Annotated in this window: 105 protein-coding genes and 11 pseudogenes; 42 read left to right on the forward strand and 74 right to left on the reverse strand. The window is 65.5% G+C overall.

Translation table 11 applies throughout. From position 1 onward, the window contains the following. A pseudogene (locus QLH51_RS05265) lies at positions 1 to 114 on the forward strand (IS5/IS1182 family transposase); the annotation flags it as partial. A 605-nt stretch (positions 115 to 719) separates the two neighbouring features. On the opposite strand, the gene QLH51_RS05270 reads toward QLH51_RS05265, so the two are convergent. The 3 genes from QLH51_RS05270 to QLH51_RS05280 form a co-directional block, all read right to left on the reverse strand. After that, positions 720 to 2,735 carry a TonB-dependent receptor domain-containing protein gene (locus QLH51_RS05270; protein ID WP_283514403.1) on the reverse strand — a complete coding sequence of 672 codons (2,016 nt, stop codon included), beginning with the start codon at positions 2,733 to 2,735 and terminating at the stop codon, positions 720 to 722. A gap of 335 nt (positions 2,736 to 3,070) precedes the next feature. Further along, positions 3,071 to 4,057, reverse strand: a complete 987-nt coding sequence (locus tag QLH51_RS05275; protein ID WP_164516118.1) for a FecR family protein — start codon at positions 4,055 to 4,057, stop codon at positions 3,071 to 3,073. A 4-nt stretch (positions 4,058 to 4,061) separates the two neighbouring features. Further along, on the reverse strand, positions 4,062 to 4,598 hold the full coding sequence (locus QLH51_RS05280) for an RNA polymerase sigma factor (protein WP_125656803.1): 537 nt from the start codon (positions 4,596 to 4,598) through the stop codon (positions 4,062 to 4,064). A 282-nt stretch (positions 4,599 to 4,880) separates the two neighbouring features. On the opposite strand from QLH51_RS05280, the pseudogene QLH51_RS05285 reads away from it, so the two are divergent. Next, positions 4,881 to 6,027, forward strand: a pseudogene (locus QLH51_RS05285) (IS3 family transposase). Between the two features lie 47 nt (positions 6,028 to 6,074). Here the strand turns inward: QLH51_RS05285 and QLH51_RS05290 are convergent. The 3 genes from QLH51_RS05290 to QLH51_RS05300 all read right to left on the reverse strand — a co-directional run bounded on the left by QLH51_RS05290 (position 6,075) and on the right by QLH51_RS05300 (position 8,767). Then, a complete protein-coding gene (locus QLH51_RS05290) occupies positions 6,075 to 6,836 on the reverse strand; it encodes a YkgJ family cysteine cluster protein (RefSeq protein ID WP_164516117.1) in 762 nt (253 codons plus the stop codon). 63 nt (positions 6,837 to 6,899) lie between these two features. Further along, positions 6,900 to 7,742 (reverse strand): SDR family NAD(P)-dependent oxidoreductase, encoded by an 843-nt coding sequence (locus QLH51_RS05295; RefSeq protein ID WP_125656797.1) that lies wholly within the window; start codon positions 7,740 to 7,742, stop codon positions 6,900 to 6,902. Positions 7,743 to 7,984: 242 nt separating this feature from the next. Continuing rightward, positions 7,985 to 8,767, reverse strand: coding sequence for a glucose 1-dehydrogenase (locus QLH51_RS05300; protein ID WP_206428959.1), 783 nt, complete (start codon positions 8,765 to 8,767; stop codon positions 7,985 to 7,987). A gap of 179 nt (positions 8,768 to 8,946) precedes the next feature. Here QLH51_RS05300 and QLH51_RS05305 point away from each other — a divergent pair, with 179 nt between their 5' ends. The 9 genes from QLH51_RS05305 to QLH51_RS05345 all read left to right on the forward strand — a co-directional run bounded on the left by QLH51_RS05305 (position 8,947) and on the right by QLH51_RS05345 (position 19,798). Further along, entirely contained in the window at positions 8,947 to 9,651 is a 705-nt protein-coding gene (locus QLH51_RS05305) for a dihydrofolate reductase family protein (RefSeq protein ID WP_125656792.1), read from the forward strand. A gap of 202 nt (positions 9,652 to 9,853) precedes the next feature. After that, positions 9,854 to 11,086: an MFS transporter gene (locus QLH51_RS05310; protein ID WP_125656790.1), complete on the forward strand. Its 1,233-nt coding sequence runs from the start codon at positions 9,854 to 9,856 to the stop codon at positions 11,084 to 11,086. Between the two features lie 8 nt (positions 11,087 to 11,094). After that, positions 11,095 to 12,201 carry an XdhC family protein gene (locus QLH51_RS05315; RefSeq protein WP_164516116.1) on the forward strand — a complete coding sequence of 369 codons (1,107 nt, stop codon included), beginning with the start codon at positions 11,095 to 11,097 and terminating at the stop codon, positions 12,199 to 12,201. Beyond that, positions 12,185 to 12,823, forward strand: coding sequence for an aldehyde dehydrogenase iron-sulfur subunit PaoA (paoA, locus tag QLH51_RS05320; RefSeq protein ID WP_125656786.1), 639 nt, complete (start codon positions 12,185 to 12,187; stop codon positions 12,821 to 12,823). Before QLH51_RS05315 ends, paoA begins: the two co-directional genes overlap by 17 nt. After that, positions 12,820 to 13,770, forward strand: coding sequence for an FAD binding domain-containing protein (locus QLH51_RS05325; protein WP_125656784.1), 951 nt, complete (start codon positions 12,820 to 12,822; stop codon positions 13,768 to 13,770). The genes paoA and QLH51_RS05325 overlap by 4 nt, the downstream gene beginning before the upstream one ends. Before the next feature lie 4 nt (positions 13,771 to 13,774). Beyond that, positions 13,775 to 15,982, forward strand: coding sequence for an aldehyde oxidoreductase molybdenum-binding subunit PaoC (gene paoC, locus QLH51_RS05330; protein ID WP_125656782.1), 2,208 nt, complete (start codon positions 13,775 to 13,777; stop codon positions 15,980 to 15,982). Between the two features lie 50 nt (positions 15,983 to 16,032). Next, complete coding sequence (locus QLH51_RS05335) at positions 16,033 to 16,641, forward strand: cysteine hydrolase (RefSeq protein ID WP_125656841.1); 609 nt, start codon at positions 16,033 to 16,035, stop codon at positions 16,639 to 16,641. Then, entirely contained in the window at positions 16,638 to 18,848 is a 2,211-nt protein-coding gene (paoC, locus tag QLH51_RS05340; protein WP_125656780.1) for an aldehyde oxidoreductase molybdenum-binding subunit PaoC, read from the forward strand. Before QLH51_RS05335 ends, paoC (QLH51_RS05340) begins: the two co-directional genes overlap by 4 nt. Then, on the forward strand, positions 18,845 to 19,798 hold the full coding sequence (locus QLH51_RS05345; protein ID WP_125656779.1) for an SMP-30/gluconolactonase/LRE family protein: 954 nt from the start codon (positions 18,845 to 18,847) through the stop codon (positions 19,796 to 19,798). Before paoC (QLH51_RS05340) ends, QLH51_RS05345 begins: the two co-directional genes overlap by 4 nt. A 6-nt stretch (positions 19,799 to 19,804) precedes the next feature. Here the strand turns inward: QLH51_RS05345 and QLH51_RS05350 are convergent, their stop codons facing one another. Beyond that, positions 19,805 to 21,001: an MFS transporter gene (locus tag QLH51_RS05350; RefSeq protein WP_241217908.1), complete on the reverse strand. Its 1,197-nt coding sequence runs from the start codon at positions 20,999 to 21,001 to the stop codon at positions 19,805 to 19,807. Positions 21,002 to 21,265: 264 nt separating this feature from the next. On the opposite strand from QLH51_RS05350, the gene moaA reads away from it, so the two are divergent. The 6 genes from moaA (at position 21,266) to QLH51_RS05380 (ending at position 28,462) form a co-directional block, all read left to right on the forward strand. Continuing rightward, a complete protein-coding gene (gene moaA, locus QLH51_RS05355) occupies positions 21,266 to 22,279 on the forward strand; it encodes a GTP 3',8-cyclase MoaA (protein ID WP_125656838.1) in 1,014 nt (337 codons plus the stop codon). A 2-nt stretch (positions 22,280 to 22,281) separates the two neighbouring features. Further along, positions 22,282 to 22,800 carry a cyclophilin-like fold protein gene (locus QLH51_RS05360; protein ID WP_206428957.1) on the forward strand — a complete coding sequence of 173 codons (519 nt, stop codon included), beginning with the start codon at positions 22,282 to 22,284 and terminating at the stop codon, positions 22,798 to 22,800. Between the two features lie 102 nt (positions 22,801 to 22,902). Further along, positions 22,903 to 25,305, forward strand: coding sequence for a membrane-bound PQQ-dependent dehydrogenase, glucose/quinate/shikimate family (locus tag QLH51_RS05365; RefSeq protein ID WP_125656777.1), 2,403 nt, complete (start codon positions 22,903 to 22,905; stop codon positions 25,303 to 25,305). 48 nt (positions 25,306 to 25,353) lie between these two features. Continuing rightward, positions 25,354 to 26,262, forward strand: a complete 909-nt coding sequence (locus QLH51_RS05370; protein ID WP_125656776.1) for a LysR family transcriptional regulator — start codon at positions 25,354 to 25,356, stop codon at positions 26,260 to 26,262. Between the two features lie 151 nt (positions 26,263 to 26,413). Then, a complete protein-coding gene (locus QLH51_RS05375; protein WP_283514422.1) occupies positions 26,414 to 27,643 on the forward strand; it encodes a multidrug effflux MFS transporter in 1,230 nt (409 codons plus the stop codon). 51 nt (positions 27,644 to 27,694) lie between these two features. After that, the gene (locus QLH51_RS05380; RefSeq protein ID WP_125656775.1) at positions 27,695 to 28,462 is read left to right on the forward strand and encodes a glucose 1-dehydrogenase; all 768 of its coding nucleotides are present in this window, start codon (positions 27,695 to 27,697) and stop codon (positions 28,460 to 28,462) included. Between the two features lie 67 nt (positions 28,463 to 28,529). Here QLH51_RS05380 and QLH51_RS05385 read toward each other — a convergent pair. The 8 genes and pseudogenes from QLH51_RS05385 to QLH51_RS05420 all read right to left on the reverse strand — a co-directional run. Then, a pseudogene (locus tag QLH51_RS05385) lies at positions 28,530 to 28,751 on the reverse strand (carboxymuconolactone decarboxylase family protein); the annotation flags it as partial. Positions 28,752 to 28,766: 15 nt separating this feature from the next. Continuing rightward, the gene (locus QLH51_RS05390) at positions 28,767 to 29,294 is read right to left on the reverse strand and encodes a carboxymuconolactone decarboxylase family protein (protein WP_241217906.1); all 528 of its coding nucleotides are present in this window, start codon (positions 29,292 to 29,294) and stop codon (positions 28,767 to 28,769) included. Between the two features lie 12 nt (positions 29,295 to 29,306). Next, positions 29,307 to 29,549, reverse strand: a complete 243-nt coding sequence (locus QLH51_RS05395) for a tautomerase family protein (RefSeq protein ID WP_125656772.1) — start codon at positions 29,547 to 29,549, stop codon at positions 29,307 to 29,309. Between the two features lie 3 nt (positions 29,550 to 29,552). Next, on the reverse strand, positions 29,553 to 29,873 hold the full coding sequence (locus QLH51_RS05400; RefSeq protein ID WP_125656769.1) for a carboxymuconolactone decarboxylase family protein: 321 nt from the start codon (positions 29,871 to 29,873) through the stop codon (positions 29,553 to 29,555). Between the two features lie 31 nt (positions 29,874 to 29,904). After that, positions 29,905 to 30,672: an SDR family NAD(P)-dependent oxidoreductase gene (locus QLH51_RS05405; RefSeq protein ID WP_125656766.1), complete on the reverse strand. Its 768-nt coding sequence runs from the start codon at positions 30,670 to 30,672 to the stop codon at positions 29,905 to 29,907. 232 nt (positions 30,673 to 30,904) lie between these two features. Further along, positions 30,905 to 31,810: a LysR family transcriptional regulator gene (locus QLH51_RS05410; protein ID WP_125656764.1), complete on the reverse strand. Its 906-nt coding sequence runs from the start codon at positions 31,808 to 31,810 to the stop codon at positions 30,905 to 30,907. A gap of 32 nt (positions 31,811 to 31,842) precedes the next feature. Then, entirely contained in the window at positions 31,843 to 32,328 is a 486-nt protein-coding gene (locus QLH51_RS05415) for a (R)-mandelonitrile lyase (protein ID WP_125656761.1), read from the reverse strand. Next, on the reverse strand, positions 32,318 to 32,716 hold the full coding sequence (locus QLH51_RS05420; protein WP_125656758.1) for a (R)-mandelonitrile lyase: 399 nt from the start codon (positions 32,714 to 32,716) through the stop codon (positions 32,318 to 32,320). The genes QLH51_RS05415 and QLH51_RS05420 overlap by 11 nt, the downstream gene beginning before the upstream one ends. A gap of 358 nt (positions 32,717 to 33,074) precedes the next feature. Here QLH51_RS05420 and QLH51_RS05425 point away from each other — a divergent pair, with 358 nt between their 5' ends. The 3 genes and pseudogenes from QLH51_RS05425 (at position 33,075) to QLH51_RS05435 (ending at position 36,762) form a co-directional block, all read left to right on the forward strand. Next, positions 33,075 to 34,571, forward strand: a complete 1,497-nt coding sequence (locus tag QLH51_RS05425; protein WP_125656755.1) for an FAD/NAD(P)-binding protein — start codon at positions 33,075 to 33,077, stop codon at positions 34,569 to 34,571. After that, positions 34,568 to 35,500, forward strand: coding sequence for an AEC family transporter (locus QLH51_RS05430; RefSeq protein WP_125656752.1), 933 nt, complete (start codon positions 34,568 to 34,570; stop codon positions 35,498 to 35,500). The genes QLH51_RS05425 and QLH51_RS05430 overlap by 4 nt, the downstream gene beginning before the upstream one ends. 141 nt (positions 35,501 to 35,641) lie before the next feature. Next, positions 35,642 to 36,762, forward strand: a pseudogene (locus QLH51_RS05435) (IS3 family transposase). Here QLH51_RS05435 and QLH51_RS05440 read toward each other — a convergent pair. From QLH51_RS05440 to QLH51_RS05490, 11 genes are all read right to left on the reverse strand, one after another. After that, the gene (locus QLH51_RS05440; protein WP_164516115.1) at positions 36,743 to 36,907 is read right to left on the reverse strand and encodes a hypothetical protein; all 165 of its coding nucleotides are present in this window, start codon (positions 36,905 to 36,907) and stop codon (positions 36,743 to 36,745) included. The pseudogene QLH51_RS05435 and the gene QLH51_RS05440 overlap by 20 nt on opposite strands. Before the next feature lie 471 nt (positions 36,908 to 37,378). Beyond that, a complete protein-coding gene (locus tag QLH51_RS05445; RefSeq protein ID WP_125656749.1) occupies positions 37,379 to 38,602 on the reverse strand; it encodes an MFS transporter in 1,224 nt (407 codons plus the stop codon). Further along, positions 38,592 to 39,419: a Rossmann-like domain-containing protein gene (locus tag QLH51_RS05450; protein ID WP_125656746.1), complete on the reverse strand. Its 828-nt coding sequence runs from the start codon at positions 39,417 to 39,419 to the stop codon at positions 38,592 to 38,594. The genes QLH51_RS05445 and QLH51_RS05450 overlap by 11 nt, the downstream gene beginning before the upstream one ends. Next, complete coding sequence (locus QLH51_RS05455) at positions 39,416 to 40,702, reverse strand: ATP-grasp domain-containing protein (protein ID WP_125656829.1); 1,287 nt, start codon at positions 40,700 to 40,702, stop codon at positions 39,416 to 39,418. Before QLH51_RS05455 ends, QLH51_RS05450 begins: the two co-directional genes overlap by 4 nt. Next, positions 40,687 to 41,748: a pyridoxal-phosphate dependent enzyme gene (locus tag QLH51_RS05460; RefSeq protein ID WP_125656743.1), complete on the reverse strand. Its 1,062-nt coding sequence runs from the start codon at positions 41,746 to 41,748 to the stop codon at positions 40,687 to 40,689. Before QLH51_RS05460 ends, QLH51_RS05455 begins: the two co-directional genes overlap by 16 nt. Positions 41,749 to 41,750: 2 nt before the next feature. Then, on the reverse strand, positions 41,751 to 42,533 hold the full coding sequence (locus QLH51_RS05465) for a GHMP family kinase ATP-binding protein (protein ID WP_206428954.1): 783 nt from the start codon (positions 42,531 to 42,533) through the stop codon (positions 41,751 to 41,753). 121 nt (positions 42,534 to 42,654) lie between these two features. After that, complete coding sequence (locus tag QLH51_RS05470; RefSeq protein WP_164516114.1) at positions 42,655 to 44,571, reverse strand: TonB-dependent receptor domain-containing protein; 1,917 nt, start codon at positions 44,569 to 44,571, stop codon at positions 42,655 to 42,657. After that, complete coding sequence (locus tag QLH51_RS05475) at positions 44,568 to 46,052, reverse strand: DUF3526 domain-containing protein (RefSeq protein WP_125656734.1); 1,485 nt, start codon at positions 46,050 to 46,052, stop codon at positions 44,568 to 44,570. The genes QLH51_RS05470 and QLH51_RS05475 overlap by 4 nt, the downstream gene beginning before the upstream one ends. Next, a complete protein-coding gene (locus QLH51_RS05480) occupies positions 46,049 to 47,449 on the reverse strand; it encodes a DUF3526 domain-containing protein (protein WP_125656731.1) in 1,401 nt (466 codons plus the stop codon). Before QLH51_RS05480 ends, QLH51_RS05475 begins: the two co-directional genes overlap by 4 nt. After that, positions 47,446 to 48,162, reverse strand: coding sequence for an ABC transporter ATP-binding protein (locus QLH51_RS05485; RefSeq protein ID WP_125656728.1), 717 nt, complete (start codon positions 48,160 to 48,162; stop codon positions 47,446 to 47,448). The genes QLH51_RS05480 and QLH51_RS05485 overlap by 4 nt, the downstream gene beginning before the upstream one ends. Before the next feature lies 1 nt (position 48,163). After that, positions 48,164 to 50,392, reverse strand: a complete 2,229-nt coding sequence (locus QLH51_RS05490) for a TonB-dependent receptor (protein WP_164516113.1) — start codon at positions 50,390 to 50,392, stop codon at positions 48,164 to 48,166. A 135-nt stretch (positions 50,393 to 50,527) separates the two neighbouring features. Here QLH51_RS05490 and QLH51_RS05495 point away from each other — a divergent pair. Further along, positions 50,528 to 51,499: pseudogene (locus QLH51_RS05495) on the forward strand (transposase); the annotation flags it as partial. A gap of 108 nt (positions 51,500 to 51,607) precedes the next feature. Further along, positions 51,608 to 52,530: pseudogene (locus QLH51_RS05500) on the forward strand (IS256 family transposase); the annotation flags it as partial. Between the two features lie 37 nt (positions 52,531 to 52,567). On the opposite strand, the pseudogene QLH51_RS05505 reads toward QLH51_RS05500, so the two are convergent. After that, positions 52,568 to 52,828: pseudogene (locus QLH51_RS05505) on the reverse strand (helix-turn-helix domain-containing protein); the annotation flags it as partial. A 105-nt stretch (positions 52,829 to 52,933) separates the two neighbouring features. Continuing rightward, positions 52,934 to 53,137: pseudogene (locus QLH51_RS05510) on the reverse strand (transposase); the annotation flags it as partial. A 133-nt stretch (positions 53,138 to 53,270) separates the two neighbouring features. Between QLH51_RS05510 and QLH51_RS05515 the strand changes: the two are divergent. The 12 genes from QLH51_RS05515 to QLH51_RS05570 all read left to right on the forward strand — a co-directional run bounded on the left by QLH51_RS05515 (position 53,271) and on the right by QLH51_RS05570 (position 66,352). Beyond that, positions 53,271 to 53,477 (forward strand): hypothetical protein, encoded by a 207-nt coding sequence (locus tag QLH51_RS05515; RefSeq protein WP_125656722.1) that lies wholly within the window; start codon positions 53,271 to 53,273, stop codon positions 53,475 to 53,477. Between the two features lie 314 nt (positions 53,478 to 53,791). Then, positions 53,792 to 54,100 (forward strand): STAS domain-containing protein, encoded by a 309-nt coding sequence (locus QLH51_RS05520; protein ID WP_283514424.1) that lies wholly within the window; start codon positions 53,792 to 53,794, stop codon positions 54,098 to 54,100. Then, complete coding sequence (locus QLH51_RS05525; RefSeq protein WP_125656716.1) at positions 54,097 to 54,465, forward strand: response regulator; 369 nt, start codon at positions 54,097 to 54,099, stop codon at positions 54,463 to 54,465. Before QLH51_RS05520 ends, QLH51_RS05525 begins: the two co-directional genes overlap by 4 nt. Continuing rightward, the gene (locus QLH51_RS05530; RefSeq protein ID WP_125656713.1) at positions 54,462 to 56,441 is read left to right on the forward strand and encodes a chemotaxis protein CheA; all 1,980 of its coding nucleotides are present in this window, start codon (positions 54,462 to 54,464) and stop codon (positions 56,439 to 56,441) included. Before QLH51_RS05525 ends, QLH51_RS05530 begins: the two co-directional genes overlap by 4 nt. Then, positions 56,428 to 56,949 carry a chemotaxis protein CheW gene (locus tag QLH51_RS05535; protein ID WP_125656710.1) on the forward strand — a complete coding sequence of 174 codons (522 nt, stop codon included), beginning with the start codon at positions 56,428 to 56,430 and terminating at the stop codon, positions 56,947 to 56,949. The genes QLH51_RS05530 and QLH51_RS05535 overlap by 14 nt, the downstream gene beginning before the upstream one ends. 23 nt (positions 56,950 to 56,972) lie before the next feature. Then, positions 56,973 to 58,787 carry a methyl-accepting chemotaxis protein gene (locus QLH51_RS05540; protein WP_125656707.1) on the forward strand — a complete coding sequence of 605 codons (1,815 nt, stop codon included), beginning with the start codon at positions 56,973 to 56,975 and terminating at the stop codon, positions 58,785 to 58,787. Beyond that, complete coding sequence (locus QLH51_RS05545) at positions 58,784 to 59,290, forward strand: chemotaxis protein CheW (protein ID WP_125656704.1); 507 nt, start codon at positions 58,784 to 58,786, stop codon at positions 59,288 to 59,290. Before QLH51_RS05540 ends, QLH51_RS05545 begins: the two co-directional genes overlap by 4 nt. Positions 59,291 to 59,317: 27 nt before the next feature. After that, positions 59,318 to 61,243, forward strand: coding sequence for a methyl-accepting chemotaxis protein (locus QLH51_RS05550; protein ID WP_443018818.1), 1,926 nt, complete (start codon positions 59,318 to 59,320; stop codon positions 61,241 to 61,243). 64 nt (positions 61,244 to 61,307) lie between these two features. Then, the gene (locus QLH51_RS05555; RefSeq protein WP_125656701.1) at positions 61,308 to 62,159 is read left to right on the forward strand and encodes a CheR family methyltransferase; all 852 of its coding nucleotides are present in this window, start codon (positions 61,308 to 61,310) and stop codon (positions 62,157 to 62,159) included. 1 nt (position 62,160) lies between these two features. Continuing rightward, positions 62,161 to 63,237 carry a protein-glutamate methylesterase/protein-glutamine glutaminase gene (locus tag QLH51_RS05560; RefSeq protein ID WP_125656698.1) on the forward strand — a complete coding sequence of 359 codons (1,077 nt, stop codon included), beginning with the start codon at positions 62,161 to 62,163 and terminating at the stop codon, positions 63,235 to 63,237. Between the two features lie 60 nt (positions 63,238 to 63,297). After that, positions 63,298 to 65,007: a hypothetical protein gene (locus tag QLH51_RS05565; RefSeq protein ID WP_125656694.1), complete on the forward strand. Its 1,710-nt coding sequence runs from the start codon at positions 63,298 to 63,300 to the stop codon at positions 65,005 to 65,007. A gap of 517 nt (positions 65,008 to 65,524) precedes the next feature. Continuing rightward, complete coding sequence (locus QLH51_RS05570; RefSeq protein WP_125656691.1) at positions 65,525 to 66,352, forward strand: IS5 family transposase; 828 nt, start codon at positions 65,525 to 65,527, stop codon at positions 66,350 to 66,352. Positions 66,353 to 66,507: 155 nt separating this feature from the next. Here QLH51_RS05570 and QLH51_RS19920 read toward each other — a convergent pair. From QLH51_RS19920 to QLH51_RS05590, 5 genes and pseudogenes are all read right to left on the reverse strand, one after another. Then, positions 66,508 to 66,630, reverse strand: a pseudogene (locus QLH51_RS19920) (IS701 family transposase); the annotation flags it as partial. 84 nt (positions 66,631 to 66,714) lie between these two features. Beyond that, positions 66,715 to 67,509, reverse strand: coding sequence for an IS21-like element helper ATPase IstB (gene istB, locus QLH51_RS05575; protein ID WP_125656688.1), 795 nt, complete (start codon positions 67,507 to 67,509; stop codon positions 66,715 to 66,717). Beyond that, the gene (gene istA / locus QLH51_RS05580) at positions 67,506 to 69,035 is read right to left on the reverse strand and encodes an IS21 family transposase (RefSeq protein ID WP_125656685.1); all 1,530 of its coding nucleotides are present in this window, start codon (positions 69,033 to 69,035) and stop codon (positions 67,506 to 67,508) included. Before istA ends, istB begins: the two co-directional genes overlap by 4 nt. A gap of 174 nt (positions 69,036 to 69,209) precedes the next feature. After that, positions 69,210 to 70,198, reverse strand: a pseudogene (locus QLH51_RS05585) (IS30 family transposase); the annotation flags it as partial. Between the two features lie 47 nt (positions 70,199 to 70,245). Then, positions 70,246 to 71,180: pseudogene (locus QLH51_RS05590) on the reverse strand (IS3 family transposase); the annotation flags it as partial. A 255-nt stretch (positions 71,181 to 71,435) separates the two neighbouring features. Between QLH51_RS05590 and QLH51_RS19925 the strand changes: the two are divergent. Continuing rightward, the gene (locus QLH51_RS19925; protein ID WP_125656682.1) at positions 71,436 to 71,717 is read left to right on the forward strand and encodes a transposase; all 282 of its coding nucleotides are present in this window, start codon (positions 71,436 to 71,438) and stop codon (positions 71,715 to 71,717) included. Between the two features lie 114 nt (positions 71,718 to 71,831). Here the strand turns inward: QLH51_RS19925 and QLH51_RS05600 are convergent, their stop codons facing one another. The 6 genes from QLH51_RS05600 to QLH51_RS05625 form a co-directional block, all read right to left on the reverse strand. Continuing rightward, positions 71,832 to 73,031, reverse strand: coding sequence for an IS256 family transposase (locus QLH51_RS05600; RefSeq protein ID WP_125656679.1), 1,200 nt, complete (start codon positions 73,029 to 73,031; stop codon positions 71,832 to 71,834). Between the two features lie 521 nt (positions 73,032 to 73,552). Beyond that, complete coding sequence (locus QLH51_RS05605) at positions 73,553 to 74,071, reverse strand: murein transglycosylase (RefSeq protein WP_125656676.1); 519 nt, start codon at positions 74,069 to 74,071, stop codon at positions 73,553 to 73,555. 83 nt (positions 74,072 to 74,154) lie between these two features. Beyond that, positions 74,155 to 74,544 (reverse strand): restriction endonuclease, encoded by a 390-nt coding sequence (locus tag QLH51_RS05610; protein WP_283514413.1) that lies wholly within the window; start codon positions 74,542 to 74,544, stop codon positions 74,155 to 74,157. A gap of 71 nt (positions 74,545 to 74,615) precedes the next feature. After that, positions 74,616 to 77,570, reverse strand: coding sequence for a MobF family relaxase (gene mobF, locus QLH51_RS05615; protein ID WP_125656671.1), 2,955 nt, complete (start codon positions 77,568 to 77,570; stop codon positions 74,616 to 74,618). After that, positions 77,567 to 79,672: a type IV secretion system DNA-binding domain-containing protein gene (locus QLH51_RS05620; RefSeq protein WP_125656669.1), complete on the reverse strand. Its 2,106-nt coding sequence runs from the start codon at positions 79,670 to 79,672 to the stop codon at positions 77,567 to 77,569. Before QLH51_RS05620 ends, mobF begins: the two co-directional genes overlap by 4 nt. Further along, positions 79,669 to 79,968: a CopG family transcriptional regulator gene (locus QLH51_RS05625; RefSeq protein ID WP_125656666.1), complete on the reverse strand. Its 300-nt coding sequence runs from the start codon at positions 79,966 to 79,968 to the stop codon at positions 79,669 to 79,671. The genes QLH51_RS05620 and QLH51_RS05625 overlap by 4 nt, the downstream gene beginning before the upstream one ends. A gap of 469 nt (positions 79,969 to 80,437) precedes the next feature. Between QLH51_RS05625 and QLH51_RS05630 the strand changes: the two genes are divergently transcribed. Continuing rightward, a complete protein-coding gene (locus QLH51_RS05630) occupies positions 80,438 to 80,722 on the forward strand; it encodes a hypothetical protein (protein WP_283514414.1) in 285 nt (94 codons plus the stop codon). A gap of 64 nt (positions 80,723 to 80,786) precedes the next feature. Here the strand turns inward: QLH51_RS05630 and QLH51_RS05635 are convergent, their stop codons facing one another. The 6 genes from QLH51_RS05635 to QLH51_RS05660 all read right to left on the reverse strand — a co-directional run bounded on the left by QLH51_RS05635 (position 80,787) and on the right by QLH51_RS05660 (position 85,655). Then, the gene (locus tag QLH51_RS05635; RefSeq protein WP_125656663.1) at positions 80,787 to 81,302 is read right to left on the reverse strand and encodes a hypothetical protein; all 516 of its coding nucleotides are present in this window, start codon (positions 81,300 to 81,302) and stop codon (positions 80,787 to 80,789) included. 281 nt (positions 81,303 to 81,583) lie between these two features. Continuing rightward, complete coding sequence (locus QLH51_RS05640; RefSeq protein ID WP_125656660.1) at positions 81,584 to 82,555, reverse strand: DUF2493 domain-containing protein; 972 nt, start codon at positions 82,553 to 82,555, stop codon at positions 81,584 to 81,586. A 374-nt stretch (positions 82,556 to 82,929) separates the two neighbouring features. Beyond that, a complete protein-coding gene (locus QLH51_RS05645; RefSeq protein WP_125656657.1) occupies positions 82,930 to 83,229 on the reverse strand; it encodes a DUF4326 domain-containing protein in 300 nt (99 codons plus the stop codon). A 537-nt stretch (positions 83,230 to 83,766) separates the two neighbouring features. Next, entirely contained in the window at positions 83,767 to 84,780 is a 1,014-nt protein-coding gene (locus tag QLH51_RS05650; RefSeq protein ID WP_125656654.1) for a DUF2493 domain-containing protein, read from the reverse strand. Positions 84,781 to 84,847: 67 nt separating this feature from the next. Then, a complete protein-coding gene (locus QLH51_RS05655) occupies positions 84,848 to 85,063 on the reverse strand; it encodes a hypothetical protein (RefSeq protein ID WP_125656651.1) in 216 nt (71 codons plus the stop codon). An 85-nt stretch (positions 85,064 to 85,148) separates the two neighbouring features. Then, complete coding sequence (locus QLH51_RS05660; RefSeq protein WP_125656648.1) at positions 85,149 to 85,655, reverse strand: DUF736 domain-containing protein; 507 nt, start codon at positions 85,653 to 85,655, stop codon at positions 85,149 to 85,151. A gap of 282 nt (positions 85,656 to 85,937) precedes the next feature. Here QLH51_RS05660 and QLH51_RS05665 point away from each other — a divergent pair, with 282 nt between their 5' ends. Together QLH51_RS05665 and QLH51_RS05670 are read left to right on the forward strand one after the other, a co-directional pair. Next, on the forward strand, positions 85,938 to 86,108 hold the full coding sequence (locus QLH51_RS05665; RefSeq protein WP_164516108.1) for a hypothetical protein: 171 nt from the start codon (positions 85,938 to 85,940) through the stop codon (positions 86,106 to 86,108). 26 nt (positions 86,109 to 86,134) lie between these two features. Beyond that, positions 86,135 to 86,383, forward strand: coding sequence for a hypothetical protein (locus QLH51_RS05670; RefSeq protein ID WP_206428949.1), 249 nt, complete (start codon positions 86,135 to 86,137; stop codon positions 86,381 to 86,383). Positions 86,384 to 86,458: 75 nt separating this feature from the next. Here QLH51_RS05670 and QLH51_RS05675 read toward each other — a convergent pair whose 3' ends face one another. After that, positions 86,459 to 86,905 (reverse strand): hypothetical protein, encoded by a 447-nt coding sequence (locus QLH51_RS05675; RefSeq protein ID WP_125656642.1) that lies wholly within the window; start codon positions 86,903 to 86,905, stop codon positions 86,459 to 86,461. A 240-nt stretch (positions 86,906 to 87,145) separates the two neighbouring features. Further along, positions 87,146 to 87,298 carry a hypothetical protein gene (locus QLH51_RS05680; RefSeq protein ID WP_206428948.1) on the reverse strand — a complete coding sequence of 51 codons (153 nt, stop codon included), beginning with the start codon at positions 87,296 to 87,298 and terminating at the stop codon, positions 87,146 to 87,148. Positions 87,299 to 87,791: 493 nt separating this feature from the next. On the opposite strand from QLH51_RS05680, the gene QLH51_RS05685 reads away from it, so the two are divergent. Both QLH51_RS05685 and QLH51_RS05690 read left to right on the forward strand, forming a co-directional pair. Further along, entirely contained in the window at positions 87,792 to 91,628 is a 3,837-nt protein-coding gene (locus QLH51_RS05685; protein ID WP_125656640.1) for a hypothetical protein, read from the forward strand. A gap of 104 nt (positions 91,629 to 91,732) precedes the next feature. Then, the gene (locus QLH51_RS05690) at positions 91,733 to 92,008 is read left to right on the forward strand and encodes a hypothetical protein (RefSeq protein ID WP_125656637.1); all 276 of its coding nucleotides are present in this window, start codon (positions 91,733 to 91,735) and stop codon (positions 92,006 to 92,008) included. A 356-nt stretch (positions 92,009 to 92,364) separates the two neighbouring features. Here QLH51_RS05690 and QLH51_RS05695 read toward each other — a convergent pair whose 3' ends face one another. From QLH51_RS05695 to QLH51_RS05735, 9 genes are all read right to left on the reverse strand, one after another. Beyond that, the gene (locus QLH51_RS05695; protein WP_125656634.1) at positions 92,365 to 93,402 is read right to left on the reverse strand and encodes a hypothetical protein; all 1,038 of its coding nucleotides are present in this window, start codon (positions 93,400 to 93,402) and stop codon (positions 92,365 to 92,367) included. A gap of 1 nt (position 93,403) precedes the next feature. Then, a complete protein-coding gene (locus QLH51_RS05700; RefSeq protein ID WP_164516111.1) occupies positions 93,404 to 93,622 on the reverse strand; it encodes a KTSC domain-containing protein in 219 nt (72 codons plus the stop codon). A 5-nt stretch (positions 93,623 to 93,627) separates the two neighbouring features. Continuing rightward, a complete protein-coding gene (locus QLH51_RS05705) occupies positions 93,628 to 95,532 on the reverse strand; it encodes an ATP-binding protein (protein ID WP_206428947.1) in 1,905 nt (634 codons plus the stop codon). Continuing rightward, positions 95,519 to 96,715, reverse strand: a complete 1,197-nt coding sequence (locus QLH51_RS05710; RefSeq protein ID WP_125656631.1) for an SIR2 family NAD-dependent protein deacylase — start codon at positions 96,713 to 96,715, stop codon at positions 95,519 to 95,521. The genes QLH51_RS05705 and QLH51_RS05710 overlap by 14 nt, the downstream gene beginning before the upstream one ends. 388 nt (positions 96,716 to 97,103) lie before the next feature. Next, positions 97,104 to 97,847, reverse strand: a complete 744-nt coding sequence (locus tag QLH51_RS05715) for a hypothetical protein (protein ID WP_206428946.1) — start codon at positions 97,845 to 97,847, stop codon at positions 97,104 to 97,106. A 56-nt stretch (positions 97,848 to 97,903) separates the two neighbouring features. After that, on the reverse strand, positions 97,904 to 98,110 hold the full coding sequence (locus QLH51_RS05720) for a hypothetical protein (protein ID WP_206428945.1): 207 nt from the start codon (positions 98,108 to 98,110) through the stop codon (positions 97,904 to 97,906). Positions 98,111 to 98,178: 68 nt separating this feature from the next. Continuing rightward, positions 98,179 to 98,466: a hypothetical protein gene (locus QLH51_RS05725; protein WP_125656627.1), complete on the reverse strand. Its 288-nt coding sequence runs from the start codon at positions 98,464 to 98,466 to the stop codon at positions 98,179 to 98,181. Positions 98,467 to 98,492: 26 nt separating this feature from the next. Further along, the gene (locus QLH51_RS05730; protein ID WP_164516110.1) at positions 98,493 to 99,104 is read right to left on the reverse strand and encodes a DUF5983 family protein; all 612 of its coding nucleotides are present in this window, start codon (positions 99,102 to 99,104) and stop codon (positions 98,493 to 98,495) included. Then, complete coding sequence (locus QLH51_RS05735; protein ID WP_283514415.1) at positions 99,061 to 100,542, reverse strand: ATP-binding protein; 1,482 nt, start codon at positions 100,540 to 100,542, stop codon at positions 99,061 to 99,063. Before QLH51_RS05735 ends, QLH51_RS05730 begins: the two co-directional genes overlap by 44 nt. A gap of 9 nt (positions 100,543 to 100,551) precedes the next feature. Here QLH51_RS05735 and QLH51_RS05740 point away from each other — a divergent pair, with 9 nt between their 5' ends. Then, entirely contained in the window at positions 100,552 to 100,797 is a 246-nt protein-coding gene (locus tag QLH51_RS05740; protein WP_283514416.1) for a hypothetical protein, read from the forward strand. Between the two features lie 41 nt (positions 100,798 to 100,838). Here QLH51_RS05740 and QLH51_RS05745 read toward each other — a convergent pair whose 3' ends face one another. The 4 genes from QLH51_RS05745 to QLH51_RS05760 are packed head-to-tail and all read right to left on the reverse strand — an operon-like array spanning position 100,839 to position 103,298. Continuing rightward, positions 100,839 to 101,285 carry a hypothetical protein gene (locus tag QLH51_RS05745; protein ID WP_125656618.1) on the reverse strand — a complete coding sequence of 149 codons (447 nt, stop codon included), beginning with the start codon at positions 101,283 to 101,285 and terminating at the stop codon, positions 100,839 to 100,841. Positions 101,286 to 101,345: 60 nt separating this feature from the next. Next, positions 101,346 to 101,633, reverse strand: a complete 288-nt coding sequence (locus QLH51_RS05750) for a hypothetical protein (RefSeq protein ID WP_125656615.1) — start codon at positions 101,631 to 101,633, stop codon at positions 101,346 to 101,348. 3 nt (positions 101,634 to 101,636) lie between these two features. Next, entirely contained in the window at positions 101,637 to 102,968 is a 1,332-nt protein-coding gene (locus QLH51_RS05755) for a hypothetical protein (protein ID WP_125656612.1), read from the reverse strand. A gap of 12 nt (positions 102,969 to 102,980) precedes the next feature. Beyond that, entirely contained in the window at positions 102,981 to 103,298 is a 318-nt protein-coding gene (locus QLH51_RS05760) for a hypothetical protein (RefSeq protein ID WP_125656609.1), read from the reverse strand. Positions 103,299 to 103,851: 553 nt separating this feature from the next. On the opposite strand from QLH51_RS05760, the gene QLH51_RS05765 reads away from it, so the two are divergent. Further along, complete coding sequence (locus tag QLH51_RS05765) at positions 103,852 to 104,040, forward strand: hypothetical protein (protein ID WP_125656603.1); 189 nt, start codon at positions 103,852 to 103,854, stop codon at positions 104,038 to 104,040. Positions 104,041 to 104,050: 10 nt separating this feature from the next. On the opposite strand, the gene QLH51_RS05770 is transcribed toward QLH51_RS05765, so the two are convergent. The 14 genes from QLH51_RS05770 to QLH51_RS05835 form a co-directional block, all read right to left on the reverse strand. Beyond that, a complete protein-coding gene (locus tag QLH51_RS05770) occupies positions 104,051 to 104,248 on the reverse strand; it encodes a hypothetical protein (protein WP_164516109.1) in 198 nt (65 codons plus the stop codon). A gap of 68 nt (positions 104,249 to 104,316) precedes the next feature. Further along, positions 104,317 to 104,598 carry a hypothetical protein gene (locus QLH51_RS05775; RefSeq protein ID WP_125656600.1) on the reverse strand — a complete coding sequence of 94 codons (282 nt, stop codon included), beginning with the start codon at positions 104,596 to 104,598 and terminating at the stop codon, positions 104,317 to 104,319. A gap of 71 nt (positions 104,599 to 104,669) precedes the next feature. Next, complete coding sequence (locus QLH51_RS05780) at positions 104,670 to 105,038, reverse strand: sigma factor-like helix-turn-helix DNA-binding protein (RefSeq protein ID WP_125656597.1); 369 nt, start codon at positions 105,036 to 105,038, stop codon at positions 104,670 to 104,672. Continuing rightward, on the reverse strand, positions 105,028 to 105,699 hold the full coding sequence (locus QLH51_RS05785; protein WP_206428944.1) for a DUF5983 family protein: 672 nt from the start codon (positions 105,697 to 105,699) through the stop codon (positions 105,028 to 105,030). The genes QLH51_RS05780 and QLH51_RS05785 overlap by 11 nt, the downstream gene beginning before the upstream one ends. Before the next feature lie 25 nt (positions 105,700 to 105,724). Beyond that, entirely contained in the window at positions 105,725 to 106,597 is an 873-nt protein-coding gene (locus tag QLH51_RS05790; protein WP_125656594.1) for a Mom family adenine methylcarbamoylation protein, read from the reverse strand. 22 nt (positions 106,598 to 106,619) lie between these two features. Next, positions 106,620 to 107,399, reverse strand: coding sequence for a PRTRC system ThiF family protein (locus QLH51_RS05795; protein WP_125656591.1), 780 nt, complete (start codon positions 107,397 to 107,399; stop codon positions 106,620 to 106,622). Beyond that, positions 107,389 to 108,048: a PRTRC system protein A gene (locus QLH51_RS05800; protein WP_125656588.1), complete on the reverse strand. Its 660-nt coding sequence runs from the start codon at positions 108,046 to 108,048 to the stop codon at positions 107,389 to 107,391. Before QLH51_RS05800 ends, QLH51_RS05795 begins: the two co-directional genes overlap by 11 nt. Then, entirely contained in the window at positions 108,045 to 108,848 is an 804-nt protein-coding gene (locus QLH51_RS05805; RefSeq protein WP_125656585.1) for a PRTRC system protein B, read from the reverse strand. Before QLH51_RS05805 ends, QLH51_RS05800 begins: the two co-directional genes overlap by 4 nt. An 8-nt stretch (positions 108,849 to 108,856) precedes the next feature. Next, positions 108,857 to 109,624, reverse strand: coding sequence for a hypothetical protein (locus tag QLH51_RS05810; RefSeq protein ID WP_206428943.1), 768 nt, complete (start codon positions 109,622 to 109,624; stop codon positions 108,857 to 108,859). 172 nt (positions 109,625 to 109,796) lie between these two features. Further along, on the reverse strand, positions 109,797 to 110,024 hold the full coding sequence (locus tag QLH51_RS05815; RefSeq protein ID WP_206428942.1) for a hypothetical protein: 228 nt from the start codon (positions 110,022 to 110,024) through the stop codon (positions 109,797 to 109,799). A 4-nt stretch (positions 110,025 to 110,028) separates the two neighbouring features. After that, positions 110,029 to 110,235 carry a PRTRC system protein C gene (locus tag QLH51_RS05820; RefSeq protein WP_125656579.1) on the reverse strand — a complete coding sequence of 69 codons (207 nt, stop codon included), beginning with the start codon at positions 110,233 to 110,235 and terminating at the stop codon, positions 110,029 to 110,031. Between the two features lie 43 nt (positions 110,236 to 110,278). Beyond that, on the reverse strand, positions 110,279 to 110,710 hold the full coding sequence (locus QLH51_RS05825) for a PRTRC system protein E (protein WP_125656576.1): 432 nt from the start codon (positions 110,708 to 110,710) through the stop codon (positions 110,279 to 110,281). Positions 110,711 to 110,739: 29 nt separating this feature from the next. After that, positions 110,740 to 112,407: a PRTRC system ParB family protein gene (locus QLH51_RS05830; RefSeq protein WP_125656812.1), complete on the reverse strand. Its 1,668-nt coding sequence runs from the start codon at positions 112,405 to 112,407 to the stop codon at positions 110,740 to 110,742. Between the two features lie 153 nt (positions 112,408 to 112,560). Further along, complete coding sequence (locus QLH51_RS05835; RefSeq protein WP_125656573.1) at positions 112,561 to 113,754, reverse strand: DUF932 domain-containing protein; 1,194 nt, start codon at positions 113,752 to 113,754, stop codon at positions 112,561 to 112,563. Between the last annotated feature and the right edge of the window lie 115 nt (positions 113,755 to 113,869).

Here is a 113,869-nt window from a genome sequence, read left to right on the forward strand (position 1 = left end):
CGATGCCGACGCCTCGCCAAGGACTGGGAGGCTTCCATCGCCTCGTCAGAAGCATGGCTCATCATCGCATCCATCAGGCGAATGACCCGCCGTATCGCAAAGCTCGAATTATGAGTCGGGCTCTTAGCGATGTCGCCCATGCGAGTGAGGTGCCATTGCCGATTCACCTCGACACTGAACCCAGGCGTGAAGAAATCGAACGCGGTGGAGACTTCCAGACCGGTGTTCATATCATACGCCTTGCCGCGTGGTGGCGTGGCCGTTGCGGCGCCGGGATCGGCAAGTAACGCATGAACCCCGTTCTTCGACGTATCGTTCAGACTGCCAAACATCATAATGACCTCCCTTGGTTAACATTTTTTTGAAAATACAGACCGAAGAAAAGTTTTCGTTATCGGATTTCACGCCGTGCACTCTTGGCGTATGCCAAGTATTATGGCCATCAGGTTACCCTGAGTAACGCGATGTTATGAGGGATTAAAAAAGCTAATATCCGGTGGCACTGAGCCGCTAACACCAGGCGCGCAGTGCAAACACGTGCTGGCGCTGCATCGCATCTTCATGGAATATTGCCTCACCCCATTTCCGGAGACGGTTCACAGTTCGACGATGGTCGTCTTGCCGCAGCCGTCCGATCCGGTGTCCGCGAACACACATAGCCGCCCGCGAACTTCCTTCACCGCAAAGACGAAGCCGCGACGACAAACCCTTAAAATTTTTTAATCCGCGCGGAACCGGCGCGTGAAGGCGATCCGGAAGGTGATCGGACGCAGTGGTGTCGGTTGTTCGCGGGCTGTCGTCAGCGACGGCTCGGCAACGAAACGCAGGGCTTGCGCATCCGTGAGATTGTCGATCGACAGCGATAGGGTCGAGGCCCGCTGCGTGACGTCCAGGTTCAACCCCGTGCGTACATATCCGGGCTGTGTCGCGAATTCCAGCGGCCCCAGCGCCGATGGCGACCAGGATTCGTAGCGTCCCCAAACCGTCAGGCCCGCCGTGATCGATCCTGTTGTCGGGGCCCGGATTGTCGCCGATACACGCGCGGTCGTCGCCGCGACGTTGGGCAGGCGGCTCAACAAGCGATACTGTACCCACCACGGAAACGGGCGCGGGGGGCCGCGCGGGCCGCTGGGTCGCGGCAACCCGCTGAAGGGCGGGGGAAGATCGAGCCGCACGTGATTGTACAGGACCGATCCGTTCAAGGTCAGCGCGCCGATCGGTCGCCATATCGCCGCCGCCGCCAGCGATATGATCTTGGCGTCGCCAAGCTCGTTGGCGAAGAACGTTGCCGACGGCGTGCGGTCGCTTTGGATGTCCGACCAGTCCGAACGGATCACCCCGATCGAACCGCTCAATCTGCGGCGCGCCATTCGCACGCCGAGTTCGGTCGACCGCAGCCGGTCTCCCTGCCCGGCGCCCGGCAGATGCAGCCGCGACGACGCGGAGAGCGGACGGAACCCCTCCTGATAGCGCGCGAACGCGGTCAGCCCGGGTGCCAGATCCTGCACCACGGAAAAGGACGGGATCAGCCGCACGTCCCGCCGCCGGACGCCCGGTTCCGGCGTGATAAACCCGGGCTCGACGTACGGATGCGACGCGGACGAGATGACGCTGAACCGCAATCCCCCACCCAGCAGGGTGCCGGGTGCGACACGCACCGCTCCTTCACCGTACAGCCCCATATCAAGTGTCGTCGTGCGGAGTTGTTCGCGTATCATCGCGACGGGCAGGTCGTCGCGTTGTGCGAAGCGGGCAACGACGCGCGCCGCAGCGACCCCGGCGACCCAGCCCGCACCGTCGTCCGCAGTCCGGCCGATCCGCGTTTCGTGCACGAACATGCGCTCCGTCCTGAGCCCGCTGAGCGGCGCTGCGCCGACCAGGCCTTCCTCTAGGCGCTCGGTGAGACACTGGTCGGTGACGCCGGTCGAGGATCGCACATCGGCATCCCCGATGCGCCCGGCGATTACGACATGCGCCGCGCCATAGCGGGACCGATACGGCTCTTGCGCGGTCGACCCGACACCCGTCGGGGTATTCTCCACCGCCACAGTATGACTGTCGTCGCCGTGGATCCGCTGGGCGATGGCGGTCAGGTCCGCTGACCATCCTTCGCCGATGCGCGTCATCGCCGACAGGCGGCCGCCGAGCGTCGTGGCGCCGTTCGCATTCGACCCGACCCCGGGCCGGTCGATGAAGCCGCCCTCCCGCTGCGCGTAGCCGACGGCGCGGATCGCCGAGCGTTGGCCGAGCGGCAGATTCAGGACGCCGTTGAGGTCCGCGCCGGCACCGCCCCCCGCGGTGACGATCGGGCCGCCTCCGACCGATCCCTCCCATCGTCCCGCGACGGCGCGGTTAGGCTCGATCCGGACGATCCCGCCCAGCGCGCCGGAGCCGTACAGGGTGCCCTGTGGCCCCTGCAGCACCTCCACTGTCGCGACGTCGAACAGCCGTAACCCCGGGTCGGGCGCGCTGTAGCCAACGCGAAGGTCCCCTAGATACAGTCCGGCGACGGCCTGGGTGGAACTGGAGAAGCCCGAATCGGCTATCCCGCGGATGAACATCCTGTCCCGCCCCGCGCCGCGATAGGTCGACGCTAGCGAGGTAGAGGCGACCACCAAAGCCTCGCTGCCGGGGAACAGGCTCGGCTGAATATCGGTGATACGATCGACCTGCACCGCGAAGGTCCGCATCGTGGCGTTGCGCTTGCTACCGACGACGACGATGTCGTCGGCCACGGGCGGCGCGGCGGGGGTCGGCCGTGGCCGACGAGGACGCGGCGGGGACAGCCGCCAGATCGTTCGGCCGATCCGCTCGTCGCGGACGCCGGCACTGCGCGCGATGCGGCTGATCGCTTCGTCGATCGTCATCCGCCCGCGTACCGGGCCGACCCGCCGATCCCACGCAGCTTCATCGTCCGAGATGACGTTCACCCCCGCGCGGCGGGATAGCGCGCGGGCGACCTCACCCAGCTTTCCGGAGGGGATATTCAGATCGTGCACCTGCGCTTGCGCGCGCTGCGCAGCGACTATGGCGAGCGACGTTGCGGCTAGCACGCCGGCCCACCAAGCGGTCACCGCCGGACCATCTGCCAATGGTCGCCGCTCCGCACTACCCGGACGCGCAGCAGGGCGGCGACGTCCTGCGGACGGCCGCGCAGACTCGCCGGCGCGATGACACCGGTGAAGCGGGCCGATGCAAGCGGCTGCTCCACGCGATAATCGACGCCCAGCGCGATCGAGAGGTCGCTGGCCACGCGCCCGAGCGGCGCAGCGCGATAATCGATCGAGGCGAGCGCCCAGTTGCCGATCTGCGCTGCCGGCGTCGGGGTCACCGGCGACACAAGCGTGCCGACCATCTCGACCTTGTTCCCCGGCAGCAGTCGGGGTCCGCCCTGCGCCGGGTTCACCAACACCACGCCCTCGGCGACGGAAACCTGTACACGATCACCCTGCAAGGCCACCTCGAAGCGCGTGCCGGCATCGACGAGCCGGTGTCCGTTGGCCCGGACAGAGAAGGGGTGCGGCGCATCGTGTACGATGGAGAACACCGCGCGCCCGCTCTCGACGACCGCGGATCGAGGCGTCTCCAGCCGGACGCGGGACGCACCGGCCAGCGTTATGCTGCTCCCGTCACTCAGACGGATTTCGCGGCGCTCGCCGGGTGCAGAGGCGATCACGATCGGGTCCGGGGCCGTGCGGGCGTCGATCTCCGACATCCCCCGCATCGACGATATCCAGGCGATGCCAGCCACCGTGGCGGCAAGCGCGGCCCCCCCCGCGACCATTCGGACCGGTCGCAGACCTTGGGTGAAACGGAATGGTCGGACCCGGCGGTTCGTGACGGCCCGGTTCCGCATCGACGCTTGCGGGGAGGGCGCCGTCGCCATGCCGACCGTGGCGAGCCGGGTCGCCTCGCCCACCGCGGCGTACGCTTCGCGATGACGCTCGTCCTGCGCGATCCAGGCAGCGAATCTATCCCAGTCTTCGAACTCTGCAGAAGACGTCTTTACGAACCAATCGGCCGCAGTATCCAGTATTTCGTCATCGATCGGATGCACGTCCCTACGATCCCGACCGTTCAAATTCGGCTCTCATTCGGACCAGCAACTTGATGGCCTTGCGCAAATCGTTTTCTACCGTTCCGAGACTGACTCCAAGTTCTTCTGCGACCTGTCGCTGGGTTTTACCGTCAATGCGATGCAGCCGGAAAACCTCTGCAACGCGCTTTCCTGCTCTTTGCAAACGGACCTCAGCGTGCCGGATATACTCCCTCATGATAAGAGCCTCCTCGGTGCCGATATCCGCGATCTGGTCGTTCACGAGGCTAGTTCGCGCAAATTCGCGATCAAGAACGGAAAATGCCCTGCGCCGCCGCTCATGATCTATGATCATCGTTTGCGCCATACGAAACAGGTAGCCCAGAGGTGACTGAACGCCTTCTGACAACTGCCTGTCCCGCAACAGCCGGATCCATATGTCTTGCAGAATGTCTTCCGCAATTACCTTATCGAGACGAGCTCCGATGAACGCCAACAGGGCCCCACGATTCTCGATCAGCGCAGCTTCCAGCGCGCCGCAAATCGGTTGGCTCACTGCCATTTCGCGTTCAATATCCGTCAGTTATGGTAGACACACTACATGTCAGACTTGAGCATAGGAACACGATCGCTTGCTTTAAGGCCGCTTAGCTCGACCTTTCGAAGCGTGAATTTTGTATCTGTTATTTCGCGGCAGTCAATCGCTTCGCAGTCCAGAGAATGGCCAATCTGGGTTCGGTTAGGATCGAAGGCGAAATGAGAGCCCGACCGAAAACTTGAGCTGCCCCCTTCTGGACTTGCCCCGAAAAAGTGGAGAGTTCCCCTGAGGTGAAAGGCGAACTCGATGACGAAGCAGCGACGGTTCACGAAGGAATTTGAGAACGAAGCGGTACGACTGGTGACGACCAGCGGTCGCACGCAACGGGAGATAGCGGAGGATCTGGACGTCGGGTTATCGACGCTGGTGCGCTGGATCAGCCGCAGCCGTGATCGTCTGGCGGAGATACCCGATAAAGCGCCGCAGGCAGATATGGCTGCCGAGTTGAAACGCCTTCGGCGGGAGAACGAAATCCTCCGGCAGGAGCGTGACATATTGAAGCGGGCGACCGCTTTTTTCGCCCGGGAGGGAAATCGATGAGCTTCCAGCTCATTGATCGGGCGAAACAGGATTTCCCGGTCCACCGTCTTTGCCGCGTGCTCGGCGTCAGCCAGAGCGGCTATTTCGCTTGGAAGGACCGACCCGCCAGCCGGCGCCAGCGTGATGACATGGTGATGCTGGCGCATGTCCGCTCGGCATTCGCGCTGTCGAACGGCACCTATGACCGTCCGCGCATGACGCGCGAATTGCAGGATGACGGCTTCGCCATCGGGCACCGACGCACGGCGCGGCTGATGCGCGAGAACGGCCTGCGCGGCCGGCAGAAGCGGCGGTTCAGGCGAACCACCGACAGCGAGCACGCCTGGCCGGTCGCGCCGAACATCATCGACCAGGATTTCACCGCGGCTGCACCCAACCAGAAGTGGGGCGTGGACATCTCGTACGTCTGGACACGAAGGATGGCTCTATCTGGCCGTGGTCATCGACTTCTTCTCTCGCCGCGTCGTTGGCTGGGCCGTGGGTGACCGCCTCCACCGCGACCTGGCGCTCGCGGCCCTGCGTAAGGCCCTCTTCATGCGGCGTCCGCCCGAAGGGCTCATCCATCATTCGGACCGCGGCCCAATATTGTTCCGTGGAGTACCAAGCAGAGCTGCGCCGTCACGGCATCCGCATCTCCATGTCGGGAAAGGGAAATTGCTAGGACAATGCCATGGTCGAGACGTTCTTCAAGACCATCAAATCCGAACTCGTCTGGCGAACGGTCTTCTACACACCTGCCGAGGCCGCAACGGCCATTGCCCGCTATATCGACGGCTTCTACAATCCCGTCCGGCGCCACTCCGCGCTTGATTACACCAGCCCAGCGCAGTTCGAACGAACCGTGTCACGCTGAGCAAATGCCTTTCCACTTAAGCGGGGCAAGTCCAATCGTCACTGGACTCAGTATAGTGGAAGATATGCGACCTGATCGTGGTTCGCAGAGGACACCGCATTCGCCCCCGCTGCGGTGATCAACGCCAGCGTTTCGGGACGCGGGGATACGAACAGCCAATCCGGTGATGGCGTGTCTTTGCTCGGATCATGCGCTTCCTGCACGGCGTCGCGAAGACTATGGAGCAACGAGTCGGACGGGATGCTCCAGACCGCGAACCCTTCGTTTTCCAACGCGGCGATCTTCATACCGAGTGCAGTCGCCAATGCCCGACGCATACCGACCTCGGCCAGTCCGGCTGCACGGGCAGCAACGATCGCCGTGTCGGTCACGACGTCCAGGAGGCGTCCGTCTGCCGAGAGATACCCAGGTTGGCGATCATCCCATGCTTCGGGCGGGCATAATTTGCGGTCGCTTTTCAATGCCAGGCCCGGGATGATCTCCGCAGGATAGATCCGGCAGGTGTTGGGCCGTGCGCCGTAGATACCGCACCGCATGTCCGGCAAGAGGTTAGGACACGCGCCGTCGAATTGCGCGGTCAGGATGACCTGTACGCGGATCGCCAATCCGCCGCTTCGTGCCGGAAAACTTCGTGCACTCCTGTACGCGACGACCGGGCTGAGGTCGTCCAGATCCGCCGCCGCATGGCAGAGGACCTGGACCTCACCGCCGCGATGCAACCACTGTATCGCCTCCGCGACGCTGAGCGTCAGGCGCAAATCGTGGCAGCAACGACCGCAGGACGTACAGGAGAAATTGATCCCGGTCATCGTTCGGCTGGCCTGCGGCCTGTTGGCCGACCTGAAAGGAAGCATGGGTCGGCCAACACGCAATCAGTGCGCAGCGTCGAAGTCGGTCGAGCTCGACAGCTGCGCGAACTTCGCGGCCTGCTGCCGGCGCTCGGCGGTCATCGTCTCGATGATGCCGAGCACGTCCTTGCCGACTGCGAGGATCCGCGGAGGTTCCGCCATGCCTGCGACCTGCACCATGACTTTCCCGAACTTGGCCGGATCACCCGCCTGCGTTCCATTGACGGGCGCCCAGGCGTCACGAGCGGGAATCAAATGCGAATAGTCGTCGATACTCGGCGCAGTATAGCGCACGGACGCCTCGCTCAGCAGGTCGGTCCGGAACATGCCCGGTTCGACGAGCACGGTCCTGATGCCGAATTGCTCGACCTCCTGTGCCAGCGCGAGGGTCAGCCCCTCGACGGCGAACTTGGTCGCGCCGTACGCGGTGCTCTGCGCGAAACCCTGGATACCGCCGCCCGAGCTGATGTTCAGGATCGTCCCGCACCGCTGGCGCCGCATGACCGGCAGAACCGCGCGCAGCACGTGCATCACGCCGAAAACGTTGACGCGGTACTGCCACTCGATGTCGGCCCAGTCGAGTTCCTCGAAATTCCCGAACACACCGCCGCCGGCATTGTTGAGCAGCACGTCGACCGCACCGAATTCGGCGATGCCCCGGTCGACGGAGGCTAGAACCTCAGCGGGGTTCGTCACGTCGAGCGCGGTGACGAGGAGGGTGTCGCCGGCGTACTCGCGAAGGGCATCGTTGATTTTCGCGACGTTTCGACCTGCTGCGATAACCCGGTCGCCATTCTGGAGGGCCGCGCGAGCGGTGCCGGCGCCCAAACCGCTACCGGCTCCCGTGATAAACCAGACCTTGCTCATGATGACCTCGCATTTTGATAGGCCGACGGTATCGGCGACTCTTCACCCAGCGGGACGAAGCGCGCCGATCGTCGTGACACCTGCTTTCCAGGAAAGGGCTAGCCTAGACAATCGGCGGGCCCTTCATCGACGGGATGAAATCCGCTCACATACCAATCAACGGCTAGCCCAAGCGAGGATGGCGACCGCATCCTCGCTTCTGACCGACGATCCGCCGCAGCGACATCTGGTCGGGGGTAAAGTCAGCCGCTGAGACCGACGGTCTGGCCCCCATCGACGACCAGCGCATGGCCGACCATGAAGGCCGCGGCGTCCGAGCACATGTAGAGGACGGCAGCGGCGATCTCCTCGGGCTTGCCTAAGCGGCCGATCGGCTCTTGCGCGGCCATCTTCTTCTGGCCTTCCTCGGTACCGCCCGACACCCGGTCCATGATCATCGGCGTTTCGATGATGCCGGGGCAGATGACGTTCACGCGGATATTGTCGCCGATATATTCGAGCGCGGCCGACTTGCTGAGGCCGATCACGCCATGCTTGACCGCGACGTACCCGGCCTGCCCCGCGATACCGACGACGCCGGCGCCCGACGAGGTGTTGACGATCACGCCGCCGCCGCGCTTCTGCATCAGCGGGATCTGATACTTCATGCACAGGAACACACCGCGCAGATCGATCGCGGTCATGCGGTCGAAAGCCTCCTCGCTGAGGTCCGCCAGCGGGATCTGTTGCTGCTCAATGCCCGCATTATTGAAGGCGATGTCGATCCCGCCAAAGGCCTCGACGGTCTTGTCAAGCGCGGCTCGGACGTCCTCCTTCTTCGAGACGTCGCAGGTGATGCCGATGGCGCTGCCCCCCGCCGCTTCGATCGCCGCGACGACCCCGGCAACGCCGTCACTGTTCAGATCGACGACGGCAACATGGGCACCGGCCCGGGCGAAGGCGATGGCGGTGGTGCATCCGATGCCGTTGGCGGCGCCGGTGATGAAGGCGATCTTGCCTGCGTAGCTCTGGCTCTGGTCGGTCATGATGTTTTCCTTGACGCTGAGGCGGCTTGGTCGCCGCGGACATGGTCAAGAACGCAGCCGATCGGTGCCGCTTCCATGAAATCCCTTCACCGATCCAATGTAGGAGCCTCATTGGGCCGGCAGGCCAGCGCTGTCGTTTTGTGCAAATAGATCAGAGGTCAGCGCCAGGATTCCCGCACATGAAGCCGCATATCATCTGTCACATGGCCAGCAGCATCGATGGCAGGATCCTGCCCGAACGCTGGACGCCACGCGGCGCGCATTCGCACGAGATGTACGAGGAACTGCATGACCGGCTTGGCGGCGGATCGTGGATCGTCGGGCGTGTCACCGGCCAGGAATTTGCCAAGCGAGAAGTATACCCCGAGCGTCCTGAAGCAAAGTTTCCCCGGAGGGCGTGGCTGCCCAGGACCGATGCGGAGGCGTATGGCATCGTTCTGGATGCCCAAGGCAAGATTGCCTGGGGACGCAGCGACGTCGGCGACGATCCGATCGTCGTCGTCCTGACCAAGGCCGTATCCGACGCGCATCTCGCGGGATTAAGGGAGGACGGCGTTGGCTACATCTTTGCTGGCGAGACCCATCTGGACCCGCACGAGGTTCTAGCAGTTCTAAGTACCGAACTCGGTATCGACCGCTTGCTGATAGAGGGCGGCGGTCACCTCAACGGCGGCTTCCTTCGTGCCGGCCTCATCGACGAGATCAGCCTGATGCTCGTTCCCGCGATCGACGGCGCATCGGGCGCTCCTGCCGTTTTCGATGGCTCCGGGGCGTCGGCGCCGGCCCGGTTGTCGATCGATACCCTGGCTTTGATCAGTCACGAAGTCATGGACGGCGGGATCGTCTGGCTTCGGTATCGGGTCACGCCAGCCCTGACGACTTAGGGTTTTGCGGGCGCGTGCATGAGCTGCGCTCACCGAGGCGTTAACGTCTGGCTGAATTGTCCGCTTGATCGACCTCCCCTAAATTACTGGTCTTCGCAGCCTACCGTTCGTCCCCGAACCGGCACGGCGCGAGCGCCCGGCTCCGTCGCGATCCCCCTCGATGACGGGTCCGGGCGCATATGACACACTCAGGAGAGCCATCATGGCAAGTCCCATCGCGGCGGTTGCGAAAACCGATGCCGCGCGCATCAACGAACGGCCCGCCCGCTGGGGCGCGGTGTACGCAATGGCGCTGTGCAGTTTCGTGCTCGTCGCGTCCGAGTTCATGCCCGTCAGCCTGCTCAGCCCGATCGCTCAGACGCTGAACCTCAGCGAGGGAAAGGCCGGACAGGCGATCGCCGTATCCGGATTGTTCGCGGTCATCACCAGCCTGTCGCTGTCTGCCGTTCTGGGCAGGACGGACCGCCGGATCGTGCTGCTCGTCCTGACCAGCATGCTGGTGCTGTCCGGCGCCATCGTCGCCTTCGCGCCGACCTACCTGGTGTTCATGGCCGGGCGTGCGCTGTTGGGTGTGGCAATTGGCGGGTTCTGGTCCATGTCCGCCGCCGTCGCGATGCGACTGGTGCCGAGCCAGTCGGTCCCGAAGGCGCTCGCGGTCATCAGTGGCGGCAACGCGCTCGCCACCGTGCTTGCGGCACCGCTGGGCAGCTTCGTCGGGAGCCTGATCGGGTGGCGCGGAGCATTTTTCTGTGTGGTCCCCGTCGCGGTCGCCGCGGTGATCTGGCAGGCTGTCACGCTGCCGAGCCTGCGTGTAGCCAAACCGCAGAGCGCCCGCGGCATGTTCGCGCTGCTCCGTCGTCCGCCCGTGGTGCTAGGCCTGCTGACCGTCGCCATGCTGTTCGTCGGTCAGTTTTCGCTGTTCACCTATCTTCGCCCGTTCCTCGAGCAGGTGACGCTCGTCTCGCCAAGGATGCTGTCGATCATGCTGCTGATCCTCGGCGTATCCGGGTTCATCGGTACAGTCCTCATCGGCCGCGTGCTGAACGCGGGGCTGTTCCTCACGCTCGCCGCGTTGCCCGCTTTCATGGCGGCCACGGCGGTGGCGCTGACGGTCGTTGGGACGTCGGTCGTCGCGGTCGGGATCCTTCTTGCGGCCTGGGGTTTTGCGGGCACGTCCGCTCCGGTGGCATGGTGGACCTGGCTGGCGCGGACCGTGCCCGACGAGGCCGAAGCCGGTGGCGGGCTTATGGTGGCGATCGTTCAGCTCGCCATTACAGTCGGCGCGACGATGGGAGGCATCGTCTTCGATTCGGCCGGACCGCGCGCCGAGTTTCTCGCCAGCGCCGGCCTCCTGGCAGTGGCCGCAGTGGCCGCCCTGGCGATGGGCCGCGCACACCGCGGCGCGGCTGGGCATGCCCAGGCCGTGGCTGCATGAGGCAGGCGTTGACGATCCTGCGCTTCCTGCGCGACTGTGCCGAGCGCGGGGAGCCGGCGGCGCTGGTGACGCTGACCGACGTCACCGGCAGCGCGGCGCGCGCGCCGGGCGAGCACATGGCGGTCGCCGAAAGCGGACGGTCGATCGGATCGTTTTCCGGCGGATGCGTCGAAGCCGCGGTGATCGCCGAGGCGCAGGAGGTCCTTACCGATGGACGTGCGCGCCACGTGCGCTACGGTGACGGCTCACGCTATATCGACATTCGGCTGCCCTGCGGCGGGGGCATCGACCTGTTGTTCACGCCAGTGCCGGATCGACGGCAAATTGATTGCGCCATTGCCGTTCTGGAAAGGCGCGACCCGCTCACGCTCCAACTCACCGTGGACGGCGGTCTGGTTGCTGCCCGTTCGGACAAAGACGATCGCACACACAGGCGCGATACTGCCGTCATCGTTCGGCACGATCCGGTCCTGCGACTGCTCGTGATGGGACATGGTGCGGAACCCGCGGCGATGCGCGACATTGCCCGTGCCTACGGCGCCGACGTCATGCTTTTGAGCCCACAAGTTTCCCTGGTCGAGGAAGCACGAGAGAAGGGTATGTCTGCAGAACGTCTCCGCTTCGTCGGCCGCGTGGACGGTTTGATGGTCGACTCATGGACGGCCGTCGTGACGCTGTTCCACGATCACGACTGGGAAACGCCGCTGCTGCTCCAGGTTCTGGAGCAGCGCCCGTTCTTCGTCGGGGCGATGGGCAGCATGCGCACGCATCTCGAACGCCAGCGGCGCCTCCTGGAAGCGGGCGCAAGTCCGAGTGATATTGCAAGGGTCATCGGCCCCGTAGGCCTGATTAAGGCGACACGCGATCCCCAGACTTTGGCACTCTCGATCATGGCGCAGGTAGTTCAGGCCTTCGAGGCTGCGACGGCATCGAACGAGCGTCGTGAAGCATCGTTCGCAATGAGTCATTCTCACGGTTCCATTGAATATCATGCACGCTCCGAACACGGTTCCGATGCGTTACAGTCCTCGACAATCTTTGATGTAGATCAGACCCTTACCGCGGACGCGCGGTTCGACAGGAAGGAAGACCAAGCCCATGCCCAGCGTATCTGAAGTGGAATTTTCGCGGCGCGGGCTGCTCGCGGGCAGCGCGGCGACCGCCGTGATCGTCGCATCTCCGGCCGGTGCCGCCGCCACGCCGCCGCCCAAGGCGGAGGCCGCGCCAACGATGCCGGTACGGTTCAAGGTCAATGGCGAGAAGCGCGAGCTCAGCCTCGATCCGCGCACGACCCTGCTCGACGCGCTGCGCGAACACCTGCATCTGACGGGGACCAAGAAGGGCTGCGATCATGGTCAGTGCGGCGCCTGCACCGTGATGGTCGACGGGGTCCGCATCAATTCCTGCCTGAGCCTCGCGGTGATGCACGAAGGCGACGAGATCACGACGATCGAGGGCCTCGGCACGCCGGACAAGCTGCACCCGATGCAGGCGGCCTTCATCAAGCATGACGGCTATCAGTGCGGCTATTGCACGCCGGGGCAGATCTGCTCGGCCGTCGCGGTCCTCGACGAGATCAAGCGCGGTGTTCCCAGTCATGCGCAGGACGACCTGATGACCAAGCCGACCGCGACGAACGTCGAGATGCGCGAGCGCATGAGCGGCAACATCTGCCGCTGCGGTGCCTATTCCAACATCGCAGAGGCCATGGCCGAAGTCGCGGGAGCAAAAGCATGAGAGCTTTCACCTATGAGCGCGCGAAGGATGCGAGTGCCGCCGCGCGCGCGGTCGCGGGCAACCCGGCCGCCAAGTTCATCGCCGGCGGGACCAACCTGCTCGACCTGATGAAGATCGAGGTCGAGACGCCGACGCATCTCGTCGACGTGCAGGATCTTGGTTTCGACAAGATCGAGCCAACGCGTGACGGCGGGCTTCGCATCGGCGCGCTGGTGACGAACACCAACCTCGCCGCCGACGAGCGGATCCGCCGAGACTATGGCGTGCTGACCCGTGCGATCGTCGCAGGCGCGTCCGGCCAGTTGCGTAACAAGGCGTCGACTGCGGGCAACCTGCTCCAGCGCACGCGGTGCCCGTATTTCTACGACACCAACATGGCGTGCAATAAGCGCAAGCCGGGTTCCGGCTGCGCCGCGATCGGCGGCTATTCGCGCCAGTTGGGCGTCATCGGCGTCAGCGACAGCTGCATCGCGACGTTCCCCGGCGACATGGCCGTGGCGATGCGCGTGCTCGACGCGGTGGTCGAAACGGTCGACGCGACCGGTCAGCGCCGGTCGATCCCGATCGCCGACTTTCACCGGCTATGGGGTGACATGCCCCAGCAGGACACCGTGCTGAAGCAGGGCGAGCTGATCACCGCGGTGACGTTGCCGAAGCCGCTCGGTGGCAAGCATTTCTACGAGAAGGTGCGCGATCGTGCGTCCTATGCCTATGCGCTGGTGTCGGTGGCCGCGGTGATCCAGCCGGACGGTACCGGGCGCGTCGCGTTCGGCGGCGTGGCCCCCCGTCCGTGGCGTGTCGAGGCGGCGGATGCGCTGCTGCCACGCGGTGCCGCCGCGGTGACCGCACGCGCGTTCCAGGGCGCGACGCCGACCAAGGACAACGCGTTCAAGCTCCCGCTTGCCACCCGCGCCCTGGCCTCGGTCATCGCCGAAGCGAAGGCATAAACCCATGAAGTTCGAAACACCCGCCGTCTCCAACCCGATCGACCGGATGAAGGTCGTCGGGCGCGCGCATACCCGGATCGACGGCCCGCTCAAGACGACCGGGCTGGCGCCCTATGCGTATGAGCATCACCGCGAGGTTGAGAACGCCGCTTATGGTTACGCCGTTGGCGCCGCCGTCGCCAAGGGCCGCATCAACGCGATCGACACGGTCGCGGCGAAGGCTGCACCCGGCGTAATCGCGATCGTCACCGCCGCGGACGTGGGCAAGCTCGGCAAGGGCAAGTTCAACACCGTCAAGCTGCTCGCCGGGCCGGACGTCGATCATTATCACCAGGCCGTCGCCATCGTCGTCGCCGAGACGTTCGAGCAGGCGCGCGCCGCGGCGGGCTTGGTCCGCGTCGATTATGCGCGCGGCAAGGGCCGGTTCGATCTGGATGCGGCGTTGAAGACGGCCCCGCTGACCGACGCTGACAAGCCCGGCAAGGGCGAAGACCGGGTCGGCACGTTCGAAACCGCCTTCGCATCGGCGCCGGTCAAGCTCGACGCCGAGTATACCACGCCGGATCACAGCCACGCGATGATGGAGCCGTTTGCTTCGATCGCCGCGTGGGATGGCGATGCGCTGACGGTGTGGACGTCGAACCAGATGATCGACTGGGGACGCACCGATCTCGCCACCACGCTGAACATGCCGAAGGAGAAGGTCACCTTTCTTTCGCCCTATGTCGGCGGCGGCTTTGGCGGGAAACTGTTCCTGCGCAGCGATGCGGTATTGGCGGCGCTCGGTGCAAAGGCAGCAGGGCGTCCGGTCAAGCTGGCGATGAGCCGGCCGTTCATGGCCAACAACACGACGCATCGGCCGGCGACGCGCCAGCGCATCCGCATCGGCGCGGCCAAGGACGGCACGATCACCGCGATCGCACACGAGAGCGGCTCGGGCGACCAGCCGAACGGCAGCCCGGAAGCCGCGGTGCTGCAGACGAACCTGCTCTATGCCGGCGCGAACCGCCTGACGTCGATGCGGCTCGCGGTGCTCGATCTTCCGGAGGGCAACGCGATGCGCGCACCGGGTGAAGCGCCGGGCCTGATGGCGCTCGAGATCGCAATGGACGAGATGGCGGAAAAGCTCCGCATGGATCCGATCGCCTTCCGCGTGAAGAACGACACGCAGGTCGATCCGAAGGACCCCAAGCGGCGTTTCTCGCAGCGTGAGCTGGTGCGTTGCCTGACCGAGGGCGCGCAGCAGTTCGGCTGGTCGCGTCGCAACGCGCAGCCCGGCCAGGTCCGCGACGGGCGCTGGCTGGTCGGGATGGGCGTGGCATCCGCGTTCCGCAACCACATGAACATGACGTCGGGTGCCCGCGTCCGGCTCGGCAAGGACGGCATCGTCACCGTCGAGACCGACATGACCGACATCGGCACCGGCAGCTACACGATCATCGCGCAGACCGCGGCGGAGATGATGGGCGTTCCGATCGAAGCCGTCATGGTGAAGCTCGGCAACTCGGCATTCCCGGTCTCGGCCGGGTCGGGCGGCCAGTTCGGCGCCGCCAACGTGACGGCGGGCGTCTATGCGGCGTGCGTCAAGCTGCGCGAGGCGGTCGCCCAGCGCCTCGGCTATACTTCGGCCGATGCGGTGTTCGACGGCGGCAAGGTCACTAGCGGCAATCGCTCGGCCGACCTTCGCCGAGCCGCCTCCGCAGGCGAGTTGGTTGCCGAGGACAAGATCGAATATGGCGATCTCGACAAGAGCTGGCAGCTGTCCACCTTTGGCGCGCACTTCGTCGAGGTCGGCGTCGATAGCTATACTGGCGCGACCCGCTTGCGCCGCATGCTGGCGGTCTGCGCATCCGGGCGGATCATCAATCCGACATCGGCGCGCAGCCAGGTGATCGGCGCGATGACGATGGGTGTCGGCAGCGCGTTGATGGAGGAACTGGCGGTCGACAAGCGCTTCGGCTTCTTCGTCAACCATGACCTGGCCAGTTACGAGGTGCCGGTCCACGCCGACATTCCGCATCAGGACGTGATCTTCCTCGAGGAGGCCGACGACAAGGCCAATCCGATGAAGGCCAAGGGCATCGGCGAGCTTGGCCTGTGCGGCGTCGGCGCGGCGGTCGCGAACGCGATGTACAACGCGACGGGCGTCCGCCTTCGCGATTATCCACTGACCCTCGACAAGCATTTCGATCGGTTGCCGGCGGTGGCGTGAGCCACGCCGCACCGGTCGCGTGTGATCCAGGGCGAATGGGAGACAAGATGATGATACCCGAAAAGACCGCCCTGTTGCTGATCGAGTACCAGAACGACTTCGTGAGCGAAGGCGGCGTACAGCATGATGCGGTGAAGGCGGTGATGGCCGACACCGACATGCTGGCGCATAGCCGGACGGTTGTGGAACAGGCGCGCGCGCAGGGCGTGACCGTGATGCACGCGCCGATCACCTTTGCGGAGGGCTATCCGGAAATGCCGTCCGACCCTTATGGTATCCTGGCCGGTATCAAGCAGGCGAACGCATTCCGGAAAGACAGCTGGGGCGCGGCGATCGCCGATGCGATGGCACCGGCCGAGGGCGACATCGTGGTCGAGGGTAAGCGCGGCCTCGACTGCTTCGCGAGCACCAATATCGATTTCGTCCTGCGTCAGCGCGGCATTACCGATCTGGCGATCGCCGGTTTCCTCACCAATTGCTGCGTCGAATCGACGATGCGCTCGGCCTATGAGCGCGGTTTCCGCGTGGTTACGCTGACCGATTGCACCGCGACGCTAAGCCCTGAGGAACAGGACGCCGCGGTCTCGAAGACCTTCCCCATGTTTTCGATCCCGATGACGCACGACCGCTTCCTGGCCGCTCTGGAGACCGCTGCATGAAGTTCGACACGCCCGCAGGCACGACGCCGATCGACCAGTTGAAGGTCGTCGGGCGCGCCCATCCTCGCGTCGAAGGTCCGCTGAAAACTACCGGCACCGCGCTCTATGCGGCCGAACATCACGACGTCGCGCCCGATGTGGCCCATGGTTACATCCTCGGCGCGGCGATCGGCAAGGGCCTGATCGAGCGCATCGACACGGCAGCTGCCCGCGCCGCACCCGGCGTCAGCGCGATCGTCACGCACGAGAATTCGGGCCCGATCGGCAAGGGCGAATTCTACGTCCAGCGCGTCCTAGCGGGGCCGATGGTCGATCATTATCACCAGGCGGTCGCGGTTGTCGTCGCCGATACCTTCGAGCAGGCGCGCGCTGCGGCGGGGTTGATCCGCGTGTCCTATGCTCGAGGGAACGGGCGCTTCGATCTGGCGGCGGAGAAACCATCGTCCCCGATCGCGTCGAAGGAAGCGTTTGGCGGTCCTACCGAGGTATCGGTCGGGGCGTTCGCGACCGCGTTCGCCCGCGCGCCGGTCAAGGTCGACGAAACCTACACCGTTCCCGATCAGGCGCATGCGATGATGGAGCCCCACGCATCCATCGCGCGGTGGGATGGCGACAAGCTGACCTGCTGGACGTCTATTCAAGCGATGAACTGGGGCTGTCGCGATTTGGGCCTGATCATCGGTACGCCAAAGGAAAACATACGTCTGCATTCCGCCTTTATCGGCGGCGGCTTTGGCGGCAAGGGCACGACGCAGAGCGATCTCGCGCTTGCTGCGCTCGCTGCCCGCGTATCGGGGCGTGCGGTCAAGGTGGTTTTGCAACGCCCGCTGATGTTCAATAACACGATCCATCGTCCGAAGACGATCCAGCGGGTCCGGCTGGGTGCTGGGAAGAACGGCAAGCTGGTCGCGATCGGTCACGACAGCTGGTCGGGTAACCTGGCGGGTGGCCGTACCGAGCCCACCACCCTGCCCACGCGGCTGATGTACGCTGGCGAGAGCCGACTACTGCGTCGCTATCTCGCCCCCCTCGATCTCGCGGAGGGCAACGCTATGCGTGCGCCCGGCGAGGCGCCGGGGATGATGGCACTCGAGGTCGCGATGGACGAATTGGCCGACAAGCTCGGCATGGATCCGGTCGCGCTGCGGATCGCCAACGATACGCAGGTCGATCCCGAAAAGCCCGAGCGGCGTTTTTCGACCCGGCCGTTCGTGCAGTGCCTGCAGGAGGGCGCCGAGCGGTTCGGTTGGAATGCGCGGGTCGCGAAACCCGGCAGCCGGCGCGAGGGGAAGTGGCTGATCGGCATGGGCATGGCCAGCGCGATCCGCGGCGCGCCGATCATGAAGGCGGGCGCGCGCGTGCGGCTGGGCAAGGACGGTCGCGTCACGGTCGAGACCGACATGACCGACATCGGCCAGGGCAGCTACACGATCGTCGCACAGACCGCTGCCGAAATGATGGGCGTTTCCCTAGACCGAGTGACCGCGAAGCTCGGGGACTCGACCTTCCCCGAGACACCCGGCTCGGGCGGTCAGGCGGGCGCGGCGTCGACCACGGCCGGCGTTTACGCAGCCTGCGCCACGCTGCGCGACCTGGTGGCGCAGCGGGTGGGCTTCAACACGACCGACGTGACGTTCGCGGACGGCCGCGTCAGTTCGGCAGGCCGTTCGGTCGCGCTCGCCGATGCAGCGAAGGACGGCGAGATCGTTGCCGAGGACGCGATGGAATATGGTGATCTGAGCAAGCAATATGCTCAGCAGACCGTCGGCGCTCACTTCGCCGAGGTCGCTGTCGACGCCTATACCGGCGCGGTCCGTGTCCGCCGCATGCTCGCGGTTTGCGCAGCCGGGCGAATCCTCAATCCTACTACCGCGCGCAGCCAGGTGATCGGCGGCATGACGATGGGTATCGGTGCCGCGCTGATGGAAGAGATGGCGGTCGACACCCGCTTCGGGTTCTTCGTCAATCACGATCTCGCGGGTTACGAAGTGCCGGTTCACGCCGATGTGCCGCATCTCGAAGCGCACTTCATCAACGAGGTCGACGCGACCATGTCGCCGCTGAAGGCAAAGGGCGTCGGCGAACTGGGCCTTACAGGCGTAGCGCCAGCGATCGCTAACGCGGTGTACAACGCGACCGGCGTGCGAGTGCGAGACTATCCGGTGACGCTCGAGAAGCATCTCGCCGGACTGCCAGAGATCGCATGACGCCTGTGCTCTGCCACGGCGTTTTGGCTGTGGCGGCTGCGGTGACGGGCGCGCCGCCCGGCAGCGTGGTGCCGATCCCGCCCAGCGAGCGCGTTCTTCTCGCGATCGTGGCGGATCGCCCGGTGCCGGTTCAAGGCGTAAGGAAAGACCTGGAAGGGCCGGTCTTCCTGCCCGGCGGCGACCTTCTGTTTTCCGATGTCCAAGGAAGGCGCGTTATGCGGCTGGACGTTCGCGGTCGTATCGCGGAGGCATTCCGGTTGGAGAGGCTCAAGCCCGGTGGGATGGCACTTGGCCCTGATAGCCGGCTCTACATCGCCGCCGCCAATACGACGGGTGGGGGCGCCGTGATCTCTGTGTTGCTCGATGGTACGCAACGACGCACGATCGTGCCGGAAAGAGCCGGGTTCGCGCCGAACGACGTTACCTTCGATGCGAAGGGCGGCTTCTATTTTAGCGACGCGCGCGGATCGATCGGCAAGGCCACCGGCGGCGTCTGGTATGTCGGCCCGGACGGTGCGCCACCCAAGCCGGTGATACGCAATCTGGCCATCGCAAACGGCATCGCGCTCAGCCCGGACGGCAAGCAGTTGTGGGTCGGCGAGTTTGCGCTGGGTCGCCTGTACCGGATCACCCTTAAGGACGCTACGACGCCGGCCCCCTTTGGCGCGACGACAGCCTATCATTTCACCGGCCCGGCGCCGGATTCGATGCGTATCGATGGCATGGGCCAGCTTTACGTGGCGATGTACGGTCAGGGTCGCATCCTGGTCTTCTCGCCCTCGGGGATTCCGATCGGGCAGATCCTGCTGCCGGATCGCGATGCCGGGCGGAACCTGAACCTGACGAGCATGGCGATCCGCCCCGGCACGCGCGACATGGCGATCGTAACGAGCGACGGCGAACAGGGCGGCAACGCAACCGTCTTCCGTGCCCGCACGATCGAGCGCTGAGCCTTCTCAGCGCGCGGTGCGAGCACCCGGCCGGAACCCGCTGGCCGACGAGGCGTAGGCGACTACGAAGCCGGCGCTCAGCAGGACCAGCATCGTCGGGAAGAACGCCTGAATGCCCACGCTGCGATAGATCAGCGCACCGATCGCGCCGCCGCACGCGATGCTCACGTTCCAGACCGTGGTCAGCATCGCCCCGACGATATCGACGCCCTCGCCCGCCGCATCGGAAGCAGCCGTCTGTACCGAGGTCGCAGCGCCACCGAATGTCAGCCCCCAGAAGATGACACCGACCAGGATCACGCCCTCGGTGTGCGGGAGGAAGCCGAGCACCGCCGTCGCGCCAGCGAACACCGCGAGGCTGGCCAAGACGTGTAGGCGCAAATGGCCGTCCACCGCGGCGCCGGCGATCCAGATCCCCGCCAGTGCCGCGCAGCCGAACACCAGCAGCAGCAGGCTGACCCGGTCACCGTCGCCCGCCCATTCCGCATAGGGCGCGACATAGGTGTAGAGGATGTAGTGCGCGGTCACCCATGCAAATGCGGTGGCAAGGATCATCGCGACGCCCGGCATCCGCAGCACGGTGAGGTTGGAAAGCTTGCGCTCACGCGGTTGCCCGGCGCTGTCAGGCATTTTCCACGCGACTGCGCCGGCGAGGCACAGCGCCTGCGCGGCCAGCACGAGGAAGGCGGTTCGCCAGCCGATCACACCGCCCGCGAACGTGCCCAGCGGCACGCCGACCGACAGCGCCAGCGGCGTGCCGATCATCGCCAGCGCGAGCGCCCGCCCCTTCAACCGATCGATGACGAGCCGGCGGGCATAGCCCCCAAGGATGCCCCAGCCGAGCCCGGCCGCAACGCCTGCCGCGAACCGCGCGACGAGAGTCATCGCATAGCTGTGCGACAAGGCCGTCACGACATCGAACACGAGCAGGCCGACGATCGCCGCGAGTAACAGCGGTTTGCGCGCATAGCTTTGCGTGAAACTGACGAGCGGGATGGCTGCCACCACCGACCCCACGGCGTATACCGTTACCATTTGTCCCGCGAGTGCACGCGAAATGGACAGATCATCGGCGACCTGGGGCAGAAGGCCAGCCGGTAGCGTCTCGGTCACGATCGCGGTGAACCCGGTCAGGGCCAGCAGAACGAGCGCGCCGACGGGGAGCGTATCGCTCTCGGCTTGCGCATGGGGTTCGCTCTGCAAGGAAATACCTTCGTTGCGACCGCCGAGTGATCGACGTGCCAAATCATGGGATCGGACCATATACGAGCCAGCCGGGCGATCGCGGCATGGCGGTTGCTCAACGCCCGGATGAGCCGGATACAAGCTGAACGCCGCTCATCACGTCATCAACGCGCAGCCGCGTTGTCCACGTTCGAAACGGTGATTATTTCGATTGTCGGCACAGATGCCGGGCGAGGACACGATCATGACGCATCATGCGACACAACCGGCGACCGACTGATTATGGCCACCACGAACACGCTGGCCAACGCGCCGCTGGTCGACGGTCATGGCCGAACGATACGGTATCTGCGCGTCTCGGTCACCGATCGCTGCGACCTGCGCTGCCGCTATTGCATGGCGGAACATATGACATTCTTGCCGCGATCGAAGCTCGCGACGCTGGACGAGCTCGCCATCATCACGGAGCGCTTCATTGCACGTGGCGTGCGGAAGGTCCGGCTTTCGGGCGGTGAGCCGCTCGTTCGCCGCGATGTGATCGATCTGGTTCACCGTCTCGGTCGTCATGTGGGCGGTGCGCTCGACGAACTGACGATGACAACCAACGCAACGCGGCTCGACACGCATGCAGCCGGCCTGGCAATAGCCGGCATACGTCGCATCAACATCAGCCTCGATACCCGCGATCCCGATCGCTTCCGCTTCATCACGCGCACCGGCGATCTCCGCCGCGTGATGGCGGGTATCGCCGCGGCTCGCGCTGCAGGTCTGGCGGTCAAGATCAACATGGTCGCGTTGAAGGACTTCAACGAAGACGAGATCGCGCCAATGCTCGCCTGGTGCATCGCGGAGGGCCATGACCTGACGCTGATCGAGACCATGCCGCTGGGCGACGTCGGCGAGGATCGTACCGACCGGTTCCTGCCGCTGACCGGCGTGCAAGCGCAGTTGAACGCGCACTTCCGGCTTGAACGCGATTTGGTCAGCACCGGCGGTCCCGCGCGCTACTGGCGGGTCGACGACAGCACGACACGGATCGGCTTCATCTCGCCGTTGACGGCAAATTTCTGCGACGGCTGCAACCGGGTGCGGCTGACGACCGAGGGCAAGCTGTACACGTGTCTAGGCCAGGACGATTCGCACGATCTCAAGGCGGCGCTGCGCGACGGGGACATCCCCGCGCTCGATGCGGCTATCGCCGATGCGCTGGCCACCAAGCCGCGCCGCCACGACTTCCGGATCGGCGCAGGCGCTGCTCCGGCCACAACGCGCCACATGAGCGTGACGGGAGGATGACGATGCCCACTATTGCGGCCGGACGGCCTCTTATTTGTCTGCTGGCGCTGCTGGCGGCATGTGGCCAACCCGCCGCGAACGCGACGGCGACCAACACGGTGAACTCCAGCAAAACCAGCGCGAGCGAGGTACGAAAAATGACGACGATCGAGATCGATGCCGGGCCCCATAAATGGACCGCGCAGATTTCGGACACCCCCTCGGCCCGCGATTTCCTCGCGCAACTTCCGCTCGACCTGACGCTGACCGATTACGCGGCAACGGAAAAGGTCGCTACCCTGCCCCGCCCGCTGACCCGTGACGGCGCCCCCGCCGCAGTGACCCCTCGTGCCGGGGAGATCGGGTTTTATGCGCCTTGGGGTAACATCGTGCTGTATTACAAGGACGGTCCGCACTCGCCGGGACTCGTGATCCTCGGTCGGATCGACGATCCTTATGCCGACCTTGCCAAGCCCGGTGCCGTGAAGGTCACGATTCGACGGTACAACGCCGCGCCCGCGGTACGCCGCCCATCCGAGTGATGAACGTTCCTCACGCTTTCGTTGCACACAGGTAATGCATATCAGTGTAAATCAAGACGTTGAGGCCTTGCGTCTGCGATAGACGGGGGGAGTTTCAGCACGATGGCGACGACGGAGCGCAACCAGGGCCTGATCGCCCGATATATACGATACGGGGTGACGGCGGCCTTTGGCATCGTCGGGCTGGCCCTGCTCATCGGCGGCATCATCCTCGCCGCCGATCATGGCTCGTTCTATTACCCGATCGCCGGACTGGCGTTGCTGGCAACCGGGTGGCTGGCATTCCGACGCGACCGTCACGCGCGGATCGTCTACGGCGTGCTCATCGCCGGGACGTTAGCCTGGAGCCTTTGGGAAGTCGGCATCGATGGCTGGCAGCTCGTGCCCCGATTGCTTGCGCCGCTGGCTCTTGGACTGCTTCTGTTCCTGCCGCCCGTTCGCGGATTGCCGGAAGGTCACCGCAGCGCGCGTCGCACCCTGTCTATCGCCGGGGCAGGTTTTGCGCTCGCGACCGTCGCGGGTCTCGCGCTGCATGCGATGGGACCGGATGATCCCCAGCCGGGATGGCTGCGCCGTGGCCTCCAGCCTTCCCCGCCCGGACTGCTCGCCAGCCCGCTCGCGAGCATCGGTCGCGGCGAATGGACCGCGTTCGGCAATGACCAGGGCGGTACCCGCTTCAGCCCGCTGGCCCAGATCAACGCGGCCAACGTGCGCGATCTGAAGGTCGCCTGGACCGTCGATGCGGGGCCGGTCGGTCCGGGCCCTAAGAACGGCCTGGAAACCGTACCCATCATGATCGGCGACACGCTGTACGCGTGCAGCGGCAATAACCGTATCCTCGCCTACGACGCGGAGGATGGCCGCGCGCGCTGGGTCCACGACATGGCGCCCGGCATCCCGTCAGCCGGCAAGCCGTGCCGCGGCGTATCCTATTACCGCGTGCCTGGCGCGACCGGGCTGTGCGCCGAGCGGATCTATGGCGCGAGCCAAGTGCCGACGCTCGTCGCGCTGGATGCGCGCACCGGCGGCACCTGCCCAGGGTTTGGCACAGCCGGGGCGATCGACCTCAACGCCAACATCAGCCGTTATCCCAAAGGGCAGTATTACGTCAGTTCCGCGCCGCAGATCATTCGCGGCAAGGTCGTCGTCGGCGGTGGCATTCCAGACAACCAGTTCTGGCACGGACCATCGGGCGTGATCCGTGCGTACGACGCGGTCACCGGCCAATTGGCCTGGGCGTTCGATCCCGGGCATCCGAACCGCATCGGCGCTCCGCCCGCTGGCCAGACCTACACGCCGTCGTCGCCCAACAGCTGGGCACCGATCAGCGCGGACGAGACGCTCGGTCTTGTCTACCTGCCGATGGGCGGATCGACGCCCGACAATTACGGTGGTCAGCGTCGGCCGTTCGACGATACACTGGGCGATGCCGTCGTGGCGCTGGACGCGGAAACCGGGCGACTGCGCTGGCGTTTCCAAACGACGCATCACGACATCTGGGACTATGATGTTCCCGCGCAGCCAACGCTGGTGAACCTGCCGATCGCAGGCGGCGCAAGGCCGGCGCTTATCCAGCCGACCAAGCGGGGCGAGGTGTTCGTGCTCGACCGTCGAACCGGGCGGCCGATCCTGCCGGTCGTGGAACGCCCGATGCCACAGGACAGCGTCACACCGGGCGACCGGCTGTCCGCGACGCAACCCTTCTCGCCCGGCCTTCCCGCCTTCCGCGGCGGTGCGTTTCGCGAAAAGGACATGTGGGGCACGACGCCGATCGACCAGATGCTCTGCCGGATCCAGTTCCGCCGCTCGCGCTATGCCGGTCACATGACGCCGTCCGCGCTCGACAGGCCGACGCTGTTCGATCCGGGATCGTCGGGCGGCATCAACTGGGGCGGCGTTTCGATCGACGTCGATCACGGGATCATGGTGGTGACATGGATGCGGACCGCCGATCGGGTCGAGGTCGTGACCCGCGCCGAAGCCGAACGCCGCAAGTTCAAGCTCAACGACGGCAAGACCCCCGGCGGCGATGCGCAGCGGCCGATGCTGAACACGCCCTATGGGGCCTATGGTACGCCGTTCCTTTCGCCGCTCGGCATACCGTGCACGACGCCGCCCTGGGGGTTCATCGGCGCGGTGAACCTGACGAGCGGCAAGCTGATCTGGTCGAAGCCGCTCGGCTCGGCGCGCGATACCGGACCGCTCGGCATCCCCTCGATGCTACCGATCACGATCGGAACGCCGCTCACCGGCGGATCGGTCACGACCCGTGGCGGGCTGGTCTTCGTCGGCGCGGCCGCCGAGAACACGCTGCGCGCACTCGATGTGCGGACCGGTCGCGAGCTGTGGCAGGCCCGCCTGCCCGGCGGGGCCAATGCGTCGCCGATGACGTACACGAGCCCGAAAAGCGGTCGTCAGTTCGTGGTGATCGCCGCCGGCGGCAACCAGTCGCTCAAGACGAAGCTTGCGAACAAGATCGTCGCCTTTGCGCTCCCGCCGCGCTGATCTTCCCACTTCGCTTGCGAGGTGACGCTACAGAGCGCAGGATACCCCATGCCGACCAGTCGATCCGATCTTGCCGACCTCACCTATTTCCTCGCAATCTCCCGGCATCGAAGCTTCAGGCTTGCCGGGCTCGAACTGGGGGTCAGCGCGTCCGCACTCAGCCACGCGCTGAAGGGACTCGAGGCCCGGCTCGGCGTCCGACTCCTGCATCGTACCAACCGCAGCGTCACGCTGACCGCAGCCGGCGAGGAACTGCGCGACAAGGTGGCGGAACCGTTCGGCGCGATCGATCAGGCGGTCGAGGGCCTCAATCGCTATCGCGATGCGCCGACCGGGCGGGTCCGCCTCAACGTTGCCGCGGAGGCCGCACCGTTGTTGCTGGCGCCGATCATGCCAGTCTTCATCGAGCGGTATCCCGATATCGAGATCGATATTGCCGCCAGCGACCAGATGACCGACGTCATCGACGACGGCTTCGACGCCGGGATCCGGTACGGCGGAACGGTACCTGAGGACATGGTGGCACAGCGGCTGTCGGGCGAGCTTCGCTGGGTGGTCGTCGCGTCCCCCGCGTATCTCGAGAAGTTTGGCGTTCCGCAGCATCCGTCCGATCTAAAACACCATCATTGCCTCGGGGTTCGTCTCGGCAACGCGCATATCTATCGGTGGGAGTTCGAAGGTCCCGAGGGCGAGTTCTCCGTCCCCGTGCCGAGCAAGATCCTCGTCAATGGCGGGCGGGCCATGCTTGCCATGGCACTTGTAGGGACCGGCCTTATGTACGGGATGGAAGCATCGTTCGCCCCCCATCTCGCGCGGGGCGAGCTGCGGCTGGTGCTTGAGGACTGGGCGACGATGGGCCCCGGCTACCACGTCTATTATTCGAGCCGTCGCCAGGTGCCGACGGGTCTCAGGCTGTTGATCGAGCTCATCCGCGAGATGCGTCCGTTGGGGCTCTAGCGGCAGCCCCGACGGTGAGAGATGTTTCACGCGGCAATGAACATGGCAGCCGTCGCATGAGGCGTGCCTGCCCTTAGATAGGATGATGGCTTTACAATCACCGTCCCTCAAAACAGCAACGCCCGATCGGGCGGCATTAGACCGCGCAACGCTGCCCTCGTTTGCAAAAACTGTCGCCATTCTCAGCGCGCTGATGGCGTTCGCGTCGATCTCCACGGATCTGTATCTGCCTGCCATGCCTACGCTGGGCCAGTCGCTCGGCGGCAGCCAGGGTAGCGTGGAACTGACGCTGTCGAGCTTTTTGATTGGCTTCAGTCTCGGCCAGCTCTTCTGGGGACCGATCGGCGATCGCTTCGGTCGCCGCGCCCCCATCCTGTTCGGGCTCGTCCTGTTCATGATCGGCTCGGCAGGCTGCGCGCTCGCGGGGAGCGTGGCGCAGTTGATCGTGTGGCGGATCGTGCAAGCGGCCGGCGCCTGTGCCGGTCCCGTTCTCGCCCGCGCGATGGCGCGCGACCTGTATGGGCGCGACCGGGCCGCACAATTGCTGTCCACCCTGATGCTGGTCATGGGCATTGCCCCGTTGCTCGGCCCGCTGATCGGCGGCCAGGTGCTGCTGATCGGATCGTGGCGGCTGATCTTCTGGCTGCTGGTGGTACTGGGGATCGCGATCTTTGCGGCGGTACTGCGCCTGCCGGAAAGCCTGCCGCGCGAGCGACGCTCGACGATCGGTCTGGGCGCGGTGCTCGGCAATTACTGGCTGATGGCGAAAAGTCGCATGATCATGGGCTATGCGATCGCCAGCGGATGCTATTATGGCGGCCTCTACGCGTATCTTGCCGGCACGCCGACCGCCTATATCAGCTATTACCACGTGGCACCGCAGGCTTATGGCTTCCTGTTCGGCCTCGGCATCATCGGCCAGATGCTGCTCAACCTCCTCAATACGCGCTTCGTCGTCCGGATGGGCAGCGACTACATGTTGCGCTGGGGTGCGACGCTGGTCGGCGTCTCGGGACTCTGGGCGGGTGCTGCGGCGACGACCGGCGTCGGCGGTTTGTGGGGACTCGTCCTGCCGCTGTTCTTCTTCCTGTCCGCAAACGGCCTGTTCGTCGCCGACGCGATGGCGGGCGCGCTGGCCGTCAATCCGGACCGCTCGGGGGCGATATCGGCGTTCGTCGGCGCGATCCAGTTCGGCAGCGGCATCTTCGGCTCGGCACTGGTGGGCTGGTTCGCCGATGGCACGCCCCGACCGATGGGTGTCGTGATCGCCGTGCTGGGTACGGCGAGTTTCATCGTCACGTTGCGGACGACCCGGCGGCGACGCGGTTCAGGTGGCGGCATTGAGGCAGCGTCACTGCCGCATCAAGCCACGCCGGTCTAATCGCGGACGGTGACGCCGCCCATCTCGTGCCTGGACATCAGGAGAGACAGCATGAACCCCCGCTATGTTTTCACCGGACAGGTCGCGTTCGTCACCGGCGCGGGCCAGGGCCTGGGCCGCGCCACCGCCGAGGCGTTCGCGGCGGCCGGCGCGGCGGTCGTATTGACTGACGTCCGCGCCGATACCGCGGAAGCCGCAGCCGACGGCATCGTCGCGGCGGGCGGTCGTGCAATCGGCTTTGCCTGCGACGTGACGGACGAGCATCAGGTCGCGGCGGCAATCGCTCGTACAGTCGAAACCTATGGCCGGCTCGACATGGCCTTCAACAACGCCGGCATCCAGGCGCCCGCGGTCGACCTCGCCGATCAGTCGGCGGACGATTTCGACCGGGTCGCGGCGATCAATCTGCGCGGCACCTGGGCGTGCATGAAGCACGAGCTGCGACAGATGCGGACGCAGGGACATGGTGCGATCGTCAACAACGCGTCCGCCGGCGGTCTCGTCGCACAGGCCGATCTGGCGGCCTACAACGCTACCAAGTTCGGCGTCGTCGGCCTGACCAAGAGCGCCGCCTTGCGCTATGCTGCCCGTGACGTGCGGATCAACTGCGTCTGCCCCAGTGCGATCGATACGCCGATGGTCGCGGACATGAAAACCACCCAGCCGGACGCAATGGACGAGATTTTCCGACTCCAGGTGATCGGTCGTCTCGGCCGTGCCGAGGAGGTCGCCGCCGCGGTGCTCTGGCTGGCAAGCCCCGGTGCCAGCTTCGTTCACGGCGTCGCGCTGCCGGTGGATGGCGGATTTACGGCGAGCTGACACGGATGGACCATCCCGAGTCCCGAAGCGGCGGGATGGTCCATCCGGTATGCGGGCCTGGTGCGATTTAGGTGCCGGGCGCGTCCAGCTTGCGTAGCGCGGCGACGCCCGAGAACGCCTTCGGCCAGCCGGCATAGAATGCCAGATGCGCCATCGCTTCGCCGAGCTGGGCGCGGGTCAGACCATTGTCGATGCCGTGGGTGAGATGGAAACCGAGCTGGTCGGCATCGCCGTTCGCGGTGAGCGCCACGATCGTCACAAAGCTCCGGTCTCGCGCACGCAGGTCGGTCCGCCGCCAAAGGTCCTAAAACAGCGGCTGGTTGGTCAGCTGTGCAAGCGATGGCGATATCGGCGTCACGGTATCAGTCACGGTTGCCGCCCGCGCCGCATCGCTATCCGGGACCGGCAGCAACGCGGTGCGCGCCGGCTGAAGCGCGGTTGCCGCGATGCTGCGTTTGGCGAACACCCGATCCGCGACCTCGCACGCCGACACCGCGTTCGGCCAGCCCGTGTAAAAGGCCAGATGAGTAATCAGCCCGCCGATCTCGACCGGCGTCAGTCCGTTGTCGAGCCCCATCCCCAAGTAGCTCGCCAGCTGTTCGATCTTGCCGGTCGCTTTGAGCGCGCTGATCGTCACGAGACTGCGATCGCGCGGCGACAACGCCGGCCGTTTCCAGACGTCGCCGAACAACAGCCGGTCGGTATAGTCAGCCAGAGCCGGCGCGACCCGTCGCATCGTTTCAGGCGCCTTCGACTGTACCGCATGCGCTGTCTGCGCAGTCGCGGAGGCCGGTATCACGGTGGCGATCAGAGCCAGTACGACGATCCGCATGCGTTTATCCTTCTACGATTGAGGGGTGAGCGGGCCGTAGCCAAGCCGCTTGAGCAGCAGGTCTTCATGGGGCGCGATCTCCGGCGCGTAGACGGCGGTCATCCAGTCGCTCGCCGGAACGTCGCGAATCGCCACCGATAACGCGTCCACCTCGCTATCGAGCGTGTCGGTACCGGCAGCGACGATCCGCGCCGCAAGCGCCTGCCGGGCGGCGAGGGAATACCCCGCCACCACGCTTACCAGGACATGCGGCATGGCTCAGTTGTCCTTGAAGACGTCGCGCGCCGCCTGGATCGCGGTCATCGCGGTCGGCCAGCCTGCATAGAAGGCAGTATGCGTGATCGCGGCGATGATCTCGTCGTGCGTCAGGCCGTTCTCGATCCCCTTCTTTAGGTGGAAGCCGAGCTCGTTGTGCCGATACAGCGCAACCAGATTGACGATCGTGACGAGGCTGCGGTCGCGCGGCGACAGCGTGTCGTCCGCCCAGACGTCGCCGAACAGAACCTTGTCGGTAATCTCCGCAAGCTTGGGTGCGATATCGCCGAAGGTATCGCGTGCGTTGGTCGGTTCGTTTGCCATGTGGTCTTCTCCGTGTGATGATTATTGGGGATCAGCGGGCGACATAGCCGCCATCGACCGCGAGCGCGTGACCCACGACGAAACTGGCGGCGGGGCTGCAGAGCCACAGGACCGCCGCCGAGACTTCTTCCGCCCGCCCGAGGCGCTTGATCGGCACGTCGCGCATCATTTCTTCGATGACGCCCGCCTCGGCCTGCTTCATCTCCGCCACCATCGGCGTATCCATGATGCCGGGCGCGACGACGTTGATGCGAATGCCCAGCGGCGCATATTCGAGCGCGGCGCTCTTGCTCATTCCATGAATGCCGTGCTTGGCGGCATGGTAGGCGGCGCGCCCCGGCACGCCGACAAAGCCACCAAGCGACGAGCAGTTCACGATGGCCCCGCTGCCCTGCTGCTGCATCTGGGCGAGCTGGTACTTCATGCAGGCGAACACACCACGAAGGTTGATGCCGAGCATGTGGTCATAATCCGTCATGGCGACCTGCGCGAGTTCCTTGGCGTCGCTCTGGATACCGGCGTTGTTGAACGCCATGTCCAGCCGGCCGAAACGTTCGACCGTGCGGGCGACCGCATCGCGAACCTGTGCTTCGTCGGAAACATCGCAGAGGATCGGCAGGACGTCATGCCCCTCGTCCTTCAGCGCCTGTGCAGCGGCGGTAAGCGCGGCGTCGTTCGCGTCGATCAACGCAACCGCGGCGCCGGCTTCGGCAAACGCTCTGCTGGTCGCGAGGCCCATCCCCGAGGCGCTACCCGTCACGAAAGCTACCTGGCCTTTGAAGTCATAAACCGGGTTCATGGCTTCAGTCCTCCAGCTGTCGCGTGATCGTTGACGACGCGGTACGTCACGTCCTTCGCGTGGAGCGAGTGTTCACTGGCGATAATGCCGAAAACCTCTACGGTCATTTTCAGTCCTTGTTCCGAAGCGGCGAAGTACGCCTTCGCTATTCAGATGGTGCTCACGCACGCCGCTGATTACCGGCTGTTGCGTACATGCGCCGATGAAGCTGGTTCATCGATCGACGGGATCGTCACCCGAGGGGCCGTAGCTCCCGGATCAGGTCGAGGAGCAGCCGGAGCGGGACCGGCACTTGCCGGCGGCTGGAATAATAGAGATGGAATCCGGGGCCGGTCGTCGACCAGTCCTCCAGCACGAGCCGCAGGCTGCCCTGTGCGATGTGGGGGGCGAAGGCGGGTTCGATCCCGTACATCATGCCCGCGCCGTTGATCGCCATCGCCTGCATCGTCGGCGTTTCGTTCACCGTGACGCGGCTGGGCAACGCGATCGCGAACTCTCCCTCGGGGCCTTCGAACTCCCACTGATAGATACGATCGTCCCCCAGCCGCACGCCGAGGCAGCGATGATCGCGCAGGTCCTCCGGCCGGGTCGGGACGCCGAACCGGTCGAGATAGACGGGGGACGCGGCGACGACCCAGCGCAGGTCCGGCGACAGCCGCTGCACGATCATGTCCTCGGGCACCGTGCCGCCATAACGGATCCCGGCATCGAACCCCTCGCCGACGACATCGACCAGACGGTTGCTGGCGACGATATCGACCGCGACATCGGGATAGCGATCGAGAAACACGGGCATTACGGGCCCGAGCAGCAGCGTGGCCGCGTCTGCCACGATGTTGAGGCGGATGTGTCCCACCGGCTTGTCCCGGAACCGGCCAAGGTTCTCGACAGCCTGCCCGATCGCCTCGAACGGTGCATTGATTGCCGCGAGCAGTTCTTCGCCAGCTGTGGTCAGCGTGACAGATCGGTTCGTACGGTTGAACAGGCGTACGCCCAGACGCCCCTCGAGCGCCTTAAGCGAATGGCTGAGCGCGGACGCGCTCACTCCCATCTCCAGCCCGGCCAGACGGAAATTCCGGTGTCGGGCGATCGCCAGCACATACGCGAAATCGGCGAGATCCGCCCTGTTGGGCAACATCGACTGGCCGGTCTGCCGATGGTCGAACGCGCTCAGCGTTGCGGCCCCTTGAACTGCGCGTCCGTTACTGGCTCGAGCCAGGTGACGTTCTTGCCCGCAAGCGTTTCGCTGATCGCGAGATGGCTCATGCCCGACGTCGCGGTTGCCCCGTGCCAGTGGCGCACGCCCGGTTTCACGTACACAATGTCTCCCTGGCAGATGCGCGCGACGCGCCCGCCTACTTCCTGAGTCCAACCACATCCTTGGGTGACGTAAAGTGTCTGACCCGCCGGATGCGTATGCCAGTTGCTCCGCGCGCCGGGCGAGAAAGCGACCAGTGCGGTTCCGGCTTGTCCGGGGAGCGTGGGCCTCGTCAGCATTCGCACGGTGACGCGACCCGTGAAGGTCTTGGCGGGTCCCGGTTTGGCCCCGACGGAATCGCGCCGTACGACGGTTTGCGCCTGTCCGACCGATGCCCCAGCCAGCAGTGTCGCCGCGATCGGCAGTGCCCCCAGCACCCTCAGCCAATCAGTGCGCATATTGATCCTCCGTCACGGGTTCGAGCCAGTCGACATTCTTGCCGTCAACGCTTTCCGTGATCGCGATATGGCTCATCCCGGTCGTTGCCGTGGCGCCATGCCAATGCCGTTCGCCGGCGTCGAAATACACTGTGTCGCCCGGGCCGACATCCTCGCGCGGCCCGCCTTCGCGCTGAACCCACCCCTTGCCCGCGGTGATGACGATCGTCTGACCGGCCGGGTGCATGTGCCACACCGTGCGCGCGCCAGGAGCGAACGTCACGACCGCGGTGGACGCCCGGCCCGGCGAATTGGGCTGCGCCATGTTGTCGATGCGAACAGTGCCGGAAAAATTGGCGGGAACTTGCCCCGGCATCGACGGCGTCGATGCGTTACGTGTGATCTTCATAGCTATCTCCTGTTTGCCATATGACGCATCGACACAACGTTCAGTCACACCAAGGTATCATTGAGCCTCATTCATTGCAGCATTGAATGCTTAATCAGTATTGTGGAGCGGGCCATTCACACCCGACCCTAAATACGCTGGAAATATTCGACTGTACGGCCTCGCCTGTGCGCTAAGCGACCTCGGTATCGTTGGCCATAAGGCGGCGGTTACAAACCTCGGAGACGACCGAAAGCTACTAACTTGGCTAGCGAGCGTCCTCGAACGATGACCATTGGCGGTGCATGAGAATTATTTCACTTTTTCCGTGGCACCGACGAGCGCCTGAGCGTTGTGGCTGTTCTCCACAGAACGGGATATGATGCCGAAAACACTCACTATTGTCGGCATGGGCGCCTGTGGCGTCGCTGCGTTCGCCGAAGCTGTCACACGGTCATGCTATGACCCAGGCGACGGGTGGAAGGTCCATCTGGTCGAGCGTGACGATGAACTTGCGCGCGGATTGGCGTTCGGCACGGCGCAGCCCGGCCATCTTCTGAACACGGAATCCCGGCTCATGGGACTCTACAACCGCGAGCCCGGTCATTTCCGAACCTGGCTTGAGGCGCGGCGCGCGGCATCCGGCTCCCCGCTCGATCCCGATGGCGTCGAATACCCGCAGCGCCGCGAATACCGCGTCTACATGCAAGAGGTTCTCGACCGTGCGCTCGATCAGGCGCGTTCCGCCGGGATCGATGTCCAGGTCCACCGCGAAGAAGCTATCGCCATCGAGGGCGATCATGCCGCGGCGACGGTTCGGCTCGCGAACGGGACGACGATCGCGACGGACGTCGTCCTGTTAACGATTGGCACGCCCGATCCGGATCGGTTCGGCAATTTGAACAGTACGCCCGGCTACTTCGACTCTCCGTATCCCTCCCACCGCATGACCGAGGGGATCGAGCGGGATCAATCCGTCGTCATTCTCGGCAGCGGTCTGAGTGCGATCGACGCGGTGATGACACTGCTCGACGATGGGCATCGCGGTCACATCCACCTGATATCGAAGGAGGGGATGCTGCCGCGCGTTGAAATCCCGGCGCCTGAGACAGGCTATGACCGTAAGCACCTCACGCTGGAAAACGTCCATCGGCTGATTCGCGAGCGGGGCAGCGCCTTCTCGGTGGTCGACCTGTTTCGCCTCTTTCGTCTTGAAGCCGAGATTGCTGCCGGACGCGCGATCGACTGGCACGCGGAGGACCGCTACGACGGTGACGCTGAGGCGGCCTTGCTGCACGACATTGCCGCAGCGGAAGCCGGAGACGAACCGTTCCAGCGTATTCTCACCGCCGCGCGGCATGATTCAACGGCGATATGGAACCTGTTGCGCCCCGCCGACCAGAAACGATTTGGGCAGTGGCTGGCGCCGCATTTCGCTGCGGCGCGCTTCGTCACGCCGATGACGAACGCACGGCGATTGGCGGATGCGATGACGCGCGGACTGCTCAGTGTCCGCGGGCGGATCGATGAGACGGCTGTCAACGAGACCGGTGCGGGCTTCACGGTCCGGTTCGATAATGGCGATACGCTCAACACGCCGATCGTCGTCAACGCCACCGGTCAGGCAACCGCGCTCGACGAGATGAAGGAGACGCTGATCAAGGACCTACTCGCGAAGGAATGGCTACAACCTCATCCGGTCGGCGGGGCCATCGCGCACCGGGCGACGTGTCGGATCATATCCGCCACGCGCGACGCACCTCGGTTGTACGCGCTCGGCCAATTGCTGAACGGCGAGTTGCGCGACACCAACGCTGTCTGGTTCAACGTTGAATGCGCCGGTCGTGCGGTCGACGATATCCTGCGCCAACAATGAGCGCGATCAGTAACATCGCGGCGGCACTCCTGCCGCTTTACGGGGTGATCCTGCTCGCCTGGGCTGTCGGCTCCCGCGTTCCCTGGGCGGCAAAGCTGTGCTCGAAGGCACTCGTTTTCGGCCTCATCCCGTTGCTGGTCATCGACAAGGTGCTCGGCGCGGAAGTGCAACAGCTGATGGTGATACCACCGCTGATGTTCGTGGTCTCGGCCCTGATGAGCATCCCTGCATATCGGTTGGCCAAGCGGCTCGGCGACGACTTCGATCCCAGACTGCTGTCGGCATCCTTTTCGTTCTTCAACGTGGCGTTCTTCGGGGTGCCCGTCAGCCAGGCCTTGTTCGGCGAAATCGGCGTATCGACGGTGATCTGCGCGTATATCGGCAGCGCGCTGTACGGCAACACGATCGGGTATTTCCTTATCGCGCGTACCAAGGAAGGTACGCGCAAGGCCGCCACCAAGGCGTTGCGGGTGCCCCTCGTCTATGTGGTCATCGGCTCGCTCCTGGCAAAGTGGGGCGGCGTCACGATGCCTGAAGCGGCAGCGCCGATCGTCTCGATCGCCGGCACGTTGGTGTCGGTCCTCGGCATGGCGGTGATCGGCCTCAACCTTGCCGAAACCGGCCGCGACGACTGGCGGCCAAGACTGATGACGCGCATCCTCGCAGTCAGGCAGGTCGCCGGCGTGATACTGCTCGGCGCAGCGCTCGCACTCGAAGCGGCCTTCGTCGGTGTATTGAGTCCACGCGACCGCGTGATCGTCGGGCTCGTCGCCCTGTTCCCGATCGCCAGCAACGTGACCCTGTTCGCGACCCTCCTCGACACGAACCGCAAATCGGCGGCGATCCTTGTCGCGCTGTCGAGCGCCGTATCCCTCGTCCTCGTGCTGCTGGTCGTGGGCGTCTTTCACTCGGCCATGCCGACGACGTAATCGCGGTTCCCCTTGACCTGCTCCTCGTTTTCGGGCCGCTGATAACCTAGCTTCGGTGTCCATACGCCTGTGGCGGGGGCGGTGACGTGCTCCCCGGAAATCATGCCATAGGTAAGTTAGCTCGTCATATGGAGACGAGCGATGCGGCGAGGCCGTTTTACCGAGGATCAGATCATAGGCGTGCTGCGTGAGCACGAGGCTGGCGTAAAGACCGCCGAGCTGTGCCGGAAGCACGGCATCAGCGATGCGACGTTCTACAACTGGAAGTCGAAATACGGCGGGATGACCGTGTCGGAGGCGGCACGGTTGCGGACGCTGGAGGACGAGAACCGGCGGCTGAAGAAGCTGCTGACGGAGTCGATGCTGGACGTGTCGGCGCTGAAGGATCTGCTGGGAAAAAACTGACCCGGCCTGCGGATCGCTACGCTCCGGTGGAGAAGCTGATGACCGACCACGGCTTCTCCGAGCGTCGCGCCTGCAGGCTGATCGGGGTCAACCGGTCGGCATGGCAATATGAGCCGCTTCGCGGGAAGGACGATGCTGTCCGCGAGCAGATGCGCGAGCTCGCCAACGAGCGTCGCCGGTTCGGCTATCGCCGGTTGGCAATCCTGCTCAGGCGTGAAGGCAAGGGCATGAACCTGAAGAAGGTGTACCGGCTGTATCGCGAAGAGCGGCTGACGGTGCGCAAGCGTGGCGGCCGGAAACGGGCGCTGGGCACGCGGGCGCCGATGGCGATCCCGCAGGAATCCAACCAGCGCTGGTCGCTAGACTTCGTGTCGGATGCATTGGCCTGCGGCCGGCGGTTCCGCGTCCTCAACGTCATCGACGATTACAGCCGGGAGTGCCTGGCGTGCATCGTCGACACCTCATTATCAGGTCGGCGTGTCGTCCGCGAACTCGCCGCCATCGCCGAGCGTCGCGGGCTGCCGTGCATGGTGGTCAGCGACAATGGCACCGAGCTGACCAGTCATGCCGTGCTCGCCTGGTGCTAGGACACCGGCGTTGAGCGGCATTACATTGCGCCCGGCAAGCCGCAGCAGAACGGCTTCGTGGAATCGTTCAATGGCCGCTTGCGCGACGAGTGTCTGAACGAGCACCTGTTCCGCTCGCTGGCTGCGGCGAGACGGATCATTGAGGCATGGCGGACCGACTACAACACCGTGCGTCCGCACAGCAGCCTTGGCGGCATGGCACCCGCCGAGTTTACCAACCGCCCACGCCACGGGCATGAGGACACCGAAGCTAAGTTATCAGCGGCCTGAAAATGGGGAGCACGTCACATGCCGCCATATCGAGTTCCTTCTGTGCGGCATAGTAGTTGGCCTCGGCTCCGGCAAGCCTCGCGCCGACGATCGTCTGGGCCGAACGATCGGCGACACGCCCTCGCGATACGATGATATCGAGCATCACCTTAGAGCTCCTCCGCGACTGGAACGAGACCCGTTATGGCTTCGGCAAATCGCGAAGCGCCTGACTGGGTGAACTCGAGCGACAGAGACGGCTCGGCTTTAGGCACCGTAAGTAGTTGTGCTCGCTCGATTTCCTCCATGGAACTTTGGCACCCACCCCCTGCGGCACCCCAATATAATCACAGACGTGGTGGGACGCGCTGGAACTGGGTTCAACTGCGATACCCGTCGAATTGGCCTCTAACCCCGTCCTCCCGCCCAGCTTAGCAGCGGTCAGACTAATGTTCGACAGTAGTCCGACCCGGATCGCCACGCGGACCTGTCCATAGGCGACATCAATTAGCGCGATGTCGATCAGGATGCGCAGATAAAAATGGACGAGATCGTTGAGCAACTGGATGAGGCACAGCCGACCGTACGGCAGCGCCGAACTCACAAACGGCGGGCAGCGGCGCGCGCCAAGCCAATTTTAGCCGCCCGAGGTACCGCTAACCGAAGCCGCAGGCATCTCTCGGGGGAGAAGCGCGCGTAGCGCAAGACCGGTGAACAGGGCGACCGATGCAAAAACCAGCCAGGGGAGCATCGGAGTTGCTATCCGGCCAGCGATATCGAACATCCAGCCGCCGAGGAAATTACCGATGCCGCCGCCGACCGCCATGGCCAGCGAATTGAAGCCGAGAAATGTTCCCAACGCATTTCTATCGGCAAGGCCCGCAGTGATGGTCTGCTGCGTCGGGCGCGTCAGGAGCGTGCCGAAGGAAAATACGGCTACCGCGACAAGAAAGGCTGGGAAGCTGTCGACGAACGCGATCACTGACATGCCGACCGCCATCAGGATCACGCCCACAATCAGGATTTGTTCGGTCGCCAAGCGCCGTTCGAGCCAGCGCATCGCCGGGTATTGAAGCAGGATCGTCATTGCGGCTGATAACGCGAACATCACGCCGATACCGTCTTCCGAGCCGGTCAGGCGCACGACGAGCAGCGGAAACGTGATGTTGATCTGGACCGAAACAAACCAGTAGCCCATCATTATCAACGTCAGCAGCACGAACGGGCGGTTGCGCAACACCAGTTGGAAGCCCTGAGCTAGACGTGGCGCCTCCGCTGGGACCGGCAGGCGCGGAAGCAGCAAGGCGACGACGGCATTGAGGGCGAAACACGCTGCTGCCGCAAGGCAGACGATGCGGAAGTCGAACCTCAACAGCGCTACCCCCAGCAACGGGCCACCGGTCGTGGCAATCCCGCTGATCGTGTTGCTGATAGAGTAGTAGCGTGCTCGGTTCGCGTCCGTGGTCAGGCTGGCGATAGCGGCCTGGTACGGTGCCTCGAACAAGGCGCCACCAAGCGCGGAGACGAGCATCGCAACGAACAACGTCGGCATATTTGTGGCTAAACCGAGCGCCGCAAAGCCAAGGGCGCGCAGCAACACGCCCGCTACGATCATCGGGCGGTTGCCGATCCGGTCCGCCAGCGCGCCGCCGAAGACGGCAAGTCCCTGCTGCGTGATCTGCCGAACCGCGAGCGCCGCACCGATCGCCGCTGCGGTCAGGCCGATCCGATCGACGAAGTGAACCGCGACGAGCGGCATCACCATGGTGAACCCTGCCACCATGAAGAACGTGTAGACGAGAAGAGCGTTGAGCGCCCGCCGCCTCGCCCGCTCGTCCAGCGACACAGCATCAGCCGCCATGATCGTGCCGGTAGAGGTAAATGGGCGTCGGATCACCGCTGAACTGCGAGAAGGGGAACGGCTCGCTGGACAGGGCGGTCAGCCCATGACCCAGAAATTGTGGAAGGATCGCGCTGCCGGTCTGGGCATAGGCGACCAGTGGAACGTCGCGCCGGCGTGCCGCCGCGATAATCCGGTCGAACGACCCGTTGCCCAGGGTCATGCCGGTCACGAGCAGCATATCCGCCTCTTCGAGCACCCCGGTCATGTCGGCAACGACCGGCTGTCCGTCCTGCGTCCGCTCCATGTTGAAGTCGCACGGCAGACAGACGCCAGCTTGCGCCTTGATCGCCGCGACCAGCGGATTAACGACACCGATAAGCCCCACCTTCGTGCCGGGCGCAATCCGAAGAAGCTGGACGATCGCCTCGTCGCGGGCGACGGCACGTGTAGGTGGATCGCCGAAGGGCAACATGACACGTTGCGAACGTCCGTCGGCGTCGTGCGGCCGCTGACCAGCGAGGTACGCGTCCAGCGCCGCGATACGAACCGGAAGGCGCGCATCATGAAGCAGATCGGCAATCGTCGATCCCGCCAACTCGTCGGCGATACTCGCGTCGAACTGGTTCCGCTCGACGCAACACGCTCCGAAATGGGCCCCCGCGCGAAGCAGCAGATAATAATTACGATAGGTCTGACTGGTGCCAGGGAAACGCGTGCTCTGCGCTACCCAGAAGACGCCGATGACCGGCACGACGGCCGGGTCGGCGCCGAAGGCGCCGCCGAGCACCGCCTGGATCAGTGCATCGACGGTCGTCCGCTCGAACGAGGCCGTCATGCGGCAACTCCCGGTTGCGATGCAGTCGCATCGGCGTAGCGCAGGTCAAGGCGAGCGACGGCCGCTTCTGCCAGCCGGCGCGCATCGCCTCCAGCTGGATCGACCGCCACGACGTGACCCAGGTAGCAGCCGTTATCGATCGCAGCCGGAACTTCGATCCCGGCGATCGGTGGCACGGCATGGCGCGCGATCGCGGGATCCGAGTCCAGCGTCTCGCGCCGATCGATCGCCTCGATCGTACCCGCGCGTGGCGGCACCAGGAATTTGATCGCGGCGCTCCCGACATCGTTACGCCGGCGGGTCAGGTCGGGCTGCCGACCGAGCGCGAGATCGATCTGCACCGCCAGCAGATCGATGCCAGTAACCCGCTCGACAAGCTCAACGATATAATTGCCGCCGGGTCGCGGATTGATTTCGACGATGCGCGGGCCATCGGGCGTCAGCTTGACCTCGGTATGGCTGATCCCATGATCGTGCCCCACCGCCTTCAATACATCGCCGACGAGCGCGGTAACCGCCGCGCCTGTCGCGTCGTCGAGGCCGGCGGGGAACATGTGTCCGTCCTCGATGAAGTGCGGAAAGCCCGTGATGCTCTTGTCGGTGATGCCGAGGATCGTCGTTTCGCCCGCGAAGGTCACGGCCTCGACGCTGACTTCCTCGCCATCCATGAACGCCTCGATCAGCCACAACGGCTCGCGCGCCTGATCGCGGAAGTTGCGCGGAAAGGCGGCCAGCGCGTCGAACGCCGCGCGCAATTCTCCTTCGTCGCGCACCAGCCGAACGAACGCGCTGGACGCGAGGTCAGACGGCTTGAGGATCAGCGGATAGCCAATCCCCCGGGCGATCGAGACGGCTTCCTCCCACGAATGCACCGTACCAAAGCGCGGATTGGGCAGTCCGGCGCGATCGATCGCGCCGCGCACCCAGTGCTTGCGGCGTTCGGCGGCCACGTTCGAGGAAAAACCCTGCGGCAGGCCAAGCGCCTGCGCGACCTGCGCGACCGTGTCGATATAATAATCGCAGATGGTGACAACGCCATCGAACTGCAGGATGGCGTGCTGCGCACGCAGGAAATCGATGAGCGCCGGCACGTCGTTCGTCTCGGTCGTCAGCACATGATCGGCATGATCGATGACCGGATGGATCTCGCGCGTATGAGGGTCGCGATAATGCTCGCGGTTACGGGTCACGAACGTGTAGCGATGCCCGCGCGCGGTGATAGCTGGCGGAAAGATCCGACCCGTCCCACCCACCCAGCTTTCCAGCATCAACAGATGCGCCATGGTTCCTGTCCTTCGTTCATGGGAAACTCGAAAGAAGCGCCCCGCACGTCGCCGAACTGCCGCCGGTTCCAGGCGAGCGCCGACCAAGGCAACGCCAGTTTGTCCAGCGTCTCGATCATGATGGGTGCCAGCGCGTCGGGCCGTATCGCCTCGCTATGACGCGCGAATACCGCGTCGATGTAGCGATGGCCGGTGTCGGGCGCGATCAGCAGGATGTCACGGTCGGGGTGACGCCGCGCCTCATCCAGCCCGACCAGATAGGTGCAACCGCTTGACAGTCCGGCGAAGATGCCGTGGTCACGCAGCAGGGCCACGGCGCCAGCCATGCCGGCGTCGAACGAGACCCAGTGGATCGCATCGTAGAGTTCGTGCCGCACGTTGCGGAAGGGGATCGAGCTGCCGATCCCCGCGATGATGATGCCCGGGTCGGCGACATGCTCGCTGCCGAAGGTGACGCTGCCGAACGGCTGGATGCCGATCATCGCGACCGTCGGGTCGTGGCGCCGCAATGCCGTGATCAACCCGCCGGTAGAACAGCCCGACCCGACCGACCCCACCAGCGTCAGCCGGCGTACGTCGAGCATGGTGGCGACATGCGCGGCCACCGGTTCGTAGCCGAGATAATGGATGTCATCGTGATACTGCTGCATCCAGTGCGTGCCGGGATGCGCGGCCAGCAGTTCCGCGACCCGTTCGACCCGCCGGCTCTGGTCGAGCTTCAGCGTCGCCAGCGCCGGCACCTGCTCGACCGTCGCCCCGAGGATCTGAAGCTGGACGAGCAGGGTGCGATCGACCGTCTGCGACCCGACGATGTGGCACTTCATGCCGAACTTGTGGCAGGCCAGCGCCAACGCATAGGCGTAGATGCCGCTGGAACTGTCGAGCAGCGTGTCGCCGGGGCGTACAAGACCGCGATCGAGCAGCGTCTTCACGGCGACCAGCGTCGAATATACCTTCATCGTCTCGAACCGGGCGAGGTACAGGTTCGGGGCAAGCCGGATGACCGCTGGCGCCTTGATGGCGTCGGCTATATGATCGAACATCATCGTCAGAACCCCGTCCTTACGCAGCAACATCGATGGCCGAGGCTGCGGTAGAAGGCCGCGAGTTCGCCCAGCCGCCGTGGATCGGGGCGATCGGCGAAAAGATAGCCGATCAGGCTGCCGGTATGGGCGACGACGATGCCGTCGGCCCCGAGCCGCTCGCGCTCCGCGTCCAGGGCGGTAAAGGCGCGTTTGGGCGTTACCTTCTGCGCCAAAGACGCACTTTGCGTCGCAGCTGCGGCGATTGCGATCAGGTCACGCCGCCGGAACGCCTCCAGCATCGTATCGAGGATGCGCGCATAATCATCGCGATGCGCTTCATAGTGACTAATCAGCCGGTCCGTGACGGCTTCCGTGTCGATGGTACCCCCGTCGTCCAGATAGCAGACGTGGAAACCCGGATTGTCAGGCAGGGATCGCACCAGTCGCTGCGCGCCGCTGAGGTAGAGTGCGTGCTCCGTCAGGAACACACTGTCGGATCGCTCGATCGCACGCAGGATGACGGGCACCAACTCGCGGCTGTCTGTGTCGTGCAGAGCATCCAGACAACGGATCGTCGCGACGATATCGGCGGTGGAGCTGGCCATGCCCTTGCCGCACGGCAATTCGCTGGCGAAGCTCCAGCTGCCGGCGGGCATGACGCATCCGTGGTGAGCCTGAAAGAGTTCGATCGCGCGCCGGCAGCGCGGACGGTCGGCGGTTTCATCGTACAAATCGCCGGGCACTCCCGCCTCGAAATGCGCCCAGCTGTAACGGCGGATCGGCAGTGAGATGATCGCGATCTGCATCGCCCCGGCGTCATCGTACGGTCCTTGGAACAACTCGCCCAACGTGCCGTGGCAGACGCCGCTATAATGATCGCAGATGCGGCCAGGACGGCAGGCTTCGTGGAGAAGTGCCATCGCTGTCTCAGAAATCCGCCAGCAGGAAGATGCTGACCCGACGCTTGTCCATCAGGCCATAGCTGTTGCTGCCGACGATGTTCCAGGCGAACACGTCGCCGGCATTCTGCATCTGCACGCGCAACGTCGCCGGTGCCTTGCCGATGCGGAAGCGGTAGCGGGCGCCGACGTCGACAAGCGTATAGGACGGCACGCTGACCTCATTGTCGCGTGAGGCATAGCGGCTGCCGATGTTCGCGACAGCGACGTCGACTGAGAAGCCGGGTGCGAAGCCTGGGCGATATTCGGCATTGCCTCGCAGCGTGCGCGTAGGCTGGTTCAACGGGCGCGCGCCCACCCGGCCGTCGTCGACGGCGGCACCGGTAACCCGCGGCTGCATCAGCACGGCACCCGCGACCAGCGACAGCCGCTCGGTCGGGTTGCCGGCCAGACTGAACTCGGCACCACGGTGTCGCACGTCGCCGAGCACGGTGAAGACGTTGCGTTCGTCGGTGTTGAAATAGGGCTTCGCGACATCGAAGACCCCCGCCACCAGCTTCATGCCGCCCGGCAACGCCCAGCGAACTCCGCCGTCCACCTGCCGCGTACGGATGGCGGGCAAGGCTTCGTTGCGGTTGGCGGCATTGACCGGGGCGATCCCGCTTTCCTCCAGCCCACGGGCATAGCTCGCATACAGGGCGAAACGGTCGGTGATCGTTGCGGCGGCGCTGGCGTTGAGCAGCCAGGGCCGATCGATCGTACCCGTACGTGGCAGGCCGGGCTGTTCGATCGTCTTGCTGTAATCGGCCCGCTGGATGCCGACGCCAACCTCCCCCACCCCCTTCCATCGCCCCTCATAGGCGACGCCGACCGTCGTTTGGCGCACGCGATCGTGAGTACGGGTGCCGAAGCGGAGATCGACAGGCGGCGCAACCGGAACCGGCAAGCCGAGTTCACGCGGCCCGAGGTCGAGCGCCGGGGCGGCCCCGCCATAGAAGCTGTCGAGCGAGCGCGCCCTGATGGTCGCGTGCAGCGCATGCAGCCGCGGCCCATCGATCATGCTGCGGCTTAGGCGCACTTCCCCGCTGGTGGAGGCATAGCGCTGGCCGGGATCGGCGATCACCCGTTCGGTCGTCGTCCCGTCTGCCGTCGTGTCCGTGAATAATTCAGCAAAGTTGCGCTCGTTGACGAAGATCGAACGGAAACCACCCGCCGTGATCGACCAGTCGCTGCCAAGCCGCGCCTTGGCGATGACGCCGGTGTTGATGCTTCGTGTGTCCTTGTTCGCCCATTGCTGTCCGAAGTAGCGCCGCCGGGGTGCCTCCGGCGGAACCACGTTGCCGGCGGCGATGACGGTCGGGGCGACCTGCTCGTCGCGGCCGAGCGAAATCGAATAGAATGGAACGACCTCGATCCCGTCGCGCGGCCGCCAGCGCGGGATCAGCGCGGCACGGATGTAGTGCGCGTTGGAGCCGTCGTAATATTGCTCGTGCGCCCAAGAAGCGCCCGCCGCCACTCCCAGCGTGCGTCCCGCAATCGGCAGTTGCGCATCTACTTCGAAGGTCGGTGCGCCATAAGCGAAGCTGCCGGCGACGACGCTGACCAGCGGCCGGTCACCCACGCCGCGCAGCTTGTAATCAACGATCCCGGTCGGTGCGGGAAAGAGGTAGCCTTGCGCCGACAGGCCGACCCTTATCGTCGAGCCGGACACCAGCCGCTGCGGGATCGCACCCTGCCGATCGATATAGACGCCCTCGATACGCACGTTGCCCGCCGCGACCGGCGAGAAGCCGCGTACTTGGCTGGGGCCGTACAAGCCGATCGTTTCGTTGCCGATCGACGTTCCGAACGCATCCTCTGCGGCGGTCACCGCATTGTCGGCGGCCCGCTGCGCTGCTGCGGGCGCCGCAATGGCCAGCGCGGCAGGGAGTATCAGACGCCTCACAGCACCCACCGATCGGCGCGACGCAGGCCGACGCCCCCAACGATCAGCCCCGCCACCAATAGCCACGCGACGAACGGCAGAACTGCAGCTGTGCGATGGCGCGACGGCGCGTCCGTCATCACGAACGCCGGAATGATTTCCGGATCGGACAGGCTGTACTTTCCGCGCGACGCCTCACGCCGCGTGGGATCGACCGCCTCACGCTGTACGAGCGGATACAGCAATCGGCGCAGCCCAAGCTGATACGTGCGCACCTGCGCCTCGAATGCGCGGTGCCTGGCACCATCGGTCCCCGCCAGCGTCGCCAGCGCCTGCGTTAGCCCAAGCGGCGGTGCGACATAACCGATCACCGTCGCCCAAGCCGCCTGATCCCGCGAGTGGGCGGCCCGCGCACCATGCCGGGCGGCAAGCCGACGCTCGGTCTCAGGCACCAGAAAGGTCAGCCGGGTGGCGTGATCCAGCGTGACGATTCGACCGGCCATAGCTGACAGATCGGGCCGGGCTGCCACCGCCTGCGCGATGATCCGGTCGCGATCGCGCTGAACCGCGTCGGCCACGCGGCGCTGCGCATCGATCCACGCGCCGGTGGAGGGAGTCGGCGCCACCGTCGAGGCCATCATGCCCGCGATCAACGGCACGCCGAGCGTGAGGACCGCCCAAATCGCGGCCAGCGTGCCCAGAGCGGCAGCCGCGCCAGGCAGCCGCGCGAGGACAAGCAGCGCGATGCCGGTCCAGAACACCATATAGGCGACGACCAGCAGCAATGCCGCCGCGAGTTCCCCGATGGCCGATCCCAGATCGGCACCTGCGACGGCCAGCGCCAGGACAAGCCCGGCGAGCGTCATCGGGATCGCCCATGCCGTGATCGCCGCCACACGCGCCGCCAGCCACACGCGCGGCGCGGTCGCCTGCGCCGCCACCAGCCGCAACATGCCCCGATCGCGCTCGAACGTGACGAGCAGGCCATGCAGCAGGATCAGCGCCAGTGGCAGCAGGAGCGCTAGCACGAACGCGAGATCGAAGCGCCCGAGCGCCAGCCCGCGCGGATTCTCGAAATCATAGCGTTCATCGACGCCGAACGGCGTAGCCAGCTTCACTTCCATGCGCGTCGGCGCAAGATCACTGATGCCGATCGCAAGCGGCGACAACGGCAGATGCGGCTTCGTGGCGGGTGGTGCGACGAAATACTGGCTGAACCCGGCCACATCGCTCGGATCCTGCCAATAGGGCACGACGGGAGCAGCAGGCGTGACGGGGGCACGATACGCATCGAACCGCTGCCGCACACTGGCCCGATGCGCGGCGTCGGCAGCCAGCGTGCGGGCGATCGCGGCATCTTGCCCGCGGTGTAGCGCAGCGGTGTCGAGCGCTGCCCAGATAATGCTGGCAACCAGCGCACCCTGGATCAGCCAGAACAGCGGCGTGGCGGCAACCCGGCGCCATTCCCACGCGAACAGGGGCGCGAACGGGGCGCCGGTCACGGCTTCAGCCTCCGCGTTGCGTTCGACAACAACGTCGCTGCGAACAATCCCCAGCCGAGCAGGGCCGCAAGCGGCACCGCCAGCTTGGCAGCCGTGCCGGTCAAAGCAGGCGGCGCGAACGCAAACGCCGGGATGCTGGACCACAACGCGATGTCGGCGGTATGCGCCGCCTCCCCCGGCTTGACGGCATGCGCCATGCCGTCCGCGTTCATCCGGTCGACCAGCGCGCGCCGGTAACGCTCCGCCTGATCGATGAAGGCACGATGCTGGTCGAAGTCGGTGCCCGCCAGTGCCGGCGACAGACGCTGCATCGCGATCGTCGGCGATACGATGCCGAAGACACCGAACAGACGATCCTGCGCCGCCACCCGCGCGTAGAAACCGCCCAGGACACGATCGAAGACCGCGTGGCTATGCCGCTCCACCAGATCGAGTTCGGCCATGCGATAGTTGGGAATATCCTCGACCCGCGCCACGCGGTAGCGGGCGAGCAGTTCGGCCTCATGCCGCGCGCCCTGCTCGGCCGACCAATAGGCCGGAGCCGCAGCGTCGATCGCCTCACGAACGCTCTGCGTCGATGGCAACGGGCGCAGGCCATCTGCGACGCCGCTGGCAAGCCGCGGCACGGCCAGCGCGAAGAATATCCACAGACCGAACAGCGAGGCCAGCCCGATCCGGGCCGAACCGCATGTCATCGCCACCGCCAGTCCGATCGCGGCGATGATCGCGACATAGGCCGACATGACGATCGCCCATGACAACAGCCGCAGCGTCGCATCGCCGTCCAACGCGCCATGGAATGCCGCCACACCGACCATCGCGATCGTCACCGGCACGACCAGTGCCGCCACCCCACTACCCGCGACCGCCAGCAGCTTGGCGACGACGATCCGGCCGGGACGCGTCGCCGCGCCCAGCGCCAGCCGCAACGTGCCACGCTCGCGCTCGTCCGCCACCGCCGCGAACGCCAGCAGGAAGATCGCCAGCGGCCCGAAAGCGAGGATCAAGGCGGCGGGATCCGCCATGCCGGCCCGCTGGAGTGGCGAGGCATCCTGCTGCGGTCGATGCAGCAGGTCGTTCTGGTGATGCGCCTCCAGCCATACCGCCCGCCCGACGAACCCGCCGACACCGGGATCGAGCGGCGCGAGTGCGGGAGACGGCTTGAAGGCATAGACCGCATAATGCGCGGCGCTATGCGGATCCTTGCTCCCCTGCCCCAACCAGCGGACACGTTCCGCCGCTGCGGCCGCCTGCTGCTGCGCGTCGGTCCGTGCCGCATCGGCAGCAACACCCGCAAAGGCCAGCAACACGAGGGCAGCAAGGGTAACGAGCGCCAGCATCGCTCGGCGTTCCCGCCTTAGCATCGCCAATTCATAGCGGGCGAGCGCGAGAATCATTCCGCCAGCGCGTCCAGATACAGCCGTTCCAGTGCCGGCGGGGTCAGGCTGGACGTCTCACGTTCGTCAACCAACCGCCCTGCGCGGAGGATGCCGAGCCGCGAGGCGACGTCATGGACGCGAAACAGGTCATGCGTCGCCATCACCACCGCGATCCCGCGCACCGAGGCGGCGCGGATCGTCGCGGACAGATCATTGGCGGCCGATGCGTCGAGTCCAGAGGTCGGCTCGTCGAGCAGCAGCAGCTGCGCCTCCTTCGCCAGCGCGATGGCGACGCCGACCTTCTGTCGCATCCCCTTGGAGAATCCACCGGCCCGCCGTCCGTGCGCCTCGCGCTGCAATCCGGCCGAGTCGAGCAGCGACCCGGCCTGCGCCGCATCGACCTTGCGCCCGGCGAGCAGCGCGAAATAGCGCAGGTTCTCGGTCGCGGTCAGCGTCGGATGGAGCATCACCGTCTCGGGCAGATAGGCGGTACGCGCGCGCACCGCGAGCGGATCGGCCACCGCATCCACGCCGCCTACCGCGATGCTGCCGGCGTCGGGCGCGAGGAAGCCGAGGATCAGGTTGATCGTCGTCGTCTTGCCGGCACCGTTTGGCCCCAGCAACGCATACACCTCACCCGCCGCCAACGTCAGCGACAGACCATCCAGCGCCGGGCGCCCGCCGAACGCGAGCGATACGCCGTCGAGGCGCAGGGCGGCCGTGCCCGCCATGTCAGAGACGCGCCGTGAAGCTGATGTCGACGCTCCGCGGCGCACCGAGCGTCAGTTGCCGCGCCGAGCCGCCGAACCAATTGGCATACAGCCGGTCGGTCAGGTTGCGTCCACGCAAGGTCACGTCGCCATATGGCAGCCGCCATGCAATTGCCGCATCGAACACGGTGCTGCCGCGCACGCGCACGCTGTTGGCATTGTCGGTGAAGAAACGGCTCATGTACCGCGCGCCGCCGCTCACCGAGATCGGCAGTGCGTCGAAGCGGTAGATGCCGAACACGCTCGCGACCCGCTCCGGTACGACCGGCGGGGTATTGCCGGCGCGGTCGCCGCCCGCCTCGCGCAGAACGTCGAACCGCGCGTCGAGGATCGCCAGATTGGCATCGAGGCGGAACTGCCGCGTCACGGCACCCGACGCTGACAGCTCGAAACCACGCGAGGACTGGCTGCCGCCCTGCACGGCGATGCTGGTATTGGCGGGATCGCGCGTGACGATGCCCTCCTGCTCGATCCAGTATCCCGCCGCCGTCAGGTCCAGCCGATCGCCGAACAGCGTCGTCTTCACCCCGCCCTCCACCGATCGCCCGGTCGTCAGGTCGAACGACGAGTTGGCCAGCGACAGCAAGGCCAGGCTACCCACAGGCGCCACGGCATAGCTGTACTGCGCGAAGAACTGCGTCTTGGGTGCAAGATCGAAGACGGCACCCGCCCGCCACGACACCGGATTCCATGACTTCGAAAACGCCGTGGTACGTCCGGCATTGAGATCGTCGACGCTGCGATCCAGCGTAATGTCGTCGTAGCGGATGCCGCCGACCAGCAGCAGGCGCGGCGTCAGATTGAACGCTTCCTCGGCAAAGATCGACTTGATGACGGTATTGGAGCCGAAATCGGCGCGGCCGTCCGGGAAGTTCGCTGCCGTCTCGGCCAGCGACAGCACGCCGCGCGCCGGATCGAAGATGTCGACCGCGGTGGTCGAGCCGAAGCGGCGCGGCACCGCCAGATCGCTATCGCTATATTCGCCGCCGGCTGAGAAGCGATTGCGATGGCCGCCGATTTGGATATCGCTTACCAGAACCGCGCGTTCCACCACGAAGCGATGATGGTGATCGATGCGGGTTGTTCCGCGCCGGAACGATCCGTTCGCGAAAGCAGCGCTGGGCGTGGCGAAGGTGTAGACTTCCGAGTTCCGGAAGCGCCGGTCGGCATGATAGTAGCTGAGCTCGTTGGTGAAGCGCAGCGCGTCCGAAAACTCATACGCGACGCGCGACCGGGCCCACCACGTTTCCGACCCCTGATCCGCGTTGGTAACGTTGTAATTGCGGTTGCGGATCGCGCGATCGAGGACGAAGCCGTCCGTCGTTCTCACCAGATCGCTGGGGTCACGCGCGATGCTGCGCGGCACCAGCGGCGTACCCCAATAGGCCGTGCCGTAGCGGTCCTCCAGATAGTCGCCCGCCAATTCGATCGACAGTCGCTTGACCGGCTTCAGCGTCACCGCCAGCGTCGCCGCCAGGAAGCGCGCATCGGTATCATCGATGAAACCGCCCGTCCGGTTGGCGCTGGCGACGCCACGCACCGCGACCTTGTCGCTCAGGACGACGTTCGCATCGACGCCGGCGCGCAACGTATCGAAGCTGCCATAGCCGACCGTCGCGGCGTAGGCATCGCCGCCGAACCGCGGCTTCTTCGGCACGAGGTTGACCGCGCCCGCCAGGGATCCCTCGCCGTACAGGACGCCCGCCGGCCCCTTCAGCACCTCGATCCGGTCGAAGCTCCAGCTATCCAGATTACGAATGATGAGCGCCGAGTTGGTCTGACGGACGCCGTCCCAGAGCAGCGACACCGCACCCGCCGTGAAGCCGCGCATCGACATCTGCCCCGGGCTGCTCGCCAGTTCACCCGATGTTGCACCCGGCGTGGCGTTCAACGCCTCGACCGTCGTGCGCAGCCCGCGCTCCTGCATTAACTCCTGCGACAAGATGTCCACGATCGCGGGGGTTTCACGCACGGTCAGTCCCAGTCGGCTGCCCGTCTCGCTTCGGGCGTCCAGCAGCAGCTGGCGATCCGCCGTTCCCGTTACGATGATGTCCGTCGCCTGCTGGTCTTGGGACGCCGCCGACGCCACGTCCTGTGCGTAGGCGACGGGGCTCCATCCGACGATCCCCAGCAACACGACACCGCGCTGCCACCCGGCAAACCATTTATTCGTGTATACGCGACGGTTCACGCGCTCATGATTGGTCAGGTTCATTGGCCCCCGGTCATTGCGACCATCCGCAATTCCGGCCCGCCCCCGAATCACGTTATGTTGTAACATACCTTCGTCGAGGCGTCGCAGTCAAGGCGGTTGAACAATGGCGGTTGGCTTACCACCCAACCGCAGATCACCGTCGTCGCTCGGGACCGCAGCGGGGCGTATGCGCGTGCTGCCGCAAAAGCCTTGCCGCACGCCGTTCAGGTCGCAGACCGCTGGCACCTGATGGAAAATGCCAGCCATGCCTTTCTTGAGGCGGTCCGCCGGTCGATGCGCCAGATCCGGCGTTCAGTCGGTGCCATGACCATCAATCCCGCGCTGCTGACAGCGGCAGAGCGCCTGCAATATGAGGGGTATCTTCACCGGGAGGAGACCAATACTTCCGTCCTGGCGATCTCAAAGGAGGGGGTATCCATCAAGGAGATCGTGCGGCGCACCGGGCACAGTCGCGGTTTGGTTCGTCGGATTTTGCGCGGTGAACGTAGCGATGTGTTTCGGAGCCGGGAAAGCTCGTTGGAAACCTATCTGCCGTGGCTGGATCAACAATGGGCTGCGGGATCTCGCAATGGTGCTGACCTCTGGCGGCGCCTGAGATCTCAAGGGTTTCGTGGATCACTGCGGGTGGTAACCGAATAGGCCAGTCGGCGACGGCAGGCTGAGCGGGTAGATACGGAGTCCCTTCACCGCGTGCCCTCGGCAAGAACCATCGCCAGACTGATGACGACCGGGCGCGATTCCTTGTCTAGGGCAGAAACCGTGACGGTCGCTGCGGTCGAGGCCGGGGTACCGATTCTCGTTGAGGCGCGCACCGTGGTCGAACGGTTCCACGAGATGATCCGGCACAAACGAGAGACCGATCTCGCTTCCTGGATAGAATGTGGTCGTGGCAGCCTGGTAGCGTCCTTCGCCAACGGCATTGCACGTGACGTCTCCGCCGTTCGAGCTGCCATCGTCACCTCTTGGTTCAACGGGCAGACCGAAGGGCAGATCACCAAGCAAAAGCTGGTGAAGCGCCAAATGTACGGCCGGGGTAAGCTGGACCTTCTCGAAGCAAGATTGGTCGGCGCTGCGTGGCTGTGAGATCATCAAAATGTGCGTCAGAGCCCCTTTTCCACGCCGATCCACACCCGACTTCGACGACAGCGCGTCAATCAGGGCATGATCCGGGGGATCATGCCCCGGCAAGCCATCTCGATGTACGCGCGCGGGATGACGGTGCGCGAGATCCGGGGGCATCTCGAGGAGCTGTATGGGATCGACGTTTCGCCGGACCTGATCTTGAGCGTGACCGATGCGGTGCTGGAAACAGTCGCCGAATGGCAGGGCCGCCCGCTCGACACCTGCTACCCGCTGGTCTTCTTCGACGCGATCCGGGTGAAAATCCGCGACGAGGGCTTCGTCCGGAATAAGGCGGTGTACATCGCGCTGGGCATCCAGCCGGATGGCACCAAGGAGGTGCTCGGCATCTGGATCGAGCAGACCGAGGGTGCCAAATTCTGGCTGCGCGTCATGAACGAGCTCAGAAACCGCGGCGTCGCCGATATCCTGATCGCGGTCGTCGACGGACTGAAGGGCTTCCCGGAGGCGATCAACGCTGCTTTCCCCGAGGCCATCGTCCAGACCTGCATCGTCCATTTGATCCGCAACAGCATGAGCCCTTCGACCGCCTGCCAAGGCAGGCGGTCAGGAGAGCCTTTGCGTCCTGGAAGGAGCGCAAGTTCATCGCCCAGGCGCTGCGCGGCGTCTACCGTGCCGAGACGCCCGAGGCCGGCATGGCGGCGCTGGAGGCGTTTGAGGAAGGTCCCTGGGGCCAGAAACACACGGCCATCGCCATGAGCTGGAGGCGCCATTGGGACCAGGTCATCCCGTTCTTTGCCTTTCCCGAGGGCGTCCGCCGGATCATCTACACCACGAACGCCATAGAGGCCCTGAACTCGAAGATCCGCCGTGCCGTCCGGACACGTGGTCACTTCCCCGGCGACGATGCCGCTATGAAGCTGCTATACCTGGTGCTCAATCACGCGGCGGACGAATGGAAACGACCACCGCGCGAATGGGGCGAGGCCAAAAGCCAGTTCGCCGTCATCTTCGGCGAGCGCTTCGTCATCTGACGATAACCGGCCTCCCGCACAAAATTTCTGACAGTCCCTGGTCGGGCGGACCCAGCGTCAGCGCCACGACCTTGTCGACCAGCGTGGCCTTGAGCGGTGCGATCCCCGGCGGTCGCGTCTTGTCGCGCAGCAGGCCATCGACGCCTTCGGCCATGAACCGCTCCTGCCAGCGCCACACGCAGGTCTTCGACTTGCCTGTCGCCGCCATGATCGCAACCGTGCCCAGACCATCGGCGCTCAAAAGGACGATCCGCGCCCGCCACACATGCTTCTGCGGCGAGCCACGCGCCGCTACGATCCCCTCAAGCCGTGCCCTGTCTCATGCCGTGACGCTGATCTCGATCCCGCTGCGCATCACTCATCATTGCACGTCAACGCGCCGCGCTGAATCTCAGAGCCCGACTCATAATTGGAGTTTGGCGATACGGCGCGTCATCCGCCTGATGGATGAGACGACCATCCAGGCTTCGGACGATGCAATTGAAACTTCCCAGTCCTTGGCGAGGCGACGACACCGGTTGAGCCACGCAAGGGTGCGTTCGACGATCCAGCGCCGGGGCAGGATAATGAAGCCCGTCAGGTCGGACCGTTTGATAATTTCGATCGTCAGCCGATCAGGCCGGGCGCACCGTCGCGGTCCTGAACATCGGCGCTGTGCACCACGCCTTCGAGCATATTGAAGCGTCCCGGGTTTTCCGGAGGTTTTAATCCGGCGGCATCGCGCAGGATTGTTTTACCGGATGCGTTTCGTCCGACGGGCGCTGATGATCGTTGGCGCGATCCTCGCGGTCGTCGGGCTGTTCTGGCTGGGTCAGGGGATGGGCATCATCCGCTGGCCCGCCAGTTCGGTCATGATTGACCAGTATCTGTGGGTTGTCACCGGATCGGTCACCGGTGCGCTTGGCCTGCTGCTCCTCCTGATCGCGCGGCGCCTGCCCCGCCGTTGAGCGGCGCTCCCCGCCGATGCGGGTGATTCGCTGCGACAGCTCGCTGCACCGATGCGGCGCGACGCAAGCTGCCGAAAAATACTTTCGACTTTGCTCGACGGGCGCATCCCCCACCTGCGCGTAACAGTCGTTTCGGACCAAGTCTCCGGAACCGTTCGGAAAACATGACGTGCCGCTGCAATCGTTAGCGCCACCCGGAACGCCCTGGCATAGCCACCGGACGCGCAAGACCAGCGCCCGTCGCGGCACGCTTAAATCGATCTTAATCCGGCTCGACCACGGTCACGATCAGCTCTTTGGGGGGCAAGATCGAGATGACTGCTGCTATTACTGTACCGTCGACATTGTCGATGACGACCATCGGTGCCTTCGCCGATGAACTGCGCGCGCTTCCGCTGGACAGGGATGTCGTGCTCGACGTCGCTGACCTCTCGGCATCGGACCTCAGTGTCCTGCAACTCATCGAAAGCCTGCGGGCCGAGACGCGGTTGCAGGGCGGCACCGTCCGCCTCGCCGCACCCGCCGGCGACACGCTCACCACCCTGTTGCGCCGCGCCGGGTTCGTCGACGCACAGGATCCCGAAAACAACATCTTCTGGTTCCACGGAGTCCCGTTGCAATGACCGCTTCCATTCTTGCCGTCGACGATTCCGCCAGCCTGCGCATGGCGATCCGCATCGCGCTGACCGGCGCGGGTTACACCGTCACCGAGGCCGGTGACGGCGTTGAGGGGCTGACCAAGGCGACCGCCACCAAATTCGACCTGATCGTCACCGATCTGAACATGCCGAACATGGACGGGCTGGCCATGATCCGCGAACTGCGCAAGCAGCCCGCGCAGACCGGCGTGCCGATCATCTTCCTGACGACCGAATCCGATCCGGAAATGAAGAACCAGGCAAAGGCCGCCGGCGCGACCGGCTGGCTGGTGAAGCCGTTCGTCCCCGACCAGCTCGTCAAGGTCGCCCGCAAGGTCCTTGGCCAGTGATCGCCGACGATCCCGTCGCCGCCTTCCGCGTGGAGGCGGGCGAGGTGCTCGACCAGGTGGAGCAGGGCCTGCTCGATCTCGGTCACGACCTCGGCAATGCCGATCTGGTCAACGCCGTCTTTCGCGGCCTGCATACGCTCAAGGGCTCGGGCGCGATGTTCGGCTTCGATGCGCTCGCCGGCTTTACCCACCACTGCGAATCCGCGTTCGATCGCGTGCGCAAGGGGCAGGTGCCCGCCACCGCCGGACTGGTCGCGGTCATCCTGTCGGCGCAGGATCACATGCGCGCGCTGGTCGATGGCGACGCGCCTGCGGCCGATGGCGACGCGATCCTCGTCCGTCTGCAACAGGCGATCGACGAAGCGTCGGGCACCGCCCGGACCGCCCCGCCCGTGCCCGCCGCACCGTCGGGCTGGAAGGTCGCGTTTCGCCTGCCGGTGGATGCGATGGCGAACGGCACCAATCCGCTGATGCTGCTCGACGAACTGCGCGAACTGGGCGACTGCACCATCGTCGCGCGGACCGACCGCGTGCCGCCGCTGTCGGCGCTGGTTCCGACCGAATGTCATATCAGCTGGGACGTCACGCTGACCGGTGACATCACGCGCGACGATATCGAGGACGTGTTCATCTTCGTAATGGACGACATGGAACTGACCATCGAACCGCTGGCGATGGACGCCGTCGCGGCACCTGTCGATGCCGTGCCCGCGGTCGTGGAAACCGTCGTGGCCCCGGTGGTCGCGGCACCCGTCGCTGCCGCGACCACCGAAGCCCCCGCCGCCCGCACTGCCGCGAAGGCGGAGGAGAGCGTCCGCGTTCCAGCCGGCCGGCTCGATGCGCTGATGGACCGTGTCGGCGAACTGGTGATCGCGCAGAGCCGTCTGTCGCAGGTGGCGCATCGCGGTCAGGACCTAGTGCTGCGGTCGGTTTCCGAAGAGATCGAGCGGCTGGCCGGCGAACTGCGCGACAACATGATGGTCATGCGCATGGTGCCCGTCGGGTCGCTGTTCGCACGCTTTCGCCGCCTGATCCACGATTTGGCGCGCGACACCGGCAAGACAATCGAGTTCGAAACCGAGGGCGAAGCGACGGAGGTCGACAAGACCGTGATCGAACGGCTGTTCGATCCGATGGTCCACCTGATCCGCAATAGCTGCGATCATGGCCTCGAAACGCCCGAAGACCGTGCGATCGCGGGCAAGTCCGCCGCCGGCACCGTCCGCCTCGCCGCGCATCAGGCGGGGGGCGAGGTCGTCATCACCATCCGCGACGACGGTCGCGGCATCAACCGGGCACGCGTCCGGGCCAAGGCGGAAGCCAACGCCCTGATCCAGCCCGACCAGTCGATATCGGACCAGGACCTGCTCCAACTGATCTTCGCCCCCGGATTTTCGACGGCCGCGGCGGTCACCAACCTGTCAGGGCGCGGCGTCGGCATGGACGTGGTGAAGCGCACGATCGAAGGGTTGCGCGGATCGATCGACGTACAGTCGAACGAGGGCGAGGGATCGGTCATCGCCCTGCGCATCCCGCTGACGCTGGCGATCATCGAAGGGCTGCTGGTCCGGGTCGGCAGCGGTCGCTACGTCATTCCGCTGACCGCGGTCGAGGAATGCATCGAACTCTCGCTAGAGGACGATATGCGCCATCGCGGTCGCAGCCTCATCACCCTGCGTGAAAAGCTGGTGCCGTTCCTCCGTCTGCGCGAACTGTTCGCCACCGACACCCGCCCCGATCCGTTTCAGAAGATCGTGGTGGTATCGACGCCGCAGGGCCGCATCGGGCTGGTCGCCGATCAGATCATCGGCAACCATCAGACGGTCATCAAGCCGATGTCGGTGTTGCACCGCGACGCCGCGACCTTTGCCGGTGCGACGATCCTCGGCGACGGCGAGGTCGCGCTGATCCTCGACATCGTCCAGCTCATCGCGCTCGGCCAACCCCATGAGGAGACGCTGCGTGCAGCAGGATGAAACCCGCTCGACCTCGGCCCAGGTGCCGTGGAACCATGAAGAACAACTCGAGGTGCTGGTCTTCGACATCGGCGGCCAGAGTTTCGCACTGGAAGCGGTGCTGGTCCGCGAAATCCTCGACATGATGCCCGAAACGCGGGTGCCGGGCGCACCGCCACTGGTCGGCCATGTCATCAATTTCCGGGGACGTATCATTCCGCTAGCCGACCTGCACCTCGCGTTCGGCATGACCGCGGGGGCATCGACGCCCGACAGCCGGATCGTCGTGATCGAAATCGAACTGGGCGGCGAACCGGCGATGATCGGCCTGCGCACCGACAAGGTGCACGAGGTCGCGACCTTCTCCGCCACCACCAGGGAGGATGCGCCGGTCGTCGGCCTGCGCTGGCGCCGCGAACATGTCCGGACGCTGGTGCGGCACCACGACGACATCGTCGTGCTGCCGGATCTCACAACCATTTTCCAGTCGATCGCACGCGGCGATACCGCTGACGTGTCCATTCACTGATCTTCCCGGGGGGGGAATAAACCATGCGTGCAACGATCAAGATGAAGCTGGGAGCGACGTTCACCGTCCTCATTCTCATGATACTGGCGATCGTATTCGTCGGCGTGACCCGGATGAATACGCTCAACGATGCGATCAACGAACTCGTCGCGGGTCCGGTCAAGCGATTGGCCATCGCCCAGTCGATCGCGGCCGAAAGCAGCGGTATGCAGTCCGCGCAGATGGCGCTCGCCGCGAACAGCGATATGACGCTCATGAAGGCTTATGATGCCAAAATCGTGCAGAGCCAGGCCCTGATCGCCAAATATCTCGATGAAGCCCAGCAGTCGGCTCCAGCCGATCGCCAAGCGGGCTGGCAGAGAATCCGGGCGGATTATCAGGCATTGCTGCCCGTCTTCAACAGGATCCGCGAACTCGGTCTCGCCAACAAGAACGCCGAGGCCGCCGTGCTCGCGTCGAGCGAACAGCCAAAGCTGGCCTCGAAGCTGGACGACGATATCGACGCGATGGTCGCGCGGGTGCAGGAATCGATGGCGAAGACGTCCACCGACACTGATGTCCTGTACGCCGAAAGCCGCAACCTCTTGTTTGTAGTAGCCGGACTGGCGTTGCTGTTGTCGATCGGCGCTGCCATCTGGATCGCCCTCACCGTCTCGCGCGGTCTGAAGACCGCTAGCGTCGCGATCAGCGCCGTAGCGATCGGCGACCTCGACAATGAAGTAGCCGTGAAGTCGAACGACGAGATCAAGGATCTGGTCGATACGATCAACGCGATGACCGCCGACCTGCGCAAATCGGCGGCTTTGGCCGAAACGATCGCCCAGGGCGACCTGACCGTCGACTACAAGCCACTGTCCGAGCACGATAAGTTGGGCCACGCGCTGGTCAGCATGACCAACCGCCTGCGCGGCGTCATCGGCGATGCCACGATCGCGGCACAGAATGTCGCCGCCGGCACGCAGCAGTTGTCGTCCACCGCCGACCAGGTGTCGCAGGGTGCGACCGAACAGGCCGCCGCCGCCGAGGAGGCATCCGCGTCGATGGAGCAGATGGCCGCCAACATCAAACAGAATGCCGACAATGCCGCCCAGACCGAGAAGATCGCCCGCCAGTCGTCGTCGGACGCCGAAGCCAGCGGTGTCGCGGTCGACCGTGCGGTCAGTGCGATGCGGACGATCGCCGAAAAGATCGGCATCGTACAGGAAATCGCCCGCCAGACCGACCTGCTGGCGCTGAACGCGGCCGTGGAAGCAGCCCGCGCCGGCGAACATGGTCGCGGTTTCGCGGTGGTCGCCTCGGAAGTCCGCAAGCTGGCGGAACGCAGCCAGACCGCCGCTGCCGAGATCAGCTCGGTATCGTCGGAAACGGTGCAGGCCGCCGCCAAGGCTGGTGAGATGCTGACCAAGCTGGTGCCCGACATCCGCCGCACCGCCGAACTGGTGTCCGAGATCAGCGCCGCCTGTCGCGAGCAGGACATCGGGTCGAGCCAGATCAACCAGGCGATCCAGCAGCTCGACCAGGTGACGCAGCAGAACGCAGCAGCCTCCGAACAGATTTCCTCGACGTCCGAGGAACTGGCAGGTCAGGCGGAAGAACTGCAGCAGGGCATCGCGTTCTTCCGCTTCGACGACAGCAACACTTCGACCGCGCGTCGTCCGGCGATCCGCAAGCCCGCCGCCCCGGTGAAGCCGAAGACCAAGGTCAAGGCTCCGTCGGCGGTCGCCAAGGCCAGGAACGGATCGATCGCCGACCAGCAGGCACGCGCCCGCGGCTTCGCGCTTGATCTCGCGCAAGGCGGCCCGGACGGTGACGACGTCAGCTTCGGACGCGCGGCATGAGCGCCGCCGCCCCGACGCAGGTCGTCACCTTCGGCCTGGGGGAAGAGGTCTTCGCGGTATCGGTGACGATGGTCCGCGAGATCCTCGACTACACCCCCGCCTTTCGCGTTCCCAACGGTCCGTCGTGGATGCTCGGGCTGACCGACGTGCGCGGGTCCGGGGTGCCGATGATCGACCTGCGGGTCCGGCTGGGCCTTGCGCCCGTCGACCCCACGCTCGCCACGCGGGTGCTGATCGTCGACGTACCGCTTCCCGACCGGACGCTGGCGCTCGGCCTCGTCGTCGACCGCGTGATCGCCGTCGCCACGTTCGAACGCGATCGACTGGAAAGCGCCCCCGATATCGGAATGCGCTGGCGGTCCGACTATATCGCGGGGGTGGTGCGCGAGGCCGATGGCTTCGTCGTCATCATCGACGTCGCGCACGTCTTTGCCGCCGACGACATGGACCGGTTTGCCGCCGACGACATGGACCGGCTTGCCACCCTTTCCCAAGCGGCCTGACCCGCGATAACAAAAACATAGAAGAGGATGCCGAAGATGTTCTCCCAGATCAAGCATAGCGCCCGCCCGGCAGCAGCGATCGCCGAGATCCATGCGCTGACGCAATCGATCGCCGATGGCGACCTGACCCGTCGGGCACGCGAAGATATGGCGACCGGTGAGGCGCGCGCCATGCTGGCGGCGGTGAACGGGCTCCTCGATGCGGCGCTGACGCCGGTCGTTCGCATGAACGACGGTCTTGCCTATGTCATTGCCGAACATCGACGCGGCGACATCGACGCCGTGCTGTCGTCGCCGGCCTTTCACGGCGACCTTCGCGTGATGGCCGATCGCGTCGACACGCTGGTCGCCGCCCACATCGACGTGAAGAAGATGGCGATGGCCTGCATCCGTGAGATCGCCATCGGCAACTTCGAAGCGCCGCTCGACAAGCTGCCGGGCAAGAAGGCGTTCATCAACGACGCCATCGAAACGCTGCGCGGAAACCTGAAGACGCTGATCGCCGAAATGAACCACATGTCCGCCGAACATGATCGCGGCGACATCGACGTCGTCGTTGCCGCCGAGAAATTCCCCGGCGACTTCGGCGTCATGGCGCGCGGTATCAACGACATGGTCGCCGGTCACATCGCCGTGAAGAAAAAGGCGATGGGCTGTATCAAGGCGTTCGGCGAAGGCGATTTCGAGGCTCAGCTCGAACAATTCCCCGGCAAGAAGGCGTTCATCAACGAAACCGTCGAAACGCTGCGCGGAAACTTCAAGGACATAACCGGTGAGATCCAGCGCCTGATCCGCGCCTCGACCGAGGGGCGCCTCAGCGAACGTGGCGATACCGGACGCTTTCGTGGCGACTTCTCGAAGCTGGTCGACGGCATCAACGGTATGCTCGACGCGATCCTGCTGCCGATCGGCGAGGGCAATCGGGTTTTGCGGCTGGTCAGCACCGGCGATCTGACCCAGCGCGTCGAGATCGAGTGCGACGGCGATCATCAGCGGATGAAGGACGCGATCAACTCGCTGGTCGACAATCTCTCGAAATTCGCCGGCGACGTGGCGTCCGCTTCCGATCAGGTCGCCGCCGGCAGCCAGCAACTGTCATCCTCGTCGCAACAGGTGAGCGAGGGCGCGACCGAACAGGCCGCCGCCGCCGAGGAAGCATCGGCGTCGATGGAGCAGATGGCCGCCAACATCAAACAGAATGCCGACAATGCCGCGCAGACCGAAAAGATCGCGCGCCAGTCGTCGAAGGATGCCGAAGCGAGCGGTGTCGCGGTCGACCGTGCGGTGGGTGCGATGCGGACGATCGCCGAAAAGATCGGCATCGTGCAGGAAATCGCCCGCCAGACCGACCTGCTGGCGCTGAACGCCGCCGTGGAAGCGGCCCGTGCCGGCGAACATGGTCGCGGCTTCGCGGTCGTCGCGTCGGAAGTCCGCAAGCTCGCCGAACGCAGCCAGACGGCGGCCGCCGAGATCAGTTCGGTTTCGTCGGAAACGGTGCAGGCCGCCGCCAAGGCGGGCGAGATGCTGACCAAGCTGGTGCCCGACATCCGCCGCACCGCCGAACTGGTGTCCGAAATCAGCGCGGCGTGCCGCGAACAGGATATCGGCGCCAGCCAGATCAACCAGGCGCTGCAACAACTCGACCAGGTGACGCAGCAGAATGCCGGTGCGTCGGAACAGATTTCGTCCACGTCGGACGAACTGGCCGGTCAGGCGGAAGACCTGCAAGGCAGCATCGCGTTCTTCCGGATCGAAGAACCCTCGCGCGCCACCGCTTCCGTCGCTCGTGCAGCGCGCGCGCCCGTCGCCAAGGTGAAGGCAAAGATCCCGGCCACCAAGCGCCCCAAGACCGGATCGGTCGCCGATCAACAGTCCCGCGCCCGCGGCTTCGCGCTTGATCTGACGCAAGGCGGACCGGACAGCGACGATGCCTCCTTCGGCCGGGCGGCGTGAGCCATCCGCTCACCCGACATACCCGCCGCTTCCCGACCTTTCCGTCGACTGGAAACAACCGACCATGACTGCCGCAATCGCCCTGACGCCTCCCGGCGCCGACCGGCTCAGCCCGCACAAGTTCGCGCGGCTGTCGACGCTGATCTACGACCGGACCGGCATCAAGATGCCCCGGACCAAGTCGACGATGCTCGAAGGGCGATTGCAGCGGCGACTGCGCGATACCGGCATGGCCACGCTGGACGAGTATTGCGACCATCTGTTCAGCGGGGATGCCGATCCCGCCGAACTGACGCACCTCATCAACGCCGTCACCACCAACAAGACCGATTTCTTCCGCGAACCCGGCCATTTCGACTTCATGGCGAAGACCGCGCTCCCGGCGCTGGCGAAAACCGGGCAGCGGCGCATCCGGGCATGGAGCGCCGCCTGCTCGACGGGTGCCGAGCCGTACACGATGGCGATGGTGCTCGACCAGTTCGCGCAGGGCGGCGGTCCGGATTACGGCATTCTCGCCACCGACATCGATACGGCGGTGCTGGAAACGGCGCGACGTGGCATCTATCCTGCGGCGCTGGTCGAACCGGTGCCGCCGGCGCTGCGCCAGCGCTATCTTATGACGTCGCTCGACCGCAAGGCGGGGCAGGTGCGCGTCACCACGGCGCTGCGTTCGGCGATCGGCTTCGCCCAGCTCAACCTGATGGACGCCCGCTACCCCGTCGGCGAACCGATGGACATCATCTTCTGTCGCAACGTGCTGATCTATTTCGACAAGGAAACGCAAGGAAAGGTCGTTCGCCGGCTGTGCGAATGCCTGCGTCCGGGGGGATACCTGTTCCTCGGCCATTCGGAATCGATCGCCGGAATCGACCTGCCGGTCACGGCGGTCTCCTACACCGTCTTCATGAAGGACTGACATGGGCAAGATCCGCGTCCTCATCATCGACGACAGCGCCAGCGTCCGCCAGGCGATGACCGCGATCCTAAGCGAGGATCCGGAAATCGAGGTCATCGCCGCCGCCGCCGATCCGTTCGCCGCCGCACGCTACATTCAGGAGGAAGTGCCCGACGTCATCACGCTGGACGTCGAGATGCCGCGCATGGATGGCGTCACCTTTCTGCGCAAGCTGATGAGCCAGCGGCCGATCCCGGTGGTGATGTGTTCGTCGCTGGTCGAGGAAGGCTCCGAAACGCTGCTCCAGGCATTGGAGGCGGGCGCGGTCGACGTCATCCTGAAACCCCGCATGGGCATCGCCGACCATCTGAACGAATCGCGGATGATGATCCGTGAAACCGTGAAGGGCGCGGCGCGGGCACGCGTGCGCAGCCGCGCGGCCGGCGCCCGGTCCGGCGCACCGGCGGCGAAGCTGACCGCCGACGCGGTCCTGCCCCCACCCACCGGCCGGGCGATGAGCCGGACGACCGAGATGGTCGTCTGCATCGGCGCATCGACCGGCGGGACGGAAGCGCTGCGCGAGGTGCTGGAGGCGTTGCCCGCCAATTCGCCGGGCATCGTCATCGTCCAGCACATGCCGGAAAGCTTCACCCGCGCTTTCGCCAGGCGGCTGAACGGGCTGTGCCAGGTCGACGTCAAGGAAGCGGAGGACGGCGACACGGTGATGCGCGGCCATGTGCTGATCGCGCCCGGCGGGCTGCGCCACACGCTGCTGGAACGACAGGGCGCGCGCTATGTCGTGTCGGTGAAGGAAGGACCGCTGGTGTCGCGGCACCGTCCGTCGGTCGATGTGCTGTTCCGGTCGGCCGCCCGCAACGCCGGATCGAACGCGGTCGGCATCATCATGACCGGCATGGGCGACGACGGCGCGCGCGGCCTGCTGGAAATGAAACAGGCGGGCGCCCGCACCGTCGCGCAGGACGAAGCGACCTCGATCGTGTTCGGTATGCCCAAGGAAGCGATCGCCCGCGGTGCCGCCGACCGGGTCGTACCCTTGGGCGCCATCGCCCGCGAACTGTTGCAGGCGACCGCACGATGACCGTCGCCGCCCGCCCCGCCGCCGCCCGACCCTCCCCCGTCAACGCCAAGGATTGATCCCATGCAGCATATCCGTATCGATCCTGCCGAGGCGATGGAACTCGACACCATCGACCTGAAGCGTACGCTGGCGCTGACCGCGGCGGGCATGGACGCCCGTTTCGTCCGCGCGGGCACCACCCTTGCTACCGCGATCGACACGATCGACCGGATCATCACCTCGATCGAGGAGGTCACTGGCGCGCTCGACGAAAGCGTGGCGGGAATCGCGGTCACCAGCCTGAAGGACGTCGCGCTACAGCTCGATGGCTTGCCACAGGTACAGGCCGACCGCGATGCCGACATGGCGCGCATCGGCACGGCGTCGCGCGTCCTGCGCGACCATGTCATGGACATGCGGCAGGCGCTGCGCGTCCTCCACATCTACGGCATGAACATCAAGATCGCGGCATCGGGCGAAACGGCGTTCGTCGGCTTCGTCAACGACATGGGCCAACGGCTGGCGGCGGGTGAGGAACATCTCGAAGGCTTCCTCGCCAAGCTGAAGGAACTGTCGGGCAGCGTCGGCAGCGTGCAGCAGGCCGGACGCCTGCTCGCGGCGGAGGCGCGCAAGATCCTGCCGGCGGTGCCGCAGCGGCTGACCCGCGACGCCGGCGCGCTGCACAGCCATCTGGGCGATGTCGCATCGATGGCGCGGCAGGTAGCGACGATCGCCCGCACCGTGCAGGGCCGGGTCGCGACGATGCTGGGCGCGTTGCAGGTCGGCGACAGCACGCGGCAGCGGCTGGAACACGTCGTGTCGGCGCTGCAACTCCTCGACAGCGCACCCCACGATCTGACCGATCCCGCCGATCAGGCGGAGGTGAACGGGGTGGTCCACCACCTTCTCGCCGCGCTGCTCGAAACCAGCGCCAACGATTTCGATCGCGACGCCGCGCTGCTGCTCGAATCGCTGAACGCGTTGCAGCCCGATACCGCTTCGCTGCTCGACCTGATCGACGACGATGCCGGCGGCAACGGTCGCCCGTTCCTGATCCAGATCGAGGAAGCGGTCGGCGAGGTCGCGGTCATCACCGTGCAGTTGCAGGAGGCGGACCAGCGGTCGGCGTCGATGCTGGACCTGATAACCGACACCGTCCGCGAACTGACCGGCCGCCTCGAACAATTGCAGCGGGTCCAGTTCAACGTCCAGGACATCGCGACCAACACCCGCCTGCTGTGCCGCCGCCACGGCGAACTGGGCAAGGCGGTGTCGGTCGTCGCCAGCGAGGTCGACATCTATGCCCATTCGCTGGGCAATGCGATGCGCGGCATCGGCCAGCCGATCAACGAACTGGCGGAAGTGAACACCACGCTGATGATCAAGCGCGGCGATGCAGGCGACCGCGACATGGGAACCAAGCTCGCGCAGGCGCTGGTCGTCATCCGCGAAGGGTGCCAGCGCACCGACCTTGCCGTGCGCGAAGGGGGCGACGATGCCCGCCAGTTGATGGAATTGCTGACCATCGCGGGCGATGAGATCGGCGCGGAACTGAAATTGGGCGCGACGATGCGACAGGCGGCGGCGGTGCTGGCATCGACGCCCACGGTCGACGCGCCCGGCGATCCTGCGATGGCGGCATTGGGCGACCTGCTGCCGCGAATCACCGCGCTCTACACCATGGCGCAGGAACGCGACGTCCATGCCGCCTGTGTCCCGGCCTGTTTCGCGGTCGTCGGCACCGCCGCCGCGGCGGTCGAGGACGATGACGACGATGACGGCCTGTTCTGACGCCGATCATTCGCCCCGCGCTTCGACACCGATTCTTTTGAATCGGCCTTCAACTCGTTTGGGTGTCCTGAATGTCGATCCCGCCGAAGAACTCCAACGCCTTAGGCGATCAGCTTTGTCGATCAGCTGCGTGGTGACCTGCAGCCCGTTTCATGGACCTGACGTGATGGGGTGGACGGCCCCTGCACCAGCGTATCTGTGCAATGATGTAGCCGCTGAGCGACGTCTATTCGGCCGATGGCGCCAGGCTCAAGGCGTCGACCGTGATCGCGGAGGGCCTCCGCCGATCCGACCTTGGGCAAGCTCATCGCCAATGCCTTCGATCAGGAGCCGATGCCCAGGAACGATCTGACCGGTTCCGAGATAAGTGTCGGCGCTGTAAAGGACCGGCATCCAGCAGGTACGGCGCAACCAGCGACGTTTCCTCGTCGCTACGTTTCGAGCCCGACCGAGAATTGAGTTGAGCGATTTCAGCCAGTTGTGATTCACCGGGGGTTGCGAAGACCACGGAGATCACATGACCTGGAACGAAACCGCTCGGCGCGAGCATGACAGACGAGGGCTGCGCTACGCAAGCGACTGCACCGACCGGGAATGGGCGATTATAGCCCCGCTGCTGGCACTAACGACGAAGGTGGGGCGCCCGCGCCTGCATCGGGCACGGGATTTGTGGAACGCGATCCAGTACCTTGCGAGGACGGGGTGCCAGTGGGCGCAGTTGCCTAGGGACTTCCCGCCGTTCACGACCGTGCAATACCATTTCTACCGGATGCGGGGCAACGGCCTGCTCGATGCGATCATCGCGGTGCTGGTGGCCTGTACACGGATCGCGGAGGGCCGCGCGGCCGAACCGACTGCGGGCATCATCGACAGTCAATCGGTAAAGACCACCGAAGTCGACGGACCGCGCGGCTATGATGCCGGGAAAAAGGTCAGAGGTCGCAAACGTCACATCGCCACCGACACGGTCGGCAACCTGCTCGACGCCCTCGTCCATTCCGCCGACATCCAGGACCGTGACGGCGCGCCCGACCTCATCGAGCGCTGCCGGGATGCATATCCCTCGCTGGGTCGCTTCTTCGCCGATGGCGGCTATGCCGGGCCGAAGCTGGAGGCCGCCATCGCGCATCTCGACCGCCTTGCCATCGAAACTATCAGGCGTTCCGACGTCAGGCACTTCGTCGTCCTGCCGCGCCGCTGGGTCGTCGAGCGCACCTTCGCATGGCTTAACCGATGCCGACGCCTCGCCAAGGACTGGGAGACTTCCATCGCCTCGTCCGAGGCATGGCTCCTCATCGCTTCCATCAGGCGCATGACACGCCGCATCGCAAAGATCGAATTATGAGTCGGGCTCTTAGCACTACTTTGGCAGAGTTGGTTGGTTAGGGTTCGGCAACCGCTTATGACCGTGGGGCAATACGTTGGCGGTGGTCGTACCAGGCGGTCGAGGATCGCTTGCCGGATGGATGGCAGGGTCGGTTGCGGGGGCGGTCCACCGACTCTTTTTTTCCGTCCCGCGGCCTCGAGGCGGCGGGATTGCAGGAAGGCGTAGGCGAGCATCGTCATCAATGCGTGGCGATGTGGTCCCGGCCACGATCGTCCTTCGAAATGGGCCAGGCCTATGGCGCGACAATTACGATCAGCGGAGCGCGTCAATTAGGATGAGCGCCTGCGGGTATGTGTAGGTCGGCTAATTGACGGGGCGCGTCAATTGGAAGGTGATGGATCCGCGCTTGAGATGGTGCCGGTGACGCGGGCCTGGGCGGTTTTTCGCCGGTAGCTTGCGGTGTTCATCTCGAGGATGATGGCGTGGTGGACGAGGCGGTCGGTGGCCGCGACGGTCATGGCGGGGTCGGGGAAGATGTCGTCCCATGCGCCGAAGGGCTGGTTGGCGGTGATGAGAATGGAACGGCGCTCGTAGCGGGCGCTGATCAGCTCGAAGAGTACGGAGGTCTCGGCCTGGCTTTTTCTGACGTAGGAGAGGTTGTCGAGGATGAGCAGGCGGTATTTGTCGAGCTTCTCGATGGCGGCGGCCAGGCGCAGTTCCTGGCGGGCGGTCTGGAGTCGCTGGACGAGGTCGGTGGTGCGGGCGAACAGGACGCGGTGTCCGGCCTCGACGAGCGCATGGCCAAGCGCTGCGCTCAGGTGCGTCTTGCCGACGCCGGGCGGACCGAACAGCAGGATGTTGGTGCCGCTGTCGAGCCAGCTGTCGCCGGCCGCGAGCGCATTGATGCGCGCGAGGCTGACCATCGGGGTGGCGGCGAAGTTGAAGGTGTCGATGGTCTTGGCTGCAGGAAGCCGCGCCTCGAGGAGATGCCGGGCGGTGCGGCGGTTGGCGCGCTCGGCGACCTCGTGTTCGAGGAGCGTGGCAAGCGTCCGCGCGGCCGGCCAGCCCTCGGTGTCGGCGGTGTCGCCGATGCTGGCCCACAGCCTGGCGACAGTGGGCAGGCGCAACTCGGTCAGGAGCAGCGGCAGGCGGGCGGTGTCGGTGGTGAGGGTCATGCCGCCAGCTCCATCGCGGTCGCGCTCAGCAGCCGGTCGTAGCTGCCCGCACCGGGCATCTCGACATGGACCAACGGGAGGGTGGCGCTGGCGGGCATGAAGCGGGCGCGCAGATCGGCGAGGCCGGGCAGTCCGCCGGCATCGAGGATGGCGGCGAGCGCGACGGCCAGATCGGCCTCGACGCCCTGGTCGTGGGCGAGCGCGAGCAGGCCGACCATGGTGCGGCCCGCATCGCGTGCGGACCTGACAGTGCTGAGCGCGTCCCATGCCCGCCGGTATGCCGGGCGTGGCCACAGCGCATCGCGATAGCTGAGCCCGGCAAGCGCGCCGGGCTCGGCGCGCAGCGAGCCGATGACGTGACGATAGTCGACGACATGAGTGGTGGTGCGCCCGGCCGTCTTCGCCGGCGCGCGACCGCGCGGCAGCGTCACGACGAGCGCTGCTCCCAGGAACGCCTCGATGCGCTCGTCGTGGACGTGCAGGTGCAGGCGATGCCCGATGAGCCGCGAAGGCACGGTGTAGAAGGCGTGGCGGAACGAGAAGCCGGACGAACTGGTGACGCGCACGCTGGCCTCGTCCCATGTCGCCGCAGGTGTAGGCGGCAGCGCGCGCAGATGCGCCCGCTCGATGTCGATTTTGCCGGCGTGCCGCCGGTTGTGGTCGGCGATGACGCCGCTGACGAAGGTGCGATAGTCGTCGAGGCAAGTGAAGTCGGACGAGCCGCGCAGCAGCAGCGCCTGTGCGATGCGGTCCTTCAGATGCCCGTGCCGGCTCTCGATGGCGCCGTTCTCGTGTGCGACGCCGCGGTTGTTGCGCGTCGGCACCATGCCGTAATGCGCCGCCAGCGCGGCGAAGCGGCGGGTGAGATCCTGCGCGTCGTCGATGCACAGGTTGCGGAACGCGGCCGTTAGGCTGTCGGAGCGGTGCTCGTGCGGCGTGCCGCCCAGGATGGTGAGCGCCTGTGACAGGCCGGTCGCCAGCGCGGTGTAGCTCTCCCCGCCCAGCACGACCTCGCCGTGTTCGAACCCGGAATAGACCAGCGCGAAATGATAGAGCCGGTGGTCGAGCGGCACCCCGGCGACGCACACGCCCAGCTTGCCCATGTAGGTGAAGTCGGAAATCCCCATGCGGCCCGGGCTATGGGTCTGGGGAAACATGACCTCCCTGTCCGGGCCGTGCAGCCCCTTCCAGGCGCGCACGCGCCGCTCCAGCGTACGCCGGATGGCCGGGGTGACCCGGTCGGGATGACGGCGGTCCAGCTCGCCCAGTACCGTTACCGGCCGCAGGCCGGGTGCCGCTTCGAGCATGGGAACGACGACCGTCTCCCACAGCCCCTCCAGCGGGTCGACGTGGGTGCGGTACTGGCGAGCTTCCTTGCGCGCCGACGGCGGTCGCGGGTCGCGCTCGATGCGACGACCGGTCGCGACGGAGATGCCGGCCATGGCGGCAGCGTTGGTCTGGGGGCGGGTCAGACGGGCATTCATATAGAGCCTCACTTGCTGGTCGGTGATGTGTCTGCCTGGCATCGCTCGCCCCCTCGCAAGGGGAAAAACGCGCCGGGGCCGACCCGCAGGCGAAGCCGAAGCGGTTGGGGGTTTGCTCCCGCTCGGGCTACGCCCTCCCGGAAGCAAACCCCCAACCGCTCAACCTAATTGACGCTCATGCGCTCATCGTAATTGTCGCTGGGTACCCCGCGCCGCCCCGTGACCTTCCATGCGTGGTAAATGCAGCAACATCGTGAAGCGGGTGGTGCGCTCGACCAGCGTGCCGATCGCGGAGCTGCCGAGCCCGAGGATGAGGTCGCCCTCCCAATGACCTGGGACGGCCCGGTCGTCGGATTCGGCGGGGCGCTCGCTGATCATGATCTCGGGCGATACGAAGCTCTTGCCACGCTGGCCGATCCGCGCCCGCGGCAGCGCAATGTCCGTCCGCTGCGCAGGCATGCGGTGAGTTCACGGCGCAGAGCGCCGCGGCCTTGCACGAACAGTGCCTGGTAGATGGGCTCGTGGCTGATGTGCATGCCGTCGTCGTCCGGAAACTCGATGGGCAGACGCCCGGCAATCTGCTCCGGGCTCCAGGCCTTTGACCAGCGCCGGTTCTGACGCGGCCCATGCCGCCGTCCATTCCATGATGATACCGATGGACCGAGGACGGACGGGCCACCGGGTCTGGCAACGGCTCCGCTCAACCGGTCTTGAACCCAGCGTCGCAGCATGTCGTTGGCCGCAAGCCTCGCGACCTTGGGCCGACGCGCTGCCCGCTCGGCATGCCACTGCGCCGTCGTCGCGCGATAGTCGAGATTGCCACCGCTAGTTGCCGCATTGCGCCGGACTTCGCGCGAGATGGTCGAGGCAGCACGTCCGACCCGGCGGGCGATCTCACAGACGCCATGCCCCTGGACCAGCAGCAATGCGATCTCCTCGCGTTCCGCCAGCGACAGGTATCTGCCCGACAAAGGCTTCGCCGATGGCCTGAACGCCGCTGGTGGCATCCCGCCCGCCTCCCGAAACCAGCGGCTGCCAACCGGTTGTGACGCTCCTGCCTTCACCGCTGCCGCCTCGCTGCTCATGCCGACAGATACATACCGCCAGAACAGTTCACGCACTTCCCGATTGGCAACCGGCGGTCGCCCCGGAGACCGTAATGGCGGCCGGGTGCACTGCCCCGAGCGCCGCTTCTTGATATCCATCGCACGCCTCCATTCGCACAGCGTTGCGACGACCGATTGAATCCGCGTTGGCTGCCGCGGTCCGAATGATGAATGAGCCCTTCGGGCGGACGCCGCATGACGAGGGCCTTGCGCAACGCGGCCAGCGCCAGGTCGCGATGCAGGCGGTCGCCGACGGCCCAGCCGATTATGCGGCGGGAGAACAGGTCGATGACCACGGCCAGATAGAACCACCCTGCACCGGCTTTCCAACGATGCTTCACATCGCCGGAACCTTGGCCGGCTCCGCCCTCCCGCGTCCAGACATACGAGATGTCCACGCCCCATTTCTGGTTGGGCGTCGTCGCCGTAAAATCCTGGTCGATGATGTTCGGCGCGATCGGCCAGCTGTGCTCGCTGTCGGTTGTCCGTTTGAATTGACGCTTCTGCCGACCGCGCAGGCCGTTCTCGCGCATCAGTCGCGCCGTGCGACGCCGCCCGATGGCGAAGCCATCATCCTGCAACTCCCGCGTCATGCGGGGACTGCCGTATGTGCCGTTCGATAATGCAAACGCCGAACGGACGTGCGCCAGCATCACCATGTCATCGCGTTGTCGCCGACTGGCTGGCCGGTCCTTCCAGGCAAAATAGCCGTTCTGGCTGACACCGAGCACTCGGCAGAGACGATGTACGGGGAAATCCTTCTTCGCCTGATCGACGAGCGCGAACCTCATCGACTTCCCTCCCGGGCGAAAAAAGCGGTCGCCCGTTTCAGTATGTCGCGTTCCTGCCGAAGGATTTCGTTCTCCCGCCGAAGGCGCTTCAGCTCGGCAGCCATATCTGCCTGCGGCGCTTCGCCAGGCATCTCCATCAGCCGATCACGCCGGCGCCCGATCCACCGCACCAGCGTCGACAGGCCAACCCCCAGATCTTCCGCAACCTCACGCTGCGTGCGCCTTCTGGTCGCCGCCAGCCGAACCGCCTCGTCCTCGAATTCCTTCGTAAACCGTCGTTGCTTCGTCATCGAGTTCGCCTTTCACCTCAGGAAAACTCTCCACTTTTCTGAAGCAAGTCCAGAGGGATCCCGCAATGGTGCTGACCTCTGGCGACGCCTGAGATCACAAGGATTTCGTGGGTCGGAACGGGTCGTAACCGAATGGGCTAGCCGGCGACGACAGGCTGAGCGGGTCGATACGGAGTCCCTGCACCGCGTGCCGTCGGCAAGAACGATCGCCAGGCTGATGACGACCGGACGCGTACCCTGTCCAGAGCAGAAACCGTGACGGTTGCAGCCGTAGAGGCCGGCGTACCGCCGCTCGTTGAGGCGCGTACCGTCGTCGAGGGGTTCCATGAGATGATCAGGCGCAAAACAGAGGGAGATATTGTCCCCTGGATCGAACGTGGACGAGGCAGCCTGGTAGCATCTTCCGCCAATGGAATTGCACGCGATGTCGCCGCGGTCCGAGTCGCCATCGTCACATCATGGTCAAACGGGCAAACCGAGGGGCAGATCATCAAGCTCAAACTCGTGAAACGCCAGATGTACGGAGGCGGTAACTAGACCTACTCGAAGCAAGGTTGGTCGGCACCGCATGGCTCTGAAATGATTGTGTCCCACCGCGTGGTGTAGCTTGGGCGTCGTAGCCGCATCGATCTCCGGGCAGGCCGGGATTGGTCAGGCGGCCATGGACGGCAGCGTGACGGAGGGATCATCGCTTAACTGCGCGACGCTTTCCAGCGTGATGTAGCGGGCGCGCTGTACCGCCCATTCATCGTTTTGTTCGAGCAGCAGCGCGCCGACGAGACGGGTGATGGCCTCCTCGTTCGGGAAGATGCCGACAACGTCGGTGCGCCGCTTGATTTCGCCGTTCAGGCGTTCGAGCGGGTTCGTGCTGTGCAGCTTGGTGCGATGCTGGGCCGGGAAGGACATATAGGCGAGCACGTCTTCCTCGGCGCTGTCCATGAGCTTGGCGAGTTTGGGTACGTTTGGCCGGAGCTGGTCGGCGACCTTCCGCCATTGGCCCCGGGCGGCATCAGGCGTTTCCTGCGCGTACGCGGTGGCAATGAAGGCCGAGACGACGCGACGCCCGCTCTTGCCAGCGTGCGCCATGGCGTTGCGGGAGAAGTGGACCCGGCACCGCTGCCAGGTGGCGCTGAACACACGCGAGACGGCCGCCTTGATGCCCTCATGCGCATCCGAGATGACGAGCTTCACGCCGCGCAGACCCCGCCGGGCAAGGCTGCGCAGAAAATCGGTCCAGAACGTCTCGGCCTCCGACGCGCCGATCGCCATTCCCAGCACCTCGCGCCTGCCATCGGCATTCACGCCGACCGCGATGGTGACCGCGACCGAGACGATGCGACCGGCCTGGCGGACCTTCAGGTATGTCGCGTCGATCCACACATACGGCCAGTCGCCCTCGATGGGGCGGTCGAGGAACGCCTTCACGCGGACGTCGATCTCCTCGCAAAGTCGGCTGACCTGGCTTTTGGGAATGCCCGACATCCCCATCGCCTTCACCAGATCGTCGACCGATCGTGTCGAGATACCCTGGATGTATGCCTCCTGCACGACCGCGGTCAGTGCCTTCTCGGCAAGCCGACGTGGTTCGAGGAACGCTGGGTAGTAGCTGCCCTTTCGCAAACGTGGGATGCGCGGCTCCACCGTACCGGCGCGCGTCTCCCAGTCGCGCTCGCGGTAGCCGTTGCGCTGGGCGAGCCGGTCGCTGCCCTTCTCGCCGTAGCCGGCACCCGTCAGGCTGCCGACCTCAAGGTCCATTAGCCGCTGCGCGGCAAAGCCGATCATCTCGCGCAGGAAATCGGCGTCCGCGCTCTTTCCCACCAGCGCCTGAACGCCCCTCGTATCGTCGGTCATCGGGGTCTCCGTCGGTTGAGTTTCGCAACCCAAACCTATCCGAAGATCTTCGATGACCACCCCTCAGCTACACCACGTCCTGGGACGCGACCTCTGAAATAATCAAATGTGCTTCAGAGCCCTTTTTCCACGCTGATTGACACGTAGGAGTCAGGACCCCATCGACGGAGCGATATTGAGACCTGTTACCGGCTGCATCATAGCCAATCGTCGTCGTCCTGCTGCCCGCCGGCGCGCCACTGCTGGAGGATAAAACGAGGCGCCCCAGTACGTCGTAACTATACGACGTCGTGACTTGCGAAGCAGCCGGCAAAGCAAGGCAGCCGACGGCAACAAATTCCGCCCAACCAAATACTTTTATCACTGAATCCTTCGCGAAATCAGCGCGCCTACCACTGCGATTCCGACATTACACCGTAAGCAAGAGCATCTATTGCAACTGACCATGACCACGCTTATTTTGAATTGACCTTCATTCGCCAATCGCCAATCGCCATTTGCCTCCAAAATGAAGGCGATATTCATAGTCCGCCTGGGCGCACGTGCCGGCGATCGTCCTTCCGCTGGCGCATTTTTGCGGCAACAGCGAGGAGGTAGCGATGTCGCCGAACATGTTCGGGACTGTGATAGCTTGCGATGGCCATCCAGATGTCGCGGGTGCGGAAAAATTCCATCAGCAATATCCACCGCGCGGCTTCGATGTTGAAGCAGGCTTCGTCGCGCAACCAGAGGCGCACCGACTCGGGCGGGCGTCCAAGCAGCCGCGCCATGCGAGGCACCCACCAACTGTTGATCTGCATCGGTCCAAGATCATAGCGGCCGTCACGGTTCCGCACCGCCGCCCCGATCCACCCTCCCTCCTGGTCGCGTATCCCCAGCAATGTGCTTTCCAGCCACCGCTTGCCCCGCGCGGACTGATGGATACAGCGGGCGATCAATCGCTCATCGGCAACGGTGCCTTCACTTTGGACCTCCGCTGCCGAGGGGACGGCCAAGAGTGTGATCAGTAACGCGAAGATCGATGCCACCACCGGTTTCATCGCGCCTTCCCATCGATCGTGACGGCACCACCCGTGATCAGTGCCAGCGGCTGGCGGCCGGAGATGATCTCGACCTTGCCATTTCACGCGACTACGTCGCGACTGCCGCTACCGATGCGGCCAGTATGGATGAACAAGCCGGACAAACCGCTCACGGTGCAGAGCGAGGCGAACGCCTGGACGTGCTCGGGGCGGATCGCCCCGGCGTAGCGTTTGCCCTGGATCAGCCAGACGCGACCATCGATCACCACCTGCCCGTGGATCCCGCCATCGCCGCGGTCGTCGCGGCGGTTACGGACGAAGCGGTGTCCGCGTCGCTCGAAGCTTTCGAGCAGCAGTTTCTCGAACGCCAGTGCATCCATCGCTCGCAGCCGTGCATAGATCAGCGCGGGCGACTGGCTCCGATCGCGACCGTGGAGCCCCTCGCACATGATCCGCGCCTGCCTTCGTCGCCAGCGATGCTTGATCGGCACGCGAGAGGCTCTCCAAGCGAGCGCTACAATGAGGGTGGCAAGGCAAAATAGCAGGATGGTCATGGCGGACCTCAGCGTTCGGGACCGCGCTGCCGCACGGTATGTTCGGGGAAATGGGACGGTGCGGCAGGCGTATGCCCGGGCGCTTCACTGCCTTCGCGGTCCGGCGTCCGCTCGCGATCGAGCACAGCCTGGAGGAAGCGGTCGAGCCGCACCGCGATCTCGCGCGCGCCCTCGGCGAGTTGCTCTGCAATGCCGTCGGGCGGCGCCGGACGTCGGCCAAGCTGTCGCATCAGCACACCTTCGCGGCGCTCCTCCCGCCAGCGCTCCTGCTCCGCCCTGCCCTCCTGAAGCTGATCGGGATGCCGCCCAGCCACCGCGCGACGCCCGTCCTTATCGAGCCGTCCCAGCCCTTCCAGCGCCGAGGTTTTCTCGCCCGAATTCTGTTCGAGCTTCTCGGCCAGCGCCTTCGGGTCTTCGGTCCACAGCTTCACCCCGAAGCGGGCACGCGTGATCGCGGTGTAATAGTTCTGGCCATTGACCAGCGCGGAGCCGACCGGCGCCAGGACGTAGACACGCGCATAGGTCTTCGACTGCGCCGAATAGACCGTCTCGGCATACCCATGATCCCAGGTGCGGTGCCGGTCGAGGTCGACCTCCTGCACCCGGCCGCCGCGATCCCAACGGATCGTCGCCACGTTCTCGGCCAGCTTCTCCACCGTACCGCGATCGGCGTTCTTCAGGCCCAGCTCGTGGCTGACCAGCCGCCACTGGATGCGGTCACCCTGTGCGAGATCGCGCTCCTCGACGTTGAAGACGTTGACGTTGCGGACCTGCCCCAGCCGCGGCTCCCAGCGGATGATCTGTCCATGCTGGTTGGCCAGCTTGACCACCTGCCGCCCGTTCGGCTCGCGTCCGATCCCGACGACACGGTATTCGGTTTCGCACGCGATCCCTGCGACCGAGATGTCACGACCGAACGTCACCACCTGCCCGCCCGAGTAGAAGCGCGCGTAAAGCTTCTCCTGGTCGGTCATCGGCGCGGACGACAGTACCTCCAGCCGCGTGTCCTCGGCAGCCACCACGCCCTCCCGCTTCAGCGTGTCGCGAATCATCGCGTGGACGAGTTGACGGGTCTGGTTCTCGAGCACGAGGATGTTGGTCGAGGCTCGGGTGTTCCCGCTCAGCCGCGTCCATTCGGCGACCATGCCCTTGGCTAGTTCCTCGGTATCTTCGCCGCTCGTCACCCGGTCGAGCGCCGCCATCGACCCGGTGTAGTCGCCGGCCCGGGCCCGGGTCACTGCAGCCTTCATCGAGCGCGTCTGCTGACGCATCGACTCGGTCAATTGCGCGGTCGGCATTCCCAGCCGCTGCATCAGCCAGAACGCCTTGCCCTGCTCGATCGCGCCGGTCTGGCTGTTGTCGCCCAGCAGGAGCAGGCGGGCGCCGGTTACCCGGCTGATCTCCAGCATGCGCAGCGCCTGGCGGTTGCCGAGTTGCCCGGCCTCGTCGAGGACGAGGACGTGCGCGGGGGTGAGGCCGTAACCGCCGGTGGCGAGCAGGCTCGCGACGGTGCGCGACGGAATACCCGCGCTCTGTCCGAGATTGGCGGCGGCCGACGAGGTCGGCGCCAGCGCGATGAACTCGGTGCCGGGTTCCGCCGCCGTGCGCAGCGTCCCCACCAGCATCGACTTGCCGGCGCCGGCGACGCCGTGGACGCCGGTCACCCGATCGCGGGTCAGCGCTGCGGCGGCGACCGCCTGCTCCTGCTGCGGCGTGAGCCCGGCGGTCTCAAGGATGGGGAGCAAACGGTCGGCGTTGGCGATTGGACGGGCGTCGTCGAGACCCAGCGCGATATGCTGGGCGAGCGCCTGTTCGAGCCGCGCGGTGCGCCTGGTCGTGCGCCCGCGCAGCAGAACCTTGTCGCCGGTCGGCTCGCGAGTGGTGAGGAGCTTGCGGCGCTCCGCATGGTCATCCATCAGCGGCCGGACCTCCGCCAGCCGTACCTCGCCGACATGGCTGGCGAGCCCGACGCGAAGCATGCGCCCGAGCTCGTTGACCGCCTCGCGCGTCTCGGTCTGGCGGATGCCGAACAGCGTCGCACGGGCGGCGGTGGCGGGGTCTACGGACACGTCGTGGCCATTCGCCGCGTCGCGCACCTCACCCAGCTTCTCCTGCTCCGCGGCCGATCGCTCGGCCCAGCGACCGTGCAGTTCGTCGAGCCCGATCCGCTCCTTCGCGGGCCGCGTCGCGTAGAACGCCTGCCGCCGCGCCGCCTGCCCTTCCAGGCCATGCTCCTTCGCATAGGCGTTGATCTGCTCGGCACGTTGCGAGAAGGCGTGCATAAGGCGACCGGGCACGTCGCGGATCTCGAACAGCCCTGTGCGGGGATCGCTGTCGATCTCGTAGCCGAGCTCACGGACCAAGTGGGCAAGGTCGTTGCGATAGACCTGCCCTGCGGTCATCTGCTCGGCATACATGGCGCGGGTTTCGAGGCTCGCCATCGGCCCGCCATCCTCGCGATTGGTCATGTTGAGCACGACCGCATGGGTGTGGAGATGGGGGTCGAGTTCGCGGCTGGCGTGCTCGGTGAAGCGCGCGACGAGGACGCGGCCGGTGGTCTCGTGGACGATCTTGCCGTCGTCGCGACGGCGGAGCGTCGCGTGCTCTTCCAGATAGGACAGTGCTACCCCGACCGCGAGCTCGTGCGCGGCGATGATCCGCTCGTCGCCCGCGACTAGCGCCATGATCGACACCGACTTGGGCGCGTTGACCGCGAAGTCCCAGCCGGGATGATGCTCGATCCCGCCTTCCTGGCGATGCCGGCCGAGCTGCTGGCCGGCGACCTTGCCGGCGAGCAGCTCCTTGAACACAGCGGGATCTACCTTGCCCGATAGGCCCAATTCGGCAGCGAGCGCGCCGCCCCATTCGGAATGCTCGTCGGCGCCCTTGGTGTAGTAGTCGCCCACCGTATAATAGCGGGCGATGTTGGCAGGGGTCCCCTTGAGGCGGCGGGGATGGATCATGCCGGCCTCGCGTCATGACGGGGACCATCGGCCTCGCCGTGCTGGACCAAACGGGAGATCACCTCGCCCGCGCGTCCGCCGACCATCTCCCAGGCGGCGCGCGGTGGAATGGGCAGCTCACCGTCCTCCGCGGCAAGAATGGCTTCCTCGATCGGGACGCCGGCCGGGATGGCGGACCTGGCTCCGAAGAGGTCGGACTGGGTAGCTGCCGGTTCCCCTTCGGCGGAGTGGCCCGGGCTGTTGGCAGGCTTCACGGATGCAGGTGCTGCCTTCGGCTCCTGCCCCTCCTTCTTCCCCGTCGCTTTCTCAACATCCAACGCGTCGCGGACCTTCGATTCCGCGTGCGCGATCTTGATCAGCGTCATCGCCGTGTCGAGCCGGATCGCCGGGGTGGTGCGCTCGACGAACCCGGCTGCGATGGTGGCGATGGGGTTGTAGCGGTCGTCGAATCGCATCACCGGCAGGTTGCGGCCGAAGCGCAGATAGCCCGACAGGTTGGGCAGGTTGGTGACCTCGGTGTGCATCACCAGCGGGCGGGTCACCTGCATCCGCGACAGGTTCACCCCGTCACGCATGTCGTTGACGCCGTAGCTCATGCCCTCGTTGGCCTCGACCTGCTCGACCTGGCCGAGATTCTCGGAGACATGTTTGGCGGTGTCGGTGTCGTTGGCGCGCAGCGCCACCCAGGTCGAGCAATAGCCGGTGATCGCCGCGGCATCCTCCTGGCCATAGGTGGCGCGGAGCTGGGGATAGGACTGGAAGCCGAGGATGCCGCAGCCACCGTACTTCCGCGCGCGGGCGAGGAAGTCGGACAGCGATGGCAGTTTCTGGAGCGTCGGCAGCTCGTCGATGACACAGTAAAGTCGGCGATCGCGATCGGGGGCGAGGCTCATAATCGCGGAGATGGCGATATCGAGCCAGACGGTGATGAGTGGGCGCAGCGAGGGAAGCTGGTCGGCCTTGACGGTGACGAACAGCCAGCTGTCGGCCTTCCCCTCCTCCACCCAGTCGCGGATCGAGAAGCCGTCCTCGGTATCGTCGAGATAGCCGAACGAGCGCATCACCGAGGCGAGCTCGGCCTGGACGCCGGCGGAGGTGCGCTCTCCTTCGGTGGAGATAAAGGCGGCGGCGTCGGTCCCCGCGACGAAGGCGGCGAGGTGCTTCAGCTTCGACCGGACGAGGCGATCGAGCATCACCGAGACATAGGTGTGTTTCTGGCTCGCGAGCTTGCGCAGCACCGCGACCAGCGTACCGCGCGCCGCCTTCGCCCAGAACGGATCGCCCGGCTTGTCGGGGATCGTCGACTCCGCGATCTGATCGTAATGATAGTCGCGCGGCACATCGACCCAGGGCGACCAGCGGGCAGTACGCGCATCGAGCGGATTGAGCAGCGTGTCGACGCCGGGGCGGTAAAACTTCTCCACGAAGGTGCCAGCGGTGTCGTAGACGATCGCGCGCCGCTTGGACTTGCGGATGCCCTCCAGCATGGTGACGATGAGGTTGGTCTTGCCGGTGCCCGGCGCCCCGCACAGCAGGATGTGCTCGGGCTCATAGGCCTCCGGCACGGCGACGCCGCCGATGTTGAGCGGCCCCTTCTTCTGTCCGCGCAACGCGCGTCGGACATCGCGGCGGGTGCCGAAATGGGCGCCGCGCAGATACTCGTTGGAGCCGAGCCCCTTCCCCATCCGCGCGAAGTAGAACCAGGCCCAGGCAAGCGCCGCCAGCGCGAACGCGCCGGAGAGCAACGCCCCGTGAAGGAGGTATATCTCGAAGCTGTGCAACGTCCGCTTCGCCAGCCCGGAGGCAAGCAGCCAGTCGGCCGAGGTCCAATATTCGCGACCGGCGGGATCGTGGAAGCGGACGGGGTCGTTGGTACCGGGCGCGGCATCGACCTTGATCGCCGCCTCGGCGAGCTTCACCAGCACGAAGCGTTCGTACTCGGTGGATTTCTCGAGCGCGTACCAGACGATGCCGACGATCCAGAGTACCACCCCGGCCAAGGCGGTCTGGAAGAACACCTGCGTGGTCATCCGGACGTTGTGGACCGTCGCCTGCCCGCCCCTCGTCCAGGCGCCGAGCATGTCATGCCGGAAGAGGCTCATCGCGCATTCTCCCGGCCGAGCAGGCCCCGTTCGGTGAGGATCGCGCGGGCGTCCGCCATCCCCTGCTGGAGGGCTTTCGGCGATTGCTGGCCGATCCCGGTGGCGACGATCGAGAGGATCTGGATGCAGGTCGCCAGGATCTCGTCCTGCGACGAGAAGACGTAGCCGTTGGCGGGGTCGGCACCTTGCTGGAGTACCCGGCGCAGAAAGGCGGACAGCGTCAGGTCGGCATCATGCGCGCGACGCTGGAGGCGCGCGTGCAGCGCCTCGTCGATACGGACATTGATCTTGATCACGGGCGAAGCTCCGACGTGGAGCCCCGCGGCACGGATATGAAGCAGGGTCGCTATACGCCGATCGCGCCTTGCGATCAACGACATGCCGTGCGGGCCGTGTACCACAGCCATAATCCAGCAGGATCAGCAGGGTAGCTCCTGGCTATCCGGGTCAGTGTGCCGTGTATCACAAACGGGCGCGGCGGCGTGGTACATGGCACACACGGCTATAGCATCGTGTTTACTGGCGGATTCGCTCCGGAGCACCCGTGCGTACGGTGCATTAAAACGGACGAAGGACGTGCGTCCTCCCCAGCGCAGCGGCCTGACCGCTGCGACCACCATCAGCCACGATGGCGGACCTCCCCCGGTAGGGGGCACCTTCATACCTTCCGGCGGCACGCCGGTCCGCGACGCTGCACTGAAATAGGACGCTGATTGTCATGATACGATCCTCCGATCCGGGTTGCGAACGCACCGCGTGCGTCGCATGATGACGGGTGGCGGGCAGCCCGATGACAGCGAGTTGGACATGCCCAAACTGAATGAACGAGAACGACTGGCGGACCTCGAAGCGCGCCAGCGCAAGATGGTCGAAGAGGTCACACAGGCACGCAGCGCGCTTCGCGATCGCTACGCTGCGATGGTGAAGGACGTCGGCATCGAAGCGCTCAGCGAGCGCGAGTTCCGCGACCTGATGACCCACGCGATCCGGGTCGGTGGAGCCGCTGCCGTCGGCGCGCTGAGAGCGCTGCCGACGGCTAGGGCTGCATGACGAAGGGCGGTACGCTGTAATCCGACAGGACCGCAGCGTACCGCCCTCCAGCGGCGCGAACCGTTCAGTGCGAGCGGGACGGATATCGCGCCACGAATGCCGTCCGCGCCTCGTCCGAATTGAGGTTCTCGAACCGAGCCTCGTCCTCAAGCCACACCGCGACGAAGCATCCCCGCCCGCAGAGCCGATGGATATTGGCGAGACTGCCGCGACTTTTGCCGTCCCATACCACCAGCCCGGTATCCGCCTCCGCCGCCATCGCCCGGTCCTTGCCGGCGTGGAATGCCGCGGTGCCGCTACGGCCTTCGCCCGGTACATTGCGGACCTGCCAGTCGCCGACATTGTTGCGGGGAAAGCCGTCAGCCGCGAACACCGTCAGGTTCTTGGCACCGCGCTCGTGGAGGAGCCGCTGGACCGCCGTATCCGCACCACGGGCATCCCCGATCAGGACCGGCAGGCCACGGTCGAAGATCGCCTCGATGCGCTCGGTCACCGGGCCGGACAATTGCCGGATCGCGATCGACCCGGAGATGAATACCGACGGCTTTGCGTTCGCGGTGTTGGTCGCGTTCGTGGTCATGGCTCTGATCTCCTTTGTTCGGCCATCCCGCAAAATCCCCCTCTCCTCTGGTGCCGGCATGATACCGTGGTGACCTGCACCGATCGTCAACGTCATCCCGCAGGGATGTCCCAGCGACGAGCACGGCGGAGCCGCGCACAGGAGGCCGATGGCATCGCCGTCGCATCGACCGCTCGACGGACCCAGTCCCGCAGGGGCAGGGTCCCGAGAGCGGTCGATCCTCCCCGGCCAGCAAAAAAGGGGATCGGCCGGGTGTGACCCCGACCGATCCCGCGCGCGATTCACGCTGCCGCCGCCTGTTGTCCGTCGCAGCGGAAGAAGTGCGCCGGCACCTTCGCCGCGCGTACCATCCGGGCAAGGTGCGACTGCAATCCCGAGCCTTCGCAGACCACTGCCTCCACCGGTTGCAGCTTCACCATCTGCTCGTTGCGTGCGAACCCCGCCCGGTTTCCAAGCCGGTGGTTGAGCGCCATCGCCACCAGCATCACCCCTCGACTGGCCGCCCACGCCGCCGCGATGGCATCGCACCCCTTCGCCTGCGCCGTCGTGACCAGCACCATCGCCGGCACCCGCGCGTGGATCTGGTCCAGCTGGTCCCAGAGCTGCTGGTGGTCGTGCCACTTCTGTCCGCCCGAGAAGAGCACCACCGGACCCTGCGGCGCGTGCGCTTCGATCCGGCGCTGGCGGCGGGCTGCAAGAAAGTTGGTCCCGTCGATCACCGACGCGGTGCGCTTGCCCGACACCAAAGTCGCGCGCGGTGCCGACCACGGGCGTCCGGTCTCCACCCGGAACGTATCCGCCGCACGGTCGCGCATGCACTCGACCGCTTCGCGCGCCTCGTCCAGCGACTGGCAAAGCGCCTGCGCCTCCTCCAGTTCGACGGTGCCGATCTCGCTACCGTCCGCCGACCGGATCAGGTCCTTGACCTGCACCGCCGCCCGGTCCGCTTCGTCGTCGAGTTGCTTGGCCACCTTGTGGAAGGCATGGACGACACCCCACGCCAACCGTACTGCGATATCCTCCAGCCGGGTATCTCGCATCACGTCGAAGATCGTCTGCACCACCATCTCGGAGGCGCGTTCCGCTTCCGACGCTTCGGGCAGTCCCGCGGTGATCGGATCGTCGCCGCGCGTCATCTGGAAGCCATCCACCGTCTCGGTGAAGGCGGCGGCGAAGCTGTGCGAGGGATCTGCGGTTTCGTCAGCGAACAGGTCGGCGATGTCGGCGAGGTGGGAAACAGTTGCGTTGGTCATCGGAACCTCCTTCTTCTTCAAGAGGTCTCCTCCCCTGCACGGGCTCCGAGCACCGGGGTCAAGGATCGCGCAGCGACCGGCGAAGCCGGCGGTGGGGGTCACGATTTTTTCCGGCGGCCACCGTCCGTCGAATGAGGGGACGACGGTTGCTCCGCCGAAAAAAATGGTGGGGCCCCGCCGTCCTTGAGGCCGGTGCGGTCCCGTGCCACACTCGGAATTGTTGAGAGAGATTATTATCCCCGACGCCCGCCCCGCGCGCCCCAGGACCGGCATGGGCTCGATGCCCATGGCGGGCCTTTTCAGCAGAACGTCGGCGATCGCGCGTCACCCCCGACACGGGGATCGGACCCATGCTCCATCCCCGGCAGGCGCGGTCATCCCGTGCCCCGCCACCACGCGATCCGCTCGGCCCGCGTCGCATTCGCCAGCCACCGCAGCAGATCGCCGTGGCACGCCAGCGGCGCGCAGAAGCACACCAGATCCCTGCCCCTCAGTTCGTCCAGCGCCCGCAGCAACTGATGCTGTGTCCGCAACCAGCGCCCGTACTTCGCGATGACCTCCGCCCGATTCCCGTCACGCCCGATGACGAACGGGTTCCCCCATTTCGAGCCGCGCCCGATATAGACCGCCCCCGCCGGAACGCCGCCCACCCGCTTGTTCAGTATCCTGCACATCGTCACCTCCATCAAAATCGAAGAGGTTTCCCCTCGCCGCGGGCTTCGAGCGACGGGGTCAAGGATCGCGAAGCGACCGTGTCAGCGGCGGTGGGGGTCACGATTTTTTCGGCGGCCACCGTCCTTCGAGCGAAGGAACGCCGGTCGCGCCGCCGACAAAAATGGTGGGGCCCCGCCGTCCTTGAGGCCGGCGCGGTCCCGTGGGATCATCGGACAGATCGGGAGAGGAGTTTTCCCCAACGCCTGCCCCGGGCGGCGGTCGACCTTCGCGGCCGGTTCATGGATGGTACCAGAAGCCCTCGCGGTGGCCACATGCCTTGGAGGAAACGGGGCAATAGGCGTTGATGCAGCCACCCTCCAGTTGCTGGACGCGCCCGTGCCGCGCCGGCTTCCCGCAATCGGGACACGGTGCCGTCCACCATTCGTCCTCGAGTTCCATGCCGCCGGGTTCGATGCAACTGCCGTAGACGCGCATGACGTGTATCTCCCGAATGGGGATGGCGCGCGCAGCGTCATCCCCGAATTGATGGACAAGAATCAGGCAGCCCGCAGCAGCCTTGCGCCGCCGGGGCGGCCGACCTTCGCCGCCGGCGTCTGGTCGGCCTTGCGGAAGGCGTGGATCGGGACGCCCGCCTGCCGCAGCGTCTGGTAGAGGTTGGCCTGGATGCCCGACCCCTCGCCCAGCACCGCCTCGACCGGCTTCAGCTCGGCGAGCTTGCGGTTGCGCAGGAAAGGGGCACGCCGGCCACCGCCGATCAGGCCGAAGGCGATCAGGTGGACGTTGCGGCTCGCACACCACGCCGCGACGATCGCATCGAACCCCTTGCGCTGGGCAGTGGTGACGACGGTCATGGTCGTGATCCGCTCGCGGATCGCATCGAGCCGGTCCCAGATCGGTTGCCAGTCGTGCCACTCGGCATGCCCCGAGGCGACCACCAAAGGTCCACGCGGCAGATAGCGTTCCCGTTCCTCCATCTCGCGCAGGCGCAGGTAATCCTTGACTGCGGTCTGCGTCGCGGTCGACGCCCTCGACGCCCGGCTTCCCCGCGCCGGCGACCACGGCCAGCCCGACTGCACGCGGTACATCTCGGCGGCGTAGTCGCGGCACACCTCCATCGCCGCACGATGCTCGGCGACCGACTGGCAGAGCAGTTGCTTCTCCTCCAGCTCGTTGTTGTAGACCTCGCTGAGATCGGGGCGGCGCGCCAGATCGGCGAGTTCGTCGGCCAGCGCGTCCTCGCGGCGCTCCAGTTTCTGGGCGGTGAAGTGGAAGCTGTTGACGATCCCCCACGCGACCTCCGCCGCCAGCGGCGCGAGCCGTGTCTCGGCGAACAGGTCGAAGATCGTGGCGACGAGCGCGCCGCATTCGGCCTGCACCGCCAGCGGCTCGGGCATGTGGTGCTCGCCGGGCGCGTCGCCGGGTTCTATGATCGACAGGGGGATCGGATCGCCGAGCGCGCGCTGGAAATCGGGAGTTTCGGTCAACTGCGCGTAGAGCGTCGGCAGGTCAGCGAGGTTGCGGACGCTGCGCGAAGACGGTGTATCGGACATGGGTGTTGCTCCGTGGATCGGATGAAAAAGGGGCCGGCGGCGCGATGCACCCGACCCCGGTGAAGCGTCAGTGCTGCGGCTGGCGGCAAGCGCCGTTGACCAGCTGCCACGCGACCTGCGCCGCAAAGGCTTCGAGCCCGGATCCTTCGAGCAGGTCGAAGATCCGCGCGATGACGGTCCCGGTCTCGATGACGGGTCCACCGCTCGCGGCCGGATTCGTGCTCGATGGACGGCAGGGTTCGGCGATGCCGCAGGCGGTGCTGGCGACGATGATATGGGGCACGATGCTGGCTTTCGATAAGCGGGAAAGGAAAGGGCCGGAGAAGCGATGCTCCCCCGGCGCCGGTCAGGCGTTCAATGCAGCCGCGTCAGAACGGCATGTCACCGTCGAGCCCATCACCGCCGTCCGCGCCAACCAGCTGGCCACGGTCGCCCGCGGTGCTGTCGCCGAAGCCGCCGTCCTGCCGGCCGCCGCGATCGCCGCCCCGGCTACGGTCGCCCTGCCCCTCGGTGTCGTAGTTGCTGGCACCGAAGCCGCCGCCGAAGTCCGAGCGCATCGTGTCCCGGCGCCACGCGATCATGTAGCCGTCGAAGTCGGCCGCGGGGAACAGCGCGACCGGCAGCGGCTCGGGCAGGCTGGGATCGTCGATCGTGCCGGCGAGGAAGACCTCACCCGACCGCTTCATCGCCGCTTCCCAGACCGCGCCGATCTGCACCCAGCGCCGCGCCACGTTCAGCGCCACCACCTCGAACCTGGGCGCACGCGGGTTGTCGCTCTGCACCGGGCGCAGCCCGATCTTCGGCAGATCGATCGTGCGCGTCGCGATCGAACCCATCAGACGTCCGTTGACCTTGCGAAGTTCACCGATGTTCATCGTCTCAACCTTTCGACATTTGCGTCGCTCTCGAGCTCATCCCCGGCGACACAAATCTCAGATCCTCCTCTCCTCTGATCCCGTACTCTCCTCGCGCGCTGCCGCGCATGTTCGCGCCGCACCCTCACCGCGCACCGACCCCGATCCCGACGCTTCCGACAGCGTGGACCCAGCACCAGCCCCACACGTTCGCGCTGCACCAAGGCGCCTGCGAGCCTGCCATGGTCCGCTTGCCGTAGGCGACCCCGGTCCACATCTCCGGGTGCCATCGAGGGATCGCCCGTGCCGTCGCTGTTCGAGAATGCCGTCTCTTCCCTTCGGATGGGGGTCGAGGATTACCGCCAGCAGGATGCCGATCGCGACGTCTCGGCTGTCCGAAATTTCTACGCCGGAGTGTTGCTGCTCGCCAAGGAGGCGCTGATCCGGAAGGTGAAGTCCCGCGATTTCCATTGAGATCGATCTCCCGTCACCAGCGTATCGTGATCGACCTGTCGCTCCGGATCCTGTGCGCCGCCATGGCGCGATCCGGCGATCGGCGCGTCGATACGATCGAGGTTCGCCTTGCCCAGCGGTGCCTGGTCGAGCATTGCCCCGAGCGATGGCCGCTCGACAGTTTCTGGGCGTCCGCCGCGGCCGGACACGACATCGGGCGGGCACAGGGATGCACGGCTGCCTTCAACGAAATCGTGCGACAGCTTCGTGTCTCGGGAAGTCTTGCCGACGGATAGACCGCGCCGTCTTCCAGTCGCCCGCTCGCCGATGGAAAGCGTGACCCGTCATACTTGTGGATGCCTCGCTGCCCGTCAACTACGACCGCGATCGGACGAAGGCGGGATGTGGACGACGTCCACGGTTTGCTGCGATCCCAGGGCGGAGATCAGTCCGGCGGTTGCATCGGCACGCGATCCGGCATCGGCGAAGATCTCGATCGTGTAGGCGGCACGGGCGAAGTCTTCCGCGGCCGTGGCGCACAACGCGACATGGTCGGGTGGCCAGCGGCACAGCAGGATCCACGGCCATCCCGGCACAGGGGGATCGTAATGGATGAAGCCGATGTCGTCGCAAATCAGTCGTGAAGGCCGGCGATCGAGCAGGTCGGGCGCTACGGGCCGGTCACGTTCCCCGGCAATGAACGCCTCCCACTCACGCCACTCGTCATCGGTCTCGATGATGATCGGATAATAGCGCCGCAAGGGCAGTCGTCGTCCGGCGAAGATCGGCGGCACATCGATGACCAGCAGGTCGGGCACGGTCGGAAGCGGCCTGGGATAGCGCAGGCGCCACCGGGCAACGCCGTCAACGAGCCGCATCGCTCCCCCCGCAGGTCGGAGCGGACGACGTGTTGCGAATAGTGGAGGCGGAAGTCTGAACCATACAGACCACGAAACGGCCGGACAGGATCGAAGGAAAGGGATGTCATGGTGTTTATTGCTTCCATTTTGAAGCGATCGCCGGACGCGGGTACGGAACGACGCGCATTCCTGGCACCTTCAAACCGTGGTTCGGGCGGCGTTGAAGCGGTCGAGCCACGATCCCATCGTCGGGCGCCGATTGAGCGGAACCGCGGCGGCTGCCTTCTGATATGTGAGGAGGTCGGCGGGCGCTTCGACGATGATGGCATCGATCTCGGTGCCATCGAGCAAGGCTTTCTGCCGAATGAAAGCGGTCGTCGATCCGGCCGGTTACGCGTGGACCGGTGCCAGAGACCCTCGACGTTGCGCAGACGCGGCGCCGCCCGCGCCTCCATCAATATGATCAGGCGCAGTTCCTTGCGCGGTAGTCCAAGAACTTCGCCGGGCTGCATGCCCGTCCAGAAAAATCATGCCGCTTACGAGACACCTCAAACTATCTGCCTGCCAAGGCATGCGAACTTGTTTTGCCGTAACCACGTCTGGAGCATGACCAGCTCTGGGACGATGCCGTCGTTCGCAAGCATGATCGTGAATGTCGGGTTTTAAATGAACCGGACGCTCGCGGGGCTGCTGAGGTCGAACCTGACTTGTCATCGCGCCAATTGGCTCTTCGTGCTCATTCCGCTCATAGGGTCTAGAGGGCCGCTCTCGTTTGGCTAAGTAGTCAGCGGGGAATAGCGAGCCGGACTCGAAAGCTGGCGTTCAAACGGGTATCGAATTGACGATGACTAGGAAGGCCACCCACGACCGCCATGGATCCCACGCGGGTCGCGGTTTCCGCTATCAGGACGCAGTGGCTGTCATGTTGGCTCTCCGAGTTTGGGCCAACCTCGATCCGGTCGCAACCATCATCCCCGAAGGCAATGATGACATCGAACGCAGGTCTGCCACCGGTAGCGCGCTCGTTCAGGTTAAGAGCCGGCGCGAGGACCTTGGTGAGTTGCCGCTGGCGAGCGCCAAGAACTACATCACCGAGCTCTGGGACCGGCACGACAAGTTCACGCCGCACGCGGCTCGGCTCACGCTGATCCTTGAACAAGGGATTATTGACCACGAAACTTCGCCGGATGGCGACATCATGCCGAGCGCGAAGCTGGCCTCTCAACTGCCCGGCAATGCGCGGGGTAAGGCGTTGATGGCCAAGACTGACATCCTGCGGGTGTCGTCTCCGAACGCCCGCTCGATCGCAACAATCATGGACCGCACCGGCTGCGCGCCGATCGCCGCTGCACTCAGCGTCGCTCAGCTCCTGCATGAGGTCGGGACGTTCGCGGACGACAACGGGCGCCTCAAGCCCGACACCTATCGCGGCCTCTCAACGAGTGATACCGACCGCATCGTCAGCCACACGCTGGCGGCTACCGACGTCGAGGCGATTCAGACAGCACTTCGTAACGGAGCGTGCGAACCGGCCGACTTCCTAACGCCGCTCGACGACCCCGAATTTTACCTTGGTGTCGACGTCCAGCCCGGTCATGTTGCTGCTGGGTTAGTCATTCCGCGGCTACAGGCTCGCGAGGCACTGGCCCGCGGCCTTGAGAGCCGCGGCGCCGCGCTCGTCGCCGGTCCATCGGGCGCCGGCAAGTCTGCGATCATGTGGGAGACTGCCTATTCTCTGCGCCACACGATCCGATGGTACAGTCTGCTTCGCATCGATCAGAACGACCTGCCTGCCCTCCGGCAACTCGTCCGCACCCTTCTGGCGAACCCCGACAGCCCCGTCGGCTTCGTAGTCGACGACATCGGGCGGCGGGGCGCGGAGGGTTGGGACGCGCTGACGCTCGAGTTCGCGGCGGTGCCGGGCGTCGTTCTCCTTGGCTCGATCCGCGAAGAGGATCTCTTCCTCCTCCAAGGCCGTTCGCGTGCTGCGGAGGTGCGCGCTGAGGCAGACAAAGACCTTGGCCGCCGGATCTTCGAGGAGCTCAAGCGCACTGGCAGGACCGAGTGGGCCGGCTGGCAAGAGCCATGGAATCGAAGCCGGGGCTTGGTGCTTGAATATGTCCACATGCTGACGGCCGGGCGGAGGTTCGAAGAGACGCTCGCCGGACAGGTGGACACCAGGCAGAGCGACCCGGCAAGACTGCCCGAGCTGTCCATCCTGCGGGTCGTGGCGTTGACCGGAGCGGCCGGCGCCAGCGCCAACGCCGATCGACTTCCTACTGTCCTTTCGCTGCCCGAGGAGGATGTCGGGCGCAGCCTGCGCCGTCTGGTCGACGAGCATCTCGTCCGCGTGGATGCAGACGGCGGGCTAGCCGGTCTCCACCAGCTGCGATCCGCAGAACTGGTGCGCCTGACGCACGCGGTCCCGCCGCCAACGATCGCGATCACGTTCGCCCGGGCGGTCGGCATAGTCTCATCGAGCGATCTCGAGCCTCTGACCGCCGACGGTATGCGCAACCGCGGTATTAGTCAGGATGACGCCATCGCGGCGCTTAGCGCCAGGATCCAGAGGGAACCGAGACTAGAGACGCTTTCGGCAACACTTCGTGGTCTTGGGACGGCGTGGATCGCGAACGCGGTCGATGCTTGGCTGGCGACGGAGAACGTGCAAGCTCTCCCACCGACGCAGGTCGGCACCGCTGCGATGTTCGGGTTAGCCGGGACCACGATCCCGGCCCTCAACGAGACGCTCGGGACAGCGATGGCCGCAGCTGCCGAACTCGCTGAGAGGCGTGCGGACGCCACTGGCGATCCTAGAAATGCGCTCATTGAAGCTCTGCCGACCTCCTTGCTCACCACTATGATTTCGGACGCCTCGGACCCGGCGGCGCTTGACCAGTTTCTGTCGTCACTGAACGGCATGCCGCTGCACCCGACCGTCCGCTCCGCACTGGCGACGAGGCCCGTCGATCTGCTCGCGGCGCCGATCAACGGCGTCGTGAGCCTTCTTGGAACACTCGCTATCCTCGACCGGAATGCGGCGATTGCATGGGTTGATGCCGTCGGCGAGCAAGAGCTTGTCGACCGGATGCCCCACGAGATCTCGTGGGCGACGGAACCGAGTTTCGAAGAGTCTTCCGATGGCTCGGTGATCCGCTGCGACTATAATGAGATCGGCATTCCCGGCGAGGACGACACCCATGACAAAGTGGTGCGAATTTGCGAGGTGGCGCTAGCGCTCTCGCCACGATCAGACATCGCCGCTTCTGCCGCCACGGCGCCGAACGGAGAGGTCGTCGGGTTCGGTGGCTTGCCGCTCGCGGAGAAGCGGATACCGCGCGCGAACCTGCCGGCAACAGCACTGCCGGAATGGAACCGCCGCTGGCGCGACGCGATCGCGATCCGCGTCGCCGCGCCAAGCTACAGTGGATACCTCGCGCAGGCTGCCCTGCTTCTTAACCGTCTCGCACCGGCGTTGGATCGCATCCTTAACCTCATTATACGCGGCAAGAGCGTCTCCGATGCACAGTTGATCGCCATGAAAAGCGTTCACAAGGCTGCGCGCGAGCTGACTCCACCTGCAATCGCCTCCTCGGTCGCGACCGGCGAAGGATCAGGCGAGTTCAACGCCAATGTTACGAAGCTGCAGAATCTGCTGTTCGCGGGCAGCGCCGACGTCTGTAGGCGTTTCCACCAGCTTCCGGATGGCGCCGGCGCCTTCATCGCCTGGACTGCCGACCTGATCAAAAGCGCCGATGAGGCCGAGGCTCAGGAACCGTGGGAACTCATCGGTGGCGTACCCGCCAGTCTCGGCAAGATCCGAGAGGTCCTCGTTCGCGTTAAAATCATCGCGGGCGACGCTGCTGAAGGAACTATGCACCCGGGCGTGAGCTTCGCCACGCTCCTCGGCAAGGCAAAACCCGACAACGCGCTCCGCCTTGTCGCCTCAGTGGTCGAGAAGAGGATGACGGGGGCGCGCAACGAGCTGGCAGCCTCGATCCAGTCCCAACTTGAAGACGACGGCGTGGAGGCTCTGGTGCATGTCGTGGAGGACCCCGACGGCATACTCCCATGGCCACCCAGCAAGGTGCTCATCGTGATCCGACTAATGTCGCAGATGGAGATCGAGAGTCATGCGGTCGCAACCCTAGCCGCCCGTCAAGCCGTCCCGAGCGGCATCAGGCTTACCTTAATGCCGAGCGTCGACGGACGGGTGTTGCCGGCGCGCAGTGTCAGCGGCTACGAAACGCTGCTACCCTCCCCCGACGACGCTGACATTTGGATCGAGCAACTCGGGCTCCCCTCATTCCGCGCGGAAATCTCGCCGATCCTGAACATGGCAGTGGCGATGGCATCGGCCTTACAGTCGATGGACCGCCTCAATCTAGGCATCGCCGGTCGCCCCCCTATCGAACTGCAAACACGGGATAAGCTCGAGGATGAGTTCGCCTCGACGCGAGACCTACTGGTGGCGAAGGTCGACGATCTTGATCCGGAAGGCACGGCCCTCGTTTTATCTTTGCTCGACCGCATTCGCTCTGGCGAAGCCGGCTTCGCGGATGGAGTCCAGGAGTTTACCGTGAGCCAAGTGCCGAACGAGATTATCCAAGAGGTATCTGCCTTGCAGATCGCACTCGACGACGCCGAGTTCGAACGCGGCAGGGCAGAATGCGGGAGCTGAATGGCCTATAATTGGGTTGCTCCCCCCTTTCCAAGACAACTGCTCCCTGAAAAAGCAAATGACCGCCGGAGATGTGCGCCGGAATACGAAGATGAGGTGGGGCGATGGCTGTGGGTCCGAAACGGCACGAGAACAATGATCTCCTGCATCTGCATGTCCGTGTTGATGGCGAGGCAGACCTCAACGCGATCTGCTACGCGTTGAGGGGACTGTTCGCCGCGAACGGCAACAGCGATGGCCAGTCCAAGTCGAATCAACAGTTCCGTCGCGGCGTGGTCGTCACGTTCGGGAGCGGGCCTCTTGCTAGCCTGTTCCTCGATAGCGTCGAGCAAGTGATCCGCAAGCGGGTTCGCAATCGTATTCAGTTCGACCGGCGCTAGCCCATCCTAAACGGCAGGTTCTGGGCAAGGCGTCCGGAAGACCGAACGACTTGGATTAGGCCGCGTTAACGGTCGTCGGCTTCGATCAGTCAAGCAGCAGCTTCCGTAACGATCTGACGTTCATCGACGCGGATGTAAATGAACCGCTTTGGTCGACTGCTAGCGCAAGCGAAGGCGACATTTGAAACCGACCTGCCTCTCGAAGCTCTAACGTAAATGACCGTTCTTATTAGGAGCCGACGATCAGCGTTTATCTGACCAAAATCCTCAGCCGACACGAGATACGTCTACAATTGCCTCCCGGTTCAAGGCGTCACCTTGGTGAAGATCGCATGCGGAGGCGGCCTTCCAAGACTTCATGCGCAAAGATCGCCGATCTCACGTTCGATGAGCCTAAATCGATCCTTAACCTCGTCACCCGCATAAAATGCAAGCATGTCTTCCTTTGTGAGGGTTCCCTCGGCGAGGAACTTAATAAGGTAGCGCTGATTAAATTCAGCGAGAAGGATCCCCTTCTCAATCTGCGAGAGGATCTGTTTCATATTGTCGATATTGGCGGTAACGAGATGCTTCACCAGCGCCATATCGCGCGCATCTTTGATCAGCCGGTTCACGATGATCTTGAGGACATCGGTGTCGAGCTCGAGTGTCTTCGCGTTAAGCGCGATGTCGCGCGCGAGCATGTACGCGATGGCGAGATTGCGATAATCGCCCTTCTGAGAGTCGATGATCGCGATCAGCCCGATACCGGGCAGGAACTTCAGGTCCTGCACGGCGACCAAGACACTGTTGTCGACGAGCGAGGCGTCGAAGACGATAATCGCGGCCTGGGCGTCGCGATTGGCCTGCGCTTCGAGGAGCTGGCTCCAGGCGGTGTCCGCCTTCTTAGTGAAGATGTCCTTGGTCTGGATGTCACCTAGGCGGATGCTTTTGTCGAACTTGCACTCGATCGCGACCCGCTTACCGCTGTCGCCGGCGAGATGGCAGACAATGTCGCCGGTCTTGTTGCGGCGGATCGTACCGGCGCGGTCGCCGGTCAGTTCGATCCGGTCACCGATTTTCTGCCGATCGAAAAACTCGGACAGAAAGTCGGCGATATCGGTCTCGGCGAGCACTCCCTTCACCGCGGATCGGTAAAACAGCTCCTTCTTCATGTCGAAGATGAGTTTCAGGCTTTCGAGCTCGGTCCCGAGATCGTTCGCGGTTCGCGAGAGGAAGCTCGAAAGCCGATCCTCCATGAGCGCAAGAACACCGATGTAGAGCGCCTTGTGGAGCTGCTCGTCGCGATCAATGGCGGGAATTTTGTTGAAGAACTCGAACAGGATCTTGTTGTCGACCTCGAAGGCACCAAACTGAACGCGACTATTTTTCTGATCGAGGCTGACGAGGGGCATCTTAAACCTTGCTGTAACGATAATGACCCTTGATGGAGGCAGCGAGAAATTCGCCCTTCGATCCAGCCTGATCGAAGGCCTGCGCAATCTGCGGCGGCACCTCATAGTAATGATAGCGCCCGCCATTGAGAAACTCGACCTCGAGCAGCAGATGATCCTCATCATAACGGATCGCCGCGAGGTTCGACGAGGTGAAAGGGTTGAACTCCTGCCAGGCCATGTGCGTCATTCCTTTTTGGGTGGGGTATGGACCGGGTTCTGTTGGAGCCAGGTCTCGACGAAATAGCGGTAGTCCGCCGCAATATGGGTCTTCAGATTCCAACCGCCAGGCGTCATCGAATCCTCGGGCGCGACCTCGTCGCAGATCAGCGGATCCTGGCTGTCGGGACGACGGTCGCGGGGTGGCGCTTGGATCATGGTGCGCATCGGCAGCCGCACTGCTTCGCCCAAGATGATTGCCTCGCCCGTGCGTAGCACGGGCAGCATGCTGGTCAGACCCTCGAGATTGTCGGAGAGCGCGCTTGTTACATGCGAGCGATCGGTCGAATTGCTCAACCGCATCGCAAAAAATGTCCCGCACTGCGACAGGATCGTCGGGTTGATCTCAGCCGGGCGCTGGCTGACGATCATCGCGCCAATGCCATATTTGCGACCTTCCTTGACGATCCGCTGCGTCGCGATCGAGGCCGCGCTGCTTCCATCGTCGCCAAGGTAGCTATGCGCCTCCTCCATCACGACGAGCAGCGGACGCTCGCGCCCGCCCTCGGAGAGGTTCCGGGCCCAGAAAAGACCGTCATAGAGAACACGCAGGATGTTGCCGATGATGTCGTTCGTCACCGTCGAGGGGATGCCCGACAGGTCAAGGATCGTGATCGGCTTGTCGCTGCCAAGCCAATGCCCGACCAAATCAGCAAGCGTCTTGGTCGTCTTGCCATCGAGGTCGGGATGCCAGTCACCCGCCTTCAAAAGAAAGTCGTATCGGGCAACGCGCAGCCGTGCGCCCAGCGCTTCAAGCGGTCCTCGGATGTTGAGGACGTCCGGGAGGGCGTTGACCTTGTCGGGATCGCCCGCGACGTTCTTAAACTTGCGAAAACGGGGCGGAATGCCCGCCTGCGCGTCGCCAATCTGCTTCACGCCCGTTGCATCGAGCTCATAGGCCCAGGTCGCCGGGTTATTGGGATTTGCGCCCGCTACGTTGTGATACGTCCCGAAGTCCCGACAATAGAGATCATACCAGAGCTTGTTGAGCGAGAAGGGCACCGGGCTGTCGGCGGTGATGCTCGCCGGGTCGACGCCGACGATAGGCTGGGCGGCGAGACTCGCAATCTTGGCAGCGAGGATTTCCTCTAGGATGATGTTCCGGGCCTTGCCATCGGGCGGGAGGCTCCCGAACGTCACCCGTAGCAGCTCGTCGAAACTCAGCGCCCAGAAGGGAATGCAAAGCCGGTGTTCGTTGGCGTAGCGGGCGTCGGGACTGATCTTGAAGATGTTCGCGCGATCGCCGAGCGCCTTGCCATATTCGCCGTGGAGATCGAGCACGACGATGCGCGCCGACGGAAAGCGGCTCTCGTCCGACAATACATTCAAGAGCCCTGCGACCGTCGTCGATTTGCCCGAACCGGTTGTCCCGACCACGGCGCTGTGACGGGTCACCAGCTTGTTGACGTCGACCAGCGCATCGATCGACTCGCTGCCCGCGACATGACCGACGCGGATGAGGTGGTTCTGCTTGTCCGACCGGCCGTAGATCGCTCGAAGATCGGCCTCGGAGACAAGATGGACTTCGTCCTCGAAGGTCGGATATTGCGAGATACCGCGCTGAAACCGGCCCGACCGATAGCCCTCGCCGATCAGCTGGACCGTCATCCAGCGAAGGCCATTCGGCATAGAAAGCGCTGCCTTCTCGGGGACCGCACTTGCTCCCACCTGCGAGACGATGCCGTAGAGATCGACATAACCGACCGGGATTTTGACGAAGCTCCCGATCTGGCCGATCTTGTGTCCTTGGCCGTGAACAAAGCTCAGGCCCGAGAAGCGATCCGACGTCAAAGTGACGCTGACCGACGTGCCGCTGACGTCCTGAACCGTTCCGATGACGGTCGCCCGGTCGGCGATTTCAGGCCGGATCATCGCTCGTCCCGTCACCGGAGAGACCACGCAACAGCGCGCCGAGCGCGGCGAAGTCGCCGAGCCGCACGGTGACCTTGTCGCCATCCTTCACAAGGATGCTGGGCGGCAGTACAAGATCATCCGCGCCATCGCCTGTCCAATCGCCGAGTGTGCGACCGACAATGGCCTTGTTAAAAGCCAGCAGGCTCAAATTCGGGGTTGCTAGCGCGCATTGGCGCGCCAGCGTGTAGCTCTCGGCCTCTAGGTCTCCATGAACGAAGGCAAAGACATGCGCGGTCGGGTTCGCCTCAAGGCTACGACATATAACGTCGTTGATATGCTCGTCTGCAAATGAATATCCGCAGATAAATAGCAACGACGACGGTGCAAGCAAAAAGGCCTTCAGTCTGTCGAGCATCGCGAGATAAGGCATCTTGCGGCTTTGGTCATATTTGAGGTGTGATGGATAAATTAAATAGCTCTGCTGGTCGGTTTTCTGGTCGGTTCGGACGACGTTCGTCTCATTCTCTAGGCGCCAGTTGAGAGATCCATGAATCTTCCAGAGCCTGGTCCACCGCGGCGGCAATAAACCCTCATCCTCAACAGCGCCGAGATCGAAAAAAGCTTTCCGGGCCCCAATGAAGCCGTCAAAATAGGGCGCGAAACTCTCCTCGAGCGCCTGCTCCATCAATAGATCGTAATTGGTGGTGAAGAGATGGACGGGCCGCTCACGCCGGATCGAGCGACTCCAGATCGCGAGATTGTGATAAGGGCTGTCCTTCGCCGGAAGGGAACGAGTGACCTCCTCTGAGATTACTTTGCAGACCTCTGCATCCAGAATTCTGAGTTCAGATGCCGTTAGGCCGCGGACATTCCCGACGCCAGCGACGCTCGCGAATATGCGGATGCGACTGAGGATGAGCTCGATATTGCCGCTGTTGCCGCCATCCTCCTCCACGATCTGAACGATCTTGCCCCAGCTTTCGGCGCAGTCCCCGCTAGACAGGCTCTTGGCGATCACCTTCGTCAATCCAGCCACGTCCCAAATCAGCGGGTCGGTGATAGTCTTTCCACCCTCCTCGCGCTCATTGACACGGATCGACAGCGGGCAGCCGGCACCGAGGAAGAAGCCGATCGGCTTACGGTTCTGCGACAATGCCTGCTGAATGAAGCTGATCTGCCGAACCGGATCGTGTTTGTGCATCTTGCCCCCGAACCAGCGTTCCCTTCCCTGGTCCGAAATTCAGTAGTCCTTAATCGTCTGCCCGAAAAGGCTGGGGATGTCGGTCTGCCCAAATGGCTTATCAATCGACATTAAGGCACATTGCCGTCCCGCTGCTCCGAGCAGCTTGACCGGCAGCTTTTTGTGTGAGCCGACATATCGAAAGCAGGATTGGAACGGCGTATTCTGGTCGTAAGCTGCCCGTCCCTAGAAGCGCCCACTGTGGCAACTCACTTCATTTTTTTCCTCATTCCACCTGTGTCATGTTTGAGGTGTCCCATGTTCACTGATGAAATCGCTCCAGCCAAGATCCCATCGTCGGTCGCTTTTCGAGCGGGATGGCAGCGGCAGCTTGCTGGAAGGCGACGAGTTAGGTCGGTGCTTCGGCGATGATCGCATCGATCTCTACGGGATCGAGCAAATCTTCCTGGCGGATGAAGGCGGTCATCGAGCCGGGTCGCGTTCGTGTCGATCGGCGCCACAATCCCTCGACGTTTCGAAGACGTGGCGCGGCCCTCGCCTCCATCAGGACAATGAGGCGTAACTCCGCCGGCGGCAACGCGCGGACCTCTGCGGATTTCATCGACGTACAGAAAAAACAGGAACTCTTCGGGAACAACGGTAGCCCGGCGCCGGCGATACACCGGTCGCAGTCATCCCGATCCCAGCCCCATTCGCGCAACGGGTATCGATAGTCGTAGAGGTCGGAAACGTGGCCCTCACGGTGCGCGTAGCGCTGGTTGTCGCGCGAGGAGCAGTCGTAGCCAATCAGCCGAACGACATTGCGTCCTCTGCCCCAGGCGTGTTGCGCCGGCGGCCAGGCCTTGACCCATTTGTCCTGCGGCGAGATCTTGTGCCGCGCCGAGCAGGAATGGAGACCGAACGCGATCGACGGCAAGGTCCCGTTGGTCAGGCACGCCTCGAGCAGGTCGTTGTAGGGAGGCCAATGCTTGCAGTGCGTCACCTTATATTCGACCATCTCGTTGGGGACGGCGTGCGCGTCCATCCAGTCGCGGAACAGCGGGATCAGCGGCCGTGTGTGCGGTTGCTCGGGCATGGCGGCGAGCAGGACCATGTCGGGCGGCTCGCCGCGCCGGACCAGTTCGACGATCATCGCGGTGGAGTTCGCCCCGGCACCCCAGGCCGCGACCACCGGGGATCGATCGCGCGTCACGCGATCATCGCCAGCATGCGATCAGGCTGCGGTGGTCGCCGGTCGGTGACGCGGTGGGGCTGGAGTGGGTCGCGGGTCTGGACGACGTAATGAAGCCGCCCGGTGGCATGGCGCAGACGCAGTGCCACCGCATAGGCGTGATCGAACGAGGCGAGGCGCGCGCGAAGCGGCGAGACGAGGTCGAGCGGGTCGAGGAGCATCATGAACCCTCCTGATGGTGGAAATTCAACTGGGCGGGGTCGCGCTGGAATTCGGCACCGCGAACGAGGTATCAAGGAACGACCGGTGCCGGGACGACCCGCGCCGCGTAGAGGATCGGCAGGTCCACCTGCGAGGCGGCAGGTTCGCCGAAACCGACGATCGTGCCGGCAAGCGCGCGCCACAAACCTTCCGGCCATGCGTGAAGCGGCACGGTGTGGCGCAGGATGCCGCTGTCGTCGGTGTCGATCGTGTTCGGGCGTTGGCCGGCGCGGATCGCCGGGAGCGCGTCGGGATCGAAGGCGACGAGGCCGAGGATCGACAGGTCGACGCTACTGAGCGCGACATGGGTCGCCGGCATTTGAGCCGGTCGTTCTGCCCGGCCAATCATGCCGCGGTTTCCACCGGCATGGGAGGCAGCGGCGTCTCGATCAGCGTGGCGTCGGCTTCGCAGACGTTGCAGAAGGCCGCATCGAACACCGATCCGAGCGTCCATGCCTGCGCCGGCTCGTTCCACTGCGCCCAGGCGTCACGCTCGACATCGGCGCTGCCACACGCTTCACAACGTATCCCGATCGCGGAAACGGGATCGGGCAAGGAGTCGTCGGGATAGACCGGAAGGTCGGAACAGGGCAGTTCCTCGCGATCGAAAGACAGCCAGCTCGCACCTTCCTCACAGGCACGGCCGAGAAGCTGCCATAGGGCGGCAGGCACGTTGGCGGGACGATCGGCACGGTCCTCGACGACGCCGACATGGATCATATAGCCGTCGTGGTGCGGGACGATCGTAAGGTCGGTGTATTCAATCAGGGACTGGCCCTCACGGCTCATCGCGACCAGGCTTTCGATGAGACGGCGCTCCTCGCCGGGCAAGTGCAGGGTCGAGCAGACGCAGGTATGGAAGCGGAGCATAAGCATCTCCTTGTTTGAGGGTTCGTCAGCAAAGCGGCGTCGCTCAGCCCGCTGGCGGGTCGCTCCATTCGACAGCGAGGCCAGCATCGTTTGCGACGATCGTCACCGCCCGGCCGCGCGGGATCAGCCAGCGCACTTCGTCCGCGAAGGCGGTGCGGATGCCGTCGAGCTGTGCGGCGTCCGCGCCGTGCAGCAGCTTCACCGCCCTCGTGCGGGCGCTGCGACGAAAGCGGTCGCGCTGGGTTTCGGCGCTGTCGCTGTCCGGATCGTCATCGGCGCAGAAGAGCGTCGCCTCGATCTGCGCCGCGAGCCGGTCGGGGGTGATGTCGGCACCGCGCCGCACCAGCACGAGCGCGTCGTCGAGATCGTAGCTGCCGCTGTCGCAGACCAGCGCATCGACCGGGAACCGGCGGTCCTCCGCCGCGGGCGCGTCGATCCAATCCCGGAGGGAAAAGCTGAGCTGGAGACCATCGACGATCCCCGATGCGAGATCGGCCGGCGCATCGTACCGGTCGCCGTACCGGTGAGTGACCCCATCGACGGTGACCAGAATGGCGCTCGCGTCGATCCGCGGCAGGGCGTCGTACCAGGCGTAGCCAGCGAACGCCTCCTGCTCATCGACCGATCGCGCGGCGATGAAGGCGGGCTTGCGGAACACGGATGCTGTGGCTCGGGCAAGCTCCGGCTCGAGCCGGGGCACGATCAGCATGGGCTCGCCCGCGATCATCGTCGGGGACGGGTGCCCCTCACCATCGGCGGTCGCCGGCACCCAGGCGGCAAGTGCGGCCTTAGCCGGCGGCAGGTCGACGCCGATCTCGCGCCCCCAGGTCCATGCGGCGAATGGAAGGCGATGGGCGGTCTTTTCGCCGATCGCGCGGTAGATCGCCCGTTCGGCGGCGATGCGAAGCGCGGCTAATGCGTCGTTCTCGACCATTTCCTTGCGGGCGGGCAGGACCAGCTTGAGGTCGGGCGAATCGAGGATATCGACACGAACCGACCAGGAACATGCGGTGTCGACTTCGCGGACCTGCGGCAGCCGGCACTCGACCTGCAAGCCGTGAAAGTTGAGCCGGTGACCCTCCGGCGCATCACCGGCATAGATGCCAATCCGGCAGCCGCGGGCTTCCTCGATCGCGGCGGCACCGTGCAGGAAATCGCGCCGGACGCAGGCCGTTCCCTCGAGGAATACCGGCAGGGGATGATGAAGCGCCGCGGCGCGCACCTCGCCGGACACGGTGCCGGCCTGAAGCGCGGTGATGGCGAGCCGGATCTCGGTGCCCTCCGGAGCTGACACGGGTTCGAGGGGGAGCAATGTGCCGCTTTCCCAGGCATCGGCGGGGATCACGACGCGCCATCCCCCCGGCGCGCGCCGCATGCGCGAGCGGATCTCGACGTCGCGTCCGGCGAGGCTGAAGACGCCCATGCCGGCGGGATCCTCCGACCTCGCGATCTCGGCATCCCAGCCCGAGCGACCGAGCGCAAGCAGTGCGGCCGGATCGTCGATGCCGCGACCATCGTCGCGCACGATCAGGACGTGACCGGCGTCGTCGAGCGCGGTCTCGACATCGACCTGCGTTGCACCGGCACGGCGGCAGTTCTGGAAAATCTCGTGAAGGATGTCCGCGAGCGTGCCGGCATATCGCCGGGTGACCCGGCTGATCGCTTGGTGGTCGACGACGGCATGGATGGTGGCGGGAAACGACATGGGCGATCTCCTGGTGGCGGGACGACGATCCTCCCTGCCGCACACCGCTCACCCCTCCACCTCCCGGACGGCTGACGCGCGTCGGAAGGCGGGCAGGAGCGGTGAGGGTTCGGTGTTCAGGCGGCGATGGCGATCGACGGCACGATGTCGATCCGGGCATCCTGATAGCCGTGAGCTGCGCGCCAGCGCTCGGCGGCGGCGTCATCGCGGGCGACATGCTCGAGCGCGTCGTGGCCGAGGGAGCTGGTGATGACGAGTGCCTCGCCCGGCTGCGGGACCGAGGCGATCTCGAAGTGCAACCCGCTGTTCACGCCGAACACGCGCCGGACCGACAGTATGATCACGCCGCCTTCGCCGAAATCGCCCTCGTGGACCGTGAAGCTGCCCGGCATCCGCGGCCCGGAGCCGGTATGGCGCTCGACCAGCCGCCCCTCTCCGTTGCTCCGCTCCCAGTCGCGGACCTTGCGGACATGACGCGAAGGCGGGCGGGGCGTGCCATCGCTCCAGCGGATGATAGCGCCGAGCGGCGCGTCGGCGAAGATGGTGGCAGCGGACAGGGACATGGGGTTCTCCTCGGCGACCGGTCCATCCGGTCACCGGATCGCCCCCGCCTCCCCTTCCGCTCACGGAGTACCGATGGTCCGGGCATCGTCCGCTCCGCAGTCGGCGTCCCGGAAGCAGGCGGTGTCGCAGTGGACGATACGGCAGCCGCGATGGTGGAAGGGTTCGCCGTCGATCATCACCGGACGGTTGCCGAGCCGGCGGCACGGCGCGTTGCGGCTGTTCCGGAAGCCGCACGGAATGGCGAGCAGCGGCAGTTGGTCAGCATCCGGCACAACGGCGGCCACCGGGTCGGTTGCATGCTTTGCCACATCGAACAGGTCGCCATGATAGAGGTCGTTCGTCGCCACGGCTCAGGCCGCCATCGCGAGGCGGGTAGCGGCGGCAAAGGATCGCAGCGCCCTCGCCATCTCGACGCGTATGTGCGCCTTGTTCGAGATGATGATTTCGGGCGCGAGCGCGACGCCGGTCGCGGTGACATAGCCGCTCGCCGCCACGCCCGGCGCGACCTCGATCAGGATGCGGTGACCGCGCGGGGCCACCTTGCCGCCGTAGCGGGCGGTGAACTCGCCGAGCTTGCCGGTGAGTCCCTGGATGACCTTGCTCCAGCGGATATGCCCGGCACCGACATTCTCGCCCGCTTTGCGCCCGCGTGCCAGCCAGGTCCGGCAATGCGCGCGCTGCTGGAGCGGCGTATTGCGGGTGCGCTCCATGACACGGCACAGCGGCAGGACCGAAGCGTGGGCGTCGATGACGGTGAGATATTCGCCCTGTGCCGCCGCAAGGACATCCTCGATCTCGCGATCTTCCATCAGTGTCGTGAGCTGCGCGCGGGCTTCAGACGATGCCGCCAGTTGCGCCGCGCGGCCGGGCGTCATCGCCTCGGACCAGCCCGCGTATAGTGCATGGCCATTGATGAAGCCGTGCTCCGCCGACAGGATCACGATACGCGCTTGCCGCATACCCGGTGTCCGCCGGATCTCGTCCGCAATCGGATCGTCGAGCAGCTCGATCACCGAAGAGGGTCTTCCGACGTGACGGATTGCCGAGGCGGCGAGGATAAGAAGCCGGCGCTCCCAGGCGACCGGTACATGGATATCTGCCGGCTGCGGCCACGCACTAGGCAGCGGGCGTGATGCGACCGGGATTTCCTGCACGGGTGTCGACACGCGACCGGCAGCGGCGAACTGGCGGCGTGCCGTATCGAACAGATCGTCGCGGCGTCCGCCACCATCGGCGAAGCCTTGGGCATAGGCTTCGGTCGATCCTTCGGGAACGACGCCGAGCAGGTCGCGGCCCGGCGGTCGGTACTCCCAGCCGGCCTGCGCCGCCGTCCAGCCCCAGGCATAGTCGACCGATCGAAGCCAGCCATAGCCATGTCGGTCGCGCCCGGCGAGGATCGCCGCATCCTGCGACGAGGCTCGCCCGAGGCGAAGCTGGCCTTCGGTGAAGGCGAAGTTGCGCGCCTCCTGCTCGCGCGCCGACGCTTGCCGGATCTGCTCGTTGACCGGGTTCATCGCTGCGATCCGGGCGCGGGAGCGCGCCCGGCGCTCGTCGAGCGGCGCGGTCGGCGGCAGGTCGGGATGGTCGCGCCAGGCGGCGGCGATCAGTGCGGCGTGCTCGGGCTTGCGGCCGTGTGCGATCCAGCAGGCAGCGTCGGCCGGATCGAAATGGGCGTCTGGCATGCGCGTCTCCGATCAGGCCGCTATGCGGGTGGTCTCGAGCGCGACCGATACCTCGGCCCCCTCACGTGCGCGGCGGACCCGATTGCCGCGGATGGCGGCGATCCGCTCGATACATCGCTGGCGCAACTCGCCGTCGGCCGCCGGAATGGCCTCGGCGATCCGGCCGAGATGGCGTGCCAGCAAGATGACGGCGGCATCGGCGTCGGGATCGCGGTCGGCCTGGCGGCAGTCGTCGATGGCAGCGGCGACGGCATGGACGCTGGCGATGATGATAGTCAGCGCGCTCGAATCGAGCGCCTGCTGGTGACGGTAGAGGGTGTCGAGCGGCATGGGCTCCATCTCCTGGTTCACCCCTACCGCCCCCTCTCCTTCCCTACCGTGAGAGGGCAGTGACCTGCCGGATGACATGCAATGCGGGACGTCCTGCACGGCGGCCCGAGCGGCCGGGCGATGTGCCCTGCATAGACGGCGACCGCGGCCAAATAGGCTGCCATGGGCGGCTTGCGCCGTCGCCAGCTTGCCTCGCTACGCGCACGGGCATCCCTCTGGAGATCGAGCAACAATTGCCGGAGGACCATGCGCGTCATCGGATCGAGCCGTCGAAGCGCAGCGACGGCCGGCAGCGCCAGCACCGGGTTACGCACCTGCGCCCGTGTCGACCGGTCGCTCATGCGACAGCCGGGGTTACGTGGCACGATCTGGCCCGTCGACTGTCGCGAGCGCCCGGGTGGATGCTGCACGTCGTCAGATCCGGCCGGCTCACCCAGTCGCGGGGGAACGTGAAGCATGACCATTCTTTCACGGTGCCGCGCGCGCCGGACACGCGGATGTGCTATGCCGGCGGCGCCCTCAGCGGCGTTCGAGCGGGAACGGAGAACCATCGATGCAGGCGTGCGATGATGACGAGGAACGTGCGATCCATGCCACCCTCGACAGCGGCGTGTCCGACGCGGATCTTGCCGCGATGCTGCGCGATCTCGCCGATATCCTGCGCGGCAAAGGCGGCCACATCGGCGCGCGTGTCGCGGAGATCGCCGCCGAAAGGTTGAGCGCCCGCGATCGTTCAGGCTGAGGCGGGCGCGTCAGGGTGGCGGCGCGGCGTTCAGTTCCGTCCGGATCAGCGGCAGGAATACCCGGCGATGCACCGCGTCCGCTTCGCTGCTAACCATCACGTCGGATCTTGCCCAGCGGCGCCGGCCATGGTCGGTCTCCGCCCGGAAGCGAGCGATGGCAGCGGGGATGCGACCATGCCATTCGGGAAAAGCGCGCCTGCCACGCATCGGACGGCATCGTGCTGTAGCCATGGATTAAGGCCAGCACGTCGAGCGGATCGGGCGCGGCTGTAACGTTACCTGTCACCGCTGGAGAGGCCGCGCCAAGCGTACAGCTTGTCGGCGCTGCCATAGCAGCCTTCCGGCGCATAGGCGGTCAGATAGTCGACATAGACCGGAAGCGCGGCGCGGTTCTCGGCGTCGCTGCCCTGCATGGCACCGATCAGGTCATTGGCAAGGAGACAGCGATAGAAGGTGCTGAGCGAGGCGCCGCAGCCTTCCTCGATATAGCGGCGGATGCGGCCACGGCCGTCCGGCGGCAGCATGTCCAGCTTCTCGATCCATAGTGGATTGGTCATGGTCGGGCCTTTCGCGAGGATCGCAGGGAGATGTTTGCCGGCAGTCGCGGCGAGGTGGCGACTCGCCGGCTTCAACCGGCGCGGCGACGGCCGGCGACGACACCGCTGAGGCCGATGAGCGCGAAGATCGCATCGGCCAGGCGCTGTGCGACGTCGGACACGGACAGCCCGAGCAGCGCGGCGATCTCGTCGCACGATCGCTCGTCGTCGCGATACGCCAGGTAGATGCGGGAGGTGAGATCGGGCAACACCGAGAGGATGGCATCGTGGCGGATGCGGAGATCGTCCAGAAACCGCTCGATCGCGGCGTCGACCGTATAGCTGATGCGAGCGGGATCGCGCCGCAGCGCGAAACAGGGCTGATCGTTCAGCATCTCGACCGCCTCCCACACGAGCGGTACGGGGTCGGTCGCCGGAACGATGGATCGCTCACCAGTCATGGACGTCGAGCCCATCGACCTGGGCGGCATCGCTGTCAAACAGGATATAATCGAAGCCGCGCTGGCGGCCGAACCGCATCGCGGCGCGCAGGTCGGTCGGCAGCGGCTCGGCATGTGCCTCGGGCTCCCGCGTCGCGACGAACCAACCGTAGAAGGTGGTGGCGATCGCAACCGGCGCGGGCGGCGGGGGGCCGAGCGACCAGCGCTCGAGCCACTCCGAGGTGGCGTGCGACACATGCGCGGTGGACAGGACGCAGTAGCGCCCCTGTTCGAGGCCGGCATCGTCCTTCGCAATGCGCGCGGTGCCGATGGCGAAATATTCGCTGATGTCGCCGGCGAAATAGGTGTCGACGATCTCGGCATCTTCGAGCGAGGTGGAATCGCGCGGGTCGCCGGTCCGGTCCCAGCGCGGGCGGCACCAGGCAGCGAGTTCACGGGTCAGCGCGGCATCGCTCGTTGCGACATGGAACCGCGTACCATTCCCTGAGTCGATCAGCGCCACGGCGACGTCGAGTTCAGCGTCGTCGATGGTGGCCGCAGCGGTCGCCAGATCCTCGATCAGTGCGCCGCGCGCGACCTCATCGAGGTCGGCAGGCGTTTCCAGGGCGGCACGGGCACGGGCGAGCAGGTCGCGATGATCGCGAGGCGAGGTCGATGTCACGGCGGGCTTCCTTGTGCGATTGAGGTCATGCGGCTCCGCCGAGCAGCGGCAGCGCGGTTACGTCGCCGTCGGTCAGGCTACGATCGAGCTTGGGATAGGGATGATCAGGAATGCGGGCGGCGGCGTGCCGCGCCGCGCGGGTCAACGGAAAGACATAGGCATGGCAGCCCGGATGGCGCCGCCGCAGCAGCAGCCCCGCGCGCTGCAGCCCCGTCAGCCACATCGCGCGGTCCTCGCCAAGCTGCGGCGACGGCGCACCGGCACGCAGCAGGTCGTCGATCGCGTAGCGCTGGCCGCATTCGGCGTTGCGGATCTTCGACAGTGCGCGCGAGGAGATCGGGCGACCGTCGGGCAGGATCAGGTCGGTGCGCGGACTGGAGCGCCCGACATAGCGCGCCGCCATCACCGCGTAGAGACCACCGACATGGCCGGGCATGAAGACCTGGCCGTCCGCATCGGTACGCCGCACCGGATCGGCGTAGGAGATGACCGACAGGATCTCCGGCTTCTCGCGGCGGAGCAGCCGGAAGGCCCGTGCGACCAGGAAGCTCTCGGCATTGCCACCCTGGCTGTCGAGCACCACCAACCGGCCGAGGTCGCAGGCGGCGCGCGGGTTTTTCAGCCCGGCATTCTTCGGCACGCTGGCATCGTTGACCGGATGCGAGAAGACGCACACCCCGACCAGTTCGGACCGGCCGCCCGCGCCATCGGCGAACAGCCCGACCGACAGCCGCGTCACCGGCATCGACGCGGCATAATGATGCGTCCGCACGAACGGGCTCGCGACCCTGTGCGCGTCGATCACGTCGACGGCGAGGCGGCGGGCATCGATTTCGGAGGCAGCCGGAACCCAGCGGCTGCGGCGGTCGCGCCAGCGTTGCGAGCGGGTGGTGTGCATGACGATCTCCTGCCGATCGCCATCATCCCCCCTCTCCTCCTCCTGCGGTACGGGGCCGCTCCTCGCGCGGCAGCGGGATCGGGACGACCTGGCCGCTGGCGAGGTTGATGAAACCGCCGGCCTGGCCGATCGAACCGCGAGCCAGCAGGTCGAACAGCAGCGCGAGTGCGTGGGCCGCGACGACGCGGTTGACGAACAGCGACTGGCGTTCGAGCGCCTCTGCGACCGAGCAGGACGGCGTGTGGTCCTCGGCGAGGCTGTCGTCGGCGAGTTCGGAAAAGGCTTCGAGTACGGTCGGCAGGCGACACGGGTCGGCACCCGATCGTGCGGGGCAGCCGAGCAGGAACTGGCCGTCGCGTGCGCGGTTGCCGAGGTCCAGCCAATAGGTCGGCACGCGTTTCGCTGTTCCCAGCGCCGCCCCCAATGCGCGGCGGGCCGCAGCGGTGTCAACGCAGCTGATGACGAGGTCGGCCCCTTCGACCCCGACGGCGTCCGGCGCACGACCGTGGACCGCGGTCCAGGCGAGGCCGTGCGCGATGTTGATCCGCTCGGTCAGCGTCCGCACCTTGGACTGGCCGAGGTCGCAGGCATAGAAGGGCTGGCGACCGAGATTGGCCTCGCTGACCAAATCGTCGTCCACCGTGGTGACGTGCAGCAACCGCGACGAGATCGCGCGTAGCGCGTTATCGAGCGAGGCCAGTCCCATCAGCATCTGCGCACCGTTGCCACCGCAGCCGACGAGGAGGACCCGGATCATGCGGGCGTCGAAGGCAGCGGGCAGATAATGTCGATCAGAGGGCATCATGCTCTCCTGCAAAGGGGCTGCGCGGCAGGGTGATGAACATGCCGCCGGCACAGAGTCGCGCGGCCATCGTCGGTCCCGCGGGATCGTCGAGACGACCGAGGACGATCGCGACCTTGGTGGCATGCGCGTCGTCGACGTCATCGGTGGCGCTGAAGAAGGCGCGCGCGTGTCCGTGGCTGTGGACGTCGCAGACCAGATGCCAGCCGGGTGCCGGGACCGGGGTACGATAGACCAACCGTGACGGGCTGGCCGCGTCGATGACGGGGAACTCGACGACGAACGCGCGCGTCTGCTCGTTCCAGAGGACGAACGCCGCCGCCTCGTCGGGCAGTGCGGCGCGGAAATGATCGCCGATCGCCGCAAGCAGCGCGTGCGGGATCAGCCCGCAGCGCAGGTCCGCCTTTGCCGGCCCGACGCTGCCGTAAGGAAGCCAGGCACGGACCGGCGGCGTGACGGGCAGGTCGAGCGCCAGCCAGGGCCGGCGCAGGATCAGCATCACCCCGTCATGGCCGATGGCGAAGCCGTGACCGGCTCGTGCATCGCGCAGCGCGTCGATGGCGGGCGACCGCTCGGTCGGCGGCACCGGGTGACAGGGAACTGCGGCAAGGACCGCGGCGGCGGTGGGATCGTCGGCGAGCATGGTCATCGCCGGCCCCGCGCGACGAGCGTTCCGAGCGTCATCGGCTCGGCTCCGCCGCCCGGTGTTTGCCCGCCACGCTGCCCTGCTCCGGTCGTGAACGGCCGGAGACGCCCGACCGGGAAGCGCTTTGCCCTGCGCGCGGCGAGGTCGTCCCAGAGCCGGACGAGGCCGCCCCTGCCGGTGACGGTCCGCTCCTGCCCCGGGTTGAGGTGGGTCGACCAGCTGTCGAACACCGCGCGCTCGAACGCCGGGATCGATGCGAGGTCCAGCCCTCCCGGCCGGGCGATGTTGCCCCAGCACAGCTGTCCGTTCGCATAGACGTTGAGCACCGGCGAGTGACGCAGTTCGGTGTCCGCCATCGGCCGCGCATCGGTCGGCAAGGCATAGACGCCGAGGCCCGACCGGGTGGCGACGAACAGATGCGCGGGATAGGGCACCGGGGCGATCGTCCGGTCGGACAGCGCGCGGAGATCCGGCGGCGGATTCGACAGCGCGAAATAGGCGGGCCGCACCTGCGCCGGCGTCCACCAGGCAAGCATGTCGGCATGGGCGACCAACACATCGGGCGGCAGGAGTTCGGGTCGCGTCGTCCGCCCGAGCGCCTCGGTCCATTGCCGCAGATGCGCGCGCGACAGTGGCACGCCCGCGGCGATCGTCGGCTGACCGTCGTCATCGAGTTCGACCGAATGGATGCTGGCGAACGCGGACGCCGCCTGACTGGCCGACCCGGCGCGGTAGAGCAGGATGGCGCCGCTGAGGACCAGATCGCCGGCGGCGGCGTCGAAGCGGGTGGAATGGCCTGGCATGCCGAACCTCACGAAGAAGAGGGATCGAAGCGGATCAGCTCCTGGACCGCGCACAGGAATGTGGCGCCGAGCCGGAGCGAGGCGAACCAGTCGTCGATCCGGTCCGCATCGGGCAGCGGATAGAGACCGGCGACGTCGCTGAAGCCGACCTCCATGCCGTGGCGGCCGATATCGTCGAGTTCGCAGGCGAACTGATCGAACGGGACGAGCGTCACCGGCGGCAGGTGCAAGGCTTCCTCGAGGTCGGGAAGATGGTCGAAGAGAATCTCATGATCGACGTGCCATGCGTCGCAGCCGGGCGGGATCTGCTCCACCGCTTCGAAGGTGCGGCGAAGCGCAACCAACGTTCGACGCAGGCCGATCGGGAGACGTGCCGGCGGGACCGCGTTCGCCGCGATCATCCATGCCGGCCGGCGGGCGTTCATCGTCGACGGCAGCGACTGCCCGTCGAGATCGTCCTCCTCGGCACCGTGATAGTCGACCAACACCTGCCGCGCGGCGGCATCGTCGGTCTCGCCCTCCCAGTACCAGCGGGCGATCTCCTCGAACAGATCCTGGTAGCCGAACACCGGGAGCACGCGACCGAGCATGCGTTCGAGCGCGGCATAGGCGGTGGCGCGCCAGGCTACCGGCGCGTCGCTGTCCTCGATCCAGCCGAGATCGAGCTGCCCGACGCTCTCGCAGGTGACGACGAGCGCCGGCGGCCGATCGCCGTCGCCGCGCAGCACCGCGACCCCGAGGTCGGCCAGCTCGACGGGCTTGAGGATGTCGAGCACCGCGGCGGCGAACGTCCGCTCGATGTGACGGCGGACCTGCGGCCGGGTATAGATCGCCGCGGACGGGTGCTGCCTGGCGACCCAGCCGCCGACGAACCGATGATGGCGCGCCAGCGGGGTATCGAAGATGGTCGGGATGTCCCCGGACAGCGCGACCGCCCGCCCGGCAAGATCAGCCGAGCGGTGCGAGCCGCAGACCGGCGGGGGGATGAAGCGGCTCGCGGACGCCGCCCCCCTCGCCGCGTTGCGCGCCGGCGACGATCGCGACGTGGAGGGTTTCGGCCTGCGCACTGCAGGCCGGTCGGGCAAGGCCGGTCGTGTCGCCATCGTCGCAGGCCATCCATTCGAGCAGGGTCTTGACGGGCGCCGCGGGGATCGGCGCCGGCTGCGGGCGGGACACGCGCTCAGCCCTTGGTGCCGATGGCGCGGCGATATTCGACGACGTGGGCGCCGCCGGTGACGCCGGCATCGACCGCCTCGGCGTTGAGGATCGCCGGATAGAGGGTGGCGTGATAGGCGCGAAGCGCCGCCCGGTCCTCGGCGAGATGCGGCGGCACCGGAAGATCGATGCCGTCATAGCGATAGGTGCGGGTGAGCTGCTGGATCTGCATGGTCGCTGTCCTGTTCGTCGAGGTTGATGGTTCGTTTGGGAGGTCAGAAGAGGCTGGCGGGTTCGTCCGGCTTCGCCGTGGCGGGCGGGCTGGTCGGCGCCGCTGGCGTCGCGACACTCTCCAGCGTCGAAGTTCTGACCGCGGGTGCGGCAGTTTTCGCCTTGGCCGCGTCCGTAACGGCCTGCTTCGCCTTGTCGGCAGCCTGCCGCTGTTCGGCGATCTGGTCCGCGAGGTCCTTACGCGCGGCGATCAGCTGGCCGAGCGCACCGTCCGTCCCGCGCGCAAGTTCGGCATCGATCTCGGCCGCAGTCGCCGTGATCGAGATCGGCCGGGTCTCGCCGGCATCGGCGGTGCGGGCTGCGCCCTCTACCGTTCGCGGAATGACCGTCAGGGTCACGGTATCGTCGGGGCCGGCGACGAGGTCGAGCCTAAGCGAATAGCGGGCAAGCAGCGGCAGCAGGCTGGCGATCAGCATGGTGATGATCCTTCAGGTAAGGGTTGCGGTCAGGCGGCGAGCGCGGTGATCGGCGGAGATGCCGACGCAGGCGCGCGGTCCGGCGGTGGGCCATAGGCACCGTCGAACGTCATCGAACCCGGCAGGCGCCCGGGCCAGGCGAAGCCCGGGCGATTGAGCATCGCCGTTACGAGATCCGTCTTCTTGGCGGCGAGCAGTTTGGCGAACGCCTTCTCGCCCATGTGCGCGACCAGGCCGCATTCGCGCGCGAGGAAGGAGAGCTCGTCCTTGGTATAGCGTTCGAGAAAGGCCCGATCGACTTGCCAGCTATCGCGCAGGTCGACGTAGAACGCCCGCGCCAGGTCCGCGACATGGCCGAAGCGGTGGACGTCCTTGGCATAGGCCGCACCGATTACCGACAGTATGTTCGTCGCCTGCGCACCGGCAAGGGCGCGGATCGCGGCGATCTGCGCCGGATAGTCGAGCCCCGCGAAGGGCGCGCCGATCAGCACGCCGGCGCGGGAAATCAGCGTATCGGCCTTGATCTGGGAGAGCGTGCCCGACATCGCCGCGATCAGAATGGTGATGCGGGCGTTATCCGCGTTACCTGCCAGCGCGCGGGCAAGCGCGGTGCGCCAGGCGGCCTCGCGATATTCGGCGGTGCGGGCGGCAATCGACGTGCTGGTGACGCACGGGCCAGCCGTGAGTGATGCCCGGCTCGCAGCTATCGCCGGGGGTGTCGGGGCGGGTGCGACGGCGGCGATCCGGGCAGGCGCAGCGGTCGTGCTGCTTGCCGGTTCCCTATCGTCGGTCGCAGCATCGCCGCGGGCGTGCTCCAGGCCATCGTCATCGGCTTCATCACCCTCGATATCGTGCCCTTCAATATCTTCGTCATCGGGTTCACCGGCATCCACAGCGGCGGGGGCTGGCTGAGCCGCCTTCGCCAACCGCTCGGCCTGTTCCTGTTGCTCGAAGCGGATCGCCTCGGCAGCCTGGGTCTTCAATTCGAAGCAGGCAGCGTTGGTGCAATGCCCGTCGTCGACATGGGTCTCGAACAGCACCGCCTGCGCGGCGGAGTTGAACGGACAGGCGGTGCATTCGCCCTTGTCGAAACACGCGCTGGCGAGGTTCTGTGTAACCCGCATCAGCAGTTCGCGGGTCTTGGCGACATCCAGCCTGGCGTTCAGGATCGTGTCGAGCGCCTTGTCCTGCTTGTCGGCCGGGATGACCGCGAGCAGCTCGGCATGACCGACCTTGATCCGGCGCTCATCGAGCGCGCATTTGACCGTTTCGGACAGGTCGGCGAGCGCCAGGCGGCGATCGAGCTTCGCCCGCGACCAGCCGAGCCGGCGCGCCGTCTCGGCGCGGTCGTTGCCGCACGCCGCCAGACGGCGGACCGCCGCGTCGGCTTGTTCGGTCTCGGATGCATCGTCGCGAACGTCGTTCTCGTCGATCGCCGCCTCGAGCGCTTCTTCGTCGGTCATCTCGCGAACGACGACCGGAACCTCGCCATCGGGACCATACACCTCCAGCGCTGCGCGGTAGCGGCGTTCACCGGCGACGATCTCGAACAGGTCGCCGCTACCGGGCCACGGCCGGAGCACGATCGGCTGGATGATCCCGCGCAGCCGGATCGAGACGACGAGTTCGTCATGCGTCGCGCGGTCGAAGTAGCGTCGGGGGTTGCGGCCCTTCACCATCCTGGACAGCGCGAGCATGGTGGCGCCGATCGGAGGCGTTCGGGCGATGGGTTCCGCGATGGAAGCGTGGGATCGGACGCGCATAGCGGGTCTCCTTGCAAGGGAAAGGCACGCTCCGGCCGGGAGGCCGGAGCGTGAGGTCATGGATTCAGACGGAGCGGCAGCGAGGCGTCAGCGCGCCTGTTCGAGCAGCTTCCTCGCCTTGGCTTCGAGATCGAGCCGCGCGTCCTGATGCGGCTTGCCCCGCGCGAGCGCGGTGATCCCCTGGACGAAATCGTAGACCGAGGCAGGCGGGTGGCCCTCTTCCGCCAGTACCATTTCGATCACGCGGCTCGTTTCCGTCTTGGAGAAGCCGCGCCTGCGCAGGAAGTCGGTGCGATCCTCGTCGGTGCGCGCGACGACGCGCTCGCGCGCCGAGCGAATGCCGTCGACGAAGTGGCGGGGCGAGCTGTCGGCGAAGCTCTCCAGCGCCGGGGCGGCCTGGTGCGCGAAGCGGGCGGCCGCGAACTTCGAGTGGCGGATGCTGATCTCCTCGAAGTTCTCGACACCCCAGAGGTTCCGGTTCTGACACACGGCGCGGAGATAGAAGGTCGCGATGCCGAGCGTCTTGGCGCCGACCTCGCTGTTCCAGCAGTAGAAGCCGCGGAAGTAGAGATCGGGGTCGCCGTTCGGCAGCTTGCCGGCCTCGATCGGGTGCGTATCGTCTACCAGGAACAGGAAGACGTCGCGGTCGGACGCATAGAGCGTTGTCGTCTCGCGGCAGACGTGGACATAAGGGTTGTAGCGCATCGAGCCCCAGTCGAGCACGCCCGGCACCTTCCAGCGCGTGTCCCCGGTGCCGTTGCCGGCGATCTTCATCACCGCCGCGACCAGTTCATGATCCCAGATGCGGCCGTAATCCGGGCCTGTCACCGCGCGCAGTTCGGTGCGGCCATCCTCGGCCTGGAGCAGCTTCACCTGCTCGGCGCGGTGATGGAGAAGACCATGCTGCATGTTGATCCCCGCCAGCACCGCGGGGAGCTGGCGCAGATAGGACGCCGGTGCGCCGACCAGACTGCACAGTTGCCCGAACGACCAGTTGGTCGGTGCGACCGGGCCGGCATTGTCGGGAACCAGCAGCGCCAGTTGCTCGCGGTTCGGCCCGCGTGCCTCGACGCGGATGCTGGCGCTCTCGACGACTTTGGTCTTCGCTCGCTCGGCCCGGCCGCGGACGCTGGCGTAGAGATCGGTGAGCGACAGGTACTTTTCGTCGTCGGGGCGTGAGAACCATTCCGACGATACACGGTCGACATTGCATCCGCGCGAGATGTCGACGCGGTAGGCGCCATCGACCTGGCGGTCGGCGACGGGAGCGAGGCTCGCCATGGGATTGTCTCCTGCTGAATTGGGGTGCGAACGGACTTCCGATCCGTCATCCGATCCCCCCTCACCTTCGCTCCCGCCACGGATCACGGCCGGGCTGGCGGCTCGCCAATCCGCT

It is taken from the genome of Sphingomonas sp. 2R-10 (assembly GCF_030062225.1).
GTDB lineage: Bacteria > Pseudomonadota > Alphaproteobacteria > Sphingomonadales > Sphingomonadaceae > Sphingomonas.

What these genes read in the sequence shown, in the direction of transcription:
- QLH51_RS05280 (WP_125656803.1), bottom strand. Translation starts at nt 4,598, where the DNA reads ATGGCAGTGAGCCAACCGATTTGCGGCGCGCTGGAAGCTGCGCTGATC.
- QLH51_RS05290 (WP_164516117.1), bottom strand. Translation starts at nt 6,836, where the DNA reads ATGACCGGGATCAATTTCTCCTGTACGTCCTGCGGTCGTTGCTGCCAC.
- QLH51_RS05295 (WP_125656797.1), bottom strand. Translation starts at nt 7,742, where the DNA reads ATGAGCAAGGTCTGGTTTATCACGGGAGCCGGTAGCGGTTTGGGCGCC.
- QLH51_RS05300 (WP_206428959.1), bottom strand. Translation starts at nt 8,767, where the DNA reads ATGACCGACCAGAGCCAGAGCTACGCAGGCAAGATCGCCTTCATCACC.
- QLH51_RS05305 (WP_125656792.1), top strand. Translation starts at nt 8,947, where the DNA reads ATGAAGCCGCATATCATCTGTCACATGGCCAGCAGCATCGATGGCAGG.
- QLH51_RS05310 (WP_125656790.1), top strand. Translation starts at nt 9,854, where the DNA reads ATGGCAAGTCCCATCGCGGCGGTTGCGAAAACCGATGCCGCGCGCATC.
- paoA (WP_125656786.1), top strand. Translation starts at nt 12,185, where the DNA reads ATGCCCAGCGTATCTGAAGTGGAATTTTCGCGGCGCGGGCTGCTCGCG.
- QLH51_RS05325 (WP_125656784.1), top strand. Translation starts at nt 12,820, where the DNA reads ATGAGAGCTTTCACCTATGAGCGCGCGAAGGATGCGAGTGCCGCCGCG.
- paoC (WP_125656782.1), top strand. Translation starts at nt 13,775, where the DNA reads ATGAAGTTCGAAACACCCGCCGTCTCCAACCCGATCGACCGGATGAAG.
- QLH51_RS05335 (WP_125656841.1), top strand. Translation starts at nt 16,033, where the DNA reads ATGATACCCGAAAAGACCGCCCTGTTGCTGATCGAGTACCAGAACGAC.
- paoC (WP_125656780.1), top strand. Translation starts at nt 16,638, where the DNA reads ATGAAGTTCGACACGCCCGCAGGCACGACGCCGATCGACCAGTTGAAG.
- QLH51_RS05345 (WP_125656779.1), top strand. Translation starts at nt 18,845, where the DNA reads ATGACGCCTGTGCTCTGCCACGGCGTTTTGGCTGTGGCGGCTGCGGTG.
- moaA (WP_125656838.1), top strand. Translation starts at nt 21,266, where the DNA reads ATGGCCACCACGAACACGCTGGCCAACGCGCCGCTGGTCGACGGTCAT.
- QLH51_RS05360 (WP_206428957.1), top strand. Translation starts at nt 22,282, where the DNA reads ATGCCCACTATTGCGGCCGGACGGCCTCTTATTTGTCTGCTGGCGCTG.
- QLH51_RS05365 (WP_125656777.1), top strand. Translation starts at nt 22,903, where the DNA reads ATGGCGACGACGGAGCGCAACCAGGGCCTGATCGCCCGATATATACGA.
- QLH51_RS05370 (WP_125656776.1), top strand. Translation starts at nt 25,354, where the DNA reads ATGCCGACCAGTCGATCCGATCTTGCCGACCTCACCTATTTCCTCGCA.
- QLH51_RS05380 (WP_125656775.1), top strand. Translation starts at nt 27,695, where the DNA reads ATGAACCCCCGCTATGTTTTCACCGGACAGGTCGCGTTCGTCACCGGC.
- QLH51_RS05390 (WP_241217906.1), bottom strand. Translation starts at nt 29,294, where the DNA reads ATGCGGATCGTCGTACTGGCTCTGATCGCCACCGTGATACCGGCCTCC.
- QLH51_RS05395 (WP_125656772.1), bottom strand. Translation starts at nt 29,549, where the DNA reads ATGCCGCATGTCCTGGTAAGCGTGGTGGCGGGGTATTCCCTCGCCGCC.
- QLH51_RS05400 (WP_125656769.1), bottom strand. Translation starts at nt 29,873, where the DNA reads ATGGCAAACGAACCGACCAACGCACGCGATACCTTCGGCGATATCGCA.
- QLH51_RS05405 (WP_125656766.1), bottom strand. Translation starts at nt 30,672, where the DNA reads ATGAACCCGGTTTATGACTTCAAAGGCCAGGTAGCTTTCGTGACGGGT.
- QLH51_RS05410 (WP_125656764.1), bottom strand. Translation starts at nt 31,810, where the DNA reads ATGTTGCCCAACAGGGCGGATCTCGCCGATTTCGCGTATGTGCTGGCG.
- QLH51_RS05415 (WP_125656761.1), bottom strand. Translation starts at nt 32,328, where the DNA reads ATGCGCACTGATTGGCTGAGGGTGCTGGGGGCACTGCCGATCGCGGCG.
- QLH51_RS05420 (WP_125656758.1), bottom strand. Translation starts at nt 32,716, where the DNA reads ATGAAGATCACACGTAACGCATCGACGCCGTCGATGCCGGGGCAAGTT.
- QLH51_RS05425 (WP_125656755.1), top strand. Translation starts at nt 33,075, where the DNA reads ATGATGCCGAAAACACTCACTATTGTCGGCATGGGCGCCTGTGGCGTC.
- QLH51_RS05430 (WP_125656752.1), top strand. Translation starts at nt 34,568, where the DNA reads ATGAGCGCGATCAGTAACATCGCGGCGGCACTCCTGCCGCTTTACGGG.
- QLH51_RS05440 (WP_164516115.1), bottom strand. Translation starts at nt 36,907, where the DNA reads ATGCTCGATATCATCGTATCGCGAGGGCGTGTCGCCGATCGTTCGGCC.
- QLH51_RS05445 (WP_125656749.1), bottom strand. Translation starts at nt 38,602, where the DNA reads ATGGCGGCTGATGCTGTGTCGCTGGACGAGCGGGCGAGGCGGCGGGCG.
- QLH51_RS05450 (WP_125656746.1), bottom strand. Translation starts at nt 39,419, where the DNA reads ATGACGGCCTCGTTCGAGCGGACGACCGTCGATGCACTGATCCAGGCG.
- QLH51_RS05455 (WP_125656829.1), bottom strand. Translation starts at nt 40,702, where the DNA reads ATGGCGCATCTGTTGATGCTGGAAAGCTGGGTGGGTGGGACGGGTCGG.
- QLH51_RS05460 (WP_125656743.1), bottom strand. Translation starts at nt 41,748, where the DNA reads ATGATGTTCGATCATATAGCCGACGCCATCAAGGCGCCAGCGGTCATC.
- QLH51_RS05465 (WP_206428954.1), bottom strand. Translation starts at nt 42,533, where the DNA reads ATGCAGATCGCGATCATCTCACTGCCGATCCGCCGTTACAGCTGGGCG.
- QLH51_RS05480 (WP_125656731.1), bottom strand. Translation starts at nt 47,449, where the DNA reads ATGATTCTCGCGCTCGCCCGCTATGAATTGGCGATGCTAAGGCGGGAA.
- QLH51_RS05485 (WP_125656728.1), bottom strand. Translation starts at nt 48,162, where the DNA reads ATGGCGGGCACGGCCGCCCTGCGCCTCGACGGCGTATCGCTCGCGTTC.
- QLH51_RS05515 (WP_125656722.1), top strand. Translation starts at nt 53,271, where the DNA reads ATGCGTTTCGTCCGACGGGCGCTGATGATCGTTGGCGCGATCCTCGCG.
- QLH51_RS05520 (WP_283514424.1), top strand. Translation starts at nt 53,792, where the DNA reads ATGACTGCTGCTATTACTGTACCGTCGACATTGTCGATGACGACCATC.
- QLH51_RS05525 (WP_125656716.1), top strand. Translation starts at nt 54,097, where the DNA reads ATGACCGCTTCCATTCTTGCCGTCGACGATTCCGCCAGCCTGCGCATG.
- QLH51_RS05540 (WP_125656707.1), top strand. Translation starts at nt 56,973, where the DNA reads ATGCGTGCAACGATCAAGATGAAGCTGGGAGCGACGTTCACCGTCCTC.
- QLH51_RS05545 (WP_125656704.1), top strand. Translation starts at nt 58,784, where the DNA reads ATGAGCGCCGCCGCCCCGACGCAGGTCGTCACCTTCGGCCTGGGGGAA.
- QLH51_RS05550 (WP_443018818.1), top strand. Translation starts at nt 59,318, where the DNA reads ATGCCGAAGATGTTCTCCCAGATCAAGCATAGCGCCCGCCCGGCAGCA.
- QLH51_RS05555 (WP_125656701.1), top strand. Translation starts at nt 61,308, where the DNA reads ATGACTGCCGCAATCGCCCTGACGCCTCCCGGCGCCGACCGGCTCAGC.
- QLH51_RS05560 (WP_125656698.1), top strand. Translation starts at nt 62,161, where the DNA reads ATGGGCAAGATCCGCGTCCTCATCATCGACGACAGCGCCAGCGTCCGC.
- QLH51_RS05565 (WP_125656694.1), top strand. Translation starts at nt 63,298, where the DNA reads ATGCAGCATATCCGTATCGATCCTGCCGAGGCGATGGAACTCGACACC.
- QLH51_RS05570 (WP_125656691.1), top strand. Translation starts at nt 65,525, where the DNA reads ATGACCTGGAACGAAACCGCTCGGCGCGAGCATGACAGACGAGGGCTG.
- istB (WP_125656688.1), bottom strand. Translation starts at nt 67,509, where the DNA reads ATGACCCTCACCACCGACACCGCCCGCCTGCCGCTGCTCCTGACCGAG.
- istA (WP_125656685.1), bottom strand. Translation starts at nt 69,035, where the DNA reads ATGCCAGGCAGACACATCACCGACCAGCAAGTGAGGCTCTATATGAAT.
- QLH51_RS05600 (WP_125656679.1), bottom strand. Translation starts at nt 73,031, where the DNA reads ATGACCGACGATACGAGGGGCGTTCAGGCGCTGGTGGGAAAGAGCGCG.
- QLH51_RS05605 (WP_125656676.1), bottom strand. Translation starts at nt 74,071, where the DNA reads ATGAAACCGGTGGTGGCATCGATCTTCGCGTTACTGATCACACTCTTG.
- mobF (WP_125656671.1), bottom strand. Translation starts at nt 77,570, where the DNA reads ATGATCCATCCCCGCCGCCTCAAGGGGACCCCTGCCAACATCGCCCGC.
- QLH51_RS05620 (WP_125656669.1), bottom strand. Translation starts at nt 79,672, where the DNA reads ATGAGCCTCTTCCGGCATGACATGCTCGGCGCCTGGACGAGGGGCGGG.
- QLH51_RS05630 (WP_283514414.1), top strand. Translation starts at nt 80,438, where the DNA reads ATGATGACGGGTGGCGGGCAGCCCGATGACAGCGAGTTGGACATGCCC.
- QLH51_RS05635 (WP_125656663.1), bottom strand. Translation starts at nt 81,302, where the DNA reads ATGACCACGAACGCGACCAACACCGCGAACGCAAAGCCGTCGGTATTC.
- QLH51_RS05640 (WP_125656660.1), bottom strand. Translation starts at nt 82,555, where the DNA reads ATGACCAACGCAACTGTTTCCCACCTCGCCGACATCGCCGACCTGTTC.
- QLH51_RS05645 (WP_125656657.1), bottom strand. Translation starts at nt 83,229, where the DNA reads ATGTGCAGGATACTGAACAAGCGGGTGGGCGGCGTTCCGGCGGGGGCG.
- QLH51_RS05650 (WP_125656654.1), bottom strand. Translation starts at nt 84,780, where the DNA reads ATGTCCGATACACCGTCTTCGCGCAGCGTCCGCAACCTCGCTGACCTG.
- QLH51_RS05660 (WP_125656648.1), bottom strand. Translation starts at nt 85,655, where the DNA reads ATGAACATCGGTGAACTTCGCAAGGTCAACGGACGTCTGATGGGTTCG.
- QLH51_RS05685 (WP_125656640.1), top strand. Translation starts at nt 87,792, where the DNA reads ATGACTAGGAAGGCCACCCACGACCGCCATGGATCCCACGCGGGTCGC.
- QLH51_RS05690 (WP_125656637.1), top strand. Translation starts at nt 91,733, where the DNA reads ATGGCTGTGGGTCCGAAACGGCACGAGAACAATGATCTCCTGCATCTG.
- QLH51_RS05695 (WP_125656634.1), bottom strand. Translation starts at nt 93,402, where the DNA reads ATGCCCCTCGTCAGCCTCGATCAGAAAAATAGTCGCGTTCAGTTTGGT.
- QLH51_RS05700 (WP_164516111.1), bottom strand. Translation starts at nt 93,622, where the DNA reads ATGGCCTGGCAGGAGTTCAACCCTTTCACCTCGTCGAACCTCGCGGCG.
- QLH51_RS05705 (WP_206428947.1), bottom strand. Translation starts at nt 95,532, where the DNA reads ATGATCCGGCCTGAAATCGCCGACCGGGCGACCGTCATCGGAACGGTT.
- QLH51_RS05710 (WP_125656631.1), bottom strand. Translation starts at nt 96,715, where the DNA reads ATGCACAAACACGATCCGGTTCGGCAGATCAGCTTCATTCAGCAGGCA.
- QLH51_RS05715 (WP_206428946.1), bottom strand. Translation starts at nt 97,847, where the DNA reads ATGATCGTCGAACTGGTCCGGCGCGGCGAGCCGCCCGACATGGTCCTG.
- QLH51_RS05720 (WP_206428945.1), bottom strand. Translation starts at nt 98,110, where the DNA reads ATGATGCTCCTCGACCCGCTCGACCTCGTCTCGCCGCTTCGCGCGCGC.
- QLH51_RS05725 (WP_125656627.1), bottom strand. Translation starts at nt 98,466, where the DNA reads ATGCCGGCGACCCATGTCGCGCTCAGTAGCGTCGACCTGTCGATCCTC.
- QLH51_RS05730 (WP_164516110.1), bottom strand. Translation starts at nt 99,104, where the DNA reads ATGCTGGCCTCGCTGTCGAATGGAGCGACCCGCCAGCGGGCTGAGCGA.
- QLH51_RS05745 (WP_125656618.1), bottom strand. Translation starts at nt 101,285, where the DNA reads ATGTCCCTGTCCGCTGCCACCATCTTCGCCGACGCGCCGCTCGGCGCT.
- QLH51_RS05755 (WP_125656612.1), bottom strand. Translation starts at nt 102,968, where the DNA reads ATGCCAGACGCCCATTTCGATCCGGCCGACGCTGCCTGCTGGATCGCA.
- QLH51_RS05760 (WP_125656609.1), bottom strand. Translation starts at nt 103,298, where the DNA reads ATGCCGCTCGACACCCTCTACCGTCACCAGCAGGCGCTCGATTCGAGC.
- QLH51_RS05765 (WP_125656603.1), top strand. Translation starts at nt 103,852, where the DNA reads ATGCAGGCGTGCGATGATGACGAGGAACGTGCGATCCATGCCACCCTC.
- QLH51_RS05770 (WP_164516109.1), bottom strand. Translation starts at nt 104,248, where the DNA reads ATGCGTGGCAGGCGCGCTTTTCCCGAATGGCATGGTCGCATCCCCGCT.
- QLH51_RS05775 (WP_125656600.1), bottom strand. Translation starts at nt 104,598, where the DNA reads ATGACCAATCCACTATGGATCGAGAAGCTGGACATGCTGCCGCCGGAC.
- QLH51_RS05780 (WP_125656597.1), bottom strand. Translation starts at nt 105,038, where the DNA reads ATGACTGGTGAGCGATCCATCGTTCCGGCGACCGACCCCGTACCGCTC.
- QLH51_RS05790 (WP_125656594.1), bottom strand. Translation starts at nt 106,597, where the DNA reads ATGCACACCACCCGCTCGCAACGCTGGCGCGACCGCCGCAGCCGCTGG.
- QLH51_RS05795 (WP_125656591.1), bottom strand. Translation starts at nt 107,399, where the DNA reads ATGCCCTCTGATCGACATTATCTGCCCGCTGCCTTCGACGCCCGCATG.
- QLH51_RS05800 (WP_125656588.1), bottom strand. Translation starts at nt 108,048, where the DNA reads ATGACCATGCTCGCCGACGATCCCACCGCCGCCGCGGTCCTTGCCGCA.
- QLH51_RS05805 (WP_125656585.1), bottom strand. Translation starts at nt 108,848, where the DNA reads ATGCCAGGCCATTCCACCCGCTTCGACGCCGCCGCCGGCGATCTGGTC.
- QLH51_RS05820 (WP_125656579.1), bottom strand. Translation starts at nt 110,235, where the DNA reads ATGCAGATCCAGCAGCTCACCCGCACCTATCGCTATGACGGCATCGAT.
- QLH51_RS05825 (WP_125656576.1), bottom strand. Translation starts at nt 110,710, where the DNA reads ATGCTGATCGCCAGCCTGCTGCCGCTGCTTGCCCGCTATTCGCTTAGG.
- QLH51_RS05830 (WP_125656812.1), bottom strand. Translation starts at nt 112,407, where the DNA reads ATGCTCGCGCTGTCCAGGATGGTGAAGGGCCGCAACCCCCGACGCTAC.
- QLH51_RS05835 (WP_125656573.1), bottom strand. Translation starts at nt 113,754, where the DNA reads ATGGCGAGCCTCGCTCCCGTCGCCGACCGCCAGGTCGATGGCGCCTAC.